Source organism: Salegentibacter maritimus, from assembly GCF_016236915.1.
Lineage (GTDB): Bacteria > Bacteroidota > Bacteroidia > Flavobacteriales > Flavobacteriaceae > Salegentibacter > Salegentibacter maritimus.
This window is the reverse complement of the sequence record NZ_JAEHOK010000015.1, coordinates 1-100,033: the sequence shown is the minus strand read 5'-3', so window position 1 is coordinate 100,033 and position 100,033 is coordinate 1. Positions and strand designations below refer to the sequence as shown.

Annotated in this window: 79 protein-coding genes; 54 read left to right on the top strand and 25 right to left on the bottom strand. The window is 36.5% G+C overall.

The window, feature by feature from the left end:
* Positions 1–7: 7 nt before the first annotated feature.
* Positions 8–988, bottom strand: a complete 981-nt coding sequence (locus I6U49_RS12370; protein WP_198627550.1) for an IS110 family RNA-guided transposase — start codon at positions 986–988, stop codon at positions 8–10.
* A 2,170-nt stretch (positions 989–3,158) separates the two neighbouring features.
* Here I6U49_RS12370 and I6U49_RS12365 point away from each other — a divergent pair.
* From I6U49_RS12365 to argH, 19 genes are all read left to right on the top strand, one after another.
* Positions 3,159–3,545, top strand: a complete 387-nt coding sequence (locus I6U49_RS12365; protein WP_198629018.1) for a hypothetical protein — start codon at positions 3,159–3,161, stop codon at positions 3,543–3,545.
* Entirely contained in the window at positions 3,546–4,262 is a 717-nt protein-coding gene (locus I6U49_RS12360) for a hypothetical protein (RefSeq protein ID WP_198629016.1), read from the top strand.
* The gene (locus tag I6U49_RS12355) at positions 4,252–5,040 is read left to right on the top strand and encodes a sensor histidine kinase (RefSeq protein ID WP_198629014.1); all 789 of its coding nucleotides are present in this window, start codon (positions 4,252–4,254) and stop codon (positions 5,038–5,040) included. The genes I6U49_RS12360 and I6U49_RS12355 overlap by 11 nt, the downstream gene beginning before the upstream one ends.
* On the top strand, positions 5,033–5,665 hold the full coding sequence (locus I6U49_RS12350) for a response regulator transcription factor (RefSeq protein ID WP_198629012.1): 633 nt from the start codon (positions 5,033–5,035) through the stop codon (positions 5,663–5,665). The genes I6U49_RS12355 and I6U49_RS12350 overlap by 8 nt, the downstream gene beginning before the upstream one ends.
* 585 nt (positions 5,666–6,250) lie before the next feature.
* Positions 6,251–7,774, top strand: a complete 1,524-nt coding sequence (locus tag I6U49_RS12345; protein WP_317191870.1) for a bifunctional GNAT family N-acetyltransferase/carbon-nitrogen hydrolase family protein — start codon at positions 6,251–6,253, stop codon at positions 7,772–7,774.
* 367 nt (positions 7,775–8,141) lie between these two features.
* Positions 8,142–9,815 carry a dihydroxy-acid dehydratase gene (ilvD, locus tag I6U49_RS12340; protein ID WP_198629010.1) on the top strand — a complete coding sequence of 558 codons (1,674 nt, stop codon included), beginning with the start codon at positions 8,142–8,144 and terminating at the stop codon, positions 9,813–9,815.
* 11 nt (positions 9,816–9,826) lie between these two features.
* Positions 9,827–11,560 carry a biosynthetic-type acetolactate synthase large subunit gene (ilvB, locus tag I6U49_RS12335; protein WP_198629008.1) on the top strand — a complete coding sequence of 578 codons (1,734 nt, stop codon included), beginning with the start codon at positions 9,827–9,829 and terminating at the stop codon, positions 11,558–11,560.
* Positions 11,560–12,090 (top strand): acetolactate synthase small subunit, encoded by a 531-nt coding sequence (ilvN, locus tag I6U49_RS12330; RefSeq protein WP_193709976.1) that lies wholly within the window; start codon positions 11,560–11,562, stop codon positions 12,088–12,090. Before ilvB ends, ilvN begins: the two co-directional genes overlap by 1 nt.
* 9 nt (positions 12,091–12,099) lie before the next feature.
* Positions 12,100–13,575 (top strand): ketol-acid reductoisomerase, encoded by a 1,476-nt coding sequence (gene ilvC, locus I6U49_RS12325; RefSeq protein ID WP_193709975.1) that lies wholly within the window; start codon positions 12,100–12,102, stop codon positions 13,573–13,575.
* A 2-nt stretch (positions 13,576–13,577) separates the two neighbouring features.
* The gene (gene ilvA, locus I6U49_RS12320) at positions 13,578–14,852 is read left to right on the top strand and encodes a threonine ammonia-lyase IlvA (protein ID WP_198629006.1); all 1,275 of its coding nucleotides are present in this window, start codon (positions 13,578–13,580) and stop codon (positions 14,850–14,852) included.
* 337 nt (positions 14,853–15,189) lie between these two features.
* Entirely contained in the window at positions 15,190–15,825 is a 636-nt protein-coding gene (locus I6U49_RS12315; protein ID WP_193709973.1) for a GNAT family N-acetyltransferase, read from the top strand.
* 116 nt (positions 15,826–15,941) lie between these two features.
* Positions 15,942–17,126, top strand: a complete 1,185-nt coding sequence (locus tag I6U49_RS12310) for an argininosuccinate synthase (RefSeq protein WP_198629004.1) — start codon at positions 15,942–15,944, stop codon at positions 17,124–17,126.
* Positions 17,126–18,088 carry an N-acetyl-gamma-glutamyl-phosphate reductase gene (gene argC / locus I6U49_RS12305; RefSeq protein ID WP_198629002.1) on the top strand — a complete coding sequence of 321 codons (963 nt, stop codon included), beginning with the start codon at positions 17,126–17,128 and terminating at the stop codon, positions 18,086–18,088. Before I6U49_RS12310 ends, argC begins: the two co-directional genes overlap by 1 nt.
* A 114-nt stretch (positions 18,089–18,202) precedes the next feature.
* Positions 18,203–18,997, top strand: a complete 795-nt coding sequence (proC, locus tag I6U49_RS12300) for a pyrroline-5-carboxylate reductase (RefSeq protein ID WP_198629000.1) — start codon at positions 18,203–18,205, stop codon at positions 18,995–18,997.
* Between the two features lie 2 nt (positions 18,998–18,999).
* A complete protein-coding gene (locus tag I6U49_RS12295) occupies positions 19,000–20,127 on the top strand; it encodes an aspartate aminotransferase family protein (protein WP_198628999.1) in 1,128 nt (375 codons plus the stop codon).
* 150 nt (positions 20,128–20,277) lie between these two features.
* On the top strand, positions 20,278–21,246 hold the full coding sequence (locus I6U49_RS12290; protein ID WP_198628997.1) for an N-acetylornithine carbamoyltransferase: 969 nt from the start codon (positions 20,278–20,280) through the stop codon (positions 21,244–21,246).
* Positions 21,247–21,293: 47 nt separating this feature from the next.
* Entirely contained in the window at positions 21,294–22,073 is a 780-nt protein-coding gene (gene argB, locus I6U49_RS12285) for an acetylglutamate kinase (RefSeq protein WP_198628995.1), read from the top strand.
* Positions 22,073–23,143 (top strand): M20 family metallo-hydrolase, encoded by a 1,071-nt coding sequence (locus tag I6U49_RS12280; RefSeq protein WP_198628993.1) that lies wholly within the window; start codon positions 22,073–22,075, stop codon positions 23,141–23,143. Before argB ends, I6U49_RS12280 begins: the two co-directional genes overlap by 1 nt.
* 164 nt (positions 23,144–23,307) lie before the next feature.
* A complete protein-coding gene (argH, locus tag I6U49_RS12275; protein WP_198628991.1) occupies positions 23,308–24,585 on the top strand; it encodes an argininosuccinate lyase in 1,278 nt (425 codons plus the stop codon).
* Positions 24,586–24,784: 199 nt separating this feature from the next.
* On the opposite strand, the gene leuB is transcribed toward argH, so the two are convergent.
* The 4 genes from leuB to I6U49_RS12255 all read right to left on the bottom strand — a co-directional run bounded on the left by leuB (position 24,785) and on the right by I6U49_RS12255 (position 29,348).
* The gene (gene leuB, locus I6U49_RS12270) at positions 24,785–25,900 is read right to left on the bottom strand and encodes a 3-isopropylmalate dehydrogenase (RefSeq protein WP_198628989.1); all 1,116 of its coding nucleotides are present in this window, start codon (positions 25,898–25,900) and stop codon (positions 24,785–24,787) included.
* Positions 25,901–26,052: 152 nt separating this feature from the next.
* Positions 26,053–26,667, bottom strand: a complete 615-nt coding sequence (gene leuD / locus I6U49_RS12265) for a 3-isopropylmalate dehydratase small subunit (RefSeq protein ID WP_198628987.1) — start codon at positions 26,665–26,667, stop codon at positions 26,053–26,055.
* A 4-nt stretch (positions 26,668–26,671) separates the two neighbouring features.
* The gene (leuC, locus tag I6U49_RS12260; RefSeq protein WP_198628986.1) at positions 26,672–28,054 is read right to left on the bottom strand and encodes a 3-isopropylmalate dehydratase large subunit; all 1,383 of its coding nucleotides are present in this window, start codon (positions 28,052–28,054) and stop codon (positions 26,672–26,674) included.
* A 121-nt stretch (positions 28,055–28,175) separates the two neighbouring features.
* On the bottom strand, positions 28,176–29,348 hold the full coding sequence (locus I6U49_RS12255) for a 2-isopropylmalate synthase (RefSeq protein WP_193709961.1): 1,173 nt from the start codon (positions 29,346–29,348) through the stop codon (positions 28,176–28,178).
* 147 nt (positions 29,349–29,495) lie between these two features.
* Between I6U49_RS12255 and I6U49_RS12250 the strand changes: the two genes are divergently transcribed.
* Positions 29,496–31,040: a hypothetical protein gene (locus I6U49_RS12250; RefSeq protein WP_198628984.1), complete on the top strand. Its 1,545-nt coding sequence runs from the start codon at positions 29,496–29,498 to the stop codon at positions 31,038–31,040.
* A 67-nt stretch (positions 31,041–31,107) separates the two neighbouring features.
* On the opposite strand, the gene I6U49_RS12245 is transcribed toward I6U49_RS12250, so the two are convergent.
* Genes I6U49_RS12245 through I6U49_RS12235 form a run of 3 tightly spaced genes read right to left on the bottom strand, consistent with a single transcriptional unit; the run spans position 31,108 to position 33,855 of the window.
* Complete coding sequence (locus I6U49_RS12245) at positions 31,108–31,806, bottom strand: RluA family pseudouridine synthase (protein WP_232804709.1); 699 nt, start codon at positions 31,804–31,806, stop codon at positions 31,108–31,110.
* Positions 31,807–31,857: 51 nt separating this feature from the next.
* Positions 31,858–32,676 carry a 3-methyl-2-oxobutanoate hydroxymethyltransferase gene (panB, locus tag I6U49_RS12240; protein WP_198628982.1) on the bottom strand — a complete coding sequence of 273 codons (819 nt, stop codon included), beginning with the start codon at positions 32,674–32,676 and terminating at the stop codon, positions 31,858–31,860.
* A 60-nt stretch (positions 32,677–32,736) separates the two neighbouring features.
* Positions 32,737–33,855 carry a glycoside hydrolase family 18 protein gene (locus I6U49_RS12235; RefSeq protein WP_198628980.1) on the bottom strand — a complete coding sequence of 373 codons (1,119 nt, stop codon included), beginning with the start codon at positions 33,853–33,855 and terminating at the stop codon, positions 32,737–32,739.
* Between the two features lie 63 nt (positions 33,856–33,918).
* Between I6U49_RS12235 and I6U49_RS12230 the strand changes: the two genes are divergently transcribed.
* Positions 33,919–34,374, top strand: coding sequence for a nuclear transport factor 2 family protein (locus I6U49_RS12230; RefSeq protein ID WP_198628978.1), 456 nt, complete (start codon positions 33,919–33,921; stop codon positions 34,372–34,374).
* Between the two features lie 55 nt (positions 34,375–34,429).
* On the opposite strand, the gene I6U49_RS12225 is transcribed toward I6U49_RS12230, so the two are convergent.
* The 3 genes from I6U49_RS12225 to I6U49_RS12215 form a co-directional block, all read right to left on the bottom strand.
* Complete coding sequence (locus I6U49_RS12225; RefSeq protein ID WP_198628976.1) at positions 34,430–35,458, bottom strand: formylglycine-generating enzyme family protein; 1,029 nt, start codon at positions 35,456–35,458, stop codon at positions 34,430–34,432.
* 233 nt (positions 35,459–35,691) lie between these two features.
* Complete coding sequence (locus I6U49_RS12220) at positions 35,692–36,312, bottom strand: CPBP family glutamic-type intramembrane protease (RefSeq protein WP_193709955.1); 621 nt, start codon at positions 36,310–36,312, stop codon at positions 35,692–35,694.
* 101 nt (positions 36,313–36,413) lie between these two features.
* Positions 36,414–37,847: an L-serine ammonia-lyase gene (locus tag I6U49_RS12215; protein ID WP_198628974.1), complete on the bottom strand. Its 1,434-nt coding sequence runs from the start codon at positions 37,845–37,847 to the stop codon at positions 36,414–36,416.
* A gap of 432 nt (positions 37,848–38,279) precedes the next feature.
* Here I6U49_RS12215 and dnaK point away from each other — a divergent pair, with 432 nt between their 5' ends.
* Positions 38,280–40,208 (top strand): molecular chaperone DnaK, encoded by a 1,929-nt coding sequence (gene dnaK, locus I6U49_RS12210; RefSeq protein ID WP_198628972.1) that lies wholly within the window; start codon positions 38,280–38,282, stop codon positions 40,206–40,208.
* Positions 40,209–40,657: 449 nt separating this feature from the next.
* A complete protein-coding gene (locus I6U49_RS12205; RefSeq protein ID WP_198628970.1) occupies positions 40,658–41,290 on the top strand; it encodes a hypothetical protein in 633 nt (210 codons plus the stop codon).
* A gap of 138 nt (positions 41,291–41,428) precedes the next feature.
* Here I6U49_RS12205 and I6U49_RS12200 read toward each other — a convergent pair whose 3' ends face one another.
* Positions 41,429–42,697, bottom strand: coding sequence for an NRAMP family divalent metal transporter (locus I6U49_RS12200; protein ID WP_198628968.1), 1,269 nt, complete (start codon positions 42,695–42,697; stop codon positions 41,429–41,431).
* A gap of 34 nt (positions 42,698–42,731) precedes the next feature.
* A complete protein-coding gene (locus I6U49_RS12195; RefSeq protein ID WP_198628965.1) occupies positions 42,732–43,367 on the bottom strand; it encodes an alpha/beta hydrolase in 636 nt (211 codons plus the stop codon).
* A 136-nt stretch (positions 43,368–43,503) separates the two neighbouring features.
* On the opposite strand from I6U49_RS12195, the gene I6U49_RS12190 reads away from it, so the two are divergent.
* The 5 genes from I6U49_RS12190 to I6U49_RS12170 all read left to right on the top strand — a co-directional run bounded on the left by I6U49_RS12190 (position 43,504) and on the right by I6U49_RS12170 (position 48,390).
* Positions 43,504–43,923, top strand: coding sequence for a PaaI family thioesterase (locus I6U49_RS12190; protein WP_198629024.1), 420 nt, complete (start codon positions 43,504–43,506; stop codon positions 43,921–43,923).
* 3 nt (positions 43,924–43,926) lie between these two features.
* The gene (locus tag I6U49_RS12185) at positions 43,927–45,072 is read left to right on the top strand and encodes a chorismate-binding protein (protein ID WP_198628964.1); all 1,146 of its coding nucleotides are present in this window, start codon (positions 43,927–43,929) and stop codon (positions 45,070–45,072) included.
* 231 nt (positions 45,073–45,303) lie between these two features.
* Positions 45,304–47,037 (top strand): 2-succinyl-5-enolpyruvyl-6-hydroxy-3-cyclohexene-1-carboxylic-acid synthase, encoded by a 1,734-nt coding sequence (gene menD, locus I6U49_RS12180; protein WP_198628962.1) that lies wholly within the window; start codon positions 45,304–45,306, stop codon positions 47,035–47,037.
* 59 nt (positions 47,038–47,096) lie between these two features.
* A complete protein-coding gene (locus I6U49_RS12175) occupies positions 47,097–47,441 on the top strand; it encodes a DUF2853 family protein (RefSeq protein ID WP_198628960.1) in 345 nt (114 codons plus the stop codon).
* A gap of 112 nt (positions 47,442–47,553) precedes the next feature.
* The gene (locus I6U49_RS12170; RefSeq protein WP_198628958.1) at positions 47,554–48,390 is read left to right on the top strand and encodes a CvfB family protein; all 837 of its coding nucleotides are present in this window, start codon (positions 47,554–47,556) and stop codon (positions 48,388–48,390) included.
* On the opposite strand, the gene I6U49_RS12165 is transcribed toward I6U49_RS12170, so the two are convergent.
* Positions 48,387–48,875, bottom strand: coding sequence for a hypothetical protein (locus I6U49_RS12165; RefSeq protein ID WP_198628956.1), 489 nt, complete (start codon positions 48,873–48,875; stop codon positions 48,387–48,389). The genes I6U49_RS12170 and I6U49_RS12165 overlap by 4 nt on opposite strands.
* 105 nt (positions 48,876–48,980) lie before the next feature.
* Here I6U49_RS12165 and I6U49_RS12160 point away from each other — a divergent pair, with 105 nt between their 5' ends.
* The 4 genes from I6U49_RS12160 to I6U49_RS12145 all read left to right on the top strand — a co-directional run bounded on the left by I6U49_RS12160 (position 48,981) and on the right by I6U49_RS12145 (position 52,482).
* The gene (locus I6U49_RS12160) at positions 48,981–49,820 is read left to right on the top strand and encodes a 1,4-dihydroxy-2-naphthoyl-CoA synthase (RefSeq protein ID WP_198628954.1); all 840 of its coding nucleotides are present in this window, start codon (positions 48,981–48,983) and stop codon (positions 49,818–49,820) included.
* The gene (locus I6U49_RS12155) at positions 49,808–50,335 is read left to right on the top strand and encodes a PH domain-containing protein (RefSeq protein ID WP_198628952.1); all 528 of its coding nucleotides are present in this window, start codon (positions 49,808–49,810) and stop codon (positions 50,333–50,335) included. Before I6U49_RS12160 ends, I6U49_RS12155 begins: the two co-directional genes overlap by 13 nt.
* Positions 50,325–51,842: a PH domain-containing protein gene (locus tag I6U49_RS12150; RefSeq protein WP_198628950.1), complete on the top strand. Its 1,518-nt coding sequence runs from the start codon at positions 50,325–50,327 to the stop codon at positions 51,840–51,842. The genes I6U49_RS12155 and I6U49_RS12150 overlap by 11 nt, the downstream gene beginning before the upstream one ends.
* A gap of 91 nt (positions 51,843–51,933) precedes the next feature.
* A complete protein-coding gene (locus I6U49_RS12145; RefSeq protein WP_198628948.1) occupies positions 51,934–52,482 on the top strand; it encodes a hypothetical protein in 549 nt (182 codons plus the stop codon).
* Positions 52,483–52,689: 207 nt separating this feature from the next.
* Here the strand turns inward: I6U49_RS12145 and I6U49_RS12140 are convergent, their stop codons facing one another.
* From I6U49_RS12140 to uvrA, 4 genes are all read right to left on the bottom strand, one after another.
* Complete coding sequence (locus tag I6U49_RS12140; RefSeq protein WP_198628946.1) at positions 52,690–55,092, bottom strand: alpha-ketoacid dehydrogenase subunit alpha/beta; 2,403 nt, start codon at positions 55,090–55,092, stop codon at positions 52,690–52,692.
* Positions 55,093–55,393: 301 nt separating this feature from the next.
* Positions 55,394–58,207 (bottom strand): metalloprotease, encoded by a 2,814-nt coding sequence (locus I6U49_RS12135; RefSeq protein WP_232804708.1) that lies wholly within the window; start codon positions 58,205–58,207, stop codon positions 55,394–55,396.
* Positions 58,208–58,280: 73 nt separating this feature from the next.
* Positions 58,281–58,970: an LOG family protein gene (locus I6U49_RS12130; protein ID WP_198628944.1), complete on the bottom strand. Its 690-nt coding sequence runs from the start codon at positions 58,968–58,970 to the stop codon at positions 58,281–58,283.
* Positions 58,971–58,987: 17 nt separating this feature from the next.
* Positions 58,988–61,819, bottom strand: a complete 2,832-nt coding sequence (uvrA, locus tag I6U49_RS12125; RefSeq protein WP_198628942.1) for an excinuclease ABC subunit UvrA — start codon at positions 61,817–61,819, stop codon at positions 58,988–58,990.
* A gap of 529 nt (positions 61,820–62,348) precedes the next feature.
* Between uvrA and I6U49_RS12120 the strand changes: the two genes are divergently transcribed.
* The 7 genes from I6U49_RS12120 to I6U49_RS12090 all read left to right on the top strand — a co-directional run bounded on the left by I6U49_RS12120 (position 62,349) and on the right by I6U49_RS12090 (position 73,556).
* A complete protein-coding gene (locus I6U49_RS12120; RefSeq protein ID WP_198628940.1) occupies positions 62,349–63,368 on the top strand; it encodes a response regulator transcription factor in 1,020 nt (339 codons plus the stop codon).
* A gap of 221 nt (positions 63,369–63,589) precedes the next feature.
* Positions 63,590–64,945 carry a hypothetical protein gene (locus I6U49_RS12115; protein WP_198628938.1) on the top strand — a complete coding sequence of 452 codons (1,356 nt, stop codon included), beginning with the start codon at positions 63,590–63,592 and terminating at the stop codon, positions 64,943–64,945.
* Positions 64,946–65,006: 61 nt separating this feature from the next.
* Positions 65,007–66,671: a hypothetical protein gene (locus I6U49_RS12110; RefSeq protein WP_198628936.1), complete on the top strand. Its 1,665-nt coding sequence runs from the start codon at positions 65,007–65,009 to the stop codon at positions 66,669–66,671.
* Positions 66,672–66,754: 83 nt separating this feature from the next.
* Entirely contained in the window at positions 66,755–68,314 is a 1,560-nt protein-coding gene (locus I6U49_RS12105; protein WP_198628934.1) for a thrombospondin type 3 repeat-containing protein, read from the top strand.
* 412 nt (positions 68,315–68,726) lie between these two features.
* The gene (locus I6U49_RS12100; protein ID WP_198628932.1) at positions 68,727–69,749 is read left to right on the top strand and encodes a M12 family metallopeptidase; all 1,023 of its coding nucleotides are present in this window, start codon (positions 68,727–68,729) and stop codon (positions 69,747–69,749) included.
* A 577-nt stretch (positions 69,750–70,326) separates the two neighbouring features.
* Entirely contained in the window at positions 70,327–71,775 is a 1,449-nt protein-coding gene (locus I6U49_RS12095) for a hypothetical protein (protein ID WP_198628930.1), read from the top strand.
* A gap of 92 nt (positions 71,776–71,867) precedes the next feature.
* A complete protein-coding gene (locus I6U49_RS12090) occupies positions 71,868–73,556 on the top strand; it encodes a hypothetical protein (protein WP_198628928.1) in 1,689 nt (562 codons plus the stop codon).
* Between the two features lie 50 nt (positions 73,557–73,606).
* Here I6U49_RS12090 and I6U49_RS12085 read toward each other — a convergent pair whose 3' ends face one another.
* Complete coding sequence (locus I6U49_RS12085; RefSeq protein ID WP_198628926.1) at positions 73,607–74,188, bottom strand: acyl carrier protein phosphodiesterase; 582 nt, start codon at positions 74,186–74,188, stop codon at positions 73,607–73,609.
* 192 nt (positions 74,189–74,380) lie between these two features.
* On the opposite strand from I6U49_RS12085, the gene glmM reads away from it, so the two are divergent.
* The gene (gene glmM / locus I6U49_RS12080) at positions 74,381–75,766 is read left to right on the top strand and encodes a phosphoglucosamine mutase (RefSeq protein WP_198628924.1); all 1,386 of its coding nucleotides are present in this window, start codon (positions 74,381–74,383) and stop codon (positions 75,764–75,766) included.
* 7 nt (positions 75,767–75,773) lie between these two features.
* Here the strand turns inward: glmM and I6U49_RS12075 are convergent, their stop codons facing one another.
* On the bottom strand, positions 75,774–76,676 hold the full coding sequence (locus I6U49_RS12075) for a lysophospholipid acyltransferase family protein (RefSeq protein ID WP_198628922.1): 903 nt from the start codon (positions 76,674–76,676) through the stop codon (positions 75,774–75,776).
* Between the two features lie 52 nt (positions 76,677–76,728).
* Between I6U49_RS12075 and I6U49_RS12070 the strand changes: the two genes are divergently transcribed.
* Positions 76,729–77,376: a rhomboid family intramembrane serine protease gene (locus I6U49_RS12070; protein WP_193709928.1), complete on the top strand. Its 648-nt coding sequence runs from the start codon at positions 76,729–76,731 to the stop codon at positions 77,374–77,376.
* A 47-nt stretch (positions 77,377–77,423) separates the two neighbouring features.
* A complete protein-coding gene (locus tag I6U49_RS12065) occupies positions 77,424–78,116 on the top strand; it encodes an SIMPL domain-containing protein (RefSeq protein ID WP_198628921.1) in 693 nt (230 codons plus the stop codon).
* A 73-nt stretch (positions 78,117–78,189) separates the two neighbouring features.
* On the opposite strand, the gene I6U49_RS12060 is transcribed toward I6U49_RS12065, so the two are convergent.
* Complete coding sequence (locus tag I6U49_RS12060) at positions 78,190–79,311, bottom strand: TlpA disulfide reductase family protein (protein WP_198628919.1); 1,122 nt, start codon at positions 79,309–79,311, stop codon at positions 78,190–78,192.
* A gap of 137 nt (positions 79,312–79,448) precedes the next feature.
* On the opposite strand from I6U49_RS12060, the gene I6U49_RS12055 reads away from it, so the two are divergent.
* Entirely contained in the window at positions 79,449–81,818 is a 2,370-nt protein-coding gene (locus I6U49_RS12055; protein ID WP_193709925.1) for a GAF domain-containing protein, read from the top strand.
* Here the strand turns inward: I6U49_RS12055 and I6U49_RS12050 are convergent.
* Positions 81,810–82,994, bottom strand: a complete 1,185-nt coding sequence (locus tag I6U49_RS12050) for a Pycsar system effector family protein (RefSeq protein WP_198628917.1) — start codon at positions 82,992–82,994, stop codon at positions 81,810–81,812. The two genes, I6U49_RS12055 and I6U49_RS12050, sit on opposite strands and share 9 nt — an antisense overlap.
* 54 nt (positions 82,995–83,048) lie before the next feature.
* Here I6U49_RS12050 and I6U49_RS12045 point away from each other — a divergent pair, with 54 nt between their 5' ends.
* Positions 83,049–86,768, top strand: coding sequence for a metallophosphoesterase (locus I6U49_RS12045; protein ID WP_198628915.1), 3,720 nt, complete (start codon positions 83,049–83,051; stop codon positions 86,766–86,768).
* 469 nt (positions 86,769–87,237) lie between these two features.
* On the opposite strand, the gene I6U49_RS12040 is transcribed toward I6U49_RS12045, so the two are convergent.
* The 3 genes from I6U49_RS12040 to I6U49_RS12030 all read right to left on the bottom strand — a co-directional run bounded on the left by I6U49_RS12040 (position 87,238) and on the right by I6U49_RS12030 (position 89,041).
* Positions 87,238–88,119, bottom strand: a complete 882-nt coding sequence (locus tag I6U49_RS12040) for a mechanosensitive ion channel family protein (RefSeq protein WP_198628913.1) — start codon at positions 88,117–88,119, stop codon at positions 87,238–87,240.
* A gap of 11 nt (positions 88,120–88,130) precedes the next feature.
* Positions 88,131–88,622 (bottom strand): Dps family protein, encoded by a 492-nt coding sequence (locus I6U49_RS12035; protein WP_198628911.1) that lies wholly within the window; start codon positions 88,620–88,622, stop codon positions 88,131–88,133.
* Between the two features lie 98 nt (positions 88,623–88,720).
* Positions 88,721–89,041, bottom strand: a complete 321-nt coding sequence (locus I6U49_RS12030) for a phosphoribosylpyrophosphate synthetase (protein ID WP_198628909.1) — start codon at positions 89,039–89,041, stop codon at positions 88,721–88,723.
* 723 nt (positions 89,042–89,764) lie between these two features.
* Between I6U49_RS12030 and I6U49_RS12025 the strand changes: the two genes are divergently transcribed.
* The 10 genes from I6U49_RS12025 to I6U49_RS11980 all read left to right on the top strand — a co-directional run bounded on the left by I6U49_RS12025 (position 89,765) and on the right by I6U49_RS11980 (position 99,987).
* Positions 89,765–90,772, top strand: coding sequence for a LacI family DNA-binding transcriptional regulator (locus I6U49_RS12025; RefSeq protein ID WP_198628908.1), 1,008 nt, complete (start codon positions 89,765–89,767; stop codon positions 90,770–90,772).
* A 128-nt stretch (positions 90,773–90,900) separates the two neighbouring features.
* Entirely contained in the window at positions 90,901–92,340 is a 1,440-nt protein-coding gene (locus I6U49_RS12020; protein ID WP_198628906.1) for an MBOAT family O-acyltransferase, read from the top strand.
* Positions 92,341–92,343: 3 nt separating this feature from the next.
* Positions 92,344–93,300: a hypothetical protein gene (locus tag I6U49_RS12015; RefSeq protein ID WP_198628904.1), complete on the top strand. Its 957-nt coding sequence runs from the start codon at positions 92,344–92,346 to the stop codon at positions 93,298–93,300.
* Between the two features lie 157 nt (positions 93,301–93,457).
* Positions 93,458–94,537, top strand: a complete 1,080-nt coding sequence (gene rfbB / locus I6U49_RS12010) for a dTDP-glucose 4,6-dehydratase (protein WP_232804707.1) — start codon at positions 93,458–93,460, stop codon at positions 94,535–94,537.
* Between the two features lie 40 nt (positions 94,538–94,577).
* Complete coding sequence (rfbA, locus tag I6U49_RS12005) at positions 94,578–95,450, top strand: glucose-1-phosphate thymidylyltransferase RfbA (protein ID WP_198628902.1); 873 nt, start codon at positions 94,578–94,580, stop codon at positions 95,448–95,450.
* 327 nt (positions 95,451–95,777) lie between these two features.
* Positions 95,778–96,602, top strand: a complete 825-nt coding sequence (gene cysQ / locus I6U49_RS12000; protein ID WP_198628900.1) for a 3'(2'),5'-bisphosphate nucleotidase CysQ — start codon at positions 95,778–95,780, stop codon at positions 96,600–96,602.
* Positions 96,603–96,736: 134 nt separating this feature from the next.
* The gene (gene cysC, locus I6U49_RS11995; RefSeq protein WP_198628898.1) at positions 96,737–97,330 is read left to right on the top strand and encodes an adenylyl-sulfate kinase; all 594 of its coding nucleotides are present in this window, start codon (positions 96,737–96,739) and stop codon (positions 97,328–97,330) included.
* Between the two features lies 1 nt (position 97,331).
* Positions 97,332–98,237 (top strand): sulfate adenylyltransferase subunit CysD, encoded by a 906-nt coding sequence (gene cysD / locus I6U49_RS11990; protein ID WP_198628770.1) that lies wholly within the window; start codon positions 97,332–97,334, stop codon positions 98,235–98,237.
* Positions 98,238–98,293: 56 nt separating this feature from the next.
* The gene (locus I6U49_RS11985) at positions 98,294–98,644 is read left to right on the top strand and encodes a four helix bundle protein (protein ID WP_198628769.1); all 351 of its coding nucleotides are present in this window, start codon (positions 98,294–98,296) and stop codon (positions 98,642–98,644) included.
* Between the two features lie 86 nt (positions 98,645–98,730).
* Positions 98,731–99,987: a sulfate adenylyltransferase subunit 1 gene (locus I6U49_RS11980; protein WP_198628768.1), complete on the top strand. Its 1,257-nt coding sequence runs from the start codon at positions 98,731–98,733 to the stop codon at positions 99,985–99,987.
* Positions 99,988–100,033: the final 46 nt, after the last annotated feature.

Here is a 100,033-nt window from a genome sequence, read left to right as displayed (position 1 = left end):
CTGATTTCTATGACACTTGCAAGTTATTATTATATATTTTTTGATTTTTTATGATGGCAAAAATTCTATGAATGATCTTATTTCTTACAGCATTTAAGACGCTCATTTTGTTTTTGCCTTCATTTACCTTTCGATGGTAATATTGTTTTAAATCAGAAGGCAATTGGATCGCCCTCATGGCTGCTAAATGCAGTATTTTCTTAATGCCTTTATCTGCATAGATAGAAACCGATGCCCTACCAAAAACAGAAGTTCCTGAACTTTTTGAAAATGGCGCCACTCCAGCATAACAGGCAAATTTACGAGGATTTGTGATCGATTTAAATGCATTTGTTTTAATCAACATATTCCACGATAAAATAGGACCTACTCCAGGAATAGCACGTATTAAATGGTATTGGTGCTTCAATACACTATTGTGCTCAATAACCTCAATTATTGATTTGTCGGTTTGTTTTATTTTTTCAGTTAGTAATTGAATAAGTTCAGCTCCGTGCTCTTCCAGTTGCGGCAAGTCAAGATCTGCAATCAGTAGGTTTTCTTTGTTTTTTGCTTTGAGTTGGGCTCTTTGCTTAATTAACAGGTTCCTATGGGATATAAGTGCTTTCAGCTTTTCTATTCCCGGTTCTGGTTTTTGATGTGGTTCGAGTTCTGTGTGGTTTTTTTCCAGGAATTTAGCAATACGGAAGGCATCTATAATATCATCTTTTCCTCTGGTGAGTCCAATACTTTTGTGTAAATGCAAAGGATTTACTTCGTAAAAAACGATATTTAAAGAGGTTAAGACTTCAATAATCTTACGGCCATATCGCCCCGTATTCTCAATACAGACTTTTAAACTTTGTGGCTTTGAGCCACTAAAAAAAACTTTTATAGCTTTTTTGTTGTTATCAATACGTTTGGCCAGTTTCTTCTCACCTTTTATAGAACAAATATCCAATGTGTTTTTACTGATATCAATACCTACAAAAGTCAATGAATTTTTCATAATTTTGGTTTTAGTTATGAATGGATTAAATTAAATAGGACTCAATTCCTTAATAATGGGCTTTTAATCCCGAATTTCTATTTGAGTTACTATTTAGGGAAAGAGTAGGTACTGAATCAGCATATAGCTCTTTTAACTGGAACTTGTTATAGTTAGCCTACTCTTTTTTAATCCTTAATTTACACAAATTTTACTCTTGCAAGTCTAAAGGAATTTATTTCAGCATCTAAGTTGTTAAATTGCTAACCTATCAGTGAAACTGCTCTATCGTTCGAACGGATTCGTTTCAGGTTCTAAGTTGTTTTGAATTTTTTAGAAGTTAGACCCTGAAATGAATTCGGGGTGACGGGAAAAACAACATTGGGACTAGAAGCCCCCGATGTGAAACCGGGATTAGATCGCTCTAGAATATTCATTACTGCCAAAGGCCTTATGAATATCAAGGCTCACTAATAAAAAAGTGCCGTCTTGGTTTACGAGAAACCTGATTACCCTACCAATCAGACTCCTCACCGTTAACGACACTTTTTTGTTCTAAAACATTTTAGCTATCTAAAATGACCGTGTCAAAAGTAGAAGATGAGTATGTTCATAGCAAGGGGAAAAACCCCTCTTTTTCTCGAATTCATTTCGAGAAATTAAGATGAAATATCTATGAATGAAATTTGGTGCATATTTTGAGATTGATGCAAAATAAGGTTTGATTCGGGCGATTTAGATCCTGATGTAAAATAGGGATAGCTTCGTTCTAATACTTTAAGTGCAGCAGGAGGTCTTTTTAGAATATAGACTCACAAAAATAAAAAAGTGCCGTCTTGGTTTACGAGAAATCTGATTACCCTACCAATCAAAATCCTCACCGTCGACGACACTTTTTTGCCCCAAAACACTTTAGCTAACTAAAATGACTATGTCAAATGTAGAAGATAAGTACGCTCGTTACAAGGGGAAAAATCCCCTTTCTTCAGAATGTCATTCTGAACTTGTTTCAGAATCTAGGTTGAATCCACCCTTGAATACCAAACAGACAACAGACTAAAAATAGATCGCCACATCAGTCAACGCCTCCTCGCAATGACGCTACTTTTTTTCCGTCATCGTGAGTGAGGAACGAGCGTGGCGATTTTTTGTTTGTAGTTCCCCGTCAATTCGAGTGTTCCGACGTAAGTCGGAAAGTATCGAGAAGTGCTTTATGTTTAAAAGTTGAAAAGTGATTAGTGAAGAGTGAAGAGAAAAAGCAAGGAAAAAGAGAGTAAGATTATATTCTGTAAATCTTCAACAACAAACAATAAACCCCGAACTATAAACTGTCTAATGCCAAGCGCAAACCCGAAACATACAGTAACAGAAAACTTATAACCCACAACCGAGAACTCATTTAGAACAGATTACCACGTTGGCTAACGCCTCCTCGCAATGACGCTTCTTTTTCTTTCCGTCATCGTGGGTGAGGAAGGAGTGCGGCGATCTTTTGTTTGAAGTGAGCCGTCACTTCGAGTGTTTCGACTTGAGTCGGAAAGTATCGAGAAGTGCTTTATGTTTAAAAGTTGAAAAGTGATTAGTGAAGAGTGAAGAGTGAAAAGAAAAAGCAAGGAAAAAGAGAGTAAGATTATATTCTGTAAATCTTTAACAACAAACAATAAACTCCGAACAATAAACACCAAACTGCAAACCACATGCTTAACCGAATTACCCGAAAACAGACCGAGAACTGACAACCGAGAACTCAAAACTCACAACGTAGTAATCATCCAGAACAGATTGCCACATCAGCCAACGCCTCCTCGCAACGAACGGAAATGAAAGAAGCAAGAAAAAAGAGCCAAGAGAAAGGAATCTGAGATATGCACAATTCCTTAAAAACAAACCATAAACACCAAACCCGCAACTCTCAATCTGCGACCGGTTCAATTGGGCCAAACCCACAACCGACAACTGACAACTGAGAACCCACAACTGATAACAGCAAAGAATATTCGTGTATTCGTGGCGCCAAACAACAAACCTCGAACAATAAACACCAAACTGCAAACCACACGCTTAACCGAATTACCCGAAAACAGACCGAGAACTGACAACCGAGAACCGAGAACTCTAAAGATTTGTAAAAATGAAAAAATCTACTAAATTTACCTTAACAAAAAATTGAGTTTTTTAACCAACCAATTAAATGAAAAAACCAAAAAAGTGCATCAGCGTTGAAGAGGCGCGTAAGGAACAGGACGAATGGGTGAAGACCCGTGGAAAAGACATCAGGGAAGCCGAGGGTTATGAAGATACCCGCGAATTCTGGTATAGCCTGGACGAATTACAGGAGTACCTGGATTATGTTCGCGAGAAATCTAAAGAGCAGGGAGTGGAAAAACCGGGGATTCGGTTTTATTTAGGGGCTTATCCTAAAACTAAGGAGAAAAAAAGTTATACTACCATGTTTCTCTCGCCTACCAAAGAAGTTTCGGGAGATACAGCAACTCCCGGGGAAGATTCTAACCCTAATAATTATGAAATAGAACCTTTAAATCAAACTCACGGTGGATTTCCTCCAACTATTTATTAAATGTACGATTTAAGATTTCTTGTACTCATACTTGAAGGCGTTGCAGCAATTTCTGGCCTTTATTACTCTAAGAAAAACCCAACCGATAAATCAGTTGGGTTTTTTGCTTACTTTTTATTGCTAACTTTTTTTGTTGAGGCACTGGCATTAATTCCAACAATAATTTATTGGAATGAGTCATTGCACTTTCTTAAAGAGACTATTTTGTACTCTAACTTTTGGTTATATAATCCTTATTCCATTATCAACTTTACTGTTTATATTCTTTATTTTAACCGGAAACTTTCAAATAAAAGAATAAAAAATATTATCAATAAGCTGCTAATCTTGTATGTTATTATCTGTATTGCCAATTTAGTGTTTTCAGATGTGTTTTTCCGAAGTCACTCCGCTCTCACTTATTTAGGGGGAAGTATTTTCCTGCTGGGAGTAATTTTTTATTTTTATTTTGAAATTTTATTAAGTGATAAAATTCTTAGCATTAAAAGGGAATTAAGTTTTTATATATCAATCATTACGCTTTTATATTTTTTGACAACCGCTCCGATTTGGATTTATTATAGATACTATACCATTGAAAGTCCGGAATTTGTTGAATTTAGTGATATTGTTTTAATAGCAATGAATATTTTTATGTACGGTTCCTATAGCATTGCCTTTTTATGGTTGGCCAATAAGAAAAATTCATCTTCAAAAAAATTAAAAAATGCTTTCTAAGGAAGAGATTTTACTTATCATCTATTTTGCGGTAGTTATCCTAATGCTAACGGCTTTTGTGATCGTTTTTTTTGTGGTGTACCAAAGGCGAAAAAACAAATTATTACAAGAGCAATTTGAGGCTAAACAGCTCTTTGAGCGGGAAATTTCCCAATCGCGAATAGAAATGCAGGAACAAACCTTAAAAAATGTGGGCTGGGAATTGCACGATAATATTGGACAGTTACTTTCTGTTGCCAATATGCAGTTGAATATTTTTTCAAGAAACCTACCTGAAGCCGAAAAAAACTCAGCTTTAGAAATTAAAGAAACCGTGGCGAATTCACTTCAGGAAGTGCGTTCGCTCTCAAAGTCCTTAAACAACCAGGTAATTGGTTACGCCGGTTTGGTGGTTTCTGTAGAAAATGAACTGGCAAGGTTTCAGCGTATGGGCGTTATTGAAAACGAATTGAAAGTAAGCGGAGAAAAACAGGAAATTCCACAGCAGCACAGTATAGTTTTATTCAGGATACTTCAGGAATTCTTTTCTAACGTGATCAAGCACGCGAAAGCTTCAACATTAAGTGTTCAAATAAGTTTTACTTCCGAAGAAATCATCATTACTGCAAAAGATAACGGGCAGGGATTTGATTTGGAAGCGGTAAAGAAGAATTCAGGATTATTCAATATGGAAAGCAGGGCAGCGCTGATAAAGGCAAAGTTTGAGTTGGAAACTTCTATAGGCGCAGGAACTTCCTTATCTTTACGCTATTCTTTAATAGGGCAACAAGATGAATAATACCGTAGCAATTGTAGACGATCACACTTTATTTTCACAATCTTTAAAAAACCTGGTGAATTCTTTTGAGGATTACGAGGTTTCCGGCATTTATAAAAACGGGCAGGAACTGGTGACGCATTTTAAAGCCAACCAGCCTAAACCCGACTTGGTGTTGTTGGATATTAGAATGCCAATAATGGATGGCCCTGAAACGATGGCCTGGCTCAATGAAAATTATCCTGACCAAAAGGTTTTGGCGCTTACTATGGAAGACGATGAGGAAACCGTGACTTTTATGGTGAAATTGGGTTGTCGCGGTTATCTATTAAAAGATATAGATCCAGATGAGTTTAAGTTTGCGCTGGATGAGGTGATAAAGGAAGGCTTTTTCTATAGCGATGCAGTTTCGGAAGCTATTAAAAATAAGGATAAAGAAAATAAACTCACCAATCTTACTAAACGCGAATTGGAATTTCTTGAACTGGCCTGTTCTGAAATGACCTATAAAGAAGTCGCCCACGAAATGAACCTTAGCCCAAAAACTATAGATGGATATCGAGAAAGTTTATTCCAGAAACTAAACGTAAGAAGCCGAACCGGTTTGGTGCTTTATGCGATTAAGCACAGGATTTTGTTGTTGTAAGGCACCCCAGCCTCCCGAAGTAAATTCGGTACAGGCTCCAAAGGGGGAGTTACGAAAATTTTAAACAGAACTAGGATTTTTTGAATCTATTTTTAATAAGTCTGATCTTAGCATAGAACATCATGCAGAACTTGTTTTAGCATCTAATATGAAAACTAGTTACGCTCTACTTAGACCTCCGATAAATTTCGGAGCAGGCTCTGAAATAAATTCAGTTTGACGCAAGTAAAAATCGGTTTATTAATTCAATTATTTTTTTATCCTTTTTCGCAGAATATGTGGATAAAACCCCGAGATTCAGGATGAGCGATTATTTTAATCGGTTATCCGCGGGGTTTTGGTCACGGTTTTTGGCCTTTCGCCAAAAAATTCCTTGAAAAAAGCGTCTTTTTCTTTGCTTCGTTTCTTTTGGACGAGCAAAAGAAATGAAGGGCAGGTCAAATCAAACATTTACCTGACTAAAAGTTTTATAAATAAAAGCTATTCTTGTTTCAGTTAAATTTCATTAAATTCTTCTTTAAATATTACGGACTTTCAAACCAACATATTCTACAGTATCTTCGTATTAAATAAATACCGACTTTCGTGAACGAAACCCCTATAATAGAACTTCGAAATTTAAAGCTTAAAGACTATCAGGAACTAAAGGTTTCTATGATAAAAAGCTATCAGAAAATGCCAGAGGACTACTGGACCAAAGATGAAATAAGGAATCTGGTAAATAAATTTCCCGAAGGGCAGTTTTGTATCATTATAGATAATAAAATTGCCGGTTGTGCGCTTGCCATTATAATAGATTCTAAAAAGTTTGATGAAGACCATACCTATGAAGAAATTATAGGTGGTGAAAATTTTTCCAACCATACCAAAAATGGTGATATTTTATATGGAATAGATGTTTTTATTCATCCCGATTATCGCGGAATGCGTCTGGGAAGACGTTTATATGAAGCCCGAAAAGAGCTTTGTGAGCAGCTTAATTTAAAATCTATAGCCTTTGGCGGAAGAATACCTAACTATGGTGCTTATTCTAAAGAGCTTACACCAAAAAAGTATATAGAAAAAGTAAAACTTCAGGAAATCCATGATCCTGTGTTGTCTTTTCAACTTTCTAACGATTTTCACGTAAAAAAAGTGATAAAAGGCTATTTGCCCGGTGATGTTGAAAGTAAGGAGTATGCGGTGCTCATGGAGTGGAACAATATTTATTATACCAAAACTACAAAGCTAATAGATACACCAAAAACCGTAGTAAGGCTTGGTTTGGTGCAATGGCAAATGCGACTCTTTAAGGATTATGATGCGCTGGTTTCACAAATTGAATTTTTTGTAGATGCAGTAAGTGATTACCAGAGTGATTTTATACTTTTTCCAGAACTTTTTAATGCGCCGCTTATGGCGCAGTTTAATGAATTGACCGAGCCTGAAGCCATCAGGGGACTTTCAACTTATTCTGAACGTTTGCTGGAGACTTTCCAGGAATTTGCGGTGAATTATAATATAAATATCATTACCGGGAGTATGCCTATGGTTATTGGGGAACATATGTATAATGTGGGCTTTTTATGCCGAAGGGATGGAAGTTACGAACGTTATGAGAAACTGCATATTACTCCTGCAGAAGAAGCTGCCTGGGGAATGAAGGGCGGTAGTAAACTGCAAACTTTTGATACCGACTGTGGGAAAATTGGTGTACTTATTTGCTATGATGTTGAATTTCCGGAAGTAGGAAGAATTTTGGCAGAGGAGGGAATGAATATTTTATTTGTTCCATTTATGACCGATACCCAAAACGGATATTCTCGCGTAAAAATATGTGCCCAGGCCAGGGCGGTTGAAAACGAATGCTATGTGGCCATGGCAGGATCTGTAGGAAATTTGCCTAAAGTAAATAATATGGATATTCAATATGCCCAAAGTGCCGTGCTAACACCATCAGATTTTGCATTTCCTGTAAATGGTATTAAAGCGGAAGCCACTCCAAATACCGAGAGTACATTAATTGTAGATGTAGACTTAGACCTTTTAAAAGAGCTACATGCTTTCGGAAGCGTAAGAAATATGAAAGATCGACGAAAAGATTTATATTCATTAAAAAAGAAAAAATAAAAATTTGGTTTGTTTTTAAAAAAGATTACTTTTGGTCAAGATGCAAAGAATAAATAAAAATAGTAATACGTCAATTATTGTCGAGATTATTTTCCCCCTGGGAATTTGATCCGGAATTGATGTGCATTATAAAAGCAAGAACCATCCTTCCGGGATGGTTTTTTTTTGCGTTGATATGAGGTAAATAGAAAATTATGAAAAAAAACGTGAATTCAGCAATCGTAATAAAATAAAGTATAATTGTATGATATACAGTTCATTAAAACTATTTGCTTGGTCACGGAAATAGGTTTGAAGTCGTGAATACATCACTATAAACTAAAGAGGAAAGTACTTTTAATTTTATAAATAAGATATAGCTTAATATATGTACAATAAATATAGCAAAATATTAACACAAAGTGATTCGCAACCGGCATCACAAGCCATGTTGCACGCTATAGGATTAACCAAAGAAGATTTTAAAAAGCCTTTTGTAGGAATAGCCAGTACAGGTTATGAAGGTAATCCCTGCAATATGCATCTTAACGATTTAGCTAAGCTGGTTAAAAAAGGAGCAAATGAGAATGAACTGGTTGGTTTAATTTTTAATACTATTGGTGTTAGCGATGGGATCTCCATGGGTACCCCGGGTATGCGCTACTCACTGCCGTCTCGTGATATTATAGCAGATTCTATGGAAACGGTAATTCACGCGATGTCTTATGACGCATTGATTACGGTGGTAGGCTGCGATAAAAATATGCCCGGTGCATTAATGGCGATGTTGAGAATTAATAGACCAGCTATTTTAGTGTATGGCGGTACAATTGCTTCCGGATGCCATAACGGAAAGAAACTGGATGTAGTTTCAGCTTTTGAAGCCTGGGGAGCAAAAACTGCCGGCGATATAGATAAGGAAGAATACGATAGTATTATAGAAAAAGCCTGCCCTGGTGCAGGTGCTTGTGGCGGGATGTATACCGCCAATACCATGGCTTCTGCTATTGAAGCTCTGGGAATGGCCTTGCCTTATAATTCTTCTAACCCTGCCGAAGGGGAAGAAAAGAAAGCAGAAAGTGAAGAAGCCGGTAAAGCCGTGCGATTGCTTATAGAGAAAGATATAAAGCCTCGTGATATTGTAACGCGTAAATCGCTTGAAAATGCTATTCGTTTACTTACAGTATTGGGCGGTTCTACCAATGCGGTGCTGCACTTTTTGGCTATAGCGAAATCGGCTGAAGTAGATTTTAGCTTAACAGATTTTGAGAAAATATGTGACAGTACCCCGTTTTTGGCCGATTTAAAGCCAAGTGGGAAATATGCTATGGAAGATGTACATAGAATTGGCGGGATTCCGGCGGTTCTAAAATATATGTTGAAACATGATATGCTTCATGGCGATTGCCTTACGGTAACCGGAAAAACCCTTGCCGAAAACTTAGCCGATGTTCCCGATATGGAAGAAGGGCAGGATGTGTTTAGGCCATTAGATAACCCAATTAAGAAAACCGGGCATATTAGGATTCTTTATGGGAATCTGGCAGAAAAGGGGTCGGTTGCAAAAATTACGGGAAAAGAAGGTTTGGAATTTACCGGAACAGCTAAAGTATTTGATAGTGAGTATGAAGCTAACGATGGAATTTCTGAAGGAAAAGTAAAAAAAGGCGATGTGGTCGTCATTAGGTACGAAGGGCCCAAAGGAGGTCCCGGAATGCCTGAAATGTTGAAGCCTACTTCTGCAATTATGGGGGCAAAACTTGGTAAAGACGTAGCCTTGATTACCGATGGAAGATTTTCTGGAGGAACCCACGGTTTTGTTGTTGGCCATATTACTCCTGAAGCGCAAGAGGGTGGATTACTGGCATTTTTGAAAGATGGAGATGAGATTACAATAAATGCCGAAAGCAATAAAATTGATGTGGCACTTTCAGCAGAAGAAATAAAGAAAAGAAAAGAAAACTGGAAAGCCCCCGATTTAAAATTTAACAAGGGTGTGCTCTATAAATACGCAAGAACGGTTTCTTCGGCCTCACAGGGCTGCGTTACCGATGAATTTTAATTAGGTGAATTATGGAAGTTAAAACAGCTAGTTTCGAGAAAACAGCTTCTCCAAAAACAACCACAGTTTCAGGAGCTGAAGCGGTGATAAAATGTTTGTTGGAGGAAGGAGTGGATACGCTTTACGGCTATCCCGGCGGAGCAATTATGCCCGTTTATGATGAATTGTATAAATATCAGAAACAAATTCACCACGTCCTTACCCGTCACGAGCAGGCTGCAACTCACGCAGCGCAAGGCTATGCAAGGGTAAGCGGAAAGGTAGGTGTTGCTATGGCAACATCGGGACCGGGTGCCACCAACCTGGTCACTGGAATTGCAGATGCACAAATAGATTCTACCCCAATGGTATGTATTACCGGGCAGGTAGGGTCTCATTTATTAGGAAGTGATGCTTTTCAGGAAACCGATATTATTGGAATTTCTACCCCTATTACCAAGTGGAATTACCAAATTACCAGAGCAGAAGAAATTCCTGAAGTTTTGGCAAAGGCTTTTTTTATAGCCCGATCTGGAAGACCGGGACCGGTATTGATAGACATCACTAAAGATGCACAGTTTGCAAGTCTGGATTTTTCGTATAAAAAATGTTCAGGAATTAGAAGTTATAAGCCTATTCCTAAAATAGACCCTAACCAAATTGAAAAAGCTGCCCAGGCCATTAATAATGCCAAAAGACCGATGATTGTTTTTGGTCAGGGAGTAATTCTAGGGGGTGCAGAAGAACTTTTTAAACAAGTAGTGGAAAAGTCGGGCGTGCCGGCTGCATGGACAATTTTGGGTCTTTCGGCTCTTCCAACAGATCATCCACTTAATGTAGGGATGGTAGGAATGCATGGTAATTATGGTCCTAATGTACTAACCAATGAGTGCGATGTCTTAATCGCTATTGGGATGCGATTTGATGATAGGGTTACCGGAAATTTAGAGAAATATGCGAAGCAGGCAAAAGTGATTCATTTTGAAATAGATCCTGCCGAAATCAATAAAAATGTTTATGCCGATATTCCTGTTTTAGGAAATGTAAATGAAACCCTTAGAGTTTTATTGGAACATTTAAAACCTAATAAACACGAAGCCTGGCACCAAAGGTTCAAAGAGCATTATAAAATTGAATTTGATAAGGTTATAAAAAACGATTTGAATGCTGAACGGGGTAAAATAGGAATGGCGGAAGTTATTGATGAAATAAACACCTGTTCAAATGGAAACGCTGTAGTGGTTTCAGATGTGGGGCAGCATCAAATGGCAACCTGTAGATATACAAAATTTAATCAAACCCGAAGTAATGTGACTTCTGGCGGATTGGGAACTATGGGCTTTGCATTACCGGCAGCTATTGGAGCTAAAATGGGTGCGCCCAAACGAGACGTGGTAGCTATAATTGGAGATGGTGGTTACCAAATGACCATACAGGAATTAGGAACCATTTTTCAAACGAAAGTTCCCGTAAAGATAGTTGTATTAAATAACGACTTTTTGGGAATGGTGAGACAATGGCAACAGTTGTTTTTTGAAAAACGTTACGCTTCTACAGAAATGATTAACCCCGATTTTATAACTATTGCCAAAGGATATCATATTAAAGCCAGGCAGGTAAGTGAACGGGCAAATTTAAAAGATGCGGTTAAGGAAATGATGGAATCAGATGAAGCTTATTTCCTTGAAGTAAAAGTTGAACAGGAAGAAAATGTTTTCCCAATGGTTCCAACCGGGGCTTCAGTTTCAGATATAAGATTAGAGTAATGGAAAAGAAGAATTTTACTGTTTCGGTTTATACCGAAAACAATATCGGCCTTTTAAGTCGTATTGCTGCTATTTTTCAGCGAAGACATATCAATATAGAAAGTATAACTGCCTCCAGAAGTGAGGTGAATGGGGTTATGCGATTTATAATTGTGGTGCAGGTTACAGAAGAACAGGTAAAAAAGATCGTGGGGCAAATAGAAAAGCAAATAGAAGTAATTAAAGCTTTTTATCATACCGATAAGGAAATGATCTACCAGGAGACTGCGCTTTATAAGATAAATTCGGCAGAATTTGTGGAAGATCTTAATATACAGGATTTTATAAAAGAATCTAATGCAAGAATTGTAACGGTTACCCCAAAGTTTTTTGTGATTGAAAAAACCGGAAAACGTCACGAAACCGATAACCTTTATGAAAAATTAAAGCCTTATGGTTTGATGCAGTTTGTACGTTCGGGTACTATTGCGGTAACCAAAAATGAAATGCAGATTTCGAATATTTTAGAACAATTTGATACAACCAATTAAATAAAAGTGATGACGAATTATTTTAACAGTCTTTCTTTACGTGAACAATTAGCCCAGCTGGGAACCTGTAGGTTTATGAATAGCGATGAATTCAGCGATGGAGTGGCTGCTTTAAAAGGAAAAAAAATAGTAATAGTTGGCTGTGGCGCACAAGGCCTTAACCAGGGTTTAAATATGCGCGATAGCGGCCTGGATATTTCCTATGCCCTGCGCGAAGGTGCCATTAAGGAGAAACGCCAGTCTTTTAAAAATGCTTCAGAGAATAATTTTGAGGTAGGAACTTATGAAGAATTAATTCCTAAAGCCGATTTGGTAATTAACCTAACACCAGATAAGCAACATACTTCAGTTATAAAGGCTATTCAGCCACATATCAAAAAAAATGCGGTACTTTCTTATTCCCACGGATTTAATATCGTGGAAGAGGGAATGAAAATTAGGGAAGATATTACCGTAATTATGGTAGCCCCTAAATGCCCGGGAAGTGAAGTGAGGGAAGAATATAAAAGAGGTTTCGGTGTTCCTACTTTAATAGCGGTACATCCTGAAAACGATCCGCAGGGAATCGGTTTCGAATGGGCTAAAGCTTATGCTGTGGCTACCGGTGGAGACCGTGCCGGGGTTTTAGAATCTTCGTTTGTTGCCGAGGTAAAATCTGATTTAATGGGAGAGCAAACCATTTTATGCGGATTGCTGCAAACAGGTTCTATCTTAAGTTATGATAAAATGGTAGCTGAAGGTGTAGAGCCTTCATATGCTTCAAAACTTATTCAATATGGATGGGAAACTATTACTGAAGCCTTAAAGCACGGTGGTATTACCAATATGATGGATAGGCTTTCAAATCCTGCTAAGATTAAGGCTAATGAAATTTCAGAAGAACTGAAGAAATTAATGCGTCCGCTTTTTCAAAAACATATGGACGATATTATCTCTGGAGCTTTTAGCAGTAGAATGATGGAAGATTGGGGGAATAATGATAAGGAATTACTGGAGTGGCGAGCAGCAACCGGTGAAACTGCTTTTGAAAAATCTGAAGCCACTTCAGAAGAAATAAAGGAGCAGGAATATTTTGATAAAGGGGTGCTATTGGTAGCCTTTGTAAAATCTGGAGTAGAATTAGCTTTTGAAACTATGGTTGAAGCCGGTATTATTGCAGATTCTGCTTATTACGAATCTTTGCATGAAACTCCACTAATTGCCAACACTATAGCCAGAAAGAAATTATTTGAAATGAATAGGATCATTTCCGATACGGCAGAATACGGTTGTTATTTATTTGACCATTCGGCAAAACCGCTTATTAAAGATTATGTAAATGCCTTACCAAAAGAGGTGATTGGCCATTCTTTTGGGACCGAATATACCGGGGTAGATAACCAGGAGCTTATTGCTGTTAATGATGGCATTAGACAACATCCGGTAGAAAAAGTAGGTGGAAGATTGCGAAAAGCAATGACCGCAATGAAAAGAATACACGAATAAATATGGATATTTTGCTGGCAGATAAAAAAATATACAAACCTCAATTAAAAGCTGTAAAAGAAGCGGTAGAGCGTATCTCTAAAGTGGTTGTAAAGACACCTTTAACACCATCTTTTACGTATAGCAAGAAGTTTTCGGCCAATGTAATGTTGAAGAGAGAAGACTTGCAACAAGTTCGTTCCTATAAAATACGCGGAGCTTATAATAAGATTTCAAGCTTGCCAAAGCAGCAGTTGGATAAAGGGGTTATTTGTGCCAGCGCAGGAAATCACGCGCAAGGTGTTGCTTTTGCCTGCAATAAGTTGCAGGCAAAGGGCGTGATTTATATGCCAATTACTACACCCAAACAAAAAGTAGATCAAACTAAGATGTTTGGAGGAGATTGGGTAGAAGTGGTACTTAAAGGCGATACTTTTGATGACTCTTTTAAGAGTTCTATGAAACATGCCGAGAAATTTGGTCTTGTATTTATTCATCCTTTTGATGATGAAAAGGTTATTGAAGGACAGGCTACTATTGGTCTCGAAATATTAGAACAGGCAAATGAACCTATAGATTATGTTTTCGCCCCACTGGGTGGAGGTGGTTTATTGGCCGGGCTTTCTTCTATGTTTAAAGAGATTTCCCCCAGTACTAAAATTATAGGTGTGGAACCCCAGGGAGCAGCATCTATGACAACCTCTTTAAAAGAAGGGAAATTAGTAGAACTGGAGTCTATAGAACGTTTTGTAGATGGAGCCGCAGTACAAAAAGTTGGTAGCCGTAATTTCGAAATTTGTAAAGAGAACCTGGATAAAATGATCACGGTTCCGGAAGGCAAGATTTGCCAAACTATCCTCGATTTATATAACCAGGATGCCATTGTAGTGGAACCCGCCGGAGCAATGGCCATAAGTGCACTAGATTTATTTGCCGAAGAAATTAAAGGTAAAAATGTGGTGTGTATTGTTAGTGGTAGCAATAATGATATAACCAGAACAGCAGAAATTAAAGAACGTGCTTTACTGTATGCCGGTTTAAAGCATTATTTTGTAATAAGTTTCCCGCAAAGGGCAGGCGCTTTAAAAGATTTTTTAGACAAGGTGTTGGGACCTAATGATGACATCACCCATTTTGAATACACAAAAAAGCATCATAGGGAGAATGCTCCCGCGGTTGTTGGGATAGAACTCAATGACCCGGCAGATTTTCAACCTTTGCTTGATAGAATGAAAGCGAATAATTTTTATGGGGAATATCTTAATGACAAGCCTAATTTGTTTCAGTATTTAGTATAAATATTTTGTTGGTTAAAATAATTATGTACATTTGCGTTATGCTTTCAATGAAGAAAATAATATTTCCCGTTTTTCGCTTCTTCCCGCGCCGCCGCTGCTAGGAAGAATACGGTTATTTCCTTTTTTTAATATTATTTGACTTTAACTATACCTTGAAAGATTTACAAAACATACTATCCAAATTTAATTTCAGAATTGCTTCTGAAAATATAGTTATTCGCCGCCGCTTCCCGCGTCGCACGTTTGTGCGTGTATAATTTATATGGAACTTAGGTGAGTCCGGTTCCCCTTTCAAAAAGACCAAATTAAATTTATTTTCTCACTAATTTCTTAGCAAATGAAGATTATCATTGCTAATAAATCTCATGCTCAATATGCTGAGATTATTTGTACAACTATAGAAGAATCTGCCAAAGTTAGAGGTACAGGTATTGCCCGTAGAACCCCTGAATATATCATTGGGAAAATGGAAAAGGGAAACGCGGTTATTGCCTTAGAAGGTGAAGAATTTGCCGGTTTCTGCTATATTGAAACCTGGAGTCACGACAGGTATGTGGCAAACTCGGGCCTTATTGTACACCCTAATTTTAGGAACCAGGGACTGGCCAAAAGAATAAAAGAAGTGGTCTTTGACCATTCGAGAAAGTTGTATCCCAATGCAAAGATCTTCGGGATTACTACCGGTCTGGCCGTGATGAAAATAAATTATGAACTGGGGTACCAGCCCGTAACTTTTTCTGAATTAACCGACGATGATTCGTTTTGGAAAGGTTGTCAAACCTGTAAAAATTACGATATCCTTACCAGAACAGAGCGAAATATGTGTCTTTGTACAGGAATGATGTACGATCCTGAAAGAAAAAAAGAGCTCCAAAAAAATCAGAAAAAAGAAAGCTTAAATAAGAAAGCCTTTAAAAGGCTGAAGAATATTAAACAAACCTTGTTTTATAAAAAGGAGAAAAACGAGAATTAAAATTAAACTTATCGTCAACCTGAACGTGTCACTTCGAGCGGAGTCGAGAAGTCATCTTCTAAATTAGTTAGATCCTGAAACAATTTCAGTTTGGCGTTTTAAAAAATTAAATAAAAATGAAGAAAGTAGTTATTGCATATAGTGGAGGCTTAGATACTTCTTATTGCGCAAAATATTTGTCTAAAGAAGAAAATTTTGAGGTTCATGCGGTGAGTGTGAATACCGGAGGTTTTTCAGAAGAAGAAGTTAAGAAAATTGGGGAAAATGCGCAAAAAATAGGGGCAAAAACCTATAAGAATATAGATGCTGTTTCCTCATTCTATCAGAAAGTGGTAAAGTACCTGATTTTTGGAAATGTTTTAAAAAACAATACGTACCCACTTTCGGTAAGTGCCGAAAGGATTGTACAGGCTATAGAAATTGTAAATTATGCCAAAAGTATTGATGCAAAATATATAGCACACGGTAGTACAGGAGCTGGAAATGACCAGGTGAGGTTTGATATGATTTTCCAAATTATAGCTCCCGAAATTGAAATTATTACACCTATTAGGGATAAACAACTAAGTCGCCAGGAAGAGATTGCCTATTTACAGGAAAATGGAGTGGATATGAGCTGGGAGAAATCAAAATATTCGGTTAATAAAGGTCTTTGGGGAACCAGTGTAGGAGGAGAAGAGACTTTAACTTCAGAAAAACCTTTACCTGAGTTGGCTTACCCTTCACAACTTCAGGAAAAAGCGTCCAAACAAATTAGTTTGAGTTTTGCAAAGGGTGAACTCTCAGCGATAAATGGAGAAGAGAATTCACCAGAAAAAAATATTGAAATTCTTGAAAATATAGCTTCAAAATATGCCATAGGAAGAGATATCCATGTTGGGGATACTATTATTGGAATTAAAGGAAGGGTTGGTTTTGAGGCTGCTGCCGCCCAAATTACCATTAAAGCACATCATTTGCTTGAAAAACATTGCCTTAGCAAATGGCAGTTGCAACATAAAGATTATTTAGCCAATTGGTACGGAACACATTTGCACGAAGGCCAATATTTAGACCCTGTAATGAGAGATTTAGAAGCTTTTTTAGAAAGTTCACAGAAACAGGTTAGCGGGGAAGTTTTTGTAAGCCTACATCCGTATAGATTTACACTTGATGGAATTAAATCTAAAAACGATTTAATGAATTCAAGCTTTGGAAATTATGGAGAGGAAAATAAGGCCTGGACGGCAAATGATGCTAAAGGCTTTATAAAAATTTTATCTAATGCCGGTAAGGTTTATCAACATGTAAAAGGAGAATAATGATAAAAGCAGGAATAATAGGTGGTGCCGGATATACGGCAGGAGAACTTATCAGGATTTTAATACATCATCCGGAGGTGGAACTGGATTTTGTTTATAGCACTTCGCAACCGGGAAAACCGGTTGCTGGAATACACCAGGATTTACTGGGGGAAACCGATTTGGAATTTAGCGGTGAGATCAATAAAAATACAGATGTGGTTTTTTTATGTTTGGGACATGGAAATTCAGTGAAATTTCTTTCTGAAAACCAGTTTTCAGAAAATACCAAAATCATAGATTTAAGTACCGATTATAGGATGGATGGTGAGCACGAGTTTGTTTACGGTTTACCTGAATTCAATAAGAAGAAGATTAAAAACGCCAACTTTATAGCCAATCCCGGTTGCTTTGCTACAGCTATTAGCTTAGCTATTTTACCGCTGGCAAAAGCGGGGTTGCTACAAAACGATGTTCATATTAACGCGGTTACCGGGGCAACCGGGGCAGGAACCTCCCTTTCTGCCACTACACATTTTACCTGGAGGGATAATAATTTTTCCAGTTACAAAGCTTTTGAACATCAGCACTTGAACGAGATAGGGCAGAGTTTAAAAAAACTTCAGGACAATAAGTTACCAGAATTGAATTTTATTCCAAATAGGGGAAATTTCTCAAGAGGAATCCACGCCACGGCTTATACAAAGTTTGATGGAAGTTTAGAAGAAGCCAAAGCTATTTTCACCGAAGCTTATAAAGATTCAGCGTTTACATTTTTGGTTGAAGAGGCATTGCATCTAAAACAAGTAGTAAATACCAATAAATGTTTATTGAAATTACAGAAATTTGGTGATAAGATTTTGATTACCAGTATTATTGATAATTTGTTGAAAGGAGCTTCAGGACAGGCAGTTGAGAATATGAATTTGATGTTTGGATTTGAAGAAAGCTTAGGACTAAAACTAAAGGCCACTTATTTTTAACAAAATATTGCCTCCGGGTAAAAGTCCGAATCATAATACCATTAACTAATAAAAACTATTAAAAAAGAATAGTAGTGAATTTATAACAAGCCCAGCCAACTAAAACCAAGAATTATGAAAATAGCCATTATAGGAGCCGGTAATTTAGGACTTTCTATCGCGAAAGGCCTTATTGTGAGCAATGCCTTCACCAGTTTGTATTTAACCAAAAGAAAAGCAGAAGATATTCAGGATTATGAAGAATATGCGAAGCTAAAGGTAACAGCTAATAACAGGGAAGCAGTTCAAAATTCAGATATTTTAATCTTTGCCGTACAACCTACACAAATGGGTGGGATTCTGGAAGAGATTAAGGACGATCTTTCCGATAAGCACGTACTTATTTCTACCGTAACAGGGTTTAAAATTCCTGCGATGGAAGCCATAGTGGGGGAGGAGCAATTTATTGTAAGGGCTATGCCCAATACGGCTATTGCTGTGGGAAAATCCATGACCTGCCTTTGTAGTAACAAAAAGGGAGAGAAACGTATCGCTATTGCAGAAGCAATATTTAATCGTTTGGGTAGCAGTATCATTATCCCAGAAAACAAAATGCAGGCAGCTACGGTAATTTGTGCCAGTGGAATTGCATTTTGGATGCGGTTAATACGTGCCACCACGCAAGGGGCCGTACAATTGGGCTTTGACGCTAAAGATGCACAGCAATTAGCGATGCAAACCTGTTTGGGAGCTTCCAGCTTGCTTATAGAATCTGGTAAACATCCCGAAGAGGAAATTGATAAAGTAACCACGCCGCAGGGCTGCACAATAGAAGGCTTAAACGAAATGGAACATAATGGCTTGAGTTCTTCTCTAATTAAAGGAATCCAATCCTCATTTAAAAAAATAAACACTATTACAACCAATTAACTATGCAATTATTTGATGTTTATCCGCTTTATGATATTACCCCGGTGAAAGGAAAGGGCGCTTATGTTTTTGATAATGAAGGAAACAAATATTTAGATCTTTATGGGGGGCATGCGGTAATTTCTATTGGGCATTCCCACCCGGCTTATGTAAACTCTATTACCAATCAAGTGGCTCAACTTGGATTTTACTCAAACTCGATTAAAAACCCTTTACAACAAGAACTTGCTAATAAGTTGGAGAAAGTTTCAGGAATAAAAGACTACAATTTATTTTTATGTAATTCTGGGGCCGAAGCCAATGAAAATGCATTAAAAGTAGCTTCTTTTTATACAGGTAAAGATCGGGTTATTTACTTTGATAACGCTTTTCACGGAAGAACTTCCGGTGTGGTTGCAGTAACCGATAATGATAATATTAAAGCACCTTTTAACCAAAATCACAAGGCTACAAAGCTTGCTCTTGAAGATACCGAAACCCTTGAGGAAGAATTGAAAAAAGGAGATGTTGCCGCGGTAATTTTTGAAGTGATACAGGGAGTGGGAGGCCTGGATGAAGCTAGCTCGGCGTTTTATAAAAAGATAGCTGAATTATGTAAGCAGTATCAATCAGCCATCATTGCAGACGAAGTGCAGTCTGGTTATGGAAGGACGGGAGACTTTTTTGCCTATCAAAAACACAGTATTCGGCCCGATATAATATCTATAGCCAAAGGTATGGGCAATGGTTTTCCTATTGGTGGAGTTTTGATTGATAAGGCTATTGAAGCAAAAACCGGGGTACTGGGAACTACTTTTGGTGGAAATCACCTGGCTTGTGCCGCCGGAATTTCGGTTCTGGAAATTATTGAAAAGGACAATCTGATAGAAAATGCTGGCAAGCTATTTAAATATGTTGAGGAAAAAGCCTCAGAAATATCTCAAATAAAAAAAGTAAAAGGACGTGGTTTAATGATTGGTCTGGAATTCGATTTTCCCATCGCCCAGTTAAGAAAAGACTTGTTGTATAAACATCAAATTTTTACCGGTGCTGCTGCTAATAAAAATCTACTGCGAATTTTACCACCATTAAACCTTCAAAAACAACACTTTGATACATTTTTTAAAGCTTTAAAGATTGCTTTAGACTAAACGATTTTGAAGTTTTAAAAAAGTATAGGTTTAAATTAATTTCAATAGTAAAAGAAGCATTCTTTAAAAGTCGTCAAGCTGAATTTGATTCAGCTTTTAATAACTTAGTTTTTCAAAGTTTTAAGATTGTTTCAAAAGAAAGAAAATACCATGAAGAATTATACAGAATTATCAGATATACAAGATTTACAAGGCTTAGTTGCCGCAGCCCTGGAGCTTAAAAAAGCTACTTCTGCTTTAGAAATAGGGAAAGGAAAAACCCTGGGGATGTTATTCTTTAATCCTAGTTTGCGTACGCGTTTAAGTACAGAAAAAGCAGGGAAATTACTGGGAATGGATGTTATGGTAATGAATGCCGGGAGCGATAGCTGGAAGCTTGAGTTTGAAGATGGAGCGGTTATGGATACCGATAAAGCAGAACATATTAAAGAAGCTGCCGCAGTATTATCTCAGTATTGCGATATCATTGCAGTAAGGGCGTTTCCAGATTTAAAAGACAGAGAAAAAGACGAAGCTGAGATAGTTTTAAACAGTTTTAAAAAATATGCTTCAGTACCGGTAGTAAATCTGGAAAGTGCTACAGGTCACCCGCTTCAGGCACTTGCCGATGCGATTACTATTTCAGAACTAAACAAAAAAGATAAACCAAAAATTGTACTTAGCTGGGCACCGCACCCAAAGGCTTTGCCCCAGAGTGTACCAAATTCTTTTGCTGAAGTTGTTCAAAAACTGGACGCCGAATTTGTAATCACTAATCCCGAAGGTTATGATCTTAATCCTGCAATCACTAAAAACGTCCCTGTTATCCACAACCAGGAAGAGGCATTAAAAGATGCCGATTTTGTGTATGTGAAAAATTGGAGCAGTTATGATACTTATGGAGAAAAGTTAAATGAAGATCGAAACTGGACTTTTTCTGCCGAAAAATTAAAATTAACCAATAACGCAAGGGTAATGCATTGCCTACCGGTAAGAAGAAACATGGTCATTGCCGATGAGGTGTTGGATTCAGAAAATTCGGTAGTGATTCAACAGGCTGGAAATAGAACCTTTGCTGCACAAGCCGTCTTAAAAAGGATTTTAGAAGAAAAAGTAAAAGATTTAGGGAAAAATGTATAACGCGTACCTGGTTTAAGACGCACTTGATTCTACAATATTAACAAAGTATGAAAAAAAAGGTTCTAAAAGTAGTAAAGATTGGCGGTAAACTTATTGAAAATGAAGCGAAATTCACTGAGTTTCTAAAGGATTTTGTTGCTTTAGAAGGTCTAAAAATCCTTGTGCATGGCGGTGGAAACCTGGCCACTGAGATGGCGGGTAAACTAGGCTATAAAACCCAAATGTTTGAAGGAAGAAGAATTACCGATGCCAATTCTATTAAAGTAATTACTATGGTCTATGGAGGTCTTATCAACAAAGATATTGTTGCTAAATTACAGGGGCTTCAAAATAACGCTATAGGACTTTGCGGAGCAGACGGATTGAGTATTATTTCTGAAAAACGTCCCGTTAAGGAGGTTGATTTTGGATTTGTAGGTGATGTAAAAAAGGTAAACGCTAATTTTATAGACTCCATTTTAGCGCAAAATATCACACCTGTTTTTTCGGCCATTTCCTGTACTGAAGAAGGATTGTTGTTAAATACCAATGGAGATTCTGTTGCCGCTGAGATTACCCAGGCAATGAGTTCAATTTATGAAACCGAACTCTATTTCTGTTTTGAGAAAAAAGGCGTTTTAGCCGACGCGAAAAACGATGATTCTGTAATTGGCGAAATTAATCGCGAAAAATATGAGGAGTTGTTATCGGACAAAGTAATAAGTGATGGCATGTTACCAAAATTGCATAACTGTTTTCAGGCATTAGATCATGGTGTTAAGCAAATATTTTTGGGTGATTTTCAGTTGCTAAAAAAGGAATCTAAATACACTAAAATAAGTAAGTAATGAAGCTTGAAGAACTACAAAAAGAAGCCCTGGGCTTGTTGCAAAACCTTATTGAAACACAATCTTTCTCAAAAGAAGAAGATAAAACCGCTGAATTGCTGGAAGCCTGGTTTAAGGGGAAAGGGATACCTTACACGAGAGATTTAAACAATGTTTGGGCAACCAATAAATATTTCGATTCAGCTAAACCTAACCTGTTACTTAATTCGCATCACGATACGGTAAAACCAAATTCTGCTTATACCAGAGATCCATTTAAGGCTAGCATTGAAGATGGGAAGCTATATGGATTGGGAAGTAATGATGCCGGTGGCTGTCTTGTATCCTTACTTGCAACATTTACCTGGTTTTATGAAGCTAAAGACCTGGATTATAATCTGGTTTTTGCGGGAACAGGGGAGGAAGAAATAAATGGTAAAAATGGTATTGCCAGTTTATTGCCAAAAATGCCGAAAATTGATGTAGCTATTGTTGGGGAGCCTACCTTAATGCAACTGGCCATTGCTGAAAAAGGCCTTGTTGTTTTTGATGCTAAGGTAAAAGGAACTCCATCTCACGCGGCACATCCCAACGATGATAATTCTATTTATAAAACCGCAGATGTTTTAAAATGGTTTGAGGCATTTAAGTTTCCAAAAGCATCTGAAGCATTGGGAGAAGTGAAGCTCACCGTAACCCAAATCAATGCCGGGAGCCAACATAATGTGGTGCCGGGTCACGTAGATTTAGTGATTGATGTTCGGGTAAATGACGCCTATTCTAACGCCGAAATAGAAGGTATTTTGCAAAAGCAGGCTCCGGTAGATGAAATTAAGGCGCGTTCGCTTAGGTTAAATTCATCATCTATTCCTAAAAATCACGAATTGGTAAAAGCTGGGATAGCTTTAGGAATGGAAACTTACGGTTCGCCCACCCTTTCAGACCAGGCTATGTTAAGTTGCCCGTCTTTAAAATTGGGGCCGGGTGATTCTACCAGGTCACATTCAGCCGATGAATTTATTTATGTTAAGGAAATAGAAGAAGGGATTGAAAAGTATATTACGTTACTGGAAAAAGCGTTGAGAATATAAAGACTATAAGTAGACTGATAGAAAAATTTGCGTCAAGCTGAACCTGCCCGTCCGGTCAGGCGGGCTTGTTTCAGCTTCTAATACGTTCCAGGTATGTAACAACTTAGATTCTGAAATAAATTCAGAATGACGTTTATAATTAATTTTAACTTAAAATAAATTCTATGAAACTCTGGGATAAAGGAATATCAATAGATAACAAAATTGAAAAGTTTACGGTGGGAAATGACCGCGAGCTGGACATGCACCTTGTTGAATACGATTTGCTAGCTTCAAAGGCACATGCCAAAATGTTGGGCGAAGTAGGAATTTTAACTTCAGAAGAAGTGGTGGCTATAGAAATAGAATTAGATAAACTTCAACAACAATTTGAAAATGGAACTTTTCAGATTGAAGAAGATTTTGAAGATGTACATTCTAAAATCGAGTTCGAACTTACAAAAGTACTGGGAGATACCGGGAAGAAAATTCATACCGCCCGTTCTAGAAATGATCAGGTTTTGGTAGCTATGCAGTTATACTTTAAAGAAAACCTGTTGGAGATTTCGGCTAAAACAAAGCAATTGATAGATGTTCTTTTAGGCCTTGCAGACACACATCAGGAAAAATTGTTACCCGGCTATACGCATTTGCAAGTGGCCATGCCCTCAAGTTTTGGTTTATGGTTTTCAGCTTATGCCGAGTTGCTTATAGACGATCTTTATTTAATGGAAGCCGGTTTAAAGGTTGTAGATCAAAACCCTTTGGGATCTGCAGCCGGTTATGGTTCTTCTTTTCCAATAGATCGTGATTTTACCACCAAAGAATTGGGCTTTTCAACCTTAAAATATAATGTAGTGGCCGCACAATTGGGACGCGGAAAATGCGAAAGAACGGTAACTGCTAATATTTCATCGGTCGCTAATACCTTAGCTCGTTTTGCGATGGATATTTGCCTGTATATGAGTCAGAATTTCGATTTTATCACTTTTCCAGATGAGCTTACCACAGGCTCCAGTATTATGCCACATAAGAAGAACCCCGATGTTTTTGAACTTATTCGTGGGAAATGTAATAAACTACAGAGTATCGCCAATGAAATGATTTTAATAACAAATAACCTTCCCAGTGGTTACCATAGAGACTACCAGTTAATTAAGGAAAACAGTATGTATGCTGTTGAAAATATTAAAGAGGTGCTGGATATTTTTATTCATTCTATCGCGCTAGTTAAGGTGAAAGATATTGATTTGCAAGATGAAAAATATAAGTACTTATTTACGGTAGATAGTATTAATGACCTGGTGATGCAAGGAAAATCTTTTAGAGAAGCTTACCAGGTAATTGGCGGGGAGGTTCAGGATGGGACCTATAGGGCTGCTGAAGGCAAGAAACATTCACATTTGGGAAGTAAGGATAATTTGGCTTTAGAAGAGATTAAGAAAAAGAAGGACGAGGTATAGGAGGATAAAAAGTTGTATACCTTCCGAATTTTAATGCATAAAAAATAAATATAAAACCCCGATTTTCATCGGGGTTTATTCATCTAAGATTTATAGAGGATTTTCAATTCTCGAAAAAATTAGCTTCACTAAAAAACCCTCCGCAAAACCACACGAAATGCGAAGGGTTCAAAACATAAATGAATGAAGAAAAAAAATCTTAAATGATGGTCATTTGTCCCAGGTTTAGGTTTTCGTTATTGATATTAATATTATCAATTTCACTAATAAGCCCTTCCAGGAAATCACCCACTTTTTCGGTGGTGTAATGGTTATCTTTATTAATGTCTATAGTACAAACATTCAATTTAATACTTAGTTCTACAGCTTTTCTAACGGCTTCAGCTTCTTCAATTAACCCAAAATGTTCCAGTAATAAGGCTGCCGATAAAATAGAAGCCACAGGATTGGCAATTCCTTTACCTGTTGCTTGCGGATAGGAACCGTGAATAGGTTCAAACATTGCATTTTCCTTACCTACAGATGCCGAGGCCAGTAAACCAATACTTCCACCAATTACACTAGCTTCATCTGATAAGATATCTCCAAACATATTTTCGGTTAAAATCACGTCAAACTGAGTTGGATTTAAAATCATTTGCATCGCGGCATTGTCTATAAAAAGAAAATCCAGGCTCACATCGGGATACTTTTCGCCAATTTTAGTTACTGTTTTTCGCCATAGCCTTGAGGTTTCCAATACATTGGCTTTGTCTACAAGCGTTAGTTTCTTAGAGCGTTGTTGAGCAGCTTTAAAAGCCAGGTGTGCCATTCTAGAGATTTCTTCTACTGAATAGGAACAAACATCTGTAGCGCTTTGCCCATCTTCGGCAGTAAATTTATCGCCAAAGTAGATGCCACCGGTAAGCTCCCGGTAAATAACCATATTGGCACCGGCAATACGATCGGCTTTTAATGGAGATTGTTCAACTAGTTTATCGTAGGCCTTAACCGGTCTAATATTGGCATAAAGCCCCAGTCCTTTTCTTAGTTTTAGTAGCCCTTGCTCCGGTCTTACCTTTGCATCGGGGTTATTGTCGTATTTTGGATGGCCAATAGCCCCAAATAACACAGCATCAGATTTCTTACACAAATCAAGGGTAGCTTCAGGCAACGGGTTATCCAGCAAATCTATTGCTGTTGCACCTACCAAGGCATCTTCAAATTCAAATTGGTGATCAAAACGATCTGCTACAGCTTTTAAAACTTTAACCGATTGCTGTGTGATTTCGGGACCTATACCGTCTCCGGGTAAAACTGCTATTTTTAATTTCATTTTTTTTGTAATATGTGTGGTTATTTTTAATATTTTCAGAAAGCTTTTGATTGCGTTATCCTGAATTTATTTTCAGGATCTAAGTTCTTTTTTTGGTTGTTTTATCACGTTAGGAGCTGAAATAAGTTCAGCTTGACGAAAACAATTCCAACTTACAAGGATTTAGTCGTTTGTAATTTTTGCGCTTTCTTATTTTCAAATTCTTTTATGGCGTCTAATTTGCTTACCAGAAAATCTATATCATCAAACCCATTGATTAAACAGGTTTTTTTATAGGTATCAATGTCAAAGCTTTCAGATATATTTTTCTTAGGAATTTCAATTTTCTGCGCTTCCAGGTCTACCTTAATTTCTACTGAAGGGTCTTTGGTTATTTCAGTAAAAAGAATTTCTAAAAATTCAGGGCTTACCTGTACCGGAAGCAGGCCATTATTCAAGGCATTTCCTTTAAAAATATCGGCAAAATAACTGGAAACAACTACTTTAAATCCGTATGCTTTTATGGCCCAGGCGGCATGCTCACGGCTGGATCCACAACCAAAATTATCTCCCGCAACCAGGATGGCACCTTTATATTCTGGTTTGTTTAAAGCAAACTCAGGATTGGGCTCATCGTTTTTATCAAAACGCCAGTCACGAAACAGGTTTTTTCCAAAACCAGATTTATCGGTGGCTTTAAGAAACCTGGCAGGGATTATCTGGTCGGTATCTACGTTTTCTATTTCTAAAGGAACCGCCGTATCGGTTAATGTGATAAACTTTTCCATTTAATTAATTTAAATTTTTTGTGAAGTCGGTTAATTTTCCTGAAACTGCGGTTGCAGCGGCTGTCAACGGACTTGCTAATATAGTTCTGGAACCCTGTCCCTGTCTTCCTTCAAAATTTCTATTACTGGTAGAGACACAGTATTCTCCGGCCGGTATTTTATCATCGTTCATGGCCAGGCAGGCTGAACACCCCGGTTGTCTTAAGGTGAAACCGGCGTTTTCAAATACTTCGCGTAGGCCTTCAGCTTCAATTTGAGCCGCCACCTGGCGGGAACCGGGTACAATTAATGCGTTTACATTTTCGGCTTTTTGCTTGCCTTTTATATAGGCTGCTGCTGCTCTAAAATCTTCAATCCTTGAATTGGTACAACTTCCAATAAAAATCCAGTTAATAGGTTTTTCAAGTAAAGTTTCTCCAGGTTTAAAGCCCATATAAGCCAGGGCTTTGGCATCGCTTTTACCACCTTCCATTGGGATAGATCCGGTAATTTTAATACCCATCCCCGGATTTGTTCCGTAGGTGATCATGGGTTCAATATCTTCGGCATCAAAAGAATATTCCTGGTCAAACGCTGCATCTTCGTCGGTTTTCAGTGTCTCCCAATAAGCTTTCATAGCTTCAAACTCTTGACCTTTTGGGGCGAATTCTTTATCTTTTACATACTCAAAAGTAGTTTCATCAGGAGCAATAAGACCACCACGAGCGCCCATTTCAATGCTCATGTTGCAAACCGTCATACGGCCTTCCATAGACATTTCTTCAAAAACATTCCCGGCATACTCACAAAAATAGCCGGTGCCAGAATTTGTACCTAGTTTGCTAATTATATAGAGGATCACATCTTTTGGTAAAACCCCTTTTTTCAGTTTACCGTTTACATTTACCCTAAGTTTTTTAGGTTTTTCTACCAATAAACACTGGCTGGCAAAAACCTGTGATACCTGGCTGGTTCCAATTCCAAAAGCTATGGTGCCAAAAGCACCGTGGGTAGAGGTATGGCTATCTCCACAAACCATGGTCATACCGGGTTGGGTAATTCCAAGTTCAGGGGCCATAACATGAACAATACCATTATAGGGATGCCCAAGACCGTATAACGTAATATTATTATCCTCGCAATTTTGGGTTAATTCTTTTAATTGCTTTCTGGATAATAAATCTTTAACTGGTAAATGCTGGTTTTCAGTTGGGGTATTATGATCGGCCGTAGCGACAATTTGGTTCGGTCTAAAAACCGAAATATCCCGCTCTTTAAGTTCGTTAAAAGCTTGTGGGCTTGTAACTTCGTGAATTAGGTGCTTATCGATATATAAAATATCCGGCCCATCGGGTATAGATTCTACCACATGGGAATCCCAAATTTTATCGAATAAAGTTTTTTTCATTTGTTTTTTATAAATTCAATTCCCTATAAGAAATGCGTAAGAGTTTTATGTTTTACTTAATATCCCGAGGCTTGCCTCTGGAAGTAGCATACTGCTATTCTGAAGTTCTAAAACTGTTTTATTAGGCTATTGCCCTTATTTTTCTTTTTGAAATTTCCATGATTTCGTGAATATCATTATCCTCTACACATCTTCTGGCATCGGCAAAATTCAGGAATTCGGTGTAAACTTCATCTAATTGAAGTTTGGTTAACTCGTAGCCCATTTTTTTCGCCTTGTAAGCTAAAGCTGCTCGTCCACTTCTTGCGGTTAAAACGATAGCCGACTCGGTTACCCCAACTTCTGCAGGATCAATAATTTCGTAAGTCTCACGATTTTTAATCACACCGTCCTGATGTATTCCCGAACTGTGGGCAAATGCATTGGCACCCACAATAGCTTTGTTAGGCTGAACCATCATTCCCATTTCCTGTGAAACCATACAACTGGTATCAAAAAGGAATTTTGGATCTATTAAGGTATTTAAATTCAAAGTTGGGTGTTGCCTTAAGATCATGACGACCTCTTCTAAAGCTGTATTACCTGCACGCTCACCAATACCATTAATGGTACATTCTATTTGGCGGGCACCATTCATAACCCCTGCAATTGCATTAGCTGTGGCAAGACCTAAATCGTTATGACAATGACATGAAATAATGACTTTATCAATATCCTTTACATTGTCTTTTAGATATTTTATTTTTCTTCCATACTCTTCTGGAAGGCAGTAGCCTGTGGTGTCGGGAATATTTAATACAGTGGCACCGGCTTTAATCATTTCTGTACAAACGCGAGCAAGAAATTCGTTATCTGTTCTTCCGGCATCTTCGGCATAAAACTCTACATCGTCTACAAAGTTTTTAGCGTGCTTTACGGCAGCTGCACCACGAGTAATAATTTCTTCTCTTGTAGAGTTGAATTTAAACTTAATATGTGAATCTGATGTGCCAATTCCAGTATGTATACGTGGTCTTTTAGCATGTTTTAAAGCTTCTGCAGCAACTTCTATATCTTTTTTTACAGCACGGGTGAGCCCACAAACGGAGGCATTCTTTGCCAGTTTAGAGATTTCATTAACAGATTGAAAATCGCCGGGACTGGAAACAGGGAAACCTGCCTCAATCACATCTACTCCCAGCTCATCGAGACGTGCGGCAATTTTTAGCTTTTGGGCTGTGTTTAATTTACAACCTGGAACCTGCTCTCCGTCTCGTAACGTCGTGTCAAAAATTTCTACCTTTTCTGTGCTCATAAGAGATTTATTTTACTTTATCTTTAACTAAAGTATTGCTTAACTAAACACTCCAGGCTTTAGCCCATAAGGGTATTACGATAATTAACTTAAAAAATAGAATGTAATAACACTGATAATCAGTGTTTTATAAACGATTTTGTTACAATGACTAATGATTTAACCGATAACTTATTTTCTTTAATTAAGTCGCTTTCACCGTCGGAAAAGCGACAGTTTTCGTTGTATGTTGGAAGAATTGGGGTGAATACCGATAGTAAATTTTTGAATTTATTTAAGGTGATGACCAAATTGAAGAAATATAACGAGAAAGAGATTCTTCTAAAAACTAAGATTAGTAAGCAACAACTCTCAAATGTAAAAGCTCATTTATATAAGCAAATACTTATTAGTTTAAGATTGAACCCGGCTCACCAAAGTATTCCGGTTCAAATTAGGGAGCAGTTTGATTTTGCCTATATCTTATATAGAAAAGGGCTTTATAAGCAAAGCCTGAAGTTATTGGATAAAATAAAAACCCAGGCACTGGAGTATGAAGAAAAAAACCTGGCCTATGAAATCCTGGAGTTAGAGAAAATTATCGAATCCCAATATATTACTCGAAGTATAGAAAACAGGGCGGAAAGCTTAATTCAACAAACCGAGAGTTTGAGTGAGCTTAATTTAATATCCAGTAAGCTTTCTAATTTATCTTTACAGTTATATGCCATTTTCTTAAAGATGGGGTATGCCAGAACCCAGGAAGAAGCAGATAGTATTAGGAACTACTTTTACCAGAATCTTCCCGAGTACAAAATAAAGAACATAGGTTTTAGGGAGAAATTATGGCTTTATAAAGCCCACTTATGGTTTAGTTTTATTACGCAAGATTTCCTGGCTTGCTATCGCTATTCTATGAAATGGATAGATCTTTTTAACGACCAGAAGCACCTGGTGCCCATTCATCCCGTTTCTTATTTAAAAGGAAACCATTATTTATTGGAGTCTTTGTTTTATTTAAATCATAACAATTTATTCGAAAAGACGCTAAAAAATCTTGAAGGTATGCTGAAAGATGCCAAGATTCCAGACGATGATAATATTAAAGCTTTGGCCTTTCTTTATCTATATTCCAATAAATTGAATTTGCGGTTTATGAAGGGAGCTTTTGCCAATGGCGATAAGTTGGTAGAAAAAATTCAGAAACGTATAAAAAAATATAGAGACCGCATAGATGAGCATCACATCATGGTTTTTTACTACAAGATAGCCTGTCTTTATTTTGGGGATGGTGACAATAAAAAATGTATAGAATTTCTAAATAAAATTATTAATAATAAATCTTTGGAAATGCGGGAAGACTTAATGTGCTTTGCCCGTATTTTAAGCCTGGTAGCTCATTATGAAGCAGGCCTGGATTATCATTTAGATAGGTTGGTGAAATCTACTTATAAATTTTTGATTAAAATGAACGATTTGCACGAGGTTCAAAAACAAATGATAATTTTCCTAAGAAATTTACCTGAAATCTCTCCTCTGGAAATAAAAGATGAATTTAGAAAATTGCACGCTAAGCTAAAGGAGTATGAAAATCACCCTTATGAGCGTAGGGCATTTCTTTACCTGGATATCATTTCGTGGTTGGAAAGTAAAATACAAAATCGCCCCGTAGCTGATGTAATCGCTGAAAAAGTAGCTTTGGTAGGTAGGTAATTATTTTGGAGACAACAAAGCCTGAAAATAGGTTGAAAAAATTTTAAGAAGCAATTTTGATTTCAGTTTAGCTTATACAATTATTCCAAAGCACTTCCCGGGGTGGAGGAGCTATTATATGAACCTCTTCTTTTTTTACCGGATGGATAAACTTTAATTCCCTGGCGTGTAGATGAATACTTGCGTCTTTATTGCTTCGGTTAAAACCGTATTTTAAATCACCTTTAATAGGACTGCCAATAGCCGAAAGCTGGCTCCTAATTTGATGATGTCTCCCGGTATGTAAATCTATTTCGAGTAGGAAGTAATTATCAAGTTTCTTTACTATTCTGTATTCCAAAATAGCTTTTTTACTATCGGGTACTTCTTTAATGTGAGCGTAAGATTTGTTCTGTTTTTGGTTTCGCTTTAAAAAATGGACTAAAGTATCTGATTTTTTGGGAGGAGCATTTTTTACAATGGCCCAGTATGTTTTTTGCGCTTCTTTCTTTTGAAAAAGTTTATTGAGCCGGGGTAGGGCCTTCGAGGTTTTCGAAAATAGAACAATTCCGCTAGTTGGCCTGTCAAGCCTATGTACTACACCCAAATATACATTTCCGGGTTTATTGTATTTTTCCTTTAAATACAATTTTACCACTTCGCTAAGCGGTTTGTCCCCGGTTTTATCGCCTTGTACAATATCACCGGGGCGTTTATTTACCACAATAATATGGTTGTCTTCAAAAAGGACCTGTAGGTTGTTTTTATTCGAAATTGTTTTTTCCAAACTAATTATGTTATAAGAGCTTTGAGTTTCAACCGGGTATTGCTACTTAAATTAATATTGCTCATCACCAGATGGAAAACTTTTGCTTTTTACATCGTCGCGATAGCCTTCAAAAGCTTTCGTCATTTCTGAATGTAAATCGGCATACCTTCTTAAAAATCTTGGATTGAATTCGTGGGTCATTCCCAGCATGTCGTGTATTACCAATACCTGGCCATCTACACCATTTCCGGCACCAATACCAATTACAGGAATGTTTATACTTTCTGCTACTTCTTTTGCCAGTTTTGCCGGTACTTTTTCTAAAACGATGGCAAAACAGCCAAGCCGTTCCAGTAATAGTGCATCAGATTTTAATTTTTCGGCTTCAGCTTCTTCTTTTGCTCTTACCGTATAAGTGCCAAACTTATAGATAGATTGGGGGGTTAAGCCTAAATGTCCCATTACCGGTATCCCGGCGTGTAGAATACGTTTTAGCGATTCTTTAATCTCTTTTCCTCCTTCAAGTTTAACGGCGTGACCACCGCTTTCTTTCATAATTCTAATCGCCGATCTTAAGGCTTCTTTTGGGTCGCTTTGGTAACTTCCAAAGGGAAGGTCTACTACAACAAGTGCTCTATTTATAGCTCTTACCACACTGGTTGCGTGATAGATCATTTGGTCTAAAGTAATAGGAAGTGTAGTTTCGTGTCCCGCCATTACATTACTGGCAGAATCGCCCACAAGAATTACATCTATTCCGGCACCATCTACAATTTTCGCCATCGAGTAATCATATGCGGTAAGCATAGCGATTTTTTCGCCATTCTTTTTCATATCTACCAAAGACTTGGTGGTAACTCTTTTGTATTCTTTCTTAGCTACAGACATATTTTCAATTTTGGAAGGTAAAAGTACAAAATCGAGCGGTTTTATGTCACTAAGCTGCTTTTATTGTTTTTTAAATTCAGTGTAAAGTGTTTCCAGTAATTCACCATCGTCTCCGTGATATTGCCAAAACATAATACCACCAAGATTGTGCTCTTTTATAAAATTTACTTTTTGTCTTATAGATTCGGGATCATCATAGGTGATAAAAGTGCCGGTATCTTTGCGCCATAAATAGGGTGCCCGGGCCGATTTGTCCCAAAAACGACTGTATGTGCCATCTTTTAAACTATCTTTTATTTCGCGATAATTTATGCTGAAAGATTTTCCGAAAGCTCTTTGATGCAGGCCTGCGTTTTTATTCTCTGTTTCGTGCCAACCCCTGCCGTAAAAGGCAACTCCAATAACAAGCTTTTCTGAAGGAACACCGGTTGCCAAATGTTCTTTTACAGCGGTATTTGTACTTCTTTTATATGTTTCAGGATCGGTTTCTGAATCGTATAAGTTGGTATGGTGCGAGGTAGAATTGTTCCAACCACCCCGATAATCATAGCTCATTATATTTATAAAATCTAAATGAGGATGAATTTTACCTAATTCAACATGTTTTAAATACTCCTTGTTTGCAGCGGTTGCGATGGTCAACAAGTAATTTTTGGAATTAACTTTTCCTAGCGAATCCAGTTTTTTTCTAAACAATTTAAGTATAGTAGTAAAGTTCTGTTTATCTTCCGGCGAATGTAGATTTCCGGCTCCTGGTTGTCCCGGGTATTCCCAGTCTAAATCTATGCCGTCTATATTATGTTTTTTTAGAAAAGAAATTCCACTATTTGCAAAACGCTCACGATTAATTTTATTAGCAACAGCCTTAGAAAAGCCACCAGACCAAGCCCAGCCACCTACGGATATCAAGATTTTTAAATCGGGATTGTCTTGTTTTAAACCATTAATTTTTTTTAAACGTTCATTGTCTTTAGGACTACCTTCTACAATTTTCCCTTTTTCAATATTAGCAAAGGCATAATTAACATGTGTAAGTTTTTTTGCCGTAATCTCATTAAATTTATCATCAACATTTCCGGCTACAATATAACCTACAACTTTTTCCTGTGCTTTTACAGTCCAGGTATTTAAAACAAAACCTAAAAATAATAGGAGGGAGGGCACCAATGCTTTTTTCATAATATAAAGGATTAGCTTGAGTGTATTAAAATATTAAATTAGCTATTCTATAAAAATAGGCCAATGAATAAGTTTTTCCTAATTAGTTTTCTATTTCTCTGTCAATTAGGCTATAGTCAAAGTTCAGAAAAAGAAAATCTTCAAAATTTAATCGAAAACTTTTTTAGTGCTTTTCACGCAAAGGACTCTATTGCTTTAAAGAATTTTGCGCACCCTGAGATAAAAATGCATTCAGTTGCTATAGATGTTAACGGAAAAACAATGCTCTCTACTGAAGATTATACTGATTTTTTGAAGGCTATTGCCTCAATTCCAGAAACCACTAAGTTTAGAGAAAAACTACATGGATTTAAAATTCATATAAATGGAGTGATCGCAAACGTAAGTACGCCATATTCATTTTATGTAAATGGGGAATTAAGTCATTGTGGCGTAAATACTTTTCAGCTAATGAAATTTAAAGGCCAGTGGAAAATAATTTATCTGGTAGATACACGCAGCAAATTAGGCTGTGAATAGAGGATATACTCGATAATCGAGATTTTCATACCTCGTGGACTTACCATGAAATAATTTACTCTATATCTTTAACTAACCTAAAACCTAAATGCTCTAAACCAGATTCGGGGGTAGAGCTCATTCTGGCCGCGTTTCTGTAGCCGGTGCAATAAGATTCACTGCACAGAAAAGAGCCGCCGCGAATTACTTTTTGCTGTTCAGCATTATAATATTCTTTAAAGTAGCCATCGGTGCGCTGTTCCAGTTTTGAATAGGCATTTGGATAATAGGTATCCAATACCCACTCCCAGGTATTTCCTGCCATTTCATAAAGTCCAAAGTCATTTGGAGGAAAACTTTTTACCGGAGCTGTTTTCTCGAAATTGTCCTGAACTTCATTGGTAACCGGAAAATTACCCTGATGGAAGTTAACAAATTGGGTAGCCTTTTTAAAGTCATTTCCCCAATGATAAATTTCATCCTCTTTTCCACCTCGCGCTAAATATTCAAACTCGGCTTCGGTTGGCAATCTTTTTCCGGCCCATTTTGCATAGGCCATGGCGTCATACCAGGAAACCTGTACTACGGGATGGTCATCCTTTCCCTCAATAGAACTGCCTGGTCCATAAGGATTTTCCCAGTTAGCCCCTTCTTTAAATTTCCACCAGGCTTGTGGGTTGTTTTCATTAAAAATAAGGGCTCCGGGAGGGAAAGTTTGCCCTTGCACTTCAAAACTGCGTTGAGCCGTGGTAACATAACCGGTACTGTTTATGAATTCCCTAAATTGGGCATTTGTTACTTCGGTTTCGTCTACCAGTAGTGTTGCTATTTTTTCTATATGTTGTGGAAATTCGTCTGGCCGGGCCTGGTCTGAATTTCCGCCCATCAAATATTCCCCACCTTCAATTCTAAGCATACCTGAGGTTGATACTGAATCTCGCTCTTTAATCTCAGCAATTTCCTCCATATACGCCTCATGATAAGATTTTTCAGTTTCCTCAAGATCTGCCGTGAGAGTTTCAGGTTTTTTATCTTCCTGGTTTTTACAGCTAAAAAACAAACCAATTAAAAAGACCAGGATCATTGGGTTAAAAGAGAATCGCATACTTAGAATTTTGGTTAAAGATAAAGAAGTAATTTAAACGCATAAAAATACCCGACCCGAAAATTTTATAGAATAAATTGCAAATCTATTTTTAGGCTAGTAATGTTTTGATTTTCTTATGCTTGGAGTAGAGAAGATTAGGAATTACCGGAGAGGTGAGTTTAAGTCTGCTTATTTGCCAACATTTATTGGCACCGCTAACGGCTGTAATACCCCGAGCTAGTTTACTTCTTTTACAAAATCTTTGGGAGAAGAAATATAACCACAACACCATTATTCATAGCGTGCATGGCAATTGGCCAAATAAGGCTATTGTTTTCAATTTTTATTTTTCCAAAAAAGTAACCAGCAATAATTCTTGGAAAAATTAAGAGAAATAAAATGAGATCAAATTGCCAACCTTCAACATAATTCCAGATGTGAACCAAACCAAAAAGAGCCGCGGTAAGCAGCCATACAACTCTATAATATCGGTATAGAAGAATACGGAATATTCTAATGATTCGTGAAGGTTTAAGAGATTGCAAGAAAAGAAAGATGATAATAGCCGCTAAAATTACCAGTCCATATTTTAGCAAAGAATCAGCCTCCTGGGGTATAAAACCTAAGCCGAAAAAGGCAAGCAAAGCACAACAGAAAATATGTATTTCGGTAAAAGAGGGTTTAATAAGCGTTCTAAACATACTTTCTTCCAACACCGGGGCAATAATCACTGCCATAATAACAAAAGCCAGGGGACTTTCGTTCATTAAATTAAATAACTCGGTTTGCTGATATTTTTCCAGGTCTAAGTCGGGTAAAAAAGTATTTAAGAACCCCATTAAAAAGAAAAACAGAAAATAGGATCCTATCATCAACCAATAATTGCGAAACAGGTTACCGACTTTAGGTGGTATTTTAGGAAACTGCAAGATTTTTATTTTAAATATTACTGCAATTTAAAACTGTAAACAGGCTAACAATCGCTTAAATTCACTTTAACTGCGAGGCCGCCTTCTGAAGTTTCTTTATATTTCGAATTCATATCTTTGGCGGTATCCCACATAGTCTCAATCACTTTATCCAGAGGTACTTTTGCTTTTGTTGCATCGCTTTCCAGGGCTATTTCTGCCGCATTAATGGCTTTTATGGCGCCCATGGCATTTCTTTCAATACAGGGCACCTGTACTAAACCGGCTATAGGGTCGCAGGTTAGGCCCAGATGGTGTTCCATAGCAATTTCGGCAGCCATAAGTACTTGTTCCGGGGTTCCTCCCAGTAGTTCTGTTAATCCACCGGCCGCCATCGCCGATGATACACCTATCTCTGCCTGGCAACCGCCCATAGCGGCAGAAATAGTGGCTCCTTTTTTAAACAGACTGCCAATCTCACCTGCTACCAGCATAAAACGCTTCATATCTTCAAAAGTAGCTTTGTGGTTTTCTATCACCATATAATACATCATCACTGCAGGAACAGTACCTGCGCTACCATTGGTGGGTGCGGTAACCACACGTCCCAAAGACGCGTTTACTTCGTTAACGCTTATGGCAAAGCAGCTAACCCATTTAAGAATTTGCCTAAACTTTACTTCGGTCCTTCTAATCGCGGTAATCCAATCTTCAGGAGAATCATATTTTTCTTCGTCAATAAGACGTTGGTGCATTTCAAAAGAGCGGCGTTTTACGTTAAGGCCGCCGGGTAGTGTACCTTCGGTATGGCAACCAATGTACATAGATTCTAGCATTACATCCCAAATTTGCTTTAAACCGGCGTTTATTTCTTCTTCGCTTCTAAGGGATTTTTCATTTTCAAGAACAATATCAGAAATAGGCTTGTTTTCAGATTTACAATAGGCCAGTAGTTCGGTAGCTTTTTCAATAGAAAATGGAAACTCCATAAAGCTTTTCATTTTCTTACTGGCGTTTTTACGTTCTTTCTTTACCACGAAACCGCCACCAATAGAATAAAAAGATGAGGATGTTTTTTTACCGCTTTTAAGTTCTGCACGGAATGTCATTCCATTAGGATGAAATTCAAGGAATTTCTTATTGAATTTTATATCGTTAGTGATACTAAAATCAATGCTCTTTTCACCATTAAGTAGAAGTTTCTTTGATTCTTTGATGTTTTGGATTTCAGAATCAATAATAGAAATGTCCATAGTTACAGGATCATGTCCGCAAAGCCCTAAAATAGTAGCAATATCGGTAGCGTGACCCACTCCGGTAAGCGAAAGAGAGCCATAAAGATCTATGTGAATATGTTTAACTTCTTCAAAAGTTCTTTTTTTCTTTAACTCTGCAATCCATCTTTGGGCAGCTCGCCAGGGACCTAAGGTATGTGAACTGGAGGGACCTACACCAACCTTCAACATATCAAAAACGCTAATACATTCAATTTTCCGCATTATAAATCTCCTATTTTACCGCAAAAGTAAGGATTTGCTAACATGAAAGAGAATGTTTTATTGAAATATTAAAACGATTTCGTGAATAGTAAATCACATTAAAAATTAAAAACTGCTAACATCTTTATGCTGAGCAAATATTTCAAATTCAATAGTATTCTTAACGTGTTTTAGTTGATAAACAAATACTCTTACAACTGCCCCGAATTAAAAAATATTCCATTTAATGCCTCCTTAACTTGCCAGGATGTAATTTATTACAAGGGAACCTGACGTGTGTTGACTTACTTTTTATTACAAGGAAAAGCGCATATTTGACAAGTGCCTGATTGAAAAAATGACAACCTGTCATAAGTTTTTCGCTGGCATAAAGATTGACTTTAAGACTTCGAAGAATTGAAATCAATAATATAAAATTCAACGTATAAAGTTATGAGTAAAATAATTGGAATTGATTTAGGTACTACCAACTCGTGCGTTTCCGTAATGGAAGGAAATGAACCAACGGTAATACCTAATGCTGAAGGAAAAAGAACTACCCCTTCTGTAATTGCTTTTGTAGAAGGTGGCGAAATAAAAGTTGGTGACCCGGCCAAGCGTCAGGCAGTTACTAACCCAACCAAAACCATTTCTTCTATTAAGCGTTTTATGGGGAATAAATACTCTGAGTCTTCTAAAGAAGCCGGTAGGGTACCTTATAAAGTAGTAAAAGGTGATAACGATACACCTCGTGTAGAAATAGATGGTAGAAAATATACTCCACAAGAACTTTCTGCAATGGTACTTCAGAAAATGAAGAAAACAGCAGAAGATTACCTTGGGCAGGAAGTAAATGAAGCAGTAATTACCGTACCGGCATATTTTAACGATTCTCAGCGCCAGGCTACAAAAGAAGCCGGGGAGATTGCAGGTTTAAAAGTAAGCCGAATTATAAACGAGCCTACTGCAGCTGCGCTTGCATACGGTTTAGATAAGAAATCCCAGGATCAAAAAATTGCAGTTTATGACCTTGGTGGAGGTACTTTTGATATCTCTATCCTTGAATTAGGCGATGGTGTATTTGAAGTATTATCTACAAATGGTGATACGCACCTTGGTGGTGATGATTTTGATGAGGTGTTAATAGACTATCTTGCAGATACTTTCCAAAAGGCTGAAGATATAGATCTTAGAAAAGACCCAATGGCACTTCAGCGTTTAAAAGAAGCTGCAGAAAAAGCTAAAATCGAGTTGTCTTCTTCAAGTCAAACTGAAATTAACTTACCTTATGTAACTGCAACTTCAAGTGGCCCAAAGCACCTTGTAGAAACAATTACCCGTTCTAAGTTTGAGCAATTGGCTGCAGAGTTGGTGACTCGTTCTATGGAGCCTGTTAAAAAATCACTTAGTGATGCCGGGCTTTCAAAAAGCGATATCGACGAGGTAATTCTTGTTGGTGGTTCTACCCGTATTCCTAAAATTCAGGAAGAAGTAGAAGCATTCTTTGGTAAAAAACCTTCTAAAGGAGTAAACCCAGATGAGGTTGTTGCTATTGGTGCAGCTATCCAGGGTGGTGTACTTACCGGAGATGTAAAAGATGTATTGCTACTTGACGTTACACCACTTTCTTTAGGTATTGAAACTATGGGAGGAGTGAACACAAAACTTATTGAAGCCAATACTACCATTCCTACCAAGAAATCGCAAACATTCTCTACCGCGGCCGACAATCAGCCATCAGTAGAAATTCATGTATTGCAAGGGGAGCGTCCAATGGCGGCCGATAACAAGACTATTGGTAGATTCCACTTAGACGGAATTCCACCAGCGCCAAGAGGAACACCTCAAATTGAAGTAACTTTTGATATTGATGCCAATGGTATCATTAAAGTAAGTGCTACCGATAAAGCAACCGGAAAATCTCAGGATATTCGTATTGAAGCATCTTCAGGGTTAACCGAGGAAGAAATCGAGAAAATGAAGAAGGAAGCTGAAGCAAATGCTGATGCCGATAAGAAAGCCAAAGAAAAAGTAGATAAGCTTAACGAAGCTGATGCTATGATTTTCCAAACTGAAAAGCAGTTAAAAGAATTTGGCGATAAGATTTCTGAAGATAAGAAAAAGCCGGTAGAAGAAGCTTTAGAAGAATTGAAGAAAGCTTACGAAACTAAAGAGTTGGATCAAATTACTCCTGCTTTAGACAAATTGAACGAAGCCTGGAAAACTGCTTCCGAAGAAATGTATAAAGCACAAGCTGAAGCCCAGGGAGGCCAGGCAGGACCACAACAAGGTGCTACCGGAGCCGAAGGCGGCCAGCAAGCCGAAGGAAACTCTAAAAGCGGAGACGACGTAGAAGACGTAGATTTTGAAGAAGTGAAGTAAGCAGAGAGCCATTTTTACAAGCGCAAAGCGCTTGTAAAAATGTGCGAATCGCTTATCCCGAACTTGTTTCGGGATCTCGAAAAATTCAATTTTCGTTTGGAGTTTTTGAAAAATGTGCGAATCGCTTGAAGCTGTCAGAAAAGGTTTTAAAACCGTCATCTTGAATTTATTTCAAGATCTAACGTATTGGTAATTAAAAACATGTTAGAAGCTGAAACAAGTTCAGCTTGACGAGAATAGACTTTTCAGACAGCCTCCTCGAAAATTTCAATTTTAGTTTGGAATTTTTGAAAAGTGTGCGAATCGCTTACCCCGAACTTGTTTCGGGATCTTTAAAAATCGAGCTTAAATAATAATACCAAAAAGCGTAATCATTAAATTGATTGCGCTTTTTTTATTTTTAAACGCAACTTTTTAGGGATTTTGTATCTATTAAGAAATCGATTATTATGAAAATATCAATATTGTTTTTTACACTCGTTCTTTTTGTTTCCTGTAGTACTGACGACACTATTTCTACCAAAGGCTTTGAGCCAATTTCAGAGGAATATCCTTTTCATGACCTGGATCCCGGTATAGAAAACAATTATTGGGAGCTTGTATATGCTTTGGTAAACGGCCCGAATGATTTTAACGAAAAAATTATAAGTCAAAACGGAGTGCTATGTGCCAGTGAAGAAGACGATATGTGCAAGGAGGAGTTTAACAATTTAAAACCGGAATACGGTTTTGCTCCCAGTTGCTTACCGGGATTATGTTTTTATTATTTAAAATATCAAGCCGATAATGAAAACAACCTGGTTGCTTCTACAGACGATTTACTGCAATTTTTAGGTGCTATAAATACAAAGGAAGAGGCTTTGCTTTGGATTCGTGCAAACGATTATTATTATAGAATTAATGATATTGATGGCGGTGCTATAAAAGCTACAAATTCCGGTTTTGAACTTATAGTATTAAAAACTGTTAGTTATTGCACGCCAATTCAAACCAATAGGTATCACCTTAAGCTTACAGCTAATGGTGATATTGAAGTATTAAAAGAAAAAGTGTTTTCGGTTGATAAAAATTCCTGTGTTTAATTGGCACCGCCAAAGGATTTAATACCCCGGGGCTTGCCTCGAAATTAAAAAATTGTTTCCAACGAATGCCTCGTGGGCTTGCCAAGAGGTAGTTTACTTAAGGTGAACTTAGTGTGCAAGAATCATTTGATTAAAAAACTAAGTCAAAAAATTATAATATAAATACACAAAGTTAAAGGCCACTAAAAGCGCAAAACAAACTAAGCTGAAAATTTTATAATTTTTTCCCGGCCTATGTTTTTCCGGCATTTGTTCTCCGCTTACCAGTTTGTAATTAAACCAGGCCAGAAAGGGAGCTGAAAGAAATGAAAGTCCGGCAGCAAAATCTACCAAAATGGTAAATGATCCTGAAAGAAAATACAAAATTGAAAGTGAAAGAATAGGGATAATAAAGATAGAAACACGGTATACCTGCCATTTGCCTTTTTTATCTTCAGGTTTATCTTTTTCAGGATCTTTTAATTCTGAAATCACTCTTGGATAGGCATCAGTAACTGTTATAACCGTACTTAACATGGTAATAAAAGCAGCTGCCGATATTAAAGGTTTGCTCCATTCGCCAAGGGTCTTTCCGTATAAATCCACCAACTGACTTGAAAATTCTACACTGTTGCTGGAGAATGAAGTACCGCTGCCAAACATTACTAAAACTCCCAGTAAAAAGAAAAGTAAACCAATAAATGCGGCCGAAAGATATCCCAGGTTAAAATCGGCAAAAGCTCCTTTAACCGAAATTTTGTTTTTGTTCTGGCTGGCTTTTTCGCGAGTCCATATAGAATGCCACACCGAAGCATCAAGAGGAATAGGCATCCAGCCCATAAAAGCGATTATAAACCCCAGGCTTGCTGTTGTCCAAAGCGAAGGTGGCTGTGTGCTTATTGCATTATTTATAGTTTCGGGGCTAAAGGCCAGGATAACGGCAGCCAGGGTTGCAAGGGTTAATACCGTAACGATAATTTTCATGCTTTTATCGAGGCCGGGATATTTTCCTATTAAAAGCAGAGTAATACAGGCAATAAGAATAATTGCGCTCCATAGAAATGGCGGCCAACCAAAATTAAATAAACGCTCGGCTAAACCGGCAGTGACAATGGTTACTGCAGCTTGTATAATGAACATACTTCCTATGGTGATTAGGATATAAATCCAATAAGGGAATTTTCCGAGTTTTTTGTAGCCGGTAATTAAATGGTTTCCGGTACCTGCGGCAAAACGAGAACCAAATTCCAGAAATGGATATTTTGAAACACAGGCTATAATTAAAACCCAAATTAAGATAAAACCGTAATCGGCACCGGCCCTTGTGGCCTGCACTAAATGTGAGACACCAATTGCAGCCCCGGCTAACAAAAAGCCCGGTCCTATACTTTTTAGGATAGATTTTTTAGAATTAATTTTTTGTTTCATTTAAAAGCTTTGAATGTATAGCCGAAAAGTCAATTTAAGCAAATTCCGTTATAAGTTCAGTATTAAATTCGTGACCACCTTTGTAGGTTTTTATTTTAAAATTTTGTGGAAAAAGATCTTTTAATCGCTCTTTTTCCACTTTAATAATTCCGTTTTTCAAGTATTCATCTTCGGTTCCATAAATAAAACTGAAGTTAGTGTTTTTTAAAAACTGAAAGCTTTCTCTTGTTAATTCGGCTGGAACTTTTCCTGAATGCATAATCAGTTCTTCGCAATTAATTTCACGGGAGGCTATCCAACGAGTTACCACCGAAACTCCTTGAGAATACCCCAAAATAATAAGCCTTGGTGCATTTTTAAGATTTTCGGCTGTATAAACCCCATCTAAATAATTTAGTACATTTTCTATTTCGGCCTCGGTTCTTTCTTTGGTAAGCCAGGAGGCACCTACGTGTTTATATTGGTTGTTGAGATAATATTTGGATTGTGCCTGTGGGGCGATCACATAATTTTCTTCAGTATTTAAATGATAAAAATGCCGAAGAAAATAGCGACTCAAATAACCAATTCCGTGGCAAACCAGCCATACCGTTTTTGTTTTTTCAGTGAAATGGTTTAAAACACTATACGTATTGGTAATTTGATAAGAAAGCTCCTTTTCAATACTCATCTTTTAGGGCGGTTTTGTATTTTTACTCAATAATAAAGGCTTAAATGATTCGAAGCTTGCTGCGAATCAAAAAGATTTTTATAAAGTGCCTCTCGGTTTACCCGAGGTGGCCTGCAAAGAAACCAATCTTATTGCTATGACCAAAGAAGAACTTCTGGAGCTTTCTAAAAAAGTTTGTAAAAATACGCTTATGGAAACTCTTGAGATAGAGTTTACCGAGGTAGGAGAAGACTATCTAATCGCTAAAATGCCGGTTACTTCAAAAGTTCACCAGCCCGATGGTATATTGCACGGTGGGGCCAGTGTGGCTTTGGCAGAGAGTGTAGGGAGTTTGGCAAGCTATGTTTTTTTGGATACCGATAAATTTTATGTTCGCGGGATTGAAATTTCGGCCAATCACGTAAAAAGTATTTCAGAAGGTGTTGTTTATGCTAAAGCCAGCTTTGTTCATAAAGGCCGTACCACCCAACTTTTTGAAATAAAGGTTACCGATGAGGATAAAAACCTTATTTCTATCGTAAAACTTACTACCATAGCATTGCCTAAAAAGAAGTAGAAAATGAATAGCGAAGATTTTTTTATAAAATTAGAGATGCAAATTCGTAGTGGAAATCCATTTGTGGCATATAGAAATCCTAATGACAAAAATGGGTTGACAAGGGCTTTGCTTCAGGATTCAGATAAAACTTACCAAACATCATCTTATGAGGAAAGCGGTTTTGTTTTTGCCCCTTTTGAAAACCCTAAGAGCGCACCTTTTGTTCCTTCTGAAAGTGCAGAAAGTATTGCTACAGAATATTCGCCTACAACTTCGGCTATAGAAAAGCAGGAAGAGCAGCATTTTCCTCCCGAGTTAACCAATACTGAATCTAAAATACAGCACGAAGAATTGGTTCAGCAAGGAATTGAAGCTATTCAACAGGATGAATTTAAAAAAGTAGTGTTATCCCGAAAAGAAGACGTGCAAACACAACTTAATGCGGTTGAGATTTTTAAAAATCTACTCAAGAAATATGAGACTGCTTTTGTGTACTATTGGTTCCACCCCGAAACAGGAACCTGGTTGGGTGCCACGCCCGAAACCCTTTTAAATGTAGAGCGTAATAAGTTTAAAACCATGTCTCTTGCCGGAACGCAGGCATTTGCAGGAACAAGTAATGTAAATTGGGGAGAAAAAGAAATTGAAGAGCAACAAATTGTTACAGATTCTATTTTGGAAAACCTGCAAGATAAGGTTTCGGGCCAAATTTATAGATCAGAGCCCTATACTACCAAAGCTGGAAATTTATTGCATTTACAAACAGATATTCAGGGAATACTGGATTTGGAAAAATCTAACCTTAAAAGTTTAATTTTAGCTTTGCATCCAACTCCCGCCGTATGCGGTCTTCCAAAGATAAAAGCACAAAGGTTTATTCTTAAAAGTGAAGGCTATAAGCGTGAGTTCTATTCTGGATTTTTGGGAGAAATGAATATGAAAAAAGAAATTAAACGTAGCAGTAATCGAAGAAATCAGGAAAACCAGGCCTACGCGAGTGTTTTAAAGCATACTTCATTATTTGTAAACCTTCGCTGTATGAAATTAGAAGCCGATAGGGCCAGCCTGTTTATTGGCGGCGGAATTACAAAAGATTCTAATCCTGCTGATGAATGGGAGGAGACGGTGAATAAGTCTCATACCATAAAATCTGTACTTGTTAAATAAGGGCAAAACCTGGCCGGTAAATACTTTTGAAATTGTAATTTTGAGTTGTTGAAAATGACCTATAAGATATTGAACCAATAAGGTCAATTGTAAAATAACGTCATTCTAAGTTTACATTAGCACCTACGTTGTTATTCAAACTTAGAACCTGAGATTAGATTGGTGTGATTAAAAATAAAGACCTCACAGGATTTTATAAACTGTGGGGTGCTGCTTTGAAAACTAAACTTTGTGAAATATTCTAAAATACCTGTTGCAAGATCTATTGTAGCGCTATGCGTTGCTAAAAATATACATCACGTAGTAATTTCCCCCGGCTCCAGAAATGCTCCGTTAACTATAGGCTTTACACATCATCCAGATATTAAGCCTTACAGTATTGTAGATGAAAGATGTGCTGCTTTCTACGCCCTGGGAATGGCTCAGCAGCTACAAAAGCCTGTAGCGCTGGTTTGTACTTCGGGCTCTGCTTTGCTAAATTATTACCCGGCTATTGTAGAAGCTTTTTACAGCGATATTCCTTTGGTGATAATTTCGGCCGACAGGCCCGTAGAGCGTATCGATATTGGGGATGGTCAAACCATTAGGCAAAAAAACGTTTTTGAAAACCATATTCTGTATTCAGCAAACTTACACTCAGAATTGGTTTTGGATGCTGAAGCTACCGATAAAAAACTTCAGCAAAAGCAGTTTGAGTCTCAAAAGCACAATGAACGTGAAATAAATCTGGCACTTAACAAAGCTATAGAGGGGAAAGGGCCGGTTCATATTAATGTGCCATTTTATGAGCCCTTATATGATTTGGTGGAAAATGTGAACGTAGACCCGTTGCAAATCTTACCTGAAATTGTAGAACGAAGCTATACCCAAAAACAGCTACAGGGCTATGCCGAACTTTGGAATAAGGCAAAACGTAAAATGATAATAGTTGGGGTAGCACAACCCAATATTGTTGAGCAGAAATTTTTAGAAGCACTGGCCAAAGATGAGTCGGTTATTGTGCTTACCGAAACCACTTCTAATTTAAATCACCCCGATTTTTTCACAAGAATAGATACCCTAATTGGTCCTATAGAAAAAGATCGGGATAGTGAGGAACTGTTTAAAAAGCTTCAACCGGAAATCTTACTTACTTTTGGAGGCATGATTGTTTCTAAGAAGGTTAAAGCCTTTTTAAGGAACTATCAGCCACAGCAACACTGGCATATTGATCCTAAGAAGGCATATAATACATTTTTTTGCTTAAATAAACATTTTGAGACCACAGTAAACTCTTTCTTTACTCATTTCTTTCCGCTAACGGAAAATGTTCAAAGCGATTATGGAACTTATTGGAAAAAAGTAAAAAGCCATAGGCAAGTGCGTCATGAGGAATATATGAATGAAATTCCTTATTCAGATTTGAAAGCTATGCAGGAGATTGTTCCGCATGTGCCCGAAAATTATTTGTTACACCTGGGCAATAGTTCTACCATTAGATATGCACAATTATTTAAATGGAAAGAAAGTTTACGTATTTTTTGTAATCGAGGCACCAGTGGGATAGACGGAAGCATTTCAACAGCAGTAGGAGCTGCGTGTGTAAAAGCTGAACCAACACTAATAATTTCTGGAGATCTTAGTTTTTTCTACGATAGTAACGCATTATGGAATAATTATATCCCTAAAAATTTTAGGATAATCGTTATAAATAATAGCGGTGGTGGAATTTTTAGGATCCTACCCGGAAATAAGAATACCGATAATTTTGAAAAATATTTTGAAACCACACACCAACTTCAGGCAAAACACCTGAGTGAAATGTATGGTTTTCAGTATGGTTCGGCTAAAAATTCTGAGGAGATACAAGAGCATCTTAAAGAATTCTTTAGCCCTGCTGAAAAACCAAAACTCCTGGAAATTTTTACGCCAAGAAAAATTAATGACGAGGTGCTTTTGGAATATTTTAATTTTATGAAATCTTAAAGATATAAACTTCACTCTTTTAAGTAAATTAGTGACTTTACAACTAAAAATTATTAATTATGAGTGAAAAAACCGATGAAAAAGTAGGTAAGTACATCCAGGATGTAAAAGATAGAACCGGAGAAGATCCCGATGTAGATTTATTGAGAAAAGTAACTGAATCTTGTGGCCCAAGTATTTTTAGAAGTGATGCCGAGACTGTTTCCAGTTCTTCAGAATCTGAAATGGAAACCGTGAAGCGTAATTTTCTTATTAAAAAATTAGGTTTAAAAGATGATGAAAAGCTGGATGTTGGTTTAAATGCCGTCATGGAAAAATACGGTAAATCTAATCGTAACAAATATCGTGCGGTGGTATACTACCTACTTACAAAGCATTTCAAAAAAGAAAGTGTTTTTAAATAAGCCTTGATTTAAAGTTATATAGAAATCCGTTTTCCGAGTATGAAAACGGATTTTTTTTGTTTTGCAGAAAAGCCCGTAAATATAAAGTATCTTTGCTCCCAAAATATTGCTTATGCTTAGAATTGGCGAAAATCATACACTTCATATTGTAAGGGAAACCGAACCCGGATTATTTTTAACCGATGAAGAGGGGAATGAAGTTTTACTTCCCAATAAATACATTCCCGAAACTTTTGAAATAGGGGAGGAGATTGAGGTTTTTGTATACCTTGATCACGAAGAACGTCCGGTTGCGACCACTTTAGAACCCCTGGTAAAATTAGATGAATTTGCTTTTTTAAAATGCGTAGAGACAACAGAATTTGGTGCTTTTTTAGATTGGGGGCTTGAAAAACATCTTTTTGTACCTTTTAAAGAACAGGCTTACCCTATGAAAAAAGGTGGGCGTTACCTTGTTTTTTGTTATTTAGATGAGGATACCAACCGTTTGGTTGCTTCCAGTAAGGTACATGCATTCCTGGATAATTCGTCCTTAACCGTAGCTCCTTTCGAAGAAGTAGATTTAATAATAAGCAATAAAAGCGATTTAGGCTATAATGTGATTATTAATCAACTGCATTTAGGTTTAATTTATCATGACGATGTTTTTCAGGAAATAAACGTAGGGGATGAAATGCGCGGGTTTATTAAGAAAACACGCTCAGATGGTAAAATTGACGTAAGTTTACAAAGGCCGGGTTATAGAAGTATTGAGCCAAATGCCCAACTTATTCTTGATAAGCTGAAACAAAATGATGGCTACTTAAACCTTACCGATAAGTCTTCGCCAGAGGCAATCCACAGTCAGCTTGGAATTAGTAAAAAAAGTTTTAAACGTGCTGCCGGTACGCTTTATAAGCAAAGAAAAATAGAGATAAAGGATAACGGACTTTATCTTAAAGAAGGCTAGTAATAACGGCCCCGAGGGGCATAATAGTAAGAGCCGTAATACATTCGGCGCTGATGTTGTCTATGTAGGGCATTTTGATAGATTCGCTGGTTTTGATAATAAGGATTGGAGTTAAGCGCATCGTTATACACTTCATCTTTATCTCTAAGCCTATAATTATTAGAAATTTCGAAAGCTTTCTTTTTCTGAGTAGTTGTAGGTAAAGGTGTTCCAATATCTACGCTGCGTTTTTTCATATTGCGTTGCTGCTCAAGAATTCCTACCATATCTACGGTAGCACGCTTATTTTGGTCTACATTTAGAAATTCTCCACTGGGAAGATCAAAATCCCCCTGAAAAAATTGTTGCCCAAAACTTAGATCGCTCCAGGCGGGTTCAATGCTATAATTGCTAATTTCAAAATCGGCCATGTCCCAGTATTCCTGAGAAAAAACAGGTGTTATACTTAAAAAAAATGTGCTTATAAGGAGTAAACGAAATTTCATTATCAGGGCTTTTGTTTTAGTATAGCAAAAACAATGCAAATCTATTTGCTCTACAAAGATATTAAGATAATTTGAAAAGCTTATTTTTGGATAAAATAAAGAATTATGAGTGAAATTAATTGGAAAACTGTAAAAGAATACGAAGATATTACTTATAAAAAAGCCGGAGGTGTTGCCCGAATTGCCTTTAACCGTCCGGAAGTTAGAAATGCGTTTAGACCTAAAACTACATCAGAGCTTTTAGACGCTTTTCACGATGCGCATGAAGATACCACAATTGGTTGTGTATTACTTTCAGCTGAAGGCCCTTCTTCTAAAGATGGAAAATGGGCTTTTTGTAGTGGTGGAGATCAAAAAGCACGTGGTCATCAAGGCTACGTTGGGGAAGACGGCTATCACAGATTAAATATACTGGAAGTACAGCGTTTAATAAGGTTTATGCCTAAAGCTGTAATTTGTGTTGTGCCCGGTTGGGCTGTTGGTGGTGGGCATAGCCTGCATGTGGTTTGCGACCTAACACTGGCCAGTAAAGAAAACGCTATTTTTAAACAAACCGATGCTGACGTAACGAGTTTTGATGCGGGTTATGGATCGGCATATTTAGCAAAAATGGTAGGCCAGAAGAAAGCTCGCGAAATCTTTTTCCTGGGAAGAAATTATTCGGCACAAGAGGCTTACGAAATGGGCATGGTAAATGCCGTGATTCCTCACGATGAGCTGGAGGATACGGCTTATGAATGGGCCCAGGAAATTATGGCTAAATCGCCAACTTCTATAAAAATGTTGAAATACGCGATGAATATGACTGATGACGGAATGGTTGGCCAGCAGGTTTTTGCCGGAGAAGTAACCCGTCTTGCTTATATGACCGACGAAGCCAAGGAGGGGCGCGATGCCTTTTTAGAGAAAAGAAAACCCAATTTTGATAAAAAATGGATTCCTTAGGTAAAGATTTTAGTAACGATCAGATTGATTTAGCCTCTTTACCCAAATATGAGTCGGTAGTTTATTCTTCTGTTTCGTCTACATACCTTATAAAAATGAATATTCAGACGGGCATATTTATGCTCGTCTTGTTTACTATACTTGGTGTTTTATGGTTTTTTCAACTAAACCAGTGGCAAACAGGCATCCTTTTAGCTGTTGTTATAGCCGCCTTTATTTTTAGATTTTGGAATAATTATAAATTGTTACAAAGCCTGGGCTATGCCGTACGGGAAAAGGATATCGTTTATAAGCGTGGTTTTATCTTTAATAAAACAACAATAGTTCCGTTTAACAGGGTACAACATGTTTCAATTTCAAGGGGAGTTTGGGATAAGATCCTGGGTATTTCTAACCTTAATATTTTTACGGCGGGAGGAAGCGGAAGTGATATTACGATTCCTGGCCTTGATCCAAAAATGGCATTGCAGCTAAAAGAAGCCCTTGCGGTTAAGATTTCTAAAGATGAATTCTAAAGCCTATCATACTGCACAAAGACAATCTATAGCCGGAATTTTACTCATCTTCATTTCCAGTCTCTATAAACTGGTAAAAATTTTTTGGGCTATGGGTGCTTACTTATTGTTGAGCGGCCCTAGCAAAACTACTTTAATTTATACAGGTATAGGCTTGGTGGTATTGATGGGTTTAACTTTAATCTACAGTTATGTCTATTACCTTAAATTCATTTTCTATATTGATTATGAACGTGAGGAATTCGTATTGGAAAAGGGAATTTTTTCTACCGAAAATTCAGCGATTCCTTTTGATAAGATTCAACAGGTATATTTTAAACGTTCTATCCTTCAGCGGATAATCAATGTTTATAGCCTGGTTATAGATACCGCCGGAAGTAACCAACAGGAGGTAGAAATACAAGCTATTTCAGAAAATGATGCGAATAGACTTTCAGAAATTCTTTTAAAAGCTAAATCTGAAAAAGTAGAAGCAAATCAAATAGATAAAAAAAGAGTAGAGGCCGAAGATCGTGAAATTTGGACGCATAAAGTTGGTATTTTAAGCCTTTTAAAAATAGGAATAAGCACAAATTATCTACGTGGTCTATCGCTGGTTGTTGCCTTTGTGATGGGAATTTATAACCGGGCCAACACTTACTTTAAAGATCGCCTGGATGATGTTGAAGTTTATGTAGATCAATTTTCGGGGGTGCTTCAGTCTATTGGATATAGTGCCTTGCTTTTTGTGTTGCTTTTAATATTAAGTATAGGCATTACCATTATTGAGGTTTTTATTAAATATTATGGACTTAAAGTTCGGCAAACAAGGGAAAAGCTTGAAGTGGAGATGGGTTTAAAAACCAATACAAAGGTATCGCTTCAACCCAGAAGGCTTCAATTAATGCGGATAACCACCAATCCGGTACAGCAGCGGCTTAACCTTTATGAGGCCCAAATTTCGTTATCAAGCAGTGAAAATGAACTTCAGAAGAATAAAATAAAGATTCCGGGTCTTGGAAAGCAAATTGTAGAGAAGATAGAGTCTTTTTTATACAGTGAATCTTCCCATACTAATTTTAAAACTGTTTTTAAACCTGATAATTTATTACTCTTTCGAAAGATTTTATTGAGTATGGTGCCGATATTAATCTTTCTTTATATCTGGTATTTTACCGATTTTGTAGACTTTAAATTATGGGCTGTGCTAATGTTGGTAGTCGTGTATATATTGATAGCAATAACATTACAAATACTGGCATTTAGGGCTAGAAAATTAATTTTTACCGAAGATTTTTTACAAAAGAAAAAAGGCTTTTGGAACAAAACTGAAGAAACCCTTCAATTGTTTAAAATACAATCAATAAGTGTGCAGCAACCTATTTGGTATCGCAGAAGAAACCTGGTGAATGTTGTTTTTCATACCGCCGGTGGTGATCTTAAGTTTTATGCTGTTAGCAAAGATATTTTGCAATACATAAATTATGTCTTATATAAAGCTGAAGTTAGTAAACGAAACTGGATGTAGCATCTCACGACACAGTGAAATTAGTTTTTAAATAACAACGCAACCAATTATAGGCTTCCGCATCTATTATTTATAAATTAAAAATTAAGCTATGAGAGTTCTAAATTATTTATTCGTTTTTACGCTAAGCCTTTTTATGTTATCATGTTCAGGTAGTCGTTTAGAAATAGGTGAAACCAGCGGTAAAAGCGGAATTAATTACAGTGATAGTAAAGATTTATGGAAGAAATTAAAATCTGAAAATGAAGATAGTTATAGCTATACGGTAAATTCGATTTCCTGGACAGGTAATGGAAGTAGAACGCATATAAGTGTAAAAGATGGTACGGTAATTAGAAGGGAATATACGTATTACAAACAAGATAGAAATGAAGATGGCGAACCCATAGACATAGCAATCGAATCTTATATAGAAACCGGAGAAGAAATTGGTAACAATGCTGAAGGTTTCGACCCTTTGCTTATAGATGAATTGTACGAAACCTGTTTTTCGGAGTATTTAAATGTAAATCGGGAAGAGAATACAATTTATTTTGATACCGATGAAAATGGAATTATTTCTAATTGTGGTTTTGTTGAAAAAGGCTGTGTAGACGATTGTTTTATTGGGTTTAGAATAAGTGAGTTTAAATGGCTTTAAACCTGGAAAGTATTAGAAGTACAAAGTGGCTATCCTATTCTGAAAACTTCTGGAATTATTTTAGGATATGATTGTTTTGAAAATTGAAGTAGTAAATTATTTTAGGCCAAGCCTTGGGGTATTATGACCTTTGGGGGTACTAATAAAAAATCCCCAATCTCTCTTTAGATTGGGGATTTGTATTTTAAGATATTACATAAGTTCCTTCTATTTTATAGCCGGAAATTCTTCAGGATTTACCTCATTAAAAATTGCATAAACCTTTTCAAAAATATCTTCTGCCGAAGGTTTGCTAAAGTAATCACCATCGGTTCCATAGGCCGGCCTATGTTCTTTAGCAGTAAGGGTTTGCGGTTTACTGTCTAGATATCTCCAGGCGTTTTGTTCGTTTAAAACCTTATCCAGGATAAATGCAGAAGCCCCTCCCGGTACATCTTCATCTATAATTAATAATCGATTGGTTTTTTCAACGCTCTTTACAATATCGTGCTCAAGGTCTAACGGTAGTAACGACTGTACATCAATCACCTCGGCATCAATCCCAAATTCGCTTAATTCTTCAGCCACCTGGGCAACAATTCTTAGCGTAGAGCCGTAAGAGACCAAAGTGATATCGCCACCTTCTCTTATTGTTTCAACTTTTCCTATGGGGGTTCTAAGTTCAGAGAGGTTGCCTGGCTTTTTCTCTTTTAATCGGTAGCCATTTAAGCATTCTACTAATAAAGCCGGTGTATCCTGTTCTAACAGGCTATTATAGAACCCTGCTGCTTTGGTCATATTTCTTGGTACTAAAACATACATACCTCTTATGAGGTTTAAAATACCGCCCATTTGTGAGCCACTATGCCAAATACCTTCCAGACGATGGCCTCTTGTTCGTATAATTAAAGGGGCTTTTTGTTTACCTTTGGTTCTATAGTGCAAAGTAGCAAGATCGTCACTCATACCTTGTAAAGCATACATCACATAATCCAGATACTGGATTTCGGCAATAGGTCTAAGGCCTCTCATTGCCATTCCAATTCCCTGTCCGAGAATAGTAGCCTCACGAATACCAACATCTGCAACACGTAATTTACCATATTTCTTTTGCAGTCCTTCCAGCCCCTGATTTACATCACCAATTTCTCCGGCATCTTCTCCAAAAATTAAGGTTTCAGGTTTGTTCTCAAATATTTGATCGAAATTATCACGTAAAATAATTCTTGCATCTACTTTAGGGGAATCATCGTTATATTCCGGTAAAACTTCGTTCTGAAGATCTTTAGTTGCTGCGTGTAAGTGGCTGCTGTAATCATCAGTCATAGCCTTATTGAAATCATTTAACCATTCAATAAGTTTAGACTTCTCTTCAGATGTCTCTTTTCTAACGATTCTTAAAGTTTTTCTTGCAGCAATGGCAAGGTCTTTTTTAAGAGGTTCTTTATTGGCTTTAAAGTCTTTGGCCAATTTAATAACCGCGTCGTTTTCTTCGGTTTTTTTAGCTAGTTTAGCGAGTATAGCCAGTAACTCTTTTTGTTTGTTTTTGGTAGGGAGGATGTAATTATTCCAGGCCGTTTTTTTGCCTTCTCTAACTTCACGTTTTATATTTTTTTCTATTTCCTCCAGCTCCTCATTTGTACTAATATTGTTTTCAAGAATCCATTCCCTAAACTTAATATTACAGTCGTATTCGCGCTCCCAGGAAAGGCGTTGTTCATCTTTATATCGTTCGTGCGACCCTGAGGTAGAATGGCCTTGCGGTTGTGTGAGTTCTACCACGTGAATAAGAACGGGGCAATGTTCTTTACGCGCTATTTTTTCAGCTTTTTCGTAGGCTTCAATAAGAGCGACATAATCCCATCCTTTTACCACAATTATTTCAAAACCTTTATTGTCTTCGTCTCTTTGAAAGCCTTTTACGATTTCTGAAATACTTTCTTTTGTAGTTTGGTGGGCTGCGTGTACAGAGATTCCATACTCATCGTCCCAAACACTTAGCACCATGGGTACCTGCAGTACACCGGCGGCATTAAGGGTTTCCCAGAAATGACCTTCACTTGTACTGGCATTTCCTATGGTTCCCCAGGCAATTTCATTTCCCCGGTCTGAAAATTTTTCAGAGGAAATTCCTTTTACGTTTCTATATATTTTAGATGCTTGCGCCAGGCCTAAAAGTCTCGGCATTTGGCCTGCGGTAGGAGAGATATCGGCACTGGAGTTTTTTTGCTCCATTAGGTTTTTCCAACTACCGTCTTCCTGGAGGCTATGTGTGGTAAAATGGCCTCCCATTTGTCTGCCGCCAGACATAGGTTCATTTTCCAGGTTACAATCAGCATATAAGCCGGCAAAGAACTGTTCTATGCTAAACTCATTAATGGCCATCATAAAGGTCTGGTCTCTGTAATAACCAGATCTAAAATCACCATTTTTAAAAGCTTTGGCCATGGCTAATTGTGGCACTTCTTTTCCATCGCCGAAAATACCGAATTTAGCTTTTCCGGTAAGGACCTCGCGTCTACCCAGTAGACTGCATTCGCGGCTGGTAACGGCAACTTTATAATCTGCCATTACCTGGGCCTTAAAATCCTCAAATGAAATTGAATCTTTAGTTTGTGTTTCGCTTTGCATGAACGTTATTTTGAATCCCTAATAGCGGGTTTAATACTTCAAAGGTTGCCCTCGAATTTTATATGTACTTTCTCAAATTAATACCTTAAAGGCAGGGCCTAAGGTTCTTGATGAACAACAAATGTAACGAAAACTTAGATTGTACACAATTCATTAAAATCAAAATATTTTAAGAAAAGTGTATTTAAAGGGCTTTTTGTTATTCTTATTTTAATAAAATATCTGAAATATTGCGATATGATGGTTTTTATGCAATAAGGATGGGGAAAGCTAAGAATTAAGTAAGGCCATTAAAAATTTGTTAATACCAACGTCGGGTAAAAAGTTTTATTAGTGTGTTAATGTCCAAAGAGACAATAAACCTTATTTTTTGATCGTAATTTTCCTGGGCAACTTCCCAACCTAAATTGGAGTAGACCGGAAAGAATATCTCAAAATAGTCATCGACCAGGCTTAGCCTAACTCCCGAGTCATATAAAAACTTAGCATTTTGATGTTGATTTTTTACCAAACCTACATCTCCATAAATAAAGAACCATTTGTATAGATTGGTACTCGCATTTAAAGTGGTAAGCCATTGATTGGCATATTCGGGTTGTAATTGCGATTTAAAACCACCTTCAGCTACAATAATTTGCTGACTAAACAGACCGGACCCCTGACTTCTTCCATAATAATTATAATCAAAAAGATAATCTGTAGGCCTGTCTAAGGCAAAACTAAAGTAGTTTGTTTCCATAGCATCGCTATAGAGAAATGTTCCGGTAAAAAAACGTAAATTAATTTGACGATTATTCTTAAATAATTTTCTATACTCAAGACTCATTGAGATTTTACTAAACTTTTCTGCCAATTGAAAATCGAAAGAGGCCGAGTAATAATCTACCAGATGCGGTTTGCTGTAACGATAGTTTATGTTAAACACATTATAATTAGGTTCTTCTAAATCCCGGCTGGGGTCCATATCCCGCCTTACATTTACATTTCTAATGAGAAGATTTTGACGTTCGTTATCGCGTAGGTATTTATTTCTAAAGGAAAAATTAATAAAAGGGGTATATTTTTGATAGAATAAATTATAGCCATAAGAATAACGTGTTCCCCCAATACCATATGTAATGGCATAAAGTTCTTTGTTTGCAAATTGATGCCTGTTGGTTATCGAAGCCGAACCAACAATGGTCTCACTGTTAAATCCGTATTTTGGGGAAATATTAAAATTGAAGTTTTTGGACAGCACCGTTTTGTTATACAATTTAGGCCCAATAGAAATGCCATCATATAGGTTATAATTAAATTCTGGCATAAAAAACAACTGCGAATATCTTGGATCTTCAATATCCTGAAGTAGCCTTATCTGTAATGGCTTATTGAAAAGTTTAGTTACAGCTTTGTAATTGTCCCGCTGATTAAATTCCGGTATTTTTTGTTCATAATTTAAAGCTAGTCTATCTACATCCTGCCTGGCAATTTCAACAGTTTTAGTCTTATCAATATTTTCAATCCATTTTTTAAAAACAATTTCTCCGTTTTTTAATCCGTATAGCGAAACAGGAAAATTACTTTTTCTCTTATTTCTAATAGTAACCCGAAGAGAGTCTTGGGTTTTATATAGTTTTTCTATACTGAAATCTATTTTTTTATTTGTATTTACATAGTCCTTAAAGAACCAGGAGATATCTTTCGTGGCATAATTTTCTAAAATTTGCTGAAAATCTTCAGAAGAAGTGGGCTGCATATTATGCTGTAGGTAAAAGTCTTTAACTGCTTTGGTAACTTTTTCATTCCCAAGGAAATCTTCTACATATTTTAATCCAATACCGGCTTTATAGGAGTTTGCAATATTTTTATTGAATTTCACCAGTGAGTCCTGGGCAGAACTTAAAGCCTGGTCTAAATTCATTCTGGCCATATTCATATAAAGAAATTGGTATTGGTCATTAAACTCTAAATCGGCAGCGTGGAACCATCGCACCCCAATAATATCACTTAAATTCCCCAAAAGTTTCATATGTGGGTAATACTCGTTCACATAGTCTATCATTAAGGAAACCAGAATAGCATCATGTACCCACTGCTCTTTACGGGGGTTAATATGAATAGAATTCTCAAGCATGTAGTTGGTGATGGTTTTAAATTGCTTTATGTCATATTGAAAACCATCGGGAAAAGGACGAATAAAACCCGGTAATTGATTTAAACCATAGATAGGACTATTTAAGTAATCGTCACGGGTTACAAATATCTTTTTATGTGGATATGCTCCTAATTTTTGTTCATAAAATTTTAGGATGCGATCTAGTAATATGCTTTTTATTTCGGGCTGAAGTTCGTCATCATCTACATTGGTGACTACTTCATAATCTTTGGTCGCCAAAGATTCAAATATAAAAGATTTCGTGAGGTAAAGTTTGCTATCTAATTGATCTATACCCGAAAGTTTAACCTTTTTTTGACCGTTTATAGTATTTACGCCATTAAGCTTTAGGGCAGATGCTACATAATATTTAGGTGGTATGCTAAGTTCTATTTCAACATCGTGAAGTGCATTATACTGGTCTCCTAAATTTTTATGGCTGTATACCTGCCATTTTCCATCTTTATATACGCCAGTTGTAAAATACCAATATCTAAGTTTGTAATTGTTATCTGAATCTACTCCGTAGCGCGTAAACTTATCTATAGGAATTTTAACGTGATAATCTAACTTAACCGCTATGCTCTGCCCGGGAAGTAAAGCTTTATCCAGGTTTATTTTAACAAGATCCTGAGCTTGTTCTGGCCTTTCCCATTTTAAACTATCGTTTTGGGCATCGGTGATATTATTAATAAATGTCGCGCCACGCTCTTCGGCTTTGGCAAATCTAAATCGCCTGGCAAATTCTTCGGCAAAGCGTTTTGCCAATGGGGTATTTTTTGCACTAAAAGCATTCGCCCAGTCATTAAGGTAAATATGGCTAAGCGAATCTTTACTGGAGTTGGTATAAACCAATTCCTGTTGTATTGTGAGAATATGGGTACTATCGTTTAAATGAGCTTTTAAAGAGATGGAGTTTTGAGCAAAACCCCATCCAATTGCCACGAAAAACAATAGATAAAATAGATAAAATCTCAAGCGGAGTATATTTAGTGTAAAAAGAATTGCGACTTAAATATACTCAAAGTTTTTATCCCCACTAAAGAATTAATTAAAAGTTAGGACTCAGGTTATACTCTCCGTAGAAGTCGTTCAGGATTTCAATCACTTCATCTTCGGTATCTACTACCTGAACCAAATCCATATCGGGTGCACTTATGTTTTGAAATTCATCTAAAAGGGTATTTTGAACCCATTCTACCAATCCGCTCCAAAAACTTCTTCCTACCAAAATAATAGGAAATTTATCAATTTTATGGGTTTGAATAAGGGTAATGGCTTCAAAAAGCTCATCTAAAGTTCCGAATCCACCTGGCATAACCACAAACCCCTGCGAATATTTTACAAACATTACTTTTCTAACAAAAAAGTAATCAAAATCCAGGCTTTTATCGTTATCTATATATGGGTTATCGTGTTGTTCAAAAGGCAAGTCTATATTTAGTCCTACAGAAGTTCCTCCGCCAAGATGGGCTCCTTTATTTCCTGCCTCCATAATTCCAGGGCCTCCACCGGTAATAACGCCATAACCGTTTTCCACTATTTTCTTGGAAATTTTTTCGGTTAATTTGTAATATTTTTGGTCTGGTTTGGTTCTTGCGGAACCAAAAATTGAGACACAAGGGCCAATTTGACTTAACTTTTCATAGCCATTTACAAATTCACCCATTATTTTAAAGATGGCCCAGGAATCGTTCGTTTTTATTTCGTTCCAGGCTTTATTTTGTCGGTTATTTCTCATAGTATTCATCAGTATTGTTAGTGTAATTCTTTTTTAAGGAATTTAGCTGTATAACTTTTTTTCGATTTAGCTACTTCCTCGGGTGTACCTTTGGCGATCACCTGGCCACCATTTTTCCCTCCTTCGGGGCCAATATCAAAAATATAATCGGCCATTTTTATCACGTCCATATTATGTTCTATAATGAGAACGGTATTTCCTTTATTGGTTAACTTGTTTAAAACATCCATTAAAACCCGAATGTCTTCAAAATGCAATCCCGTAGTTGGTTCATCTAAGATATAGAAAGTATTTCCGGTATCACGTTTTGAAAGTTCGGTAGCCAATTTAATTCGTTGTGCTTCTCCACCCGATAGGGTTGTACTTTGCTGTCCCAGGGTAATATAGCCAAGGCCTACATTTTTAATTGTTTTTAGTTTTCTATAGATTTTTGGAATAGGTTCAAAGAAATCAGTCGCTTCATTGATGGTCATTTCCAAAACATCGGCTATAGACTTTCCTTTATACCTAATTTCCAAAGTTTCCCTATTGAATCGTTTTCCCTGGCAGGTTTCACATTCTACATACACATCGGGAAGAAAATTCATTTCTATAACTCTAAGTCCGCCACCCCTACAGGTTTCACATCTACCACCTTTAACATTAAAGCTAAACCTTCCCGGTTTATATCCCCTAATAAGAGCTTCTGGTGTTTTAGCAAATAAGCTTCTAATTTCTGAAAAAACACCTGTATAAGTAGCAGGGTTAGACCTTGGGGTCCTGCCAATGGGAGTTTGGTTAATATCTATAACCTTATCGGCATTATCCAGGCCTTTAATAGTTTTATAGGGTTTTGGTTCTTTTACCCCATTAAAATAATGCGCATTCATAATAGGGTAGAGAGTTTCATTAATTAAAGTAGATTTTCCACTTCCCGAAACTCCGGTAACCGCAATCATTTTTCCTAACGGAATTTTAATAGATACATTCTTTAGGTTATTTCCTGAAGCGCCTTTAAGCTCTATGTTTTTTCCGTTTCCTTTACGCCTTTCTTTAGGGACTTCAATTTCTTTCTTCCCGTTTAGGTAGGAGGCGGTAAGCGTATTGTGTTTTTTTAATGCTGAAGGTGGCCCTTCGCTAATAATTTCTCCACCGTGTTTTCCTGCTTCCGGGCCAATATCTATAACATAATCGGCGCGTTCTATCATATCTTTATCATGCTCAACCACAATGACAGAATTTCCAATATCTCGCAGTGAAACTAGCGAATTGATTAGTTTTTCGTTGTCTCTTTGATGTAATCCAATGCTGGGTTCATCTAAAATATAAAGCACCCCTACCAGTTGCGAACCAATTTGGGTCGCCAGGCGTATACGTTGTGCCTCTCCTCCAGATAGGGATTTAGATCCGCGGTTAAGAGAAAGATATGTAAGCCCAACATCTACCAAAAATCCAATTCTCGTTCTTATTTCTTTTATAACTTCAGCGGCAATCTGGTTTTGTTTTTCGCTTAGTTTTTTTTCTAAGCCTACAAACCATTTCGCCAAATCTTCAATATCCATTAAAGAGAGTTCGGCTATATTTTTATCGTAAATCTTAAAATAAAGCGATTCTTTTTTAAGTCGGGTGCCCTTGCAATCTGGACATTCAACTTTATCCATATATTCTTTTGCCCAACGTCTCAGGGAACTGGAATCGTTATTGTTAAATGTGGTTTCAATAAAAGTGGCTACACCTTCAAAGTTGATCTTAAATTCCCGGTTTACCCCAAGGCTTTTAGATTCTTTGGTAAAAGTTTCTTTTCCGCCATGAAGAATAAGCTTCATTGCCGCCTCCGGAATTTTGGAAACGGGATCTGTTAATTTAAAATTCCATCTTTCAGCAATTAATTCCAATTGCGAGAATACCCAGTTCTTTTTCTGAGGCCCATGAGGTGCTAAGGCGCCATTTTTAATCGATTTAGAATAATCTGGAATAATCTTATCGATATTCACCTGATACAATGTGCCAATACCGTTACATTTAGGGCAGGCTCCCTTTGGGGAGTTAAAAGAAAAGGTATTTGGTTCTGGGTTTGGATAGGAGATTCCGGTAGTAGGGCACATTAAGTTCCTGCTAAAATAACGCACCTGATCGGTATCCTGGTCTAAGATCATTAGTGTATCACTGCCATGGTACATTGCAGTTTTAATACTCTCGTCCAGGCGTTTTTGCGCGTCTATTTTATTATCAATTTTTAATCTATCTATTACAATCTCAATATCGTGGGTTTTGTACCTATCTAGTTTCATTCCTTTAACCAGGTCACGGACTTCACCATCTACACGGGCTTTTAAAAATCCCTGTTTAGCTATTTGTTCAAATAGTTCCCGATAATGTCCTTTCCTGGATTTAATGACAGGTGCTAAAACGTTCACTTTTTTCCCTTTGAAATCCTTTAAAATAAGGTCTTTGATCTGGCTGTCGGTATAGCTCACCATTTTTTCGCCAGTCTCATAACTATAGGCATCCCCGGCACGAGCAAACAGAAGACGTAGGAAATCGTAAATTTCAGTTATGGTTCCTACCGTACTTCTAGGGTTTTTGCTGGTAGTTTTTTGTTCTATGGCAATAACAGGCGACAGGCCTTCAATTTTATCAACATCGGGTCGTTCTAATCCTCCCAAAAATTGCCTTGCATAGGCTGAAAAAGTTTCAATATACCGGCGCTGGCCTTCAGCATAAATGGTATCGAAAGCCAGGGAAGATTTTCCAGAGCCGGAAAGGCCTGTGATTACAACCAGTTTTTCTCTGGGAATAGTAACATCTATATTTTTAAGATTATGGACGCGAGCCCCTAATACTTCTATATTTTCTTCGGTTTTAGCCATATTTTTTATCACGGACGCAAATGTACTTAAAGTGTTGCTAACTAAAAAGAAAGCAGGATTAGGCAGGTGTTAATAATGATTTAAAGTTTATTATAAGCTCAAAATAGTACGACTTTTTTAGGTGTTCTATTTAATAATTAAGATTTATATGCCTGACTGATTTACTATGAGTTAATTTATTAGTTTTCAAAAAGAATTAGGTCTTGTCGATTTATAGTTAGCTTTTGTCTTGCTCTTATTTATTTGATTGTCAGTATTATATTACGTAATTTTTTTGCGATAATTAAGGATAATCCCCTATATTTGAAATACCAAGTCTCAATTAAAATTTTCCATCCCCCCGGAAATCTAATACCTGTTAGCAGGTTTATTTTTTGTCCCAATATTTATTGCCCCTATTTTTTACAGGTTAATTACGAATTAAAACATCGGTTCTCAAAGCCTTATGTTTTTAATTCTGTTAACAAAAGGTCTTGGGCCCTAACCCCAGGTTTTAACTAACGGGCTAGTAGCCAAAAAACAATTTAATATGATTACGGATAAAAAACAATTATTGCTTATTACCAATAAGCAGAGTATGGTAGACTGCGTACAAGAAGGGGTAAGTATGCATTTTGAATTAACCGAGGCCAATTCATTACACACCGGTTTTAATATCGCACTAAATTTATTGCCCGACGTTATTCTTTTAGATTATGCTTCTTTTAGATCGGGCAAAAATTTTAAAAACATAGCTAATTTTAAATCAAATCATTTCCTTACCAAGGCCTGGCTTATAGTTTATGCCGAAGAACGCTTTAGGGCTGAAGCCGAAAGCAGGTTTAGGAAGGTAGTAGATGAGTTTGTTTATTCTCCCAGCATAGAAACTTTGTGTGGGAAAATTATTAAGATGGTATATGCGAATAGATCTTTATCGAATTTCTGGAAAGATGCCTTTATGGGGATGTTTAATCTTATCTCAAAACCAGTGCTATTGCTAGATCAAAATGAGATAATAGCTATGAACGATGCTTTTAAGCAAAGTTTTAGGGTAAAAAATAGTAAGGGGTTAAAACTTACAGATTTTGTGAAATGTGAGAATGCGCAAAAAGTAAAAGAAAGTTTGCGAAATTTTGCCCGTGGTAAGCATATTAAAGCGGCTACAAAAACCACCTTACTATTAAGAGATGATAAATTAAGAAATGCACGTATTAACTTCTCTAAACTGAATAAAAACTTCGGTCACCAGTTTGTAATGTTTATTGATTTTATAGAACAAAATGAAGAAATTAATAATAATATAGGTACTTCTTCACAGGAAGTAGAAGCCTGTTTTAAGCAAAATGATCAATTAACCGAATTTAAATTTACGAATAGAGAAAAAGAGATTATTCAGCTTTTAATAAAAGGCTATAAAACAAAGGATATATCTGAAGCTTTATTTATTTCTCCTAAAACAATAGAAAAACACCGTTCTAATATTATAAAACGCACTAATTCTGATACGATTTTAGAGAGTATTATTTATGCAATTAGTCATGACCTTATAGATTACCGAAAAGTGCAGTAAGCTTTATTGAAGGTTAAAAATAGAAGAATTCCCCCATAGCCTTGTAGGAAAGAATTACCTTACATTTATACTTGAAATTTTAAGTAAAAGTAGTCACCCCACCTCTCTACTTTTCAAGCCCCCAAACCTTTATTTTCCTGAATACAATTGTTCTAGAGTTAGAACTGTGTAGATATTTTATTAACCATTCTTAAATATTTATTAATTAAAAACTTTCGATTATGAAAAATTTTAAAAATTACTTTGCTGGTATTGCAATAGTTGCAATGCTTTTTGCTTCCTGTAGTAAAGACGAAACCTCAGGCGAGCCCAAAGTGGGCGATGAGATGGCAACTATTTCTTTGGGGGCCGTTTTAAATGATTTTATTAAAAACCAGGACGCTTTAAAGCAAAGCATTCCTGAATGCTCAGACGATGCACCTATGTATGCCAGGGTAGTACTTACCCACGAGCTGGGAGAAGAAGATGTAATAGTTCCTATTAAATTTGATGGAACCACCTATTTTACTGATTATGATGAGGACCTAGCAATTCCTATTCCCGATGGGGAGACTACTACTGCTGTAAGTCTAACCGATTTTTGGGTGTATGCCGAAGAACCAGATGAAATGACAATGCCTATTTGGATGGCTCCAAAAGAAGGTAGTGACTATGAAAATTTTGTAAATGATGCGCTACCAATAAATTTTGATTTACGCGCGGGTTCTAAAAAGTATGTAGATGTTGAGGTATTATGTTTTGATGATAGAGAAGTAAACCTTTATGGTTATCAATTCTTTGATTTGGTACCTGTACCATTAATTAAATTCTGCTTGTTCGGTAATTTCTGTCCATCGGAAGACGGAAGACACTATGTTGCCGGCTATACCGTAAGTGTATGGGAAGGTTCTGATGCATCTGGAGATCTGCTTTATACCGAGGTTTCTAATGCCGTGGTAGAAGATGAGATTACGGGAGATTACTATGCAGACCCATTATGCTTCTGGTTACCTGATACCGCTGAAACTGATACGTACTACTTCCAGATTACCTTAAATAATACAGATGAATATAATTCGGAAGATGCCGGCGAAGTAATTCTTTCAGGACCCATTACCGACGAAGAAATTAGAATGTTCTATAGTGACGAGGATGATTCAACTATGGATTACTATCACTTTAATTATGGATGTGGTAATGATAACCCTCCACCATTCGATGATCCAAGAAAAGAAGCTAAGCGTTACAAAGCTTGCTTGAAGAATTTAGGAGATGCGAATGCTGTTGGCTTTGCTTACCTAAAACTGGAAGGAAACACGTTAACAGCTACGACAGCAGCTACTGAGTTAACCGCCGGAGATGTGCCACAGCATATTCACGAAAATGCTTCTTGTGACGACTACGGAAATCCAATTTGGACACTAGACTATACAGGAGGAGTATGGCCAGAAGCTGATGCTATGGGTAATATGTTTTATACCAGAACATTTACTTTAACGAATGCAGAGGTGAATGCTGCAAATCTGGATGATAGAACAGCAGTACTACATGAAGCCGATTTTACGCCGGTGGCCTGTGGTGAATTTGAAGAGTACTAGAAAAAGTTTAAGAGATGTCCTTTTTAAGGACATCTCTTATTTAATTCTTAAAAATTGAATTATGAAGATAATAGTTAAATATTTAATGACTTCTTTAGTATTCACATTATTCATTTTTACCTCCTGTACACAAGATGAAGCTGTAGACACGCAAAAAGGAGACGAAAAAATGGCAATGATTGAATTAGGGCCAATATTAAATGATTTTTTAAACCGCCAGGCTGAAGGAGAAATACCCGCCTGTACAGATGAAGAGCCAGCTTATGCACAAATAATGTTAACTCATGAATTAGGCAACGTAGATGTTGTAGTACCTATACTTGTAGATGAGTCAGGTTTATTTACAGATTATGATGAGGAGCTTGCTATTCCAATTCCGGAAGGTGAAACTACAACCGAAGTTAGCCTAACCGATTTTATGGTTTATGCAGAAGAGCCCGGGGAAGGGGTAATGCCAATATGGATAGCTCCAAAAGAAGGTAGTGATTATGAAAATTTTGTCAATGATCCATTACCAATTGTATTTAATCTGCGTGCAGGCTCTAAAAAATATGTGCCAGTTGAAGTGCTTTGCTTTGATGACAGAGAGGTGAATTTATACGGTTATCAATTTTTTGATCTTATACCGGTAAAATTATATGAATTCTGTGTTTTTGCGAACTATTGTACCGATGATGGTAGACATTACACTGCTAATTATAATGTAGATATAGATTACCTGTTAGGAGAAGAAGAAATTAACCTATATGAGGGGGAATCTCCTGAAATAGGAAATACCGAAGACAACAATTCAGGAGATTGGTATGCTGAACCATTGTGTTTGGTTATTCCTGCTCCTATGTATGGTGAAACTGATTCCGATGTTTATTTAAAGGTTACTGTAACTCTTATTGCCTGGGATGATAATTATGGCGACCCGGCAGGGGAGTATTCTAAAGTTGTTGAGTTGAGTTGGAATGATGTTCAGCAATATTTTGGAGAAGATAATACTATAGATTTTGAACATATTTTCTTTAACTGTGATGATCAGGTTAATGATTGCCCCATTACAGAAGAAGATACAGATGGCGATTGTGTGCCCGATGTAGAGGATGAATGTCCAGGTTATGATGATAGGGATGATATGGACCAGGATGGAGTTCCGGATGGATGTGATACTTGTCCTGAAGATTTTGGAGATCCATTAGATGGTGGTTGCCCAATAGATGATTGTATAGGAGATGCAGATAGTGATGGTTTAAATGACTGTATTGATCAATGTCCTTATCAGGCTGGTCCCGAGTCTAATGATGGTTGTCCTGTTCCGGGTAGTGATACTTGCGAAACCGCATATATGGAAGGCGATACTGCTTTAAATACCTTGGCAAATGCTAATAGATGGGGGTGGGCTGAGCACTTCCAGGAAGATGATGACGGAACTAGTAAAACCTTTGATATTTGGGCTGGTGCAGGACAAAATGATACTTCGAAAGGAGAGCATATAGGTACTGCTGAAATTTCTATTGATGGAGACGAAATCTCTTTGGAAATTACGCTTAATACAGGGGTGAGTTTAGACGAACTTCATATTAATTTGAGTGAAACTGCACCGTCTGGAAATAATGTTTTTGCACCCGGCCAGTATAATCTCAACAATATAGTTGATGTGAACACCCTTACCTATACCTGGGAGAGAGACTATAGCGACGACTTTTATATTATAATACACGCCGTGGCTTGTTATTAATTGAAACTTTATTTACCAGGAATTAACCACTCCTGGTAAAATTATATTAACCATTCTAAATATTAATCCAAAAAACTTTAATTATGAAAGCACTAAAAAAATATATGGCATTTATTGCTGTATTTTCATTCTTACTAGCTTCCTGTACCAAGGAAGACAATACAATAACAAACGACCCGGGAACCGATAGCTTTGCAGAACTAAGTCTTGGAGCAAGCTTAAATAGCATGTTAAATAAGGCTGCAATCAAACAAAGTATTCCAGAATGCTCTTCAGAAGCTCCGGCTTATGCTCATGTTGAGCTTACACACAATGCGGGTACCGACTTAGAAGGAACTATAGAAATAAATGTTCCAATAATGGAAGATAATGGTACTTTTTATACCGCCTATGATGAAGGACTCAAAATTCCGGTTGCAAATAGTGAAACCAATACGGCATCAGTATCCTTAACTTCATTTTTGGTATACGATGGTGATCCTGAAGATGCCTCATCTAATTTAATTTGGGTAACCCCTACCACGGCAAGTGAATATGGTGCTTTTGTTAATCAGGGGCTCCCATTTGATTTTACCATTAGAGCGGGATCAAAAAAGTATGTAGATATAGAGGTAGTATGTTTTGATGATCGAGAGGTAAACCTTTATGGATATCAATTCTTTGATTTGATTCCGGAAGTATTATATGAGCTTTGTGTTTTTGCTAATTACTGCAATGATGCCGGGCGTCACTTTACAGCAAATTATAGTTTGGCTGTAACTTATATTGGAGGAGATGAGGAGATGTTGCTTCATGATACTGCTAATCTTCCTGGAACCGGGTTTGATGAATCTACAGGAGACTATTATGCAGATCCATTTTGTTTAGCTGTTCCTGCACCACAGTATGGTGAAGGAAGTGGTGAGCCATATATACGCTTAACAGCAACGCTACTTAATTGGGAGGGGAATTATCCCGATCCGGTAGGTATAGAACCATTAGAAGTAGACCTTTCATGGGATGATATTTCCGGTTATTTGAATGACGATGGAACGGTTGATTATGAGCATTTGTTTTTTAATTGTGGCGGAGACAGTCCCGGGAATGGAAATGGTGAATGCGATCCTGAAAATCCGGCCGATGATTGTGACAATGATGGAATACCAAATGGGCAAGATAATTGTCCGTCAACACCTAATGAAGGTCAGGGTGATTTAGATGAAGATGGTACCGGAGATGCTTGTGACTCTGATATAGATGGAGATGGAATTCCTAACGACGAGGAAAATGATGGATGTGAAAGAAATCCTGATTTAGAGTGTGGCGAAACTGTTTTAGAGCCATGTTTGCCAGAAGCAATAACAGGTTGTGAATCTACAGATGTTTTAAACATTAACCTGGAAAGTGCCGGACCTGTTATAACAAATGTGTCTTACGGAGACTGGACAGTACAAATAACGAATGGAGAACTATTTGTTGGTCTTACACCCATAATTCCATATGAAATTGCAGATATAGAGGTTACAGTGCTACAAAGTGTAACTTGTGAAGTAGTTACTGTTCCGGATGAAGGTGGATCTGTAACCATACCAAATATCACAGAAGGTGATTTACCAATTTCCATAGACCTTAGAGCAAATATTTGCGATGTGTCTGGAGAATAATAATCTCAGCTGGTTTTTACCGGGGGGTGACTAAGTAGCTGAGTAGTTTTTACTTCTCCCTATTTTTGAGAGATGTAAAAAGAGGCTGTGTGGATTATCCGCACAGCTTTTTTTTGTTAAAAAAAATAGAGCCTTCATTTAAAGTATTTATGTTCGGAGCTAAATTTTGAAGTTTTACTTATAAATTTCACCGTAAATAACTTGAAATGTCGGTAATAGCAAGCAGATGCAGAGATTCTTTTTTTGATCTTATTATTTTTCTAAAAAGCAATTTCTTTCTGTTATGGATTTTGTTTGTAGGAATCTGACTATTAAATATTTATAGTGTTTTTGAGGTGAATTTTTGGAATGACCTTTGTAAATCAAATTCAAATTTTTTAATTATTTAATTTATAAAATGAGTACCCTACTTATGAGAAAAAGCAAATTTTTGTTATTACCTGTTCTGGCGATTCTGGCATGTAGTAAAGATCCAATTTTAGAAGATGACAAATCAGAAACGCAATTAAACCCTGAAGAAATTAATGATCAACTTACCGAAGTAGCTTATCCCAATCAAATTGGACCTGTTTTAGAGGTTTACTATGGGGGCCAAAGGATACCTGTAGAATCTCAGGAAGGGAATTATGTATATCAGGGTGATATTTTAATTCCGGTGAACCAAACAAGTAAATCTGCACAAAGCCTTATTTTAGATAGTGATGAGGCCGCACAAAAAAGTACCGGTAGAATACGCGGTATGTGGCCTAAAAATACGGTTTATTATGCAATAGATAATAATTTACAGGATAAGTACCGTGTATATGATGCCATAGACCACTTTGAAGCTAATACGACTCTTAAATTTGTTCAAAGATCTGGAGAATCTAATTATATTTATTTCACTTCAGGTTCTGGTTGTTCTTCTTATGTTGGAATGATTGGAGGTCGCCAAAATATTACCTTGGCTAGTGCTTGTACAACGGGTAACGCAATTCACGAAATTGGTCATGCCGTAGGACTTTGGCATGAGCAAAGTAGAGTGGACCGTAATAGTTATATTGATGTTAATTTCGAAAATGTTCGAAGTGGTACTGAGCACAACTTTCATACTTACGAGACAAGTGGTTTTGATGGCGATGAGTTTACCAGTAGCTTGGATTTTGGATCGATAATGATGTACAGTCCTTACTCTTTTTCTAAAAATGGTGAGCCTACCATAACGAAACTGGATGGAAGTACTTATAAAGTTCAAAGATCGGGGCTTTCTTCAGGAGATATTAGAGGTATTAATGCAATGTATCCCGGAGATGGTGGTGAACCTACCTACGTAAATGGAAAGTATTATACTATTAGTGGCGTAACTGTACTTAGGGCCAATGATCTTTGGTATTTTTGGACTAAATATGGTTTTAAAAGAGTTGAATTAAGAAATAATCGTTGGTATTGGGTTTAAAATCACGCGATAATTTTTATACTAACCCGGGTATTACAACCCGGGTTTTTTTATGCTTTTTTATAATAAATGGTTTAATTTCTACACAGGCTGAGGTTCATTTCCACATAAAATAATGAGTAAATAAAGTTTTTAGAGTTTAAATATTTCTAAAGATAATTTTTTCAAGATATTCTATCTCATTTTTAAAATTTACTTCCGAAATAAGGATACCTATAATTTAAGAGGGGTAGGTTAAATTTGTATTTTACTTTTTAATGGAATATAGATGTCTATAGTTTACCGAGTCTAATTGCAGATCATCAGTTATATTGGTTGTTTTTTAACATCTCAGCTTTTCTATACTTTTTAATTGCATTTAACTCTGTAAGAAACAGACTAATAAAAGAAAATATTTTACTAGTTTAATCTTACAGGTTTTCCCTTATAAATTAGTATCTCTACTTCCTATAGATTAGCGTTAAGATTTTAAGGCGCACATCCTACCTGGCCAGAATCTTTCTATTTAATAATTCTTCCCTACAAGATATTAAAGCTTGCCTGATTTATTTCAGCAATTAATTTAATGAGGCCAACTATGAAAAATTTTATGCGTGTAAGCCTGGGATTATTTGTAATGTTATGTTGTTTTTCCTGTGCTAAAGAAGAAGTCGGAAAGCAATTAGAAGATTCTCAGGTTAAAGGAAAACTCTCCTTTGGAAGTGTATTAAGCGACCTGGCCAACCGCAGTGAGTTTAAAAAGCAACGTTCTCTCGGTTCTAATAAAATCCCGAAATGTTCAGAAGAAGATCCATTGTTTGTTAGGCTTGCAATTAAGTTTAAAGATGAAAGCGGTAATTGGGTTTGGTATAAAAATTCTAACACAAATAAAATAGAAATTAAAGTGAACCCAAATGGAACAGACCTGGATGAGGACGGAGATCTAGATGCCTGGTTTACCCAGGAATCAGCCGATTTGGAATTGGAAGAAGGAGAATATTCAATTGAATACTTTGCAGTTGCCACTGCTACAGGTGAGGATGAGGAAGCAATTATTTATATGGCTCCCAGAATTCCTGAAGGTACTCTAGATTATACGCAAAGCATTCAATATCATAATTTTGTGAATAAGCCTTTACCCATAAAAGTGCAAATTCATCCTGGCGTAAAATACTATCAGCCGGTAGAAGTACTGTGTTATGAAGAACATTATGCTTTTGCTTTTGGCTATTTATTTTTCGATTTTAATTCAAGCAACTTAATTTACTTGTGCACTTATGGCAATGTATGTAGGGAAGATCAGAAACACATTCCTGCCCAATTCAAGATAAAAGTATGGCAAGATTCAAGCGAGGGAGATTTATTGGTAGTGGCGCAAAATGAAAGAAAAACCTTTACCGATGAAAATGGAGAGCATTATTATGCCGATGCACTCTGCTTCCCACTTCCGGAAACAGAGGAATATTTTGCGAAAATATGGCTGGTAGAGGACGAATCAGAGACTTTAATAAGAGAAGGAAATTTTAATGCCCAGGATTTAACAAATGTATACCAGGAAGAACAACAACATTATTATTACCACTTTAGAGAAGCTTGTTGTGGTGATAAAGATAATTTCATTTTACTGGATGATTTAACCGAAAATGAAGGAGAATGTGGTGAAGAACCTCAGGATCCTTCTGAAAATTGCGTGCCTTGTGATAATGATCAGGGTGGTAAAATAAAACTTTTAGAGGTTAAATTTTTAGGTAATACCCCAGCAAATTTGCTAGTTACCCATAACGGTCCTAATTCTCCTTACGAAATATTTAATGACGTGGTAAATCCAAACGATATAATACTTCTAACAGGAGAGGCAACAACAGGAGGAAATGAAACTCCTTCTGTTTGGACCGAGATGGAATTCACAATTTCAGAAGTAAACTATGATCTTCATACTAGTTGCTCAGAGCCATTATTTCCCGGACAAATTTTTGGGGATAATAATTTTCAATTGATCTCAGCAACAAATGTAGATGATCAATTAATCTGCAGTTCTAATGAATAACACACAATATTAAACCCATAAGCCTGTCATTGGGTGGTTCTTTTACAGGCTTATAATTCAAACCTTTTATTAATTAATCTAAATTATTTATTATGAAAAACTTTAAGTTTTGTTTGGCATTTGTAGCAATAGCTGCAATGTTTATGACTTCCTGTAGTAAGGACAACAACCCTGATGATCCCGATGGTCCAGGTGGGGAAAACACTTCAAGCCTTTCTTTTGAGGTGTTTTTAGAAGACTTTGAAGATAAGCGCGCTGCTCAAACCAAAAATCATATTTTAGGGGAGGGTGAGGTACCCAGCTGTGAGAATGAAGACACCGTACCCAGTTTTATACGGGCCGTAATAGCTGTTGGAGATGAAAATTCAACTAATTATGTGGATGATGGAGATGCCAGTAATGCCGAAGCGGTAGATATTGACATCATTCCAGTTGATAATAATGATAGTGATGGCGATGGAATGCCAAACTGGTTAACCTACGAGGAAAGTTTTCTTGAACTGGAAAACGGTGAATATACCATTATTTATTTTGATGTAAGAAATGCTGCAGGAGAGGTACTTTATATCGCACCATCTTCTAACGATAGCTACGGGCCTGCCAACTTTGAAAATTTTGTTGAGAACCCACTTCCTCAAAGTGTTCAGTTAGAGAATGGCACAAAAACTTATATAGAGTTAGAAGTACTTTGTTATGATGAGGTTTTTGCACAAGAATACGGTTATTTATTCTTCGATTTTGAGATGCTTCCATTACAATACATCTGTATTTTTGGAAATGAATGTACAGATGAGGGGCGTCATTATCCTTCTAATTTTATGATTAAAGTATGGGAATATCCAGCTAACACAGATTTGGGTAATGTTACATTTAATGAAGATGATGCTTTCGTGGTAGCTTCTAACAATGCTGTATGGAGCGACGAAGGTGAAAATGCAGTGGTAACACAAGCTTCTCCCTTATGTATAGCTTTACCAGATAGGGAAGGCCAGGTTTTCTATGCGGAACTGTATACGCTTGATTCACCTGGGGATACTCAAGGCACCCTTATTAGAAGAGGAGATTTTACAGCAGCCGAAATTGATCAACTTTATGATTCGGAAACCGAACAGTATAATTACTGGCACTTTAGAGAAGGTGGTGAATACTGCGGTGAAGATTCAGACCCTTGTTTATTAGCTAGTGTAGTTAATGAATCAGAAGACTTTAATAATGCTGAAAGTTTTGGTGATGTAACAATAGGAGGTACCGAGTATGCCTGGAGTGAAACAACTGGTGAAGACCCATACGGTACTTATAATATTGTAACTAACGCACACGAATTCTATAGTGGTTTCCCAAGCCTTTTGGATGCCGATAATGATAGCAATGGTAAATTTGTAATTTTTGATGGAGACGATTTAAACCCTAATGAAACCCTTAGACGTGTTTATTTTTCAGAAAATATACCAACTGTATGCGATGGGGATGTTTATTACATAACCATGGATTTGGTAGACATTAGTACTCCTAATGAAGGTGACGGTGGCAATGACGCTCAGCTTGAAATAACAGCTAATGGTGCACAAATAGCATTGTTTGAGATTAGTGACTTGGCCGGTTATGATACCTGGACTAAAGTTGGATTTATTCTTATGGCAGATGGTTCTGGAAATATAGATTTCGAAATTTCAGATCCCGATGGAAACTGGGAAGGGAATGATTTTGGAATGGATAACATAAATATTTCCAATGATCCTGCCAGTTTAAATGACGTAGATCATATAAACCCAGGAATATAAATTGAGGGAATGTAATCTTTAAAACTAAAGAGCCCGGTTTGGGCTCTTTTTTAATGGCTTATTTGAACCTTAACAAAAGCTCTTAATTCTTGAAAAAACCTCTTAAATTCATCCTCAAATTCTGCATAAAACTCTTGTAGCTCTTCTATGGCCAGGTGCATTTTAATTCGGTATTTAATTCTTTTATTCATTTGAAACAGTATTTTTTCAATACCTTCAATTTTTCGGTAATTATAAAGCCAATTATCAGCAATCATATAGGGTAGAAAACTTTGAATAGATTTCGGTAATAATTCAAAATTCTCCTGTAGAAGTTTGTAAAAATTTTCAGTGTAGGTTTTTAGTGGGATGTCGCTATAATCTTTCCAGTTTGCCGCTAAAAAGTGATCATATAAAATATCTACAATAACCCTACTATAGTGGCCATAACGGGCAAATAGGCGCTCTACGCTTTTACTCACAATGGGATGTGTATCGGTAAAGTTATCTATAGCACGATGTAATACTATTCCTTTTTGAATTTCGGTAGGATAGTTTAAATATTGCTTTCCTTTAACCGAATCAGCTATAAAGTTTCCAATTTTTAAGTTATCATTCTCATTCGAGAGATATATATGTGCTAAGAAGTTCATTTTTGAAAGTTACTCAAATCAGGTAATTTCCTGTTTAATTTTTGTTAAGTTTTATTACTACCTATGCGCGACTTGTATATTTGTTGAACATTTAATTAACAATTGAGGCTTTAAAATCTACAAAACTTAAATTTATCAGTAAACATTTTATAAATCTAACTTAACCTATTTAAATAACATTAAAATACATTTATGAGCTTAATAAAATCAATCTCAGGAATACGTGGTACTATAGGAGGTAAAACAGGTGATAATCTCACACCAATAGATACCGTAAAATTTGCCGCTGCCTATGGTACCTGGTTAAAAAATAATTCTACAAATAAAAAGTTGAGTGTTGTGGTTGGTCGTGATGCCAGAATTTCCGGAAAAATGGTTCAGGAATTAACCATGAATACTTTAACCGGTTTGGGAATAAATGTCATTGATATAGATCTTTCAACCACGCCCACAGTAGAAATTGCGGTGCCTCTGGAAAATGCAGATGGAGGTATTATCCTTACCGCAAGCCATAACCCAAAGCAATGGAACGCCCTTAAACTATTAAATAATAAAGGAGAGTTTCTTGATGGCGCAGCAGGTGCTAAAATTTTGGAATATGCCGAACAGGATAATTTTAACTTTTCTGAGGTCGATGATTTGGGAACAATTACCAGAAAAGAAAACTATATAGACATTCATATAGAGGAAGTTCTAAAACTTAAACTTGTGGATGCTGAAAAGATAAAACATGCCGGTTTTAAAGTAGTGGTAGATGGTGTGAATTCTACCGGTGGTATTGCTATCCCTAAACTTCTAAAAAAAATGGGGGTAGAGGTAATAGAATTATATTGTGAGCCAAATGGTCATTTTCCCCATAACCCCGAACCTTTAAAAGAGCACCTTACCGACATTTGTGAACTGGTGAAAAAGGAAAAAGCCGATTTTGGAATTGTGGTAGATCCAGATGTAGATAGGTTGGCTTTTATTGATGAAAATGGAGAAATGTTTGGAGAAGAATATACCCTTGTGGCCTGTGCCGATTATGTGTTATCTAAAACTCCGGGTAATACGGTAAGTAACCTCTCTTCTTCCCGAGCGCTTAACGATGTAACCAAAAAACACGGAGGCGAATATAATGCCAGTGCTGTAGGTGAAGTGAATGTTGTACAGCTTATGAAAGATACCAACACCGTTATTGGAGGTGAAGGGAACGGCGGAATTATTTATCCAGAGTCGCATTACGGGCGTGATAGTTTGGTAGGAGTAGGATTATTTTTAACCTATTTAGCTGAAAAAAAGATCAGTGTTTCTGAGTTAAGAAAAGAATATCCAGCCTACTTTATGAGCAAGAATAAAATTCAATTGACTCCTGAAATTGATGTAGACGAAATTTTAAAAGCAATGGAAGAGAAATATAAAGCTGAAGAAATCTCTACTATAGATGGAGTGAAAATTGATTTCGCTGAAAATTGGGTCCATTTAAGAAAATCGAATACCGAGCCTATTATAAGGATTTACACTGAAGCAAAATCTCAGGATAAAGCCGATAAGCTTGCGCATGATATGATTAAAGAGATTAAAGAAATTGTAGGCTAAGGTCTAACTAACGTATTACAGCATTTTGGGGAGTTTCTTTCCCCAAATGCTTCCAGCGTTTGTGTGTCCAGAGATAAAATTCTGGTTTTTCCCTTATTTGTTTCTCCAAATGCTGTTTATATTCTAAAGTAATTTGATGGTCTTCTGTTTTAGAAGGGCTATCGGCAATATTAATTAAAGAGGCCTTATAACGGCCTCTTTTTATTTTCTCTACGTGTAGGTATATCACGGCCATATCAAGTTCTTTGGCCATCCTTTCAGAACCGGTATAAAAAGGAACTTTCTTTCCCATAAAATCTGTCCAAAACTTATAATTTGGGGATTTCGGAGATTGATCGGCTATCATTGCATAAATACCACGAACACCTTCTTTTTCATTTTGAGTAATGCGTGAGGTAGATGTAGAGTTTCTAATAAGTTCGGCGCCAAATCTTCTTCTTATATCATTAACAAGTTTGTCAAAACCGGGGTTTCTAATTTTTTTGTAAATTCCAAAAGCCTTGTGCTTTAGGTTGTTGAGCTGTAGGGCAAAAAGCCATTCATAGCTGGCGTAGTGGCCACACATTAAAATAATGCTCTTATCCAGTTTTTCTATGCGCCTTAGTTCTTCAAGATTGGTAAATACGAAACGTTTTTTTAATTCTTCTTCAGAAATAGAAATACTCTTTATCATTTCCAGAAACATGTCGCACATGTGCCTATAAAACTTTTTACGTATTTCAATAATTTCATTCGAAGATTTTTCAGGAAAAACAAGTTCTAAATTATCTGTAACCGCTTTTTTTCTGTATCCAACCAGGTAGTAGACTATAAAATAAACCAGATCTGAAACACGATAGAAAAGCCAAAATGGAAGAATGGAAATAAACCAAAGTAAGGGATAAATCAGCCAAAAAACTACAGCCTGCATAAAATAATTTTCAGCAAATATATGGTATATTTGGCATTTAACTAAAGTTGCTATGGGAGAATTAAACCTGGTTACCCTTATAATTATTGGTCTAAACGTACTGGTTTCATTCAAGGGATTTAATGATGAATCCTTTTTTCAGAAATATAAGTTTAATATTGCCGATATTAATCGTGGTGCCAAATACCAAATTGTTACTTCAGGGTTTTTGCATGTGAATACCACCCACCTTTTGGTAAATATGCTTACCCTATATTTTTTCGCCAATTCAGTGATTTTTTTCCTTGGTACTTTGGGTTTTGTTTTGGTCTATCTTGCTAGCCTTGTTTTAGGGAACTTACTTTCTTATTTCTTTCATAAAAAGGATATACATTATACTGCAGTTGGTGCGAGTGGGGCTGTTATGGGAGTATTGTATTCTGCTATTTTATTAAGGCCAGACATGATGCTAGGTCTGTTTTTTATAATTCCTATACCCGCTTATATTTTTGGAATTGGTTACTTATTCTATACCATATACGGTATGAAACGGCAATTGGGTAACATTGGTCACGACGCCCATTTCGGGGGTGCGGTAGGGGGTTACCTATTAACCCTTCTTCTTGCTAGCTGGGTTTTTGAAGAACATTTGTTGATGGTAATATTACTGGCTCTGCCAATTTTAGTTTTGTTTGTGCTACAAAAATTAGGGAAAATATAATTTGGTACTCTTCTTGTACTGGAGAATTTAACTAAAAACAATTAACTATGAAAAAAGTAATATTAATTCTTGCACTAATAGCAGGAGGTATGGGAATGCAAGCTCAAAACGACAATAAGACTCCTGGAATTTATGTAGCCGGAGAGGGAATTGTAAAAATAACTCCAGACAAAGTAACTATTAATTCTAGAATTGAGCATGAAGGCCAGAGTGCTGCTTCGGTGAAATCTCAGAATGATGAGGTGGTGAATAAAGTGATTAAATTCCTTAAGTCTGAAGATGTAGCTGAAAAAAATATCAATACCAATTATGTGAATTTGAATAAGAGGTATAATTATAACGATAAAACGTATACCTATGTAGCCAGCCAAACTATTGCTATTACCCTGGAAGATATAAGTAGATATGAAGCTATTATGAAAGGACTTCTAGAAAATGGACTTAATGGAATTAACGGTATTGAGTTCGAATCTTCAGATATTGAAAAGCATAAGGCTAAAGCCAGAAAAAGAGCTGTTTTAAACGCTAAAGAAAAAGCAGAAGCACTTGTGGCACCTTTAGGCCAAACTATAGGAAAAGCTTTTATGATAAGTGAGGGGAGCAATAACAGTTACCAACCGGTGTATCGCGCTATGGAGATGAAAGCATCTTCAGATACCGGAGGCCAACAGACCATTGCGCCGGGAGAAATGGAAATAAATGTTAAGGTACAGGTAGCTTTTCAGCTTTTAATGGAATAATTTTTAGCTTAAATCCTTAAATAAAAAAAGCGCCAAATTTGGCGCTTTTTTTATGAGTTTTAGTTAGAATAAATTAATTCTTATTAAGTAATTCTCCAATTTTTTTATCTAAATCTTCGCCTCTAAGATCACGTGCTACAATAGTACCTTCTTCATTTAATACAAAAGCGGCAGGAATAGCTTTAATCCCGTAAAGTTGAGCAACCGGATCTTGCCAAAACTGTAGGTTAGAAACCTGGTGCCAGGGTAAACCATCATCTTTAATAGCTTTAACCCAACGATCTTTTTGCCCGGGACGATCTAAAGAGACACCAATTATGCTTAAGCCATCGTCTTTATATTTATTATAGGTTTTTACCAGGTTAGGATTTTCTACACGACAGGGCTTACACCAGGCTGCCCAAAAATCTATTACGGTAACTTTTCCCATAACATCTTTTAAAGCAATCTCATCTCCTTCTGGCGTTGGGGCCGTAAAATTAGGTGCTTTACTTCCTATAGCAACTTTGTTAGCTTCTTTTAGATTTTTAGAAATTTGTTTTCCTATAGCTGTATTTTGTACTTCTTCAGAAAGTTCAGCAAACATATCCTGAATTTCGTTCACAGGGTAGGATTTCATTCTAAGCATATCGCTTATTACCATGATTGAAACAAAAGAACCTGGATTTTCCTGAACCATTTTCTTTTTGAAAACCTTATCGTTATCTATAAGCTCTTTTTCGTTTTCCTGAAGACTTGTAAGTTTAGTACTGTCTTTTTGCTGAAAAGCAGATTGCATTTCGCTACGCCCTTGCATCACCTTTTCGTTCACTTGTTTTAAGTGTGCTAAATACTCTTGTAAGAGTTTGTTTTCTTTCCCTCCACTTATTTCAGATGAACGCAAACTGTCTTTGTAAATTTTAAATTTTATTTCCTCATTTTCAGAAATAAAAATCACATTTCCCTGGGTTCCTTCAAACTCAAGAAAACTTAGATTAGGACTTTCGGGATCCTGTAGGTCCAGTTTAAAACTTCCGTCTTTAATAGTAGTAGAGTCTACTCGTATAGGGCGGTTGGTGTTTTCATCAATTTCAGAAACATATACCGTTTTGCCGTCTTCCATTTTAGGAGCATCTCCAGAAATTGTATAACCTTTATCTTCCTGGCAAGAAGTAAGCGCAGCTGCAATAGCAAACGTCATTATTATTTTACGCATAGAATTATTTTTGTTTAAGACAAAAATAAACATCTAGTGTTGCAATCCATTCGTAATTTTATAAAAAATTGTTAATTTCAACAATGGGAATTTGTAAGCCTGAAGGAATATGTAATTTTAAATGATATTACCTATTTATGACAAAGCAGAAAGAAGAATTGCCTTTTGAGATTCAGATTAGTTTCCATAAAGTAGTGGAACAATATAAGAAGCAATTAGAGTACGAAGAAAATGAAGTTGCCCGGAATTATATTAAAAGCATTTTAGAACATGTAAAATCTTTTCCTGCTTTAACCAATGGAATAAAAGATTTTAATGAGCTTAAGAAATACAAAGAACCGGTAAGGGTTCTCCTTGATGATCTTTTTCCCAGTGTGCTTACCAATAACGAGATAAAAGCAGCGTCTGTTCCTTTTCAGAATTTTTTATTTAACAGGTCGAAACGTTTAAAAAAGATCATGGAATCGGCTCCTGATGGTTTCGAATTAAAGATAAGAAACCTGGACAATAAAAGTATTTATGTCCAGGAATGTATTAATATTCTTAACGATTATTACGGTTACGAGATAGATTATTCCAGACCGTTATATTTTGATATTCCAGATGAGCAAGGCATTAATAGACGTTTTCGTATTGCTTTAAACGGCGATTTTATAGATATTTTTCCCAAAGAGCAAGCCAGGAAAATAACCGATGAAGATGTAGATGAGCTCTTACAAAATGTAGAGGATATAGACCTGTGGAAAGAAAAATTTCCGCCCCAAAGTTGGATCTTTAAAGGTTTTACCATTGTAAATCTTACAGATGTTACTATGGACGACGCGATATCTGAATTAAAAACAGCTTTGCTTTTTGAGAAATCATCAGAACAGGATGAGCTTTTAAAGCTGGAAGAAATATTTAGATCTATCTATAAAATCCCCGATCTAAGAGTTGGGTTTACCGTATATAATCCGCAAGATGAGGTTTTTGAAAAAATGGAATATAAAGATGCAAATAGTTATATTCTTAATGATGAATTGATAAGCGAATGTAGGGAAGGAGTATGTGAAGAAGGTTTTAATAATATTTTTAAAGAGTTTAGTTTTTTTAGTATTGCCAATGTTGAAGAATATGCTAAAAAGACTAAAAATAATATACTTTCCAAACGTCTAAAAGAAAGTGATGTAAAAAGCTGTATCCTGGCCCCGGTAGTAAAAAACAATCGTTTATTAGGGATTTTGGAATTAGTGGCAACGAAGAAAAATCAGCTTAATAGTATTAATACCATTAAGTTAGATGAAATTTTACCTTATATAGCTACCGCTGTAGATAGAAATCGTAGTGATTTTGAAAACAGGGTGAAAGCTGTTATACAAAGCGAGTGTACTTCTATACATCCCAGTGTTTTATGGGTTTTTGAAAAAGAGGCCAAGAAGTATATTAGAGACTATGACGATGATGGCCTGGCTTCATTTAAAGATATTGTTTTTAAGGATATATATCCGCTATACGGGCAAATTGATGTGGTAGCTTCTTCTGAAGCTAGAAATGAAGCCATTCAAAAAGATTTGCTCCATCAATTAAAAGAGATTCAATCCATAATTGATAAGGCTTACAGTTTAGAGAAACTGCCTATTTACGAGCAGGTAAAGTTTAGGATTTCAGATTTTATGGAAGACCTGGAAAACAGTCTAAATGCTTCTAGTGAACAAAAGGTATTTAATTTGTTGCAAAAGGAAGTTAATCCTATAATGAGCCATTTGCGAAATCAATCTTCCGAATTAAAGAAACTGGTAGAGGAATATCAAAATAAATTGAATCCTGAAACTGGAATTATTTATAATCATAGAAAAAACTATGATAAAACGGTACAACAAATAAACCGCACCATGTCCCGCTTCTTAGACAGAAAGCAAATTGATGCTCAAAAAATTTATCCGCATTATTTTGAACGCTATAAAACCGATGGGGTAGACCATAATATCTACATTGGTGCCTCTATGGTAAGGGATAGGCCTTTTAATAAGGTTTACTTATACAATTTACGTCTTTGGCAGTTAAGCACCATGTGCGAAATGGAAAACCGTTTTTATCAATTACAACAAAACACCCCTATTAAATTAGATGCAGCTTCCTTGATTTTAGTCTATAACTCTACGATGTCTATTCGATATCGAATGGACGAAAAGAAATTTGATGTAGATGGAACTTATAATGCGCGTTACGAGATCATTAAAAAACGTATTGATAAATCCTTCATAAAAGGCACCGAAGAGCGTGTTACTCAAAAAGGTAAAATAGCCATAGTTTATAGCCAGCGTTCAGATGAAAAGGAGTATTTAAGGTATATTAAATATCTGCAAACCAAGAACTACCTGGGGGAAGAGGTTGAGCTGTTAGACCTTGAAGATGTACAGGGAGTGGTTGGGCTCAAAGCAATGAGGGTAGAAGTTTTATATACTCCAAACAGCAATGAACCCGACAGAACTATTACTTATGAGAATTTAATGGAAGAATTACATTAGATAAAAGGCGCCAACAAAAGCAATTACCGAGACTATAATTCCTATCATAAATACGGTGTAGGTAATTCTTAAAATTTTATATTTTCTGTGTAATACTTTACCGAGTAGATGAAGGTCCAGCATTAAAGATTCATATACATAGTCTTTATCTTTTATGATTTCTTTCATTCCCCATTTAAATTGTTCAAACGGCATTTTATGGCTATTACCAAAGAATAAAAGGTTTACCTCCCTGTTTTTTACCTGTTCTTTGGTAAACTCTCCACTGGTAACTTGCGGCCGGGTAGATAATACCGAAAGAATAATGGAAGCCACGCTAAATAAAATAAGAATAAGGGTTGGGATCAATAAATGCTTATTACTGGCAGCATCTAACTTTGGGATCATATTGGCCAGGGCCAAAGAAATAATAATAGCATTTACCGATAGAAGAATATTTGCTTTTGTATCGGCAATATCACTTAGCTTAATATGGTTTCTTAGCGTAACCCTAAACAGGGTTTGAATACTTCTTTCGGGATTGTCATTTTTATAGCGTGCCTTCATTCGGGCTTTCGCTTCCTCTTTAGTTAGCTTTTTTTGCTGTTTGTTTTTATTCTCAATTAATTCAAGCAGATTTTCTTCTTTAGCAGGCCCCCATTCTTCTATAGCATAATCAGTATAAAATTGATGTTCTTCGGTAAACATTCTTATATTTTCCTGTATCCATTCCCCTGTGGTAAAGTTTTTAATGTTGTGGAGCTCTAATTCCTGCCTTAAAAGTTCACTGGTTTCGTTAAAATAATTTTTAGCGAAATGAGATGAGTCGGCATCTTTTATTATTTTCTCGGAAATACTCTCCGGAATATAATCAATCTTTGTTGCCCTTATATTGCTTACAACTTCTTCAATAAGTTCTGGAGTGGCATTATTTTGTTTAAGAAAATCTGTGGCAATAGCAACACTTTCTTCCTCATGTCCCTTAAAAGTACGTGTGTAACCTGTATCATGTAACCAGGCGGCAAGCAACAGGGCTTCCTCTTGTTTAACATTAATTTCGGAATTGGCAATTAATTCTTTAGTACTTTTAACCACACGTTGGGTATGCCTGTAGTTATGGTATATAAACGTGTTCGGTAATTTTTCCTTAAAAAGGTTTAAAACAAAATCATCTGCTTTCTCAATGAGATTATTCATATAGTTTAGCTGGTTTTTGTTTAGCCAAAGTACAAAAAATGTTGAATAACCTTTATGAAAAAAACTAACTTCTTTCTATCACTAATGGCCTTGTTAGTGATTTATTCTTGTGTGTCCTCAGATCCAAAATATCGCAAAGGCGAACCAAAATCTAATTTTGGATATCCGAGTAATAAAGAGATAGAAAAATCCTTTTACCTATTGGGAGATGGGGGCTACTCCCCCACGGGAGGAAGCTCTAAAGGACTTATAGCTTTTAAAAGTTATCTGGACTCTGTAAAGCAAACCGATAACTTTACCATCTTTTTGGGTGATAATATTTATCCCGACGGAATGCCCGAAAAAGACTCACCGGAAAGGGAGGAAGCCGAGTATAAAATTGATGCCCAACTGGATGCCATTGAAGGCTACGATGGAAATGTTTTATTTATTCCCGGGAACCATGATTGGTATAGCGAGCGTATTGCAGGTCTAGAAAGGCAGGAAGCCTACCTAAAAGAAAAACTGGGCGACAATGTTATTTGGAGCCCAAAAACAGGCTGTGGACTTGAGATTATGGATGTAGGTGATGAGATAACCTTAATTGTAATAGATTCTCAATGGTATCTTGAAGACTGGAACAAGAATCCCACCATTAACGATGATTGTGCTGAGATAAAAACCAGAGAAGCCATGTTTCTTGAGGTCGAAACAGAACTTAAGAAGAGTCAGAATAAAACAATAATTGTAGCAATACACCATCCTTTATTTACCAATGGAGTGCATGGTGGGCAGTATAATTTTAACAGGCATATATATCCTTCACAAAAGAAAATACCAATACCAATTCTAGGATCTTTAGCCACTTTAATAAGAACTACCGGAGGTGTTTCTATTCAGGATGCCCAAAACGAACGTTATAAATCTTTGGTAAAACGTCTTGAAACCTTAGGACAAAATTCAGACCGTTTGCTCTTTGTAAGTGGTCATGAGCACTCTTTACAATATATTGAACATGGTAAAATAAATCAAATTGTTACCGGGTCTGCGTCAAAAGCTACCTACGCAACCTTGAGTAACGATGGGCTTTTTGCGTATCCTGAACAGGGTTTTGTAGTTTACGACGTATTTAAAGACGGCTCTTCCTGGGCAAGCTTTTACGGGAACGAAAACAATAAAGCTAAATTGTTGTACCAAAAAGAAATTTTTGCGGCACCTAAAGAATACGATATTTCAGACTTTCCAAAAGAATTTGAAGAATCAATTACAACGTCAGTATATCCAAAAGATGATACCGAAAAAGGGACAGTACACAGAACTGTTTGGGGACAAAGATATCGTGAGTTATATGGTACCGATATTAATGTAAAAATAGCTGATCTGGATACACTTTATGGAGGCTTAACACCAATGCGTGCTGGAGGTGGCCATCAAACCATATCAATAAGGTTGAAAGACAGTTTGGATAGGGAGTATAATATTCGAAGAATTAAAAAGAAGGCGGTTCAGTTTTTACAAACCGTAGCTTTTAAGGATACTCCTATAGAAACTCAATTAGAGAATACGGTAGCCGAAGATATTATATCTGATTTTTATACAGCTGCCCATCCTTATGCATTTTTGGCTATACCAACTATGGCAGATGCCATTGGGGTTTATCATACCAATCCAGAATTGTATTATTTACCGAAACAGCCAAAATTAGGAAAGTATAATGAAGAACATGGCGACGCTATTTATATGATAGAGGAAAGGCCTGAAGAACACTGGTTGGGAAAAGAAAGTTTTGGTTCTCCCAATCACGATATTCAAAGTACAGCCGGAATGTTCGACAGGCTGCGTAGGGACGAAAAATATTCTTTAGATGAGCCTGCTTATGTTAGGGCCAGGATATTTGATATGCTCATAGGAGACTGGGACAGGCACCAGGACCAATGGCGATGGGCTGAAATTGAAGATGAAGAAGGCAATAGGGTCTTCAAGCCAATCCCCAGGGATAGGGACCAGGTTTTTTCAAATTTCGACGGGGCCTTTTTTGGAACCCTAAGAGCCTTAACCGGATTTGCCTCGCAGTTTGCCGTTTATGGCGAAGATATAAATAATGTAGAGTGGTTTAATGTTTCAGCTACCGGTTTAGATCGTTCTTTGCTGCAAAATGTGGGCAAAGAAACCTGGCAGGAACAAGCGGAATTCATTAAAGAGAATATGACCGATGAGGTAATTGAAGAAGCCTTTAGAAAACTTCCTCCCGAAACCTATGATGAGACTACAAAAGAATTAATTGAAAAGGTAAAAGCAAGAAGGGATAACATTGTTGATATCGCCATGAGATATTACGATCATTTCGCAGATCTTGCAATTATTACCGGAACCGATAAAGATGATTTTGTTGATATTACCCGAATGAAAGGCGGTAAAACCAAAGTTAAAATTAGTCGAAATAAAGATGGTGAAAGGGCTGAGGTAGTAAGCGAAAAAGTGTACGATAAAAATGAAACTAAAGAAATTTGGTTGTATGCGCTAGATGATGATGATAAAATTTTAGTGGATGGAGAAGGAGATAATTATATTTTTACCAGGATAATAGGTGGTCAAAACAATGACGTTTATACTATAAAGAATGGAAATAAAATTAAAATCTACGATCACAAAACCAAACCTAATACTGTAAAAGAAGCCGGAAATGCCAAATTTAGGTTTAGGGATAACTACCAGATAAATACATATGATAAAGATAAAAAGATCTTTACCAGTGGGGCAGTAGTACCGGCTTTTGGATTTAACCCAGACGATGGTTTTAAGCTTGGCCTTGAGATGGTTACCACAAAAAATGCATTCAAGAGAAACCCATTTACTACCCAACATACTTTTGGGGGAGGTTACTATTTTGCGACGAACGGATTTGATCTTTATTACGAAGGTGAGTTTGCCCTAATACTCGGTAATTACAATCTTAAAGTTGGGGCTAATTACGCCAGCCCAAATTATGCCAGTAACTTTTTTGGTTATGGGAATGAGACTCCGAATTTTGATGAGTCGCTTGATTTTGATTATAACCGTGTAAAAATTAGTCGCTTTGGTGTAAAAGCAGGTTTTGAAAACAAAACTCCATTTGGAAGCATGTTTAGGTATATGGCAAGTTTTGAGGGTAATAAAGTAGAATCTACAGAAGGTAGGTTTATTACTGAAGATTTTACAAGTGGTGACCCCGACTTTTTTAAAAGAAAGTATTTTGCCGGTTTAGATGCCCTTTACCGTTACGAAAGTTACGATAATACCTTAAACCCAAGTAGGGGAATGAAGTTTGAACTAAATCTTGGTGGACAAATGAACACGGCTGAAACCTCACAAACCTATGGCTATTTTAAACCTTACTGGGGCTTTTATAATGCACTTACCAGAAATAGAAAACTTGTTTTAAAAACCCATGTGCAGGCTCATCTAAATATGGGAGATGATTATGAGTTTTATCAGGCTGCACAGTTAGGTGGCGATACAGGGCTAAGAGGTTATCGTATTCAACGCTTTACAGGTAAAAGTGCTTTTGCTACCGGTGCCGATATAAGATATGGTTTCGATCAATTTACAACCAGGTTCCTGCCATTACAAATAGGAGTTTTTACCGGTTATGATTTAGGACGCGTTTGGAACGATTTCGAGGATAGTAGTAAATGGCATGATAGTTACGGTGTAGGCCTTTGGGTAAACAGTGCTGAAGCCGTAAACGGAACTTTTAGCCTGTTTAAGGGGAGTGAGGGATATAGATTCTCTTTTGGATTTGGCTTTGAGTTTTAATTAAGTAATAACAAATAAGTTTTTTAAAAGCTCCCGGTAAATGTTACTGGGAGCTTTTTTATATTATGAAGTTGGATAATCTGCCTGCTTCCTGTTAGTAAATGCATAGTGGCCAGATACTTGCTTTAAAGTTCAACTGAGGATGTTCTTTGGGTTATGCCTTGGGTGATTTTACGCGATAATGGAGGTTTAAAGCTCAGAGACTGTTCTTAAGTTGATAATTTGCTTTTTTCTTCCACTCCAGAATTTTTGAAACTCTTGACTTTTAGTAGTTTTCAGAAGCTACCATAATAAGAAATACTTCTGATTTTGATTTAGAAAAAATGCTTTTATAGTAGGATGTTGAACATTCAATTTTTAAGAAAAGTAGTATATAAATGATATTTTAAAAGCAGTTCTCGCATACCCTACACCTGACGTGCAATAAACTTTAGACTAATTGATGGTTGGATAATTAGGGGAATTAGAGTTACTCTGGTTTTTGTAGATTTAACGTATTAGAAAAGTCTATGGTGCGAATAGGGAATGGGATATTGATGCCATTCTTATCAAAAGTCTTTTTAACTTCTATAATTGCGATGTCTTTAGCAACTAAGATGTCCCTGTTTTTGGTAACATCGGTCCAGAATCGAACTACAAAATTTATAGAGCTATCTCCAAATTCGGTAAACATAAATTCTACCTGCTCGTTTCCTCGAGAAGGAAAATGTTTAGAAATAGTTTCAATAGTTATTTCTTTTACTTTTTCTAAATCAGAAGAGTAGCCTACCCCACAATTCAACATAACCCGGGATCTGTTGGTAGTTGAAAAGTTCTTAAAAGGTTCTTCTACAATCTTGGAGTTGGGGATAACCACATAGTTATTGTCAGATTGTTTAATTACGATATTTCGTAAGTTAATCTCTGTAACTTCTCCCGCATATGAGTTTGTTTCTACCCAATCTCCAATTTGAAGTTCGGGAAGAAAACTTAAAATAATTCCAGAGAAAGTGTTGTTTAAAGTGCCTTGTAAAGCAAGTCCAATAGCAAGTCCTACCACACCGGCACCGGCAAGTACAGAGGTTAGAATCTTATTAAGGTCCAGAATTCCAAGGGCAATAAAAAAACCGATAAGGATCACAATGGCCTTGCTCACCTTAACGGTTATATGTCTTATGGAGTCTTGTTTAACTTTTTTAGCTAGCAGTTTGTTTAGTAATCTGCCGGTATACTTGGCCAGAAAAATAAAAAATACAAAAACAATAACTGCCAAAAGGAAGTTTGGTAAATTCAATATTAATGAATCTAACCAGCTTACCAGTTTTGCACTTATTCCCTCCAGGGATTCTTTTAAATTAAACTTGTCTTCCAAATAATTAAATTTTAACTGGGTTTATGCGAATCTGTAGTTTTCATTTTCCATGCATCTAACATCCAGCTGGTTTTTTCCAATTCTCTAATATATGCGCCAATAAGGTCTATGGTTCCTTCATCTCCTGCTTTATCGGCAGTTTCAACCACAGCACGCATTTGCTTTAACAAAGTTCCGTGATCTTTTAATAAGATTTCAATCATCTCATAATCGGTTAAATCCGATTTTGATTCTTCAATATTAGAAGACTTTAAATAATCGCTTAAGTTACTTACCGGAGTATATCTTAAGGTAAGGATACGCTCAGCAATCTCATCAACTTTCAACTTAGCATCATCGTATAATTCTTCAAATTTCTCGTGTAAGTCAAAGAAATTTTTACCGATAACATTCCAATGGAAATTTCTTAACTTTTGATAATATAAATGGTAATCAGCCAGTAAAACATTAAGTTCATCTACTGTTTTAGCCGTCTTTTCAGTATCTAGTCCTAAATAGCTCATAGTTTTTATTTATTGTTTTTTTTAATTCAATTCAAAAATATGATAGTTTCGTTATATAACCAATATTATAATTCGGTTTAATAGAAGTTTAACGAAACTTAACTCGTAGGCCGGTTATCCTTAAGGTCCAGTTTTTCAATCATTTCCTTAGAGACCTGGCCGCTTGATACTCCATAACCATCTACCAATACCCCTTTATAACCTTTAGAAGTGGTAATAGCATATAAAATAGCATTATCATCTGGGTTGCTCATTCCTTCAAACCTAAGAACTTTATCAACGTCGAAATCTTCAACCCCAAAGGTTTCTTTTTTAGCTTTTAGCTCTATTTCTTCATCTAGAAGGTTAAAATCATGCTCATAACCTTCTTCTAGCTTTAGCTTATTTATTGCTTGCGATAATGTACCGTAATCTTTCATTTTAAATAATTTGATTGGTTAACAATGTCAAATTACAAGGAGAAGCTTTTATATGCAAATAATGAAACTTGTTTAGGATAAGTTTAACTCCTTTAAAACCCCCATTTCTAAAAGGCTTAAGCGATTTTAAGAACTCTATATAAAATAGGTTTTCGTTTTAAAAATCGCGGTTATTTTTTTTATTTCTGAAATTAAAAATCCCCAAAGGAAAAACAAGTAGGAAAAAGAAATACCAGCCGGTTATTAAACCTATAATTGTTACAAGTGCAGCAAGGATATAAAACCAATAAGAGGCTGGAATTTTCATTTTTAGGTATTCAAGTTTAGTTGTAAAATTAATAAAATTTAATTTTTTTGACCTGGGGAAAATGTAGATGAAATAGTATATCATTCCAAATTTTCCGATATGTTCAATCGGTGGTAGAAGTGTCTTAATTTCCAGATTTGTGTTAGGGTGCATCCTTATTTTAGAAATCTCGGTAGATATTCTTATTTTTAACTTGAAGATTTATATAAATATTAATGTTATCTAAAGGGGCTACTTTGTGAATTTATTAGATATTTGCAAATCCTTAAGTTTTAGTAAAAAATTAAAGAAGATATAATTCATTACTAAAATTTTAATAAATGCAACAGATTGGTTTGTATAGAGTGCTAGACTATTAAAGAGAATGATTATAAATCCGGGAATATCCTGGAAGGCTTAAATTGTATAGTAAACAGATGAAAAACAAAATCACTTTAAAGGAACTTGCAAAATTACTTAATGTATCGGTTTCTACTGTATCTAAGGCTTTGCATGACAGTCCGGAAATTAGTCCCAAAACTGTAGAAAGGGTTAAAGAGCTTGCAAAATTGCATAAATACCGGCCAAACCCGGTTGCCGTAAATCTAAAGAGCAGTAAAAGTGGGACCATTGGGGTTATTATTCCGAATATAGAAAATACTTTTTTTGCCAGTGTGTTATCGGGAATAGAAGCCAGGGCTCAAAAAGCCGGCCTTCAGGTTATTACGTATATTTCTAATGAGAGTTTAGATAGGGAAAAGCAAATATCTGAAATGCTAACTTCAGGTTTTGTAGATGGAGTGCTAATTGCATTTTCAGAAGAAACTCAAAGATCAAAAGAATTTGAACATCTTTTCAATTTGGTAGATTATGACATCCCTGTGGTACTTTACGATAGGACCAACCTTGATCTTGCCGTGGATAAAATTGGGATAGATGACGAAAATAGTTTTGAAGATGCAACCCGAATGCTACAGGCAAGAGGTATTAAGAAAATAGGTATTGCAACCTCCATTCATCATTTAGGAGTTGGTAAATTAAGAATTACCGGTTATAGAAATGCCTTAAAAAGTAAAGAAGATTTTTTTATTGCCAATTCTTCCAAACCAGATACTTTACGGGAAAAAACAAAGAAGCTTTTAGTAGAAGATAAGGTAGAAGCCATACTCTGCTCTGATTTTGATAGTACCATGTTGGTGTATAGAATGGCCTATGAAAATAACATCAAAATTCCCGAAGACTTAAAAGTAATAGGATTTATTAATAAAGAAGTAGCCCGGTTTTTAACTCCGTCTATTAGTTATGTTGAACAATTCCCTGAACAAATTGGTTGGGAAGCCGTTGAATTGTTGGTAGATAGAATAGAGAATAAAAACGATAGAAAGCCACCCATTAATAAAACTATACATACCAAGCTAATTCATATGGAATCTACTGATTTTTGAGGTTCTAAACATTCTTGTGTAGGCTTTTAGGGTAATAAACCAGTCGAATTAATAGTTTTTGTTCTTTTCTAAGAATATCATAAAGAACTTTCTATTTTTGCGGCAAATTTTAATTGAATTAAGGTTAGATGCTTTTTAACTCCCTGGATTTTGCTATTTTCCTGCCGGTTGTCTTTGTTCTTTACTGGTTTGTTTTCAACAAAAGCCTTAAATGGCAAAATTTACTGGTTGCTGCAGCCAGCTATTTGTTTTATGGCTGGTGGGATTGGCGGTTCCTTTCTTTAATTTTATTTAGTACCCTGGTAGATTATTTCGTTGGACAGCATTTGGGCAAGACCGAATCTCCTACACGTAGGAAAGTTCTACTCTGGATAAGTATACTGGTTAATCTTGGTTTTCTGGGCTTCTTTAAATACTATAATTTTTTTCTCGATAATTTTAAATCGGCTTTTAGCGTAGCCGGTTATGAGTTAAATGCTAATTCTTTAAATATTATCCTTCCCGTGGGAATTAGTTTTTACACGTTTCAAACCTTAAGCTACACTATAGATGTGTATAAAAAGCGCTTAGAACCTGCCAAGAACTTTATTTCGTTTGCTGCCTTCGTAAGCTTTTTTCCCCAATTGGTGGCCGGGCCTATAGAACGAGCAACAAATTTACTTCCCCAATTTTATAGAAACAGAAAGTTTGAGTATAGTCAGGGAGTAGATGGAATGCGACAAATCTTATGGGGTTTGTTTAAAAAAGTTGTGATTGCCGATAATTGTGCCGTATATGCAAACCACATCTTTGAAAATTCGGCCGATATGTCGGGAAGCACTTTATTGCTGGGAGCGGTATTTTTTACATTTCAAATTTACGGTGACTTTTCGGGATATTCAGATATCGCCATAGGTACCGCAAGATTATTTGGTTTTAATTTGATGCAGAATTTTGCTTTCCCTTATTTTTCCAGGGATATTGCCGAGTTTTGGAGACGTTGGCATATTTCCCTATCCACTTGGTTTAGGGATTATGTGTATATTCCCCTGGGCGGTAGCCGTGGAGGTACCTGGATGAAAGTGCGGAATACCTTTATAATTTTTATAGTTAGTGGTTTTTGGCACGGTGCAAACTGGACTTTTATTGTATGGGGAGCATTGAATGCCATATATTTTCTTCCATTACTGTTAGCCAAACGAAATCGCCAAAATATGGAAGTAGTGGCACAAAATTCTTATTTGCCTTCCTTTAAAGAATTATGGCAAATGTCGCTAACCTTTGGTTTAACGGTAATTGCCTGGGTGTTTTTTAGAGCGGAAGATATTGGGCATGCTATAAGTTATTTGGGAGGTATGTTTAGTTTTTCTCTTTTCGAATTCTTTAGGTTAGAATATGGAGAGCTTATTTCGTTAATTCTAATTCTAATATTGGTGATAATTGAATGGTTCGGGAGGGAAAATCAATATGCAATTGAGAAAGTAAATAAGTTTAAATTCATTTATAGGTATTTATTTTATCTGTCAATTTTATCCTTAATTTTTTGGTTTTATGCTGACAATGAAAATTTTATTTATTTTCAATTCTAAATTATGAAAAAATTTTTAGTCAAAATTTCATTTACTCTTACAATATTAGCTTTGATTGCATATCCTTTAGATCTGGTTATTTCTTGTCAGCTAAAAAGGAATAATAGTTTTGAAGGGGAGTTAGAAGTTTGGAATGATATTTATAATGCCACGAATAATTATCCAATAGCGATCTATGGATCTTCTCGAGCTTGGATACACGTAAATTCTAAAATTATTGAAAAAGAACTTGAAAAACCAACGTATAACTATGGAGTTAATGGATATCATTTCCCTATGCAGTACTTCAGGCATCAAGAATTGTTAAGGTTTAACAATGCCCCTGAATTAATAATTATTACCTTAGATGCTACTAGTTTTCAGAAATTAGAGAATTTATATAATAAAGTACAATTTCTACCATTTGTTATATACAATAATAAAATGCAAGACTTCGTTTCTAACTATAATGGTTTTTCTTATACTGATTTGAATTTTCCTTTGTGTAGATATCAGGGAGAAGATTTAGTCCTCTTAGAATTAATTCGAGATTTAGTTAATCCACAATCAGAATTGCGATATCAAGGTTTCGCCGGTAAGGATAAGAAATGGACTAAGGATTTTATTAAAGCAAAAAATGAATTTGGTACCATCGAGATAGTTTTGGATGCTGGAATTATAGAATTATTCAATAAGTTTATCTCAGAGTGCAAATCTAAAGGTATTGAAGTTGTAATGGTTTACCCACCTGAATATGTTGACGGTCAAAATTTTGTTTCTAATAGGGATCAAGTAATTAATTTATATGAAAGACTCGCAGCAAGAAATTCTTTGAAATTTCTAAATTATTCCAAGGATCAGTTATCTTATGAAAAAAAATATTTTTATAACGCAACGCATCTGAATCTAATGGGAGCTAATATTTTTACTGATAAATTAGCAAAAGATTTGAAAAAAACAGAATATTTTAGTGATAATTAATAAGAAAAAGTTTAACATTAGATTTAAATAATCAAAAATCTTATTGCTAATTGCAATAAAGGGTTCGTCCAAACATTCCGAATATAAATTTCTATGAAGAATAGTAATTACAACCTGAAGAAATTTAAATAATTCTAAATAAATTTTATAAAAAAACTTGAGTCAAAGTACTAAAAATATAATTAGTAATAGAAAATTACTCGTTACCGGCGGAGCCGGGTTTATAGGGTCTCATGTGTTACGACTTTTTGTAAACCGCTACCCAAACTATCAAATCTATAATTTAGATGCATTAACCTATGCAGGAAACCTTGAAAATATTAAGGATATTGAGGAGGCTCCAAATTATCATTTTTTAAAGGCTGATATTACCCAAGCGGAGACAATAAAACACTTATTTAAAAAATATCAGTTTGATAGTGTAATTCATCTTGCTGCCGAATCTCATGTAGATCGTTCTATTACCAACCCTGGCATTTTTGTAGACACTAATATCACCGGAACGCTTAATTTAATGCAAGCGGCCTTAGAAACCTGGCAGGGAGATTTTAAGGATAAACTTTTCTACCATATTAGTACAGATGAAGTGTACGGGACATTGGGGGAAACCGGTTTGTTTACCGAAACTACAGCTTATGCCCCTAATTCACCCTATGCTGCTTCTAAAGCAGCCTCAGATCATTTTGTAAGGGCTTATGGCGAAACTTATAATTTGCCTTATATAATTTCTAATTGTTCCAATAATTATGGTCCTAACCAGTTTCCCGAAAAATTAATTCCACTTTTTATCCATAATATTATTAAAAATAGGAATCTTCCGGTTTATGGGGACGGAAGATATACCCGGGATTGGTTGTATGTGTTAGACCATGCCAAAGCCATAGACCTACTATTTCATAAAGGAATAAACAAATCTACTTATAATATTGGTGGCTTTAATGAATGGCAGAATATTGATCTTGTTAAACTACTTTGTGGCATTATGGATGAGAAGTTGAATAGGAGTGAAGGGGAATCTGAAAAGCTAATCACTTTTATAAAAGATCGGCCCGGCCATGATAAACGCTATGCGATAGATGCAACAAAAATTAATAAAGAACTCGGTTGGAAACCTTCTGTTACTTTTAAGGAAGGTTTAAAGAAAACAGTAGATTGGTATTTGAATAACCAAGAGTGGTTAGAGAATGTGACTAGTGGAAGCTATAAAAACTATTATAAAGATCAATATGCTGAATAAATTCCTGTAAATTCGAAATAATTTGTGTTAATTGGAAAATATGAAAGGAATTATTCTGGCTGGTGGTACAGGATCACGTTTGTATCCTCTTACCAAAAGTGTTTCAAAACAATTACTCTCGGTTTATGATAAACCCATGATCTATTACCCGCTTTCTGTTTTAATGCTGGCAGGGATAAGGGAAGTTCTTATTATCGCTACTCCTGAAGATCTTCCAAACTTTCAGAAATTATTGGGTAATGGAAAAGATTGGGGACTCGAGTTGTCTTATACAGAGCAAGCACAACCTAACGGGTTGGCTGAAGCTTTTATAATTGGCGAAGAATTTATGGATAATCAGGATGTATGCCTGGTATTGGGAGATAATATATTCTATGGGCAGGGTTTTAGTACGCTGCTGGAGCATGCGGTTAAAACCTGTAAAGATGATGGTCAGGCCACGGTGTTTGGGTATTACGTAAATGAGCCCCAACGCTACGGAGTGGTAGATTTTGATTCAAATGGAAATGCCTTAAGCATAGAGGAAAAACCAAAAAGGCCGAAAAGTAATTTTGCAGTTACCGGACTTTATTTTTATCCGAATTCGGTTGTTGATATTGCAAAAGAATGCAAACCAAGTCAACGTGGTGAATTGGAGATTACCAGTATTAACCAGGAGTATTTAAACCGAAAAGAATTAAAAGTGGAGATTATGGGGCGTGGATATGCCTGGTTGGATACGGGTACACCCGATTCTATGTTGGAGGCTTCAAACTTTGTACAAACCATAGAGAAAAGGCAGGGTCTTAAAATAGCCTGCCCAGAAGAAATTGCTTTCCGTAAAGGATATATTAATAAAAAAAGTTTTCATAAGCTTGCAGTTGGGCTGGAGAAAAGCGAATACGGGCAATATTTATTGAGTTTATTGTCTTAATAAACTTGATCTTTATATCCTTCAAGATTAACTTATTAAGTAAATTAGCTCGAGCTAAGCTTCGAAGTCTCCAAAACCATCGGGATAAATCTCGATTTTCGAATAAAATTGGCGCTAAATTTATTGTGTATATTTCAAGCTTCTTTTTACTTTTATTTGATTCGTAAAATAATGATATTCAAATATTTAAATTGGTAATATTTCTTTTTAAAAAGCTCATTTTCCCTAGTTTTCTTAAAATTCAAATATTTAAACCCTATTAATTCGATAGACTAATAGGGAATATTATCTTTGCCCGGGATCGCTATCTCATCAAAAATTAAGTGCATGCAAAATAAATCAGACTATAAAATAAAGCAGGATTACTTGTTGGCCATTCAGGCTTCTGTAGAGGCAGGTCTCGAAATATTACAAATTTATAAAGCCGGCGATTTTCAGGTGAAGCAAAAAGAAGATCACTCACCTGTAACGCGTGCCGATAAAAAGGCGAATAAGATTATTATAGATACCTTAAAAACTACTGGAATACCAATTATTAGCGAAGAAAATGAGCAAATTGATTATTCAGAAAGGAAAAAATGGGACTTCTGCTGGATTGTAGATCCCTTAGATGGGACCAAAGAATTCATCAAAAAAAGTGGAGAGTTTACCGTAAATATTGCGCTTATAGAAAATAATAAACCGGTTTTTGGAGTGATTTATATTCCGGTGAGCAAGGAACTTTATTTTGGTGATGTAAAAGCCCAAAAATCCTTTAAGACTATAGTAAAAGATAAACTTGAAATTGACGGTTTTTTGAAAAATGTCGTGGAGATAGCTCCCGGTGTTGCTCAAAATACAATAAGCGTGGCGGGAAGCAGGTCACATATTAATCAGGAGACGCTAGATTTTATTGAAGGGATTAAAGAAGAATACGAGCAGGAGGTAAAAGTTATTCCAAAGGGAAGTTCACTTAAATTTTGCCTTCTGGCAGAAGGGCTTGTCGATGTATACCCCAGGCTAGGTCCTACTATGGAATGGGATACCGCCGCAGGTCACGCTATTTGTAAAGCGGTGGGCTTAGCGGTTATAGATAAGAAAACCGAATTAGAAATGATTTATAATCGAGAAAAACTATTGAATAATTCATTTATTGTCTCTAACCTGACCTGAAAAATTAATTAAGTAATACTGGTTCTTTGGAAATTGTAATGGATATGTGTATGTATTATCTTCACAAGATATTTAATATAAAATCGGCGGCGAAATCGGGTGATTTTCTCTGTTGAAAGTTTAGAAAAGATAATATGGAGAATATTAGAGCAATTAATTTTTCTGTGGGGAAAGAGCAGCGTAATATCCTGAATAATCACGCTTCGTTTGTGGTTTGGTTTACCGGCTTATCGGGTTCGGGGAAATCTTCACTTGCCAATAGGTTGGAGAAATTACTTTATGAGCAGCAAATTAGAAGTTTTGTGCTAGATGGGGATAGCCTGCGAAAAGGAGTGAATAAAAACCTGGGCTTTAGTGCTGAAGATAGGGAAGAAAACCTTAGAATAGCTGCCGAAGTTGCAAAAATACTGGTAGCATCGGGGTCTTTGGTGTTAGCGTCTTTTATTGCTCCCACACAGAGGAATAGAGATTTAATTAAAGAAATTATTGGAGAACATGATTATATAGAAGTCTTTGTAAACACTTCACTAAAGGAATGTGAACGTCTTGATGTAAAAGGTTTGTATAAAAAAGCCCGTGCAGGGGAGATTAAAAATTTCACGGGCATTGATGCGCCTTATGAAAATCCTGTGAGTCCGGATATCGAGATAAATACAGAAAAAGAAAGTTTAGACGAAGCTACCCATAGAATTTTTAAACTGCTTCAAAAGAAACTTGAAATAAAGTAACATGAGCAAATATTATTTAAACTATTTAGACGAATTAGAATCGGAAGCGATCTATATTTTACGCGAAGTTTGGGCGCAATTTGAGAATCCTGTAATCCTCTTTTCGGGAGGAAAAGATTCTATTTTAGTGACGCATTTAGCGAAAAAAGCTTTTTACCCCAGTAAAATTCCTTTTCCTTTAATGCACGTAGATACCGGACATAACTTTCCGGAAACTATACAATTTAGGGATCATCTGATTGAAAAGCTTGGCGTTAAGTTAATAGTAGGTTCTGTGCAGGAATCTATAGACCAAGGGCGTGTAGCGGAAGAAAAAGGGAAGAATGCCACGCGAAATGCCTTGCAAATCACCACGCTGCTGGATGCTATAGAAGAGAATAAGGTAGATTGCGCCATTGGAGGCGGAAGAAGGGATGAAGAGAAAGCCCGTGCTAAAGAAAGGTTCTTTAGCCATCGTGACGATTTTGGGCAATGGGACCCTAAAAACCAGCGTCCGGAGTTATGGAACCTTTTAAATGGAAAGCAATTTGAAGGCGAACACTTTAGAGCGTTCCCAATTAGTAACTGGACTGAAATGGATGTTTGGAATTATATCAAAAGGGAAAACATTAGTATACCTTCCTTATATTTTGCGCATGAGCGAGAAGTAGTCTTTCGTAGTAATTCCTGGATCCCGGTTTCGGAGTATTTGAAACTTGAAGAAGGTGAAAAGGTAGAAAAAAAGAAAATCAGGTTTAGGACCCTTGGCGATATTACCATTACCGGTGGTATAGAATCTGATGCCGATACGCTTGATAAGATAGCTTTAGAAGTTTCGGCTATGCGAAAAACCGAAAGAGGAGATAGATCAGATGATAAGCGTAGTGAAACCGCTATGGAAGATAGGAAGAAGCAGGGGTATTTTTAATATGAGGCTATAGGCTTTATGCAATAAGCTATAAGCCATAGCAGCTACTGTCAATAATGAGAGATTTTAAGAAATATGATGTTTGGAAATTAAGTCATGATTTGACTTTGCGTGTTTATAAAATAACTTTTTCTTTTCCTCATTCAGAGAGATATCAATTAGTTTCTCAAATGCAGCGAGCTGCTTACTCAATACCTTCTAATTTTAGTGAAGGTTGTGGAAGAGGTTCAGACAAAGACTTTAATAGGTTTGTGCAGATTTCACTTGGTTCAGCTCATGAATTAGAATACTTTTTCATACTGAGCAAAGACTTAAAATTTATTGATGAGCGAACATTTGAGGTTTGTTTTGATGAGGTCAATGAAATAAAGAAAAAATTATACAGATTAAATCAAAGATTACAGTGATATTTTATATATCAAAGACTTTAATCGACAACTAAAATACATTTTTGGCCTATAGCATAAAGCCTAAGGCCTAAAGCATAGAAACAATGGAAATAGACAATAACCAACTACTAAGATTTACCACTGCCGGGAGTGTAGATGATGGAAAAAGTACTTTGATAGGCAGGCTTTTATTCGACTCGAAGTCAATTTTTGAAGATCAGTTGGATTCGGTGAGTAAAACCAGTGAGAAAAAGGGGCATGATGGTGTAGACCTTGCCTTGTTTACCGATGGCTTAAAAGATGAAAGGGAGCAGGGAATTACCATCGATGTTGCTTACCGGTATTTTACCACTCCCAAACGTAAATTTATTATCGCTGATACTCCGGGTCATATTGAATATACCCGTAATATGGTGACAGGTGCATCTACCGCTAATGCTGCGGTGATTTTAATCGATGCCCGTCACGGGGTAATAGAGCAAACAAAGCGTCACTCTTTTATAGCTTCCTTGCTTAATATTCCGCATTTAATTGTTTGCGTTAATAAAATGGATTTAGTAGATTATTCTGAAGAAGTGTATAACAGTATTATTGCACAGTTCGAAGAATTTTCCTCTAAGCTTCTTATGAAAGATGTTCGGTTTATCCCAATAAGCGCCCTAAAAGGGGATAATGTGGTAAACCGCTCTGAAAACATGTCCTGGTACCCCAACGGGACCTTGCTCAGTACTTTGGAGAATTTACATATTAGCAGTGATATTAATAAAATAGATGCTCGTTTCCCGGTACAGACTGTGCTTAGGCCGCAGAGTGACGAACATCGTGACTATAGGGGGTATGCCGGTAGGATTGCCAGTGGTATTTACCGGGTAGGAGATGAAGTGGCCGTATTGCCATCGGGCTTTCAGTCAAAGATTAGATCCATTAATGCCGGGGAGCAGGAGTTAAAAGAAGCCTATGCGCCAATGAGTATTTCCATAACCCTGGAAGACGATATTGATGTAAGCCGCGGGAATATGATTGTAAAACAAAATAACCAACCCGAGCAGGAACAAGAATTTGATGTAATGTTGTGCTGGCTGAATAACGACCCTGCAAAACCCCGGGCAAAATATACCATTAAGCATACCTCTAATGAAGAGCGGGCGATAATAAAGGAAGTGGTTTATAAAATGGATATTAATACTTTTGAACGGGATAATGAAGATTCAAATTTAGAGATGAATGATATTGCCAGGGTTAAAATAAGAACTACCCGTAGGCTAATGTTAGATTCTTACCGTGATAATCGAAATACGGGTAGTATTATTCTAATTGATGAGAATACTAATGAAACCGTTGCCGCGGGAATGGTAGTGTAATTAAGCCATAAGCAGTAGGCCTTAAGCTTAAAGCCTACTGCTTAGA

Excerpts from the sequence above, each read along its gene's own strand:
- I6U49_RS12280 (WP_198628993.1), top strand. The coding sequence starts at position 22,073 with ATGAAGCTTGAAGAACTACAAAAAGAAGCCCTGGGCTTGTTGCAAAAC.
- I6U49_RS12150 (WP_198628950.1), top strand. The coding sequence starts at position 50,325 with ATGAATTCTAAAGCCTATCATACTGCACAAAGACAATCTATAGCCGGA.
- I6U49_RS12295 (WP_198628999.1), top strand. The coding sequence starts at position 19,000 with ATGCAATTATTTGATGTTTATCCGCTTTATGATATTACCCCGGTGAAA.
- I6U49_RS12120 (WP_198628940.1), top strand. The coding sequence starts at position 62,349 with ATGATTACGGATAAAAAACAATTATTGCTTATTACCAATAAGCAGAGT.
- I6U49_RS12085 (WP_198628926.1), bottom strand. The coding sequence starts at position 74,188 with ATGAACTTCTTAGCACATATATATCTCTCGAATGAGAATGATAACTTA.
- leuD (WP_198628987.1), bottom strand. The coding sequence starts at position 26,667 with ATGGAAAAGTTTATCACATTAACCGATACGGCGGTTCCTTTAGAAATA.
- I6U49_RS12160 (WP_198628954.1), top strand. The coding sequence starts at position 48,981 with ATGAGTGAAATTAATTGGAAAACTGTAAAAGAATACGAAGATATTACT.
- cysQ (WP_198628900.1), top strand. The coding sequence starts at position 95,778 with ATGCAAAATAAATCAGACTATAAAATAAAGCAGGATTACTTGTTGGCC.
- I6U49_RS12025 (WP_198628908.1), top strand. The coding sequence starts at position 89,765 with ATGAAAAACAAAATCACTTTAAAGGAACTTGCAAAATTACTTAATGTA.
- I6U49_RS12175 (WP_198628960.1), top strand. The coding sequence starts at position 47,097 with ATGAGTGAAAAAACCGATGAAAAAGTAGGTAAGTACATCCAGGATGTA.
- I6U49_RS12165 (WP_198628956.1), bottom strand. The coding sequence starts at position 48,875 with ATGAAATTTCGTTTACTCCTTATAAGCACATTTTTTTTAAGTATAACA.
- I6U49_RS12100 (WP_198628932.1), top strand. The coding sequence starts at position 68,727 with ATGAGAAAAAGCAAATTTTTGTTATTACCTGTTCTGGCGATTCTGGCA.
- ilvB (WP_198629008.1), top strand. The coding sequence starts at position 9,827 with ATGGAAGTTAAAACAGCTAGTTTCGAGAAAACAGCTTCTCCAAAAACA.
- cysD (WP_198628770.1), top strand. The coding sequence starts at position 97,332 with ATGAGCAAATATTATTTAAACTATTTAGACGAATTAGAATCGGAAGCG.
- I6U49_RS12370 (WP_198627550.1), bottom strand. The coding sequence starts at position 988 with ATGAAAAATTCATTGACTTTTGTAGGTATTGATATCAGTAAAAACACA.
- I6U49_RS12255 (WP_193709961.1), bottom strand. The coding sequence starts at position 29,348 with ATGAGCACAGAAAAGGTAGAAATTTTTGACACGACGTTACGAGACGGA.
- I6U49_RS12215 (WP_198628974.1), bottom strand. The coding sequence starts at position 37,847 with ATGCGGAAAATTGAATGTATTAGCGTTTTTGATATGTTGAAGGTTGGT.
- I6U49_RS12190 (WP_198629024.1), top strand. The coding sequence starts at position 43,504 with ATGACCAAAGAAGAACTTCTGGAGCTTTCTAAAAAAGTTTGTAAAAAT.
- I6U49_RS12030 (WP_198628909.1), bottom strand. The coding sequence starts at position 89,041 with ATGAAAGATTACGGTACATTATCGCAAGCAATAAATAAGCTAAAGCTA.
- I6U49_RS12155 (WP_198628952.1), top strand. The coding sequence starts at position 49,808 with ATGGATTCCTTAGGTAAAGATTTTAGTAACGATCAGATTGATTTAGCC.
- I6U49_RS12075 (WP_198628922.1), bottom strand. The coding sequence starts at position 76,676 with ATGCAGGCTGTAGTTTTTTGGCTGATTTATCCCTTACTTTGGTTTATT.
- I6U49_RS12290 (WP_198628997.1), top strand. The coding sequence starts at position 20,278 with ATGAAGAATTATACAGAATTATCAGATATACAAGATTTACAAGGCTTA.
- I6U49_RS12235 (WP_198628980.1), bottom strand. The coding sequence starts at position 33,855 with ATGAAAAAAGCATTGGTGCCCTCCCTCCTATTATTTTTAGGTTTTGTT.
- ilvD (WP_198629010.1), top strand. The coding sequence starts at position 8,142 with ATGTACAATAAATATAGCAAAATATTAACACAAAGTGATTCGCAACCG.
- leuB (WP_198628989.1), bottom strand. The coding sequence starts at position 25,900 with ATGAAATTAAAAATAGCAGTTTTACCCGGAGACGGTATAGGTCCCGAA.
- uvrA (WP_198628942.1), bottom strand. The coding sequence starts at position 61,819 with ATGGCTAAAACCGAAGAAAATATAGAAGTATTAGGGGCTCGCGTCCAT.
- ilvA (WP_198629006.1), top strand. The coding sequence starts at position 13,578 with ATGGATATTTTGCTGGCAGATAAAAAAATATACAAACCTCAATTAAAA.
- I6U49_RS11980 (WP_198628768.1), top strand. The coding sequence starts at position 98,731 with ATGGAAATAGACAATAACCAACTACTAAGATTTACCACTGCCGGGAGT.
- I6U49_RS12035 (WP_198628911.1), bottom strand. The coding sequence starts at position 88,622 with ATGAGCTATTTAGGACTAGATACTGAAAAGACGGCTAAAACAGTAGAT.
- I6U49_RS12140 (WP_198628946.1), bottom strand. The coding sequence starts at position 55,092 with ATGCAAAGCGAAACACAAACTAAAGATTCAATTTCATTTGAGGATTTT.
- panB (WP_198628982.1), bottom strand. The coding sequence starts at position 32,676 with ATGTCTGTAGCTAAGAAAGAATACAAAAGAGTTACCACCAAGTCTTTG.
- rfbA (WP_198628902.1), top strand. The coding sequence starts at position 94,578 with ATGAAAGGAATTATTCTGGCTGGTGGTACAGGATCACGTTTGTATCCT.
- I6U49_RS12015 (WP_198628904.1), top strand. The coding sequence starts at position 92,344 with ATGAAAAAATTTTTAGTCAAAATTTCATTTACTCTTACAATATTAGCT.
- I6U49_RS12110 (WP_198628936.1), top strand. The coding sequence starts at position 65,007 with ATGAAGATAATAGTTAAATATTTAATGACTTCTTTAGTATTCACATTA.
- I6U49_RS12195 (WP_198628965.1), bottom strand. The coding sequence starts at position 43,367 with ATGAGTATTGAAAAGGAGCTTTCTTATCAAATTACCAATACGTATAGT.
- I6U49_RS12130 (WP_198628944.1), bottom strand. The coding sequence starts at position 58,970 with ATGAGAAATAACCGACAAAATAAAGCCTGGAACGAAATAAAAACGAAC.
- I6U49_RS12185 (WP_198628964.1), top strand. The coding sequence starts at position 43,927 with ATGAATAGCGAAGATTTTTTTATAAAATTAGAGATGCAAATTCGTAGT.
- I6U49_RS12220 (WP_193709955.1), bottom strand. The coding sequence starts at position 36,312 with ATGATAGGATCCTATTTTCTGTTTTTCTTTTTAATGGGGTTCTTAAAT.
- I6U49_RS12055 (WP_193709925.1), top strand. The coding sequence starts at position 79,449 with ATGACAAAGCAGAAAGAAGAATTGCCTTTTGAGATTCAGATTAGTTTC.
- argB (WP_198628995.1), top strand. The coding sequence starts at position 21,294 with ATGAAAAAAAAGGTTCTAAAAGTAGTAAAGATTGGCGGTAAACTTATT.
- I6U49_RS12070 (WP_193709928.1), top strand. The coding sequence starts at position 76,729 with ATGGGAGAATTAAACCTGGTTACCCTTATAATTATTGGTCTAAACGTA.
- I6U49_RS12060 (WP_198628919.1), bottom strand. The coding sequence starts at position 79,311 with ATGCGTAAAATAATAATGACGTTTGCTATTGCAGCTGCGCTTACTTCT.
- I6U49_RS12045 (WP_198628915.1), top strand. The coding sequence starts at position 83,049 with ATGAAAAAAACTAACTTCTTTCTATCACTAATGGCCTTGTTAGTGATT.
- cysC (WP_198628898.1), top strand. The coding sequence starts at position 96,737 with ATGGAGAATATTAGAGCAATTAATTTTTCTGTGGGGAAAGAGCAGCGT.
- I6U49_RS12225 (WP_198628976.1), bottom strand. The coding sequence starts at position 35,458 with ATGCGATTCTCTTTTAACCCAATGATCCTGGTCTTTTTAATTGGTTTG.
- I6U49_RS12355 (WP_198629014.1), top strand. The coding sequence starts at position 4,252 with ATGCTTTCTAAGGAAGAGATTTTACTTATCATCTATTTTGCGGTAGTT.
- I6U49_RS12050 (WP_198628917.1), bottom strand. The coding sequence starts at position 82,994 with ATGAATAATCTCATTGAGAAAGCAGATGATTTTGTTTTAAACCTTTTT.
- I6U49_RS12090 (WP_198628928.1), top strand. The coding sequence starts at position 71,868 with ATGAAAAACTTTAAGTTTTGTTTGGCATTTGTAGCAATAGCTGCAATG.
- I6U49_RS12095 (WP_198628930.1), top strand. The coding sequence starts at position 70,327 with ATGAAAAATTTTATGCGTGTAAGCCTGGGATTATTTGTAATGTTATGT.
- argH (WP_198628991.1), top strand. The coding sequence starts at position 23,308 with ATGAAACTCTGGGATAAAGGAATATCAATAGATAACAAAATTGAAAAG.
- I6U49_RS12170 (WP_198628958.1), top strand. The coding sequence starts at position 47,554 with ATGCTTAGAATTGGCGAAAATCATACACTTCATATTGTAAGGGAAACC.
- leuC (WP_198628986.1), bottom strand. The coding sequence starts at position 28,054 with ATGAAAAAAACTTTATTCGATAAAATTTGGGATTCCCATGTGGTAGAA.
- I6U49_RS12230 (WP_198628978.1), top strand. The coding sequence starts at position 33,919 with ATGAATAAGTTTTTCCTAATTAGTTTTCTATTTCTCTGTCAATTAGGC.
- I6U49_RS12115 (WP_198628938.1), top strand. The coding sequence starts at position 63,590 with ATGAAAAATTTTAAAAATTACTTTGCTGGTATTGCAATAGTTGCAATG.
- I6U49_RS12205 (WP_198628970.1), top strand. The coding sequence starts at position 40,658 with ATGAAAATATCAATATTGTTTTTTACACTCGTTCTTTTTGTTTCCTGT.
- dnaK (WP_198628972.1), top strand. The coding sequence starts at position 38,280 with ATGAGTAAAATAATTGGAATTGATTTAGGTACTACCAACTCGTGCGTT.
- I6U49_RS12250 (WP_198628984.1), top strand. The coding sequence starts at position 29,496 with ATGACTAATGATTTAACCGATAACTTATTTTCTTTAATTAAGTCGCTT.
- I6U49_RS12310 (WP_198629004.1), top strand. The coding sequence starts at position 15,942 with ATGAAGAAAGTAGTTATTGCATATAGTGGAGGCTTAGATACTTCTTAT.
- glmM (WP_198628924.1), top strand. The coding sequence starts at position 74,381 with ATGAGCTTAATAAAATCAATCTCAGGAATACGTGGTACTATAGGAGGT.
- I6U49_RS12315 (WP_193709973.1), top strand. The coding sequence starts at position 15,190 with ATGAAGATTATCATTGCTAATAAATCTCATGCTCAATATGCTGAGATT.
- ilvN (WP_193709976.1), top strand. The coding sequence starts at position 11,560 with ATGGAAAAGAAGAATTTTACTGTTTCGGTTTATACCGAAAACAATATC.
- I6U49_RS12145 (WP_198628948.1), top strand. The coding sequence starts at position 51,934 with ATGAGAGTTCTAAATTATTTATTCGTTTTTACGCTAAGCCTTTTTATG.
- I6U49_RS12350 (WP_198629012.1), top strand. The coding sequence starts at position 5,033 with ATGAATAATACCGTAGCAATTGTAGACGATCACACTTTATTTTCACAA.
- ilvC (WP_193709975.1), top strand. The coding sequence starts at position 12,100 with ATGACGAATTATTTTAACAGTCTTTCTTTACGTGAACAATTAGCCCAG.
- I6U49_RS12105 (WP_198628934.1), top strand. The coding sequence starts at position 66,755 with ATGAAAGCACTAAAAAAATATATGGCATTTATTGCTGTATTTTCATTC.
- I6U49_RS12065 (WP_198628921.1), top strand. The coding sequence starts at position 77,424 with ATGAAAAAAGTAATATTAATTCTTGCACTAATAGCAGGAGGTATGGGA.
- I6U49_RS11985 (WP_198628769.1), top strand. The coding sequence starts at position 98,294 with ATGAGAGATTTTAAGAAATATGATGTTTGGAAATTAAGTCATGATTTG.
- I6U49_RS12020 (WP_198628906.1), top strand. The coding sequence starts at position 90,901 with ATGCTTTTTAACTCCCTGGATTTTGCTATTTTCCTGCCGGTTGTCTTT.
- I6U49_RS12365 (WP_198629018.1), top strand. The coding sequence starts at position 3,159 with ATGAAAAAACCAAAAAAGTGCATCAGCGTTGAAGAGGCGCGTAAGGAA.
- proC (WP_198629000.1), top strand. The coding sequence starts at position 18,203 with ATGAAAATAGCCATTATAGGAGCCGGTAATTTAGGACTTTCTATCGCG.
- I6U49_RS12360 (WP_198629016.1), top strand. The coding sequence starts at position 3,546 with ATGTACGATTTAAGATTTCTTGTACTCATACTTGAAGGCGTTGCAGCA.
- argC (WP_198629002.1), top strand. The coding sequence starts at position 17,126 with ATGATAAAAGCAGGAATAATAGGTGGTGCCGGATATACGGCAGGAGAA.
- I6U49_RS12200 (WP_198628968.1), bottom strand. The coding sequence starts at position 42,697 with ATGAAACAAAAAATTAATTCTAAAAAATCTATCCTAAAAAGTATAGGA.